General features: G+C 37.0%; 84 protein-coding genes, 2 pseudogenes and 1 riboswitch. Of the genes and pseudogenes, 62 read left to right on the top strand and 24 right to left on the bottom strand.

Going from position 1 to position 82,797, the window contains the following annotated elements:
• Positions 1-279 precede the first annotated feature (279 nt).
• The 4 genes from ACFCYJ_RS17425 to ACFCYJ_RS17410 all read right to left on the bottom strand — a co-directional run bounded on the left by ACFCYJ_RS17425 (position 280) and on the right by ACFCYJ_RS17410 (position 2,483).
• The gene (locus ACFCYJ_RS17425; protein ID WP_376075376.1) at positions 280-600 is read right to left on the bottom strand and encodes a hypothetical protein; all 321 of its coding nucleotides are present in this window, start codon (positions 598-600) and stop codon (positions 280-282) included.
• Positions 601-677: 77 nt separating this feature from the next.
• On the bottom strand, positions 678-1,493 hold the full coding sequence (locus tag ACFCYJ_RS17420; protein ID WP_376075374.1) for a hypothetical protein: 816 nt from the start codon (positions 1,491-1,493) through the stop codon (positions 678-680).
• A 313-nt stretch (positions 1,494-1,806) separates the two neighbouring features.
• A complete protein-coding gene (locus tag ACFCYJ_RS17415; protein WP_376075372.1) occupies positions 1,807-2,127 on the bottom strand; it encodes a DUF771 domain-containing protein in 321 nt (106 codons plus the stop codon).
• Positions 2,128-2,270: 143 nt separating this feature from the next.
• Positions 2,271-2,483 carry a helix-turn-helix domain-containing protein gene (locus tag ACFCYJ_RS17410; RefSeq protein WP_376075370.1) on the bottom strand — a complete coding sequence of 71 codons (213 nt, stop codon included), beginning with the start codon at positions 2,481-2,483 and terminating at the stop codon, positions 2,271-2,273.
• 161 nt (positions 2,484-2,644) lie between these two features.
• Here ACFCYJ_RS17410 and ACFCYJ_RS17405 point away from each other — a divergent pair, with 161 nt between their 5' ends.
• The 3 genes from ACFCYJ_RS17405 (at position 2,645) to ACFCYJ_RS17395 (ending at position 5,028) form a co-directional block, all read left to right on the top strand.
• Positions 2,645-3,433 carry a helix-turn-helix domain-containing protein gene (locus tag ACFCYJ_RS17405; RefSeq protein WP_376075369.1) on the top strand — a complete coding sequence of 263 codons (789 nt, stop codon included), beginning with the start codon at positions 2,645-2,647 and terminating at the stop codon, positions 3,431-3,433.
• Between the two features lie 130 nt (positions 3,434-3,563).
• Positions 3,564-3,914, top strand: a complete 351-nt coding sequence (locus tag ACFCYJ_RS17400; protein WP_376075367.1) for a hypothetical protein — start codon at positions 3,564-3,566, stop codon at positions 3,912-3,914.
• A gap of 154 nt (positions 3,915-4,068) precedes the next feature.
• Positions 4,069-5,028 carry a hypothetical protein gene (locus tag ACFCYJ_RS17395; protein ID WP_376075366.1) on the top strand — a complete coding sequence of 320 codons (960 nt, stop codon included), beginning with the start codon at positions 4,069-4,071 and terminating at the stop codon, positions 5,026-5,028.
• A 309-nt stretch (positions 5,029-5,337) separates the two neighbouring features.
• Here the strand turns inward: ACFCYJ_RS17395 and rpsD are convergent, their stop codons facing one another.
• Complete coding sequence (rpsD, locus tag ACFCYJ_RS17390) at positions 5,338-5,940, bottom strand: 30S ribosomal protein S4 (RefSeq protein ID WP_370045127.1); 603 nt, start codon at positions 5,938-5,940, stop codon at positions 5,338-5,340.
• 458 nt (positions 5,941-6,398) lie between these two features.
• Here rpsD and ACFCYJ_RS17385 point away from each other — a divergent pair, with 458 nt between their 5' ends.
• On the top strand, positions 6,399-8,276 hold the full coding sequence (locus ACFCYJ_RS17385) for a sensor domain-containing diguanylate cyclase (protein WP_376075363.1): 1,878 nt from the start codon (positions 6,399-6,401) through the stop codon (positions 8,274-8,276).
• A 183-nt stretch (positions 8,277-8,459) separates the two neighbouring features.
• On the opposite strand, the gene ACFCYJ_RS17380 is transcribed toward ACFCYJ_RS17385, so the two are convergent.
• Together ACFCYJ_RS17380 and hisJ are read right to left on the bottom strand one after the other, a co-directional pair.
• Positions 8,460-8,939: a GAF domain-containing protein gene (locus ACFCYJ_RS17380; RefSeq protein WP_376075361.1), complete on the bottom strand. Its 480-nt coding sequence runs from the start codon at positions 8,937-8,939 to the stop codon at positions 8,460-8,462.
• 24 nt (positions 8,940-8,963) lie between these two features.
• Entirely contained in the window at positions 8,964-9,758 is a 795-nt protein-coding gene (hisJ, locus tag ACFCYJ_RS17375) for a histidinol-phosphatase HisJ (RefSeq protein ID WP_376075359.1), read from the bottom strand.
• 189 nt (positions 9,759-9,947) lie between these two features.
• On the opposite strand from hisJ, the gene ezrA reads away from it, so the two are divergent.
• From ezrA to ACFCYJ_RS17345, 6 genes are all read left to right on the top strand, one after another.
• Positions 9,948-11,648, top strand: a complete 1,701-nt coding sequence (gene ezrA / locus ACFCYJ_RS17370) for a septation ring formation regulator EzrA (protein WP_376075357.1) — start codon at positions 9,948-9,950, stop codon at positions 11,646-11,648.
• Positions 11,649-11,851: 203 nt separating this feature from the next.
• A complete protein-coding gene (locus ACFCYJ_RS17365) occupies positions 11,852-12,316 on the top strand; it encodes a GNAT family N-acetyltransferase (RefSeq protein ID WP_376075356.1) in 465 nt (154 codons plus the stop codon).
• Positions 12,317-12,472: 156 nt separating this feature from the next.
• A complete protein-coding gene (locus ACFCYJ_RS17360) occupies positions 12,473-12,682 on the top strand; it encodes a hypothetical protein (RefSeq protein ID WP_376075354.1) in 210 nt (69 codons plus the stop codon).
• 213 nt (positions 12,683-12,895) lie between these two features.
• Positions 12,896-14,050 (top strand): cysteine desulfurase family protein, encoded by a 1,155-nt coding sequence (locus ACFCYJ_RS17355; RefSeq protein WP_376075352.1) that lies wholly within the window; start codon positions 12,896-12,898, stop codon positions 14,048-14,050.
• 2 nt (positions 14,051-14,052) lie between these two features.
• On the top strand, positions 14,053-15,261 hold the full coding sequence (thiI, locus tag ACFCYJ_RS17350; protein WP_376075350.1) for a tRNA uracil 4-sulfurtransferase ThiI: 1,209 nt from the start codon (positions 14,053-14,055) through the stop codon (positions 15,259-15,261).
• A 153-nt stretch (positions 15,262-15,414) separates the two neighbouring features.
• Positions 15,415-15,630, top strand: a complete 216-nt coding sequence (locus tag ACFCYJ_RS17345) for an alpha/beta-type small acid-soluble spore protein (protein ID WP_376075349.1) — start codon at positions 15,415-15,417, stop codon at positions 15,628-15,630.
• A 258-nt stretch (positions 15,631-15,888) separates the two neighbouring features.
• Here the strand turns inward: ACFCYJ_RS17345 and thiE are convergent, their stop codons facing one another.
• From thiE to thiM, 3 genes are read right to left on the bottom strand one after another with little or no spacing between them, the layout of a single operon-like run.
• Complete coding sequence (gene thiE, locus ACFCYJ_RS17340; protein ID WP_376075346.1) at positions 15,889-16,521, bottom strand: thiamine phosphate synthase; 633 nt, start codon at positions 16,519-16,521, stop codon at positions 15,889-15,891.
• Positions 16,511-17,335: a bifunctional hydroxymethylpyrimidine kinase/phosphomethylpyrimidine kinase gene (gene thiD, locus ACFCYJ_RS17335; RefSeq protein ID WP_376075380.1), complete on the bottom strand. Its 825-nt coding sequence runs from the start codon at positions 17,333-17,335 to the stop codon at positions 16,511-16,513. Before thiD ends, thiE begins: the two co-directional genes overlap by 11 nt.
• Positions 17,335-18,090 carry a hydroxyethylthiazole kinase gene (thiM, locus tag ACFCYJ_RS17330; RefSeq protein WP_376075345.1) on the bottom strand — a complete coding sequence of 252 codons (756 nt, stop codon included), beginning with the start codon at positions 18,088-18,090 and terminating at the stop codon, positions 17,335-17,337. The genes thiD and thiM overlap by 1 nt, the downstream gene beginning before the upstream one ends.
• Before the next feature lie 86 nt (positions 18,091-18,176).
• Positions 18,177-18,275: riboswitch (TPP riboswitch) on the bottom strand.
• Between the two features lie 250 nt (positions 18,276-18,525).
• On the opposite strand from thiM, the gene mbcS reads away from it, so the two are divergent.
• The 6 genes from mbcS (at position 18,526) to ACFCYJ_RS17300 (ending at position 23,964) form a co-directional block, all read left to right on the top strand.
• Positions 18,526-20,115, top strand: coding sequence for an acyl-CoA synthetase MbcS (gene mbcS, locus ACFCYJ_RS17325; RefSeq protein ID WP_376075343.1), 1,590 nt, complete (start codon positions 18,526-18,528; stop codon positions 20,113-20,115).
• Positions 20,116-20,333: 218 nt separating this feature from the next.
• Positions 20,334-21,347: a signal peptide peptidase SppA gene (gene sppA / locus ACFCYJ_RS17320; RefSeq protein WP_376075341.1), complete on the top strand. Its 1,014-nt coding sequence runs from the start codon at positions 20,334-20,336 to the stop codon at positions 21,345-21,347.
• Between the two features lie 12 nt (positions 21,348-21,359).
• A complete protein-coding gene (locus ACFCYJ_RS17315) occupies positions 21,360-21,977 on the top strand; it encodes an RDD family protein (RefSeq protein ID WP_376075339.1) in 618 nt (205 codons plus the stop codon).
• 207 nt (positions 21,978-22,184) lie between these two features.
• A complete protein-coding gene (locus ACFCYJ_RS17310) occupies positions 22,185-22,370 on the top strand; it encodes a hypothetical protein (RefSeq protein WP_376075338.1) in 186 nt (61 codons plus the stop codon).
• Positions 22,371-22,441: 71 nt separating this feature from the next.
• Positions 22,442-22,945 (top strand): thiol peroxidase, encoded by a 504-nt coding sequence (tpx, locus tag ACFCYJ_RS17305; RefSeq protein ID WP_376075337.1) that lies wholly within the window; start codon positions 22,442-22,444, stop codon positions 22,943-22,945.
• An 89-nt stretch (positions 22,946-23,034) separates the two neighbouring features.
• Positions 23,035-23,964, top strand: coding sequence for a class I SAM-dependent methyltransferase (locus tag ACFCYJ_RS17300; RefSeq protein ID WP_376075335.1), 930 nt, complete (start codon positions 23,035-23,037; stop codon positions 23,962-23,964).
• Positions 23,965-24,541: 577 nt separating this feature from the next.
• Here the strand turns inward: ACFCYJ_RS17300 and ACFCYJ_RS17295 are convergent.
• On the bottom strand, positions 24,542-24,991 hold the full coding sequence (locus tag ACFCYJ_RS17295; protein ID WP_323649118.1) for a universal stress protein: 450 nt from the start codon (positions 24,989-24,991) through the stop codon (positions 24,542-24,544).
• Between the two features lie 404 nt (positions 24,992-25,395).
• Between ACFCYJ_RS17295 and ald the strand changes: the two genes are divergently transcribed.
• The 4 genes from ald (at position 25,396) to ACFCYJ_RS17275 (ending at position 29,628) form a co-directional block, all read left to right on the top strand.
• Positions 25,396-26,511, top strand: a complete 1,116-nt coding sequence (ald, locus tag ACFCYJ_RS17290; protein ID WP_376075332.1) for an alanine dehydrogenase — start codon at positions 25,396-25,398, stop codon at positions 26,509-26,511.
• 194 nt (positions 26,512-26,705) lie between these two features.
• On the top strand, positions 26,706-28,229 hold the full coding sequence (locus ACFCYJ_RS17285) for an AbgT family transporter (protein WP_376075330.1): 1,524 nt from the start codon (positions 26,706-26,708) through the stop codon (positions 28,227-28,229).
• A gap of 31 nt (positions 28,230-28,260) precedes the next feature.
• Complete coding sequence (locus tag ACFCYJ_RS17280) at positions 28,261-28,398, top strand: hypothetical protein (RefSeq protein ID WP_376075328.1); 138 nt, start codon at positions 28,261-28,263, stop codon at positions 28,396-28,398.
• A gap of 45 nt (positions 28,399-28,443) precedes the next feature.
• Positions 28,444-29,628, top strand: a complete 1,185-nt coding sequence (locus tag ACFCYJ_RS17275; protein WP_376075326.1) for an amidohydrolase — start codon at positions 28,444-28,446, stop codon at positions 29,626-29,628.
• A 133-nt stretch (positions 29,629-29,761) separates the two neighbouring features.
• Here the strand turns inward: ACFCYJ_RS17275 and ACFCYJ_RS17270 are convergent, their stop codons facing one another.
• Positions 29,762-30,850, bottom strand: coding sequence for a M24 family metallopeptidase (locus tag ACFCYJ_RS17270; protein ID WP_376075323.1), 1,089 nt, complete (start codon positions 30,848-30,850; stop codon positions 29,762-29,764).
• A 162-nt stretch (positions 30,851-31,012) separates the two neighbouring features.
• On the opposite strand from ACFCYJ_RS17270, the gene ACFCYJ_RS17265 reads away from it, so the two are divergent.
• The 3 genes from ACFCYJ_RS17265 (at position 31,013) to ACFCYJ_RS17255 (ending at position 33,268) form a co-directional block, all read left to right on the top strand.
• Positions 31,013-31,135 (top strand): hypothetical protein, encoded by a 123-nt coding sequence (locus ACFCYJ_RS17265; protein ID WP_376075322.1) that lies wholly within the window; start codon positions 31,013-31,015, stop codon positions 31,133-31,135.
• Positions 31,125-31,808 (top strand): metal-dependent hydrolase, encoded by a 684-nt coding sequence (locus tag ACFCYJ_RS17260; protein WP_376075321.1) that lies wholly within the window; start codon positions 31,125-31,127, stop codon positions 31,806-31,808. The genes ACFCYJ_RS17265 and ACFCYJ_RS17260 overlap by 11 nt, the downstream gene beginning before the upstream one ends.
• 152 nt (positions 31,809-31,960) lie before the next feature.
• Positions 31,961-33,268 carry a DRTGG domain-containing protein gene (locus ACFCYJ_RS17255; RefSeq protein ID WP_376075319.1) on the top strand — a complete coding sequence of 436 codons (1,308 nt, stop codon included), beginning with the start codon at positions 31,961-31,963 and terminating at the stop codon, positions 33,266-33,268.
• Positions 33,269-33,413: 145 nt separating this feature from the next.
• Here ACFCYJ_RS17255 and ACFCYJ_RS17250 read toward each other — a convergent pair whose 3' ends face one another.
• A complete protein-coding gene (locus ACFCYJ_RS17250; RefSeq protein WP_376075317.1) occupies positions 33,414-33,719 on the bottom strand; it encodes a YtpI family protein in 306 nt (101 codons plus the stop codon).
• A gap of 90 nt (positions 33,720-33,809) precedes the next feature.
• Here ACFCYJ_RS17250 and ACFCYJ_RS17245 point away from each other — a divergent pair, with 90 nt between their 5' ends.
• The 8 genes from ACFCYJ_RS17245 (at position 33,810) to ACFCYJ_RS17210 (ending at position 44,498) form a co-directional block, all read left to right on the top strand.
• Complete coding sequence (locus ACFCYJ_RS17245; RefSeq protein ID WP_376075315.1) at positions 33,810-34,754, top strand: DHH family phosphoesterase; 945 nt, start codon at positions 33,810-33,812, stop codon at positions 34,752-34,754.
• Between the two features lie 34 nt (positions 34,755-34,788).
• On the top strand, positions 34,789-37,872 hold the full coding sequence (dnaE, locus tag ACFCYJ_RS17240) for a DNA polymerase III subunit alpha (protein ID WP_376075313.1): 3,084 nt from the start codon (positions 34,789-34,791) through the stop codon (positions 37,870-37,872).
• A gap of 353 nt (positions 37,873-38,225) precedes the next feature.
• Positions 38,226-38,867 (top strand): FadR/GntR family transcriptional regulator, encoded by a 642-nt coding sequence (locus ACFCYJ_RS17235; RefSeq protein WP_376075311.1) that lies wholly within the window; start codon positions 38,226-38,228, stop codon positions 38,865-38,867.
• 21 nt (positions 38,868-38,888) lie between these two features.
• On the top strand, positions 38,889-39,737 hold the full coding sequence (gene accD, locus ACFCYJ_RS17230) for an acetyl-CoA carboxylase, carboxyltransferase subunit beta (RefSeq protein WP_376075310.1): 849 nt from the start codon (positions 38,889-38,891) through the stop codon (positions 39,735-39,737).
• Positions 39,730-40,686, top strand: a complete 957-nt coding sequence (locus ACFCYJ_RS17225; protein ID WP_376075308.1) for an acetyl-CoA carboxylase carboxyltransferase subunit alpha — start codon at positions 39,730-39,732, stop codon at positions 40,684-40,686. Before accD ends, ACFCYJ_RS17225 begins: the two co-directional genes overlap by 8 nt.
• Before the next feature lie 287 nt (positions 40,687-40,973).
• The gene (gene pfkA / locus ACFCYJ_RS17220) at positions 40,974-41,933 is read left to right on the top strand and encodes a 6-phosphofructokinase (RefSeq protein WP_376075306.1); all 960 of its coding nucleotides are present in this window, start codon (positions 40,974-40,976) and stop codon (positions 41,931-41,933) included.
• Between the two features lie 28 nt (positions 41,934-41,961).
• Positions 41,962-43,722: a pyruvate kinase gene (gene pyk / locus ACFCYJ_RS17215; RefSeq protein ID WP_376075305.1), complete on the top strand. Its 1,761-nt coding sequence runs from the start codon at positions 41,962-41,964 to the stop codon at positions 43,720-43,722.
• 386 nt (positions 43,723-44,108) lie between these two features.
• On the top strand, positions 44,109-44,498 hold the full coding sequence (locus ACFCYJ_RS17210; RefSeq protein WP_376075302.1) for an FxsA family protein: 390 nt from the start codon (positions 44,109-44,111) through the stop codon (positions 44,496-44,498).
• Here the strand turns inward: ACFCYJ_RS17210 and ACFCYJ_RS17205 are convergent.
• Positions 44,482-45,411, bottom strand: a complete 930-nt coding sequence (locus ACFCYJ_RS17205; RefSeq protein WP_376075300.1) for an AI-2E family transporter — start codon at positions 45,409-45,411, stop codon at positions 44,482-44,484. The two genes, ACFCYJ_RS17210 and ACFCYJ_RS17205, sit on opposite strands and share 17 nt — an antisense overlap.
• A 290-nt stretch (positions 45,412-45,701) precedes the next feature.
• Between ACFCYJ_RS17205 and citZ the strand changes: the two genes are divergently transcribed.
• From citZ to ACFCYJ_RS17185, 4 genes are all read left to right on the top strand, one after another.
• The gene (gene citZ, locus ACFCYJ_RS17200; protein WP_376075297.1) at positions 45,702-46,817 is read left to right on the top strand and encodes a citrate synthase; all 1,116 of its coding nucleotides are present in this window, start codon (positions 45,702-45,704) and stop codon (positions 46,815-46,817) included.
• Between the two features lie 80 nt (positions 46,818-46,897).
• Complete coding sequence (gene icd, locus ACFCYJ_RS17195) at positions 46,898-48,160, top strand: NADP-dependent isocitrate dehydrogenase (RefSeq protein ID WP_370075675.1); 1,263 nt, start codon at positions 46,898-46,900, stop codon at positions 48,158-48,160.
• Positions 48,161-48,476: 316 nt separating this feature from the next.
• The gene (gene mdh / locus ACFCYJ_RS17190; protein WP_376075296.1) at positions 48,477-49,415 is read left to right on the top strand and encodes a malate dehydrogenase; all 939 of its coding nucleotides are present in this window, start codon (positions 48,477-48,479) and stop codon (positions 49,413-49,415) included.
• Positions 49,416-49,870: 455 nt separating this feature from the next.
• Positions 49,871-50,455 carry an SMI1/KNR4 family protein gene (locus ACFCYJ_RS17185; RefSeq protein ID WP_376075293.1) on the top strand — a complete coding sequence of 195 codons (585 nt, stop codon included), beginning with the start codon at positions 49,871-49,873 and terminating at the stop codon, positions 50,453-50,455.
• A gap of 93 nt (positions 50,456-50,548) precedes the next feature.
• Here the strand turns inward: ACFCYJ_RS17185 and ACFCYJ_RS17180 are convergent, their stop codons facing one another.
• Together ACFCYJ_RS17180 and ACFCYJ_RS17175 are read right to left on the bottom strand one after the other, a co-directional pair.
• A complete protein-coding gene (locus ACFCYJ_RS17180) occupies positions 50,549-50,836 on the bottom strand; it encodes a hypothetical protein (protein ID WP_376075292.1) in 288 nt (95 codons plus the stop codon).
• Entirely contained in the window at positions 50,814-50,945 is a 132-nt protein-coding gene (locus ACFCYJ_RS17175) for a hypothetical protein (protein ID WP_376075290.1), read from the bottom strand. Before ACFCYJ_RS17175 ends, ACFCYJ_RS17180 begins: the two co-directional genes overlap by 23 nt.
• Before the next feature lie 219 nt (positions 50,946-51,164).
• Between ACFCYJ_RS17175 and ACFCYJ_RS17170 the strand changes: the two genes are divergently transcribed.
• The 7 genes from ACFCYJ_RS17170 to hflC all read left to right on the top strand — a co-directional run bounded on the left by ACFCYJ_RS17170 (position 51,165) and on the right by hflC (position 57,640).
• The gene (locus tag ACFCYJ_RS17170; protein ID WP_323649193.1) at positions 51,165-51,605 is read left to right on the top strand and encodes a MaoC/PaaZ C-terminal domain-containing protein; all 441 of its coding nucleotides are present in this window, start codon (positions 51,165-51,167) and stop codon (positions 51,603-51,605) included.
• A 52-nt stretch (positions 51,606-51,657) separates the two neighbouring features.
• Positions 51,658-52,374, top strand: a complete 717-nt coding sequence (locus tag ACFCYJ_RS17165) for a response regulator transcription factor (RefSeq protein ID WP_376075288.1) — start codon at positions 51,658-51,660, stop codon at positions 52,372-52,374.
• Positions 52,371-53,906, top strand: a complete 1,536-nt coding sequence (gene pnpS / locus ACFCYJ_RS17160) for a two-component system histidine kinase PnpS (RefSeq protein WP_376075286.1) — start codon at positions 52,371-52,373, stop codon at positions 53,904-53,906. Before ACFCYJ_RS17165 ends, pnpS begins: the two co-directional genes overlap by 4 nt.
• A 454-nt stretch (positions 53,907-54,360) precedes the next feature.
• Entirely contained in the window at positions 54,361-54,729 is a 369-nt protein-coding gene (locus ACFCYJ_RS17155; protein ID WP_376075285.1) for a CidA/LrgA family holin-like protein, read from the top strand.
• Entirely contained in the window at positions 54,726-55,439 is a 714-nt protein-coding gene (locus ACFCYJ_RS17150) for an LrgB family protein (protein WP_376075283.1), read from the top strand. The genes ACFCYJ_RS17155 and ACFCYJ_RS17150 overlap by 4 nt, the downstream gene beginning before the upstream one ends.
• 186 nt (positions 55,440-55,625) lie before the next feature.
• A complete protein-coding gene (hflK, locus tag ACFCYJ_RS17145) occupies positions 55,626-56,630 on the top strand; it encodes an FtsH protease activity modulator HflK (protein ID WP_376075281.1) in 1,005 nt (334 codons plus the stop codon).
• Positions 56,630-57,640, top strand: a complete 1,011-nt coding sequence (hflC, locus tag ACFCYJ_RS17140) for a protease modulator HflC (protein ID WP_376075280.1) — start codon at positions 56,630-56,632, stop codon at positions 57,638-57,640. The genes hflK and hflC overlap by 1 nt, the downstream gene beginning before the upstream one ends.
• A 120-nt stretch (positions 57,641-57,760) precedes the next feature.
• On the opposite strand, the gene ACFCYJ_RS17135 is transcribed toward hflC, so the two are convergent.
• The gene (locus ACFCYJ_RS17135) at positions 57,761-57,916 is read right to left on the bottom strand and encodes a hypothetical protein (protein ID WP_376075277.1); all 156 of its coding nucleotides are present in this window, start codon (positions 57,914-57,916) and stop codon (positions 57,761-57,763) included.
• Positions 57,917-58,144: 228 nt separating this feature from the next.
• Here ACFCYJ_RS17135 and ACFCYJ_RS17130 point away from each other — a divergent pair, with 228 nt between their 5' ends.
• The 14 genes from ACFCYJ_RS17130 to ACFCYJ_RS17065 all read left to right on the top strand — a co-directional run bounded on the left by ACFCYJ_RS17130 (position 58,145) and on the right by ACFCYJ_RS17065 (position 72,419).
• Positions 58,145-58,576, top strand: coding sequence for a DNA polymerase I (locus tag ACFCYJ_RS17130; RefSeq protein WP_376075275.1), 432 nt, complete (start codon positions 58,145-58,147; stop codon positions 58,574-58,576).
• Positions 58,577-58,781: 205 nt separating this feature from the next.
• On the top strand, positions 58,782-61,409 hold the full coding sequence (gene polA, locus ACFCYJ_RS17125) for a DNA polymerase I (protein ID WP_376075273.1): 2,628 nt from the start codon (positions 58,782-58,784) through the stop codon (positions 61,407-61,409).
• A gap of 12 nt (positions 61,410-61,421) precedes the next feature.
• Complete coding sequence (gene mutM, locus ACFCYJ_RS17120; protein WP_376075271.1) at positions 61,422-62,294, top strand: bifunctional DNA-formamidopyrimidine glycosylase/DNA-(apurinic or apyrimidinic site) lyase; 873 nt, start codon at positions 61,422-61,424, stop codon at positions 62,292-62,294.
• Positions 62,295-62,307: 13 nt separating this feature from the next.
• The gene (gene coaE / locus ACFCYJ_RS17115; RefSeq protein ID WP_376075269.1) at positions 62,308-62,904 is read left to right on the top strand and encodes a dephospho-CoA kinase; all 597 of its coding nucleotides are present in this window, start codon (positions 62,308-62,310) and stop codon (positions 62,902-62,904) included.
• Positions 62,905-63,309: 405 nt separating this feature from the next.
• Positions 63,310-63,480, top strand: a complete 171-nt coding sequence (locus ACFCYJ_RS17110) for a hypothetical protein (protein ID WP_376075267.1) — start codon at positions 63,310-63,312, stop codon at positions 63,478-63,480.
• Positions 63,481-63,722: 242 nt separating this feature from the next.
• The gene (locus tag ACFCYJ_RS17105) at positions 63,723-64,745 is read left to right on the top strand and encodes a glyceraldehyde-3-phosphate dehydrogenase (protein WP_376075265.1); all 1,023 of its coding nucleotides are present in this window, start codon (positions 63,723-63,725) and stop codon (positions 64,743-64,745) included.
• 210 nt (positions 64,746-64,955) lie between these two features.
• Positions 64,956-65,426 carry a transcriptional regulator NrdR gene (gene nrdR / locus ACFCYJ_RS17100; protein WP_049667519.1) on the top strand — a complete coding sequence of 157 codons (471 nt, stop codon included), beginning with the start codon at positions 64,956-64,958 and terminating at the stop codon, positions 65,424-65,426.
• Between the two features lie 16 nt (positions 65,427-65,442).
• Positions 65,443-66,828: a replication initiation and membrane attachment family protein gene (locus ACFCYJ_RS17095; RefSeq protein WP_376075262.1), complete on the top strand. Its 1,386-nt coding sequence runs from the start codon at positions 65,443-65,445 to the stop codon at positions 66,826-66,828.
• A 2-nt stretch (positions 66,829-66,830) separates the two neighbouring features.
• Positions 66,831-67,769, top strand: a complete 939-nt coding sequence (gene dnaI, locus ACFCYJ_RS17090; protein WP_376075378.1) for a primosomal protein DnaI — start codon at positions 66,831-66,833, stop codon at positions 67,767-67,769.
• Between the two features lie 651 nt (positions 67,770-68,420).
• Positions 68,421-70,352, top strand: a complete 1,932-nt coding sequence (thrS, locus tag ACFCYJ_RS17085; protein ID WP_376075260.1) for a threonine--tRNA ligase — start codon at positions 68,421-68,423, stop codon at positions 70,350-70,352.
• Between the two features lie 564 nt (positions 70,353-70,916).
• On the top strand, positions 70,917-71,420 hold the full coding sequence (gene infC, locus ACFCYJ_RS17080; RefSeq protein WP_025114499.1) for a translation initiation factor IF-3: 504 nt from the start codon (positions 70,917-70,919) through the stop codon (positions 71,418-71,420).
• Positions 71,421-71,451: 31 nt separating this feature from the next.
• Positions 71,452-71,652, top strand: a complete 201-nt coding sequence (rpmI, locus tag ACFCYJ_RS17075) for a 50S ribosomal protein L35 (RefSeq protein WP_004226312.1) — start codon at positions 71,452-71,454, stop codon at positions 71,650-71,652.
• Positions 71,653-71,706: 54 nt separating this feature from the next.
• The gene (gene rplT / locus ACFCYJ_RS17070; RefSeq protein WP_053592414.1) at positions 71,707-72,066 is read left to right on the top strand and encodes a 50S ribosomal protein L20; all 360 of its coding nucleotides are present in this window, start codon (positions 71,707-71,709) and stop codon (positions 72,064-72,066) included.
• Between the two features lie 92 nt (positions 72,067-72,158).
• Positions 72,159-72,419, top strand: a complete 261-nt coding sequence (locus ACFCYJ_RS17065) for a DUF1294 domain-containing protein (RefSeq protein WP_376075255.1) — start codon at positions 72,159-72,161, stop codon at positions 72,417-72,419.
• A gap of 59 nt (positions 72,420-72,478) precedes the next feature.
• On the opposite strand, the gene ACFCYJ_RS17060 is transcribed toward ACFCYJ_RS17065, so the two are convergent.
• A complete protein-coding gene (locus tag ACFCYJ_RS17060; RefSeq protein ID WP_376075253.1) occupies positions 72,479-72,874 on the bottom strand; it encodes a sigma-w pathway protein ysdB in 396 nt (131 codons plus the stop codon).
• Positions 72,875-72,977: 103 nt separating this feature from the next.
• Here ACFCYJ_RS17060 and ACFCYJ_RS17055 point away from each other — a divergent pair, with 103 nt between their 5' ends.
• From ACFCYJ_RS17055 to ACFCYJ_RS17045, 3 genes are all read left to right on the top strand, one after another.
• Positions 72,978-73,463, top strand: coding sequence for a dUTP diphosphatase (locus ACFCYJ_RS17055; protein ID WP_376075252.1), 486 nt, complete (start codon positions 72,978-72,980; stop codon positions 73,461-73,463).
• Between the two features lie 94 nt (positions 73,464-73,557).
• Positions 73,558-74,646 (top strand): M42 family metallopeptidase, encoded by a 1,089-nt coding sequence (locus tag ACFCYJ_RS17050; RefSeq protein WP_370041481.1) that lies wholly within the window; start codon positions 73,558-73,560, stop codon positions 74,644-74,646.
• Positions 74,647-74,729: 83 nt separating this feature from the next.
• The gene (locus tag ACFCYJ_RS17045) at positions 74,730-75,089 is read left to right on the top strand and encodes a hypothetical protein (protein WP_376075249.1); all 360 of its coding nucleotides are present in this window, start codon (positions 74,730-74,732) and stop codon (positions 75,087-75,089) included.
• Positions 75,090-75,574: 485 nt separating this feature from the next.
• Here ACFCYJ_RS17045 and ACFCYJ_RS17040 read toward each other — a convergent pair whose 3' ends face one another.
• The 3 genes from ACFCYJ_RS17040 to ACFCYJ_RS17030 form a co-directional block, all read right to left on the bottom strand.
• A complete protein-coding gene (locus ACFCYJ_RS17040) occupies positions 75,575-76,129 on the bottom strand; it encodes a hypothetical protein (protein WP_376075247.1) in 555 nt (184 codons plus the stop codon).
• Between the two features lie 659 nt (positions 76,130-76,788).
• Positions 76,789-76,962, bottom strand: a complete 174-nt coding sequence (locus ACFCYJ_RS17035; protein ID WP_169778100.1) for a hypothetical protein — start codon at positions 76,960-76,962, stop codon at positions 76,789-76,791.
• Positions 76,963-77,732: 770 nt separating this feature from the next.
• Positions 77,733-77,975: a hypothetical protein gene (locus ACFCYJ_RS17030; protein WP_376075244.1), complete on the bottom strand. Its 243-nt coding sequence runs from the start codon at positions 77,973-77,975 to the stop codon at positions 77,733-77,735.
• Positions 77,976-78,457: 482 nt separating this feature from the next.
• Between ACFCYJ_RS17030 and ACFCYJ_RS17025 the strand changes: the two genes are divergently transcribed.
• Complete coding sequence (locus ACFCYJ_RS17025; RefSeq protein ID WP_376075242.1) at positions 78,458-79,057, top strand: tyrosine-type recombinase/integrase; 600 nt, start codon at positions 78,458-78,460, stop codon at positions 79,055-79,057.
• 569 nt (positions 79,058-79,626) lie between these two features.
• Positions 79,627-79,716, top strand: a pseudogene (locus ACFCYJ_RS17020) (hypothetical protein); the annotation flags it as partial.
• Here ACFCYJ_RS17020 and ACFCYJ_RS17015 read toward each other — a convergent pair.
• Positions 79,709-80,299, bottom strand: a pseudogene (locus tag ACFCYJ_RS17015) (MerR family transcriptional regulator); the annotation flags it as partial. The pseudogenes ACFCYJ_RS17020 and ACFCYJ_RS17015 overlap by 8 nt on opposite strands.
• A gap of 295 nt (positions 80,300-80,594) precedes the next feature.
• On the opposite strand from ACFCYJ_RS17015, the gene ACFCYJ_RS17010 reads away from it, so the two are divergent.
• On the top strand, positions 80,595-81,272 hold the full coding sequence (locus tag ACFCYJ_RS17010) for a cysteine peptidase family C39 domain-containing protein (protein WP_376075240.1): 678 nt from the start codon (positions 80,595-80,597) through the stop codon (positions 81,270-81,272).
• An 86-nt stretch (positions 81,273-81,358) separates the two neighbouring features.
• On the opposite strand, the gene ACFCYJ_RS17005 is transcribed toward ACFCYJ_RS17010, so the two are convergent.
• Positions 81,359-82,345 carry a serine hydrolase domain-containing protein gene (locus tag ACFCYJ_RS17005; protein ID WP_376075238.1) on the bottom strand — a complete coding sequence of 329 codons (987 nt, stop codon included), beginning with the start codon at positions 82,343-82,345 and terminating at the stop codon, positions 81,359-81,361.
• A 13-nt stretch (positions 82,346-82,358) separates the two neighbouring features.
• Positions 82,359-82,797 (bottom strand): MarR family winged helix-turn-helix transcriptional regulator (locus ACFCYJ_RS17000; protein ID WP_376075235.1); only part of this gene is annotated, 439 nt, incomplete at its 5' end.

The following is an 82,797-nucleotide window of genomic DNA, read 5'->3' as shown; positions in this document are numbered from 1 at the left end:
ATATCAACAACCGACCAAGAAAATGTCTTGGTTGGAAAACTGCAAACGAGGCTTTTAATGAGCAATTGTTGCACTTAATTTGACAAATCATCAAATAGAAAAATCACTGATAATAATAAATAAAAAGATGGTCCAAAAAAGACCACTCAGTGATGGGTGGTCTTGCTTATGTAGTCTAAATATACGGTGATAATAGAAAGCATCGGGGGATAATCGTGAAATAATCTTTATATCCTTTGTGAATAGTTTACTTATGTGAGGCGATACAGTTGCACAGCTTTATATTTGAGATAGGTGCTTTAAGGGGGCTGGCCCTAAATCAATAATTTTTATGATTTGAACACGGGTTATAGTTCCTTTTATTAAATTTTTAAGGAATGGATAGACATGTCCAACATAGTCATCTAAAGATTTACATTCAATATTGGTTTGCATACGAATAAGAAATTTAACTTCACAATCAGTATAATTTTCTCCGTCAATGATTGTGGTGTTCGATTTTAAGATTTTTATTGTTGCAGAATCATTTTCAACGATAGTATTGTTTTCAATCTTTGAATAACAGGAACGAATAGAGGCAATACCTACTACACCGATCATATAGTTCCTCCTTTAGCTATAATTTAGGTTCTTCATACAAATACAATTCTGTTTAAGTTTCCAATAGTGTTTGAGCTCTAAATTTTTTTATAGTGTTTTTTAGAAATGTATATATTTTCTATGTCAAAAATTTTGATAAATGTTTTCCCGTTAGGACTCACTCGAGGTGTTCCGTATACAATCACTGGAACTCCATTATTCCATGAACCAGATTTATAAGGTAAATCACTCCAAATAATATCTGCCACAGTATCATCAAGTAGAATACTAAGGTTGTTGTTTGAGTTAGTATTTAGCCATATTCGTTTATTAGAGTTTCTGATATATCCGCAATAAAAACCTGATATATTATGAATAATCATTTTATCCCAATCAAAGAGTATATCTTTTAAAGGGAAACTTTTATTATTTACGGTGATATTCAACTTGGTATTATTTAAAGCACTTTCTAAATGCTGATTTAATATATTCCTTAAAGTTTTGCTTTTAGTTGTTTTTTTTGCAGGGTCAAGCGTAAAGGAATTTCTATTGTGTCCTTTTTTTGCACCAACATTCCCTGTTCCTTGCGTTTGAGTAACAGAACTAGGTGCTGTAAAAAAATTCGTTTTCTTCAGTTTAATTTCATTTGGATTAACAATTATTTTAGACACTTTATTTTTTCCAGGGCTACTTGATACAGATTTTGATGAACTTTCCTTTGAGCATTTGCCAATATGAGTTGCAGCAAAACAAGGCGGTTTGTTATCAGTGGAAGCTTTTCGAAAACTTGTTTTTCCTTTACATTCAATACACTCTAGATGTTGTCTAAGAAATAATTTTTCTGGTTCTGGTAGTAAATTGAAATCGTAAGAATTATATCTAGTATTATTAAAGGTACACAAAGCTGTATCCATATTTTCCTCCTAGTGTGTTTAGTGGTATATCCCCTTTGTTGTAATTTTATTGGAAAAATAAAAAACCGACAATCAAAAAGTAAATTATCTTTTTGTCCCACCGCAGTGTCCTAACGTTGAAATGCTGAGATTCATTGGGAGAGTAAGCATAAACCTATAAATTTTGAATCTTAATCATTTATTCTTTTAATCTTTTAAAATATGCTCTTAATAATTAATATATATACAATCAAGCAACTGCAAAAATGTGGTTGCTTTTTATTATGGCCAAAAGAAAACAGCTCTCTAGTGAGTAGCTGTTTTTTTGCTTATTTTACCCACCAAATATTAAATGAAAATTATCATCCAAAAACTGTGCCATTTTACTGGCGTGGAGAGACCAATTTTTACCTCTTCCCTCAGGATAGTAGACAAACCCACCATTGTTTACATCTAATATTTTTTTAAATCTTGTTGGGTATAGAATGTTGTCCTTTATCCAGCGCCATTCTTTGCCTACACGTTTTTCTAAGTCTTTCATAGTCCAATACTGGCCACTTAACTGTTCTTGTTGCAATTGCTCAAATTCAACTTTTGTTATGAGTATATATTCTTCGGGTATAGGAATCGTCAAATTTACATGTAATTGCTGCATTTGTTTCGCCTCCAATCTTGGGAAATTAATATTTTTGGTGAAGCACTCGTTGTCTAATATGATCACTTTCGTAAAAATTGAATCATTTAATAATTTTTATTAAAAAAGCATCCGCTCTAAATAGAGTAGATGCTTTTGTGTTTCTATTCTTCAATTAGTTCTAAAAGATCGCTAATATCGCAATCCAATGCTTTGCATAATGCTCCAAGTGTATCACGTTGGTATTGTTTAGCTTCATCGTTGTACATTTTACGAACTGTTTCAAATTTTAACCCAGCTAGTTCAGCACATTTTCGGATGGAAATTTCCCTCTCATCCAAGATTATTTTTAACCTTGATTTAGCTCGAGTACTCACAATATCACCTCTCCTATAATTTTATACTAAAAGTAACAACAAAGCGACAATGAAATATAGTTGACAATGAAATATAGTCAGTGATATATTTGTGACAACAAAATATAGTCACTTATGAAGAAGTCAAGTTATAGGTATTAAATGAAAGCGAGGTGAAAACGATGGCATTTGAATATTTAGCACAATACACAACATTTGAATCAGTAGCAGATATGGACACAGCTGTTGAGAACCACATGGCAGCACACTACTATGATTTGACTGAATCAGAACGTGCCATCGTTTTCAAGCTTGCTAGTCATGCTTTGGAACATCCAGGGGCATGTCATTTAAAAGCTTCCACAATCGCAACATCATTGGAGGTTAGCGCAAAGACAGTTTATAGAGCCATTTCAAAATTGGAATCACTAGGGATTATCAAAAAACAAACAACAACGAGGGTAAAGGGAGGACGCGGTGCAAACATCTATATTATTTTGCCCAGTCAATCTGAAACATGTGAAGATCCTGACGAGCCTTTTGAGGAATGTGAGGTTGTTCCATTACAAAAAGCTTATAACCGAGCTAATGCTGAAAAAGAAGCATGCAAAGAGTTTATGAATGAGTATCAACAAATGCTATTTGAATTTATTCATTCATTACCTATCTCAGATAACTTTAAGGATGATCTGCATAAAGTGGTGCTCGCATCTAATGTAAGTAATATTCAGGAATTCATATTGGCCAAAAACATCATTTTTAAAATGGCTAACGATATTAAAGAAGGAGTGCTGACGGTTACTAAATCATTACGTGCCATATTCATAGGGGCTCATAAGAAGGCATTACAACGTAAAGATAAGCATCTAACAACAAACACCTCATATATGAAGAAAAAGCCTGTAAATGTACGTCCAGTACCTTTCTACAATTGGCTATCAGAACGTAATGGAACAACAGAAGTATTTTAATAGGAAAGGAAATGAATGCAAATGAAAGTAACGGTTAAAGAATGGCGTGTAATGTCTAATCGCAACAAACAATTACTTTTGAAAGCAGTAGCAACTAAATAAAACATAGACAAAAAAGGGGAATGAAAACATGCAGCAACAAACACAACACTTATTAGAAAAAGTAGTACTTGAGAATAGTAATGATGCTTCAGGATTATCTGTACAAATGATTGATTTACGAGTTGTACAACAGGCGGTAGCTAATTTAATGAATAGGATTGATGAAATCACTGAAAATCGTTGGCATGAGGATCGTGGCATGGCATACATGTCTATTCAAGAAATTCAAGATACAGTGCGTTTAATTGATATGGCTTTCTATCCATTGTTTAAAAGAATGGAAGATGAAGTAAAAACCATTAACGTTCATGCACAAGAATTGTATGAGACAGTAATTAAAAATGAGGTTCTACAAGAAGCAGCATTGTCAAATTGTTAAATAAAGCATAAGGCATTCTTAAAAAATAGCATGGGTTCCATCATTGTGGAGTCAAATATAAAGCTTTAAAATAATTGAATAGTTAGTTATGAGATGCTGTATATATTTCTGTAATATATAATTGTAAAATATAGTTAAGGAAGGTGTAGTTAGAATGACTAAAATTATCTATTTAGATTTAAATGTCTTTACATATTTACAGTCTCCAAGAGAAAAATATAAAGTTGCTGATAAGTTATTTTATGACCTTGTACAAAAGTTGAAGGGAAAATATTGTTTTCCATACAGCCAAGTTCATATTTTTGATTTATTGAAAGGCTCTAATGAAGAATACACGAAGAAGGATTTGTTATTTATAGGTAAAATATCTGATGATAAAATCATAGGGCCGGATATGGAAAACAATGAATTGATTTTAGACGATTTTCCACCAGAGGAATGTTATAAAATTTCCAAGGAAATGGAGAGAAATGAACCTGATTTTCCACCTATTAACGTACTCCCCTTCAATTTTCAAGTGGATATGAGCCAAATAAAGTCAGATGACTTTTATTATGAATATTTATCCTGTAATAATGGAATTATGGACTCTAAGAGTCTAGAAAGATATATGGAAGATAAGTATAAAGATTTTATGGATAAACCTCAAATGTATAAAAAAATTAGAGAGGATATATTAGATATATTAGATAGGATAGATATTTCGCAACTAAATTCTACAGAAAAGCAATTAATAGAAAACGTACGACCTATGATAGCATGTTGGTTTGACGTAGATGAAGAGAGTTTAGAAAATAATTTTGTATCAGCAGTAAAGCAGTATATGAAAGTCAGTAATATAGAATTTGATTTATTATCAAAACAGGAGCAAATTCAATATAGTTATCATTTACTTGCGATACATCCTAATTTCAAAGATAAAATAAAGAATAGTGCAAAAAATGTAGTGAGTAATATGGTGCGTGATAGTAGCCATCTTTTTTATGCATCCAAAGCAAAGTATTTTGTTACTGAGGACGGTACCTTAGTTAAAAAGGGGAATTTTATTTATAAGGTATTAGGAATTAAAACTCGAGTAGTTTTGATGTCAGAGTTTATGCAAAAGTTTTGTTGAAAACTACTTAATTTAGAGTACTTGAAGATTGGATAGAAGGAAAATGTGAGCGGCAAAATTACCCTCTTCTTATTGTGACTTTACTTACTTTGAGGCTGATCTTTAAATGAAAGAGTCGGCCCAACTCACACATTCCTGTACACACGCTCGCCGTATTTTATTAGCCCCAAACTAGCCCCAATGTTAGCCCCAAAATAACAATAATTAATGCATGATTGTGCATTGTCGTTAAAAAGCAAAAACCCTAGAGAACCTTGATATAAAAGGCTTTCTAGGGTTTTTTAAACTACTCTTTGCAGAGTAATTTAATTAACGAGAGTAGTACTCTACGATGAATGCTTCGTTGATTTCAGCTGATAATTCAGAACGCTCTGGAAGGCGAGTGAATGTACCTTCTTTTTTGTCAGCATCAAATGTTAAGTAGTCAGGTACGAAGTTGTTTACTTCGATTGCTTCTGTTACTACTGCAAGGTTTTGAGATTTTTCACGAAGAGAAATCGTTTGACCTGGTTTTACGCTGTATGAAGGAATATCAACGCGTTTGCCATCTACTAAGATGTGGCCGTGGTTTACTAATTGACGAGATCCACGACGAGTACGAGATAAACCTAAACGGTAAACTAGGTTGTCAAGGCGAGTTTCAAGAAGAACCATGAAGTTTTCACCGTGAACACCTTTCATTTTACCAGCGCGGTCGAATAGAGTACGGAATTGACGTTCGTTCATGCCGTACATGTGACGAAGTTTTTGTTTTTCTTGAAGTTGTAAACCGTATTCTGATAATTTTTTACGTTGGTTTGGACCGTGTTGACCTGGTGCGTAAGGGCGTTTTTCGATTTCTTTACCTGTACCGCTTAGTGAGATACCAAGACGACGTGATAATTTCCAAGATGGACCTGTATAACGAGACATATTGTTGTCTCCTCCTTTAAATTTGGTTTTTTTGTTGTAAAACAAAAACCAGTAGTACCCATTCTTATACGCATTTTATTTTCATGTATTTTCGCCTATGCAGCCGTTAGGTTACGCGATACACCATCTATTTGAATCTGTTTAGTTATACTAAATAAAATAGAGGAATAAAATACAGTAATAAGCTCATACCACTGCTGCGTTTATTTTACACAAACTACATTGTAACTGCTTATTATATAGACGTCAATTATTAGGCTAATTATTTTTGAAAATGGACAATAGTAAAAATTTCCTCCCTATACATTTTTCGATATTCAGGAATAGTTAATGATACAGTGTGATATGTAAAATGTAAAAGTGAAATAGAATAACATAGTCAAAATGACTCAAATTATGTATAATATACTATAAGTTAATAGTATTTGATTTGGACGTTATATAGAAAAGGTGATTTCATGACAGACCATTTACAAACGCTAAAATATATAAAATCAGATGTTTTAAGCATTTGGGTGAGTTCTAAGGAACAAGCTGGTTTTAATGGGTATTTTAACCCATTGAAACAGTGTCTAAAGAAGCGCTTTGGAATTGTAAATGTGGCATTTCTCGGTTTCGAAGGTAATTCTTTAATACCGATTGAAGAGATGGCTACTGTAACAATTGAAACAAAACTAAATGCTGTGTCATGGTTAATGATTGAAGCTAGCTTTTATCAACAGAAGATGGTGAAAATTCCCTATATATTAAAAGAAAAAGACGCCTATATGATGATGACAGATATGGTGCTTTTCCAAGCAGAAGGGAAGAATCCAATTGGTGTGCTACTCGTCGAGGCAACCGATGCATGGACAGACTTTATGACTTCGGATTACGGGGAAAAGTTTGTCGAAACGCTTACAAAGGTTCTTCAGTTGATGAGAGAAAATTATGAAGTAAAAGTGAATGAAGATCAATATAGAAAATTGTATAATATGACAGATTTATTTCATTCAACTATGGATATTGATTTAATTTTAGAAAATGTCTTAAAAAATATTAAGGGTAATTTTCCCGAATTTAATGTGGAGCTTATACTATCGAATGATCAAGACCGCCATACGACTATCGATATTAAGCTTTTTGATTACTTATCTGAAAGGCCTGCGACGGTTGAAGCTTTTGTCTCGGGAGAGCTGACGACGGAGCTTGCTAGCGATTTGAATTGTCGAGTATTAAACGCCCCTATTAAAGGGAGACAAGCTATTTATGGTATTTTACAAGTAATTGCACCTACAACGTATCTTTTTTCTACGACTGAAAAAGATTTTGTACGAATGTTAGCGCAAACATCAGGAAATGCGCTCGAAAATGCAAAATTATATCATCAATCACATCGCCTTGTGAGTGATTTGCAACTCATCAATGAAACATCACATCGTTTAAATATGAGGTTAGACATTAATGAAATGTTGCTTTTTCTTCAAAAGCAGTTAATGAAATCCTTTCAACCAATGGAAGTTTGCTTCGCTTTTAAGCATAATGACACATTTGAAGTGACGGATGCTAGCACGGCCTTATTTAATACAGAAAAGGGTCAAACATTTATAAAACATGTTGAACAACATTTTGAAAATACCAATGATCCACTATTTATTGCTGATTTCAGCCGATTAACCTCTAATCAAGTTGAATATCGTTCAATTATGGCAATCCCGATTTTAATGGAAGAAAAAATTAATGGCTTTAGTATTGTGTTACACAAGGAGCCATATTTCTTTTCGTTTGATAGCTTTAAATTAATGCAATCATTAATCCATCATTCTTCTTTAGCAATTGCAAACTCAATATTACGAAATAAACTTCAGGAAATGGTAGATTTGGACCATTTAACAAAATTGTATGCAAGAAGTTATTTAGATCAATATGTAGAAAAGTCACTTAAAAATGATCAATCGGGGATGTTCTTACTTATTGACATTGATAATTTCAAACGTGTTAATGATACGTATGGTCATCAGATAGGTGATAAGATTCTTATGCAAATTGCGGTACAGTTAAAAGAAATGATTGGAGCTCGTGGTATTTGTGCACGATGGGGTGGAGAGGAAATGTCTGTGTATGTCCCGGATATTGATGAGAAAGAAGCAATCGAATTGGCAGCAACAATCGTTGCAGTAATTCCAAATACAACAGATCCTCAGGTGACAATTTCAGCAGGCCTCATAACATGGAATGAACAGTACCGTCCAGCGTTTCAATCTGTTTTTCTACATGCAGATACAGCGCTTTATGAAGCGAAAAATAGCGGTAAAAATCGATTTTGTATGCATGATCGACCGTATCAAATAAATTAATAGCTCGCTATTAAAATTAGGGATGACATTTCGGTGGAGGCTGGACAACTCCTTGGGGCACATCTGACGCCGCTCGGAAAGCGCTCAGTTGGAACGGAAATCGATTTCACGAAATAAAACGTCAGTCATCTTTTTACGAAAAATACCCTGAAATGACAATAAATCATTTCAGGGTATTTTTTTTTATAAATGGAGGAGTAAGGTTTTTACGAATAGCTCTAACCCCTCTTGATCTTCCTTAGAAAAGCGATTAACGATTGGACTGTCGATATCAAGAACACCGATAACCTCTCCTTCTTTTTTCAAGGGAATAACGATTTCAGATTGGGAAGCGGCATCGCAGGCAATATGCCCTGGGAAGTCATGTACATCTCTTACCACCATTGTTTCTGCTTTACTTACAGCTGTTCCACAAACACCGCGTCCAATTGGTATTCTGACGCAGGCAGGTAAGCCTTGGAATGGCCCAAGGACAAGTTCTTCCCCTTGTAATACATAAAAACCAACCCAGTTAATGTTTGGTAGAAACTGATTTAGTAATGCAGAGGCGTTACTTAAATTAGCAATGCGATCGCTTTCCCCTGTAAGTAGGGCATCTAACTGTTTGGCCAATGTATTATATTGCTCGGCAATTGGCCCTTCATAATTAATTTGAGTAAACATAAAAGCACCTCGTTTGAAAGTTATTTATTTTGGGAATATAACATTATAATGTTGATGCAAATCAGCAACAGTATGAGCATCTGAACCGAAAACAATTGGAAGCCCAATAGATTTACTATAATCTATGAAGGAAAATGGTGGATAAGTTTCCTGACAATGTGTTTTACTTAATCCAGCGCTATTTAAATCTAGCTCATAGCCTTCTGCCTTCATTAAATCTAAAACTTCTCGAATCTGCGCAGAATCATCAATTTTCACCATATGTGCTAATTGGAATTTGTGAATAAGTGAAGGATGCCCAATGCGCTTAGGCTTGTATTGCCCTAAATCTGCTTTAATGGATTGTAGGACGGTATCGTAATATAAATTATACACTTGTTCAATAGAGCCCACTTTTTTTGAAAAAGCCATAAAACTTTCTGGAGAAAAGTCTATGCATTCAAAGATATTGTGCCATTGTAAAAAATGAACTGATAAAATAGAGTCATCTAAAAAGTGTCCATATGTATCAAGAAATTGACGAGTTTCTTGTTCAAAGCCTTGAATATAGTCGACCTCTAGTCCTATATGAATGCGAATGTCTTGTGCGTACTCCTTTTGAAGGTACTGTAAATCTTCAAAATAGGGCATTAAAGATTCTGGATTCATACCACTGTCCTGCTGCGGTGTAGGGTCAACAAAATTCAATGGTAATGGTGCATGTTCTGTAAAGGTAATATCTGTGAAATCATGAGATATTGCTTTTTCTATATACTGCTTAAATGAATCAGAAGTTCCGTGTGGACAATATGGGCTATGAACATGGCCGTCACATTTCATAAATACCACTCCTTTATATTTTGGATAATAACACTTATATTTGCGCATATTGTTCAAAAATTAAGTAGTTGTTATTCTTAAAAGGCGCAATTACACAAAAAACACTCAAATTTTAGTACAAAAGGCGATAACATAGTATATAATAAATACAACTAGCCAATTCGTTTATTGTAGAATAGGAGGCTTACGATGGAGTATATCATCATTCCAGTTATCCTACTATTAATTTTAGCGATAGTAGGATTTATGATGCGACGAAAACATACAACAATCATTGCTAAACTTGAAAATGAAAAATCACAAATACAAAACAATCCCATAAATGAGGAAATTTCAAAAGTTAAATCTTTAAACATGAACGGTGAAACGGAAGAAATGTTTGAACGATGGCGTAATAGTTGGGATGAAGTTATCGATGTACATATGACGAAAATTGATTCACTTTTATTTGATGCAGAGGATCAAATCAATAGACTTCGTTTTAATAAAGCAACGTTAATTGAACGTGAGATAGAAGATTACATTCAAAAGTGTGAACAAAATAAAGATAAAATCTTAGAAGAACTAAATGAATTAATTGGCAGCGAAGAAAAAAATCGTATTGAAATTGAACAATTAAAAGAATACTATCGCTCTGCACGTAAAACATTGCTAGCGCACCAACATTCATTTGGGGTAGCATTACCAGCTCTGGAGAAAAAGCTAGAGACGTTTGTTCGAAAGTTTGAGGAGTTCGATGTGCTTACGAGCGAAGGGAATTATTTGCAGGCGAGAGAAATTGTTATTGGCTTGAACCAAGAGTCACAGCAGACATTTGAATACATTAATGATGTCCCAACAATTTTGACTGAATTGCAAGTAAAGCTTCCAGGTGCGGTACAGGAATTACGAAGTGGCCAGCGTGAAATGGAGGAGCAATCCTATTATTTACAGCATTTAGAGCTAACGGAAGAGCTTAATAAATTTGAAGAGGAATTTGCGACATTAAAAAATGAATTAGCAGAGCTTAACTTAAATGTTGTTAAACCACGTGTTACGGATATGAATGAAGAGATTGATCATTTTTACGATCTGCTTGAAAAAGAGGTTATTGCTAAAAATTATGTTGACCAAAATTGTGATCGTTTATTAAGCTCAATCACCAATGTTATTAGTTCAACAAGATTAGTAAGTGATGAAGCAACCTTTGTGCAGCAAAGCTATCGTTTAAATGAAAAAGATGCAGAAATTCCAAAAGCTGCATTAAAGCAATTAGAGGCTTTACAACGTCGCTATGACTTATTGGCGATGCGTGTTAGAGAGGAAAAATCTGCATACTCAAGTTTGCAGGAAGAATTGATTGAAATTAACGAGGAGCTTGAAGGTATTCATGAGGAGCAAGGTCATTTATCAAACACGATGAAGAAGCTACGAATTGATGAAAACAAGGCTCGTACACAGGTAGAAAGCTTAAAGAAAGCATTACAAGAAACAGATCGTCTATTAAATAAAGCTAATATTCCAGGTATCCCTGAAGAGATGGATGCCCGTCTAGATGAGGCAGCAGAGCATATTTATGTAGTTATGCAAAGCTTGCAAGAGGTGCCTCTCAACATGGGAACAGTTCATAATAATTTAAATGCTGCAACACTTTGTGTAGAGGATGTAAAAGCGAAGGCGCATGAATTAATTGAAAATGTAATGCTGATTGAGCGTATTATTCAGTATGGTAATCGTCATCGTGCAACAAATCCAAAATTGAATACTCGTTTAAAAGAAGCAGAAGGATCTTTCAATCAATTTCGTTATTCCAAAGCATTAGAAGAGGCAGGAACAGCAGTTGAAGAAATGGAGCCGGGTGCTTTAAAGCGAATTCAAGAACTTGTAGCAGGAGAAACAGTGTCAAAATAGTCAAGTATAATAAAAAATTACAGTAGCTGTCTAAAAAGGTATAGTTTTTACTTTTTAGACAGCTTTGTTATTAAGAAGCGAGATTTCTTCAAATATGAAAAGAGCTAAATATTTGTTGGGGTATTCATTTGATTCCTTGAAACTACATACGATGCTTCATCCCAATTTATGATTAGAAACGATAAAAAATAGAGGTGTTCAACATGCAATTTTATGTTCGGGAAATGAATGAAATTTATGCGACGGATATTTTGAATTGGAAATATGAAGAACCATTTGATTTTTACAACAATGAACTTTGCGACGAATCTCTAAAAGAATTTATTGAAAGTCCGTATTATTCAATTGTCAATGATAAAGAAGAGCTAGTCGGTTTTTTCTGTACAGGAACATCTGCACAAGTACCTAAAGGACGTGATTATGGTGCGTATTTAGACGAGTGCATTGATGTTGGGCTTGGGATGAAGCCTGAGCTAACAGGAAAAGGTTATGGTTCAGAATTTTTTTCATTTATATTAAATCAGCTACAACAAGAAAATCATAGTTCCCTTCGTTTAACGGTAGCCTCATTTAATACAAGAGCAATTCACCTTTATGAAAAATTAGGCTTTAAAAAAGTCATGGAATTCACAGCTTCAACTGAATTTATAACAATGAAGAAAGATTAAAAACAAGCGTGTTGACTAGGGTTTATAATGGTGAAATTCGTCTTCAATACGGTGTTGAAATATAGTTTAAATATGGTCGCTGAAAGTTGAGGATGGCATTTATTTAAAGCATATGTCATGTATATAAGTTGATTGGAGTGGAGGTTGGGCGACTCCTTGGGGATCAGCGTCACAGATGAGACCCTGGAGCGAACAAGTAGGGGAACGAAGGCTAAGAGCATCACATCCTGTGATAACGCCTTCGTGACCAACATCGTGTTGGCCCAAGCGGCTCATCGGATGCCCCCAGGAAGCTTTGCTCTGTGCGAAAGCGAAGCGTCAGCAACAAAGCGCCCAGCCGGAACGGAAATCAACCTCACGTTATAGTAATAAGCCAACAATGCAAAACCAAAATTTTTATACTCAGGAAACGTTCATAGTAAATATTAATATGCCACTCTATAATGGGTGGTTTTTTACATTAAAAGCAAACAAATAAGTGATTAAATTAGTATAATTGTTAAAGTTAGTAGTCAATTGCTGAAGATTGCGTTATGATAAATACCGTTAAATCAACGTTTTGAAAGTGTGTGAATAATAATGGAAGTTAATACAATCTATTTAGACAACAGTGCAACAACAAAACCTTTAAAAGAGGTTATGCAAGCATTTATGGTAGTGAATGAGCAGTATTATGCCAATCCTGCTTCTATTCATGCAATGGGTGTTGAATCAAACGAATTATTAATGCGTGCACGTGAGCAAGTAGCAGATATTTTGCAGACAGAAGCAAAAAATGTGCTATTTACATCAGGTGGTACTGAATCCAATAACACGGCTATATTTGGTTTAGCACGTAGCAATACACATAAAGGAAATCATATTTTAACAACTGAAATTGAACATCCATCTGTCCTAGAATCTGTAAAACAACTTGAGCAAGACGGTTTTGATGTAGAATACTTGCAAGTAGATAAAAATGGGGTTATTTCTTTAGAAGAGCTTCGCACAAAAGTGCGTAAGGATACCATTTTAGTAAGTATGATGCATGTAAATAATGAAATGGGTGCGATTCAACCAATTTTTGAAGCTGCAAAAATTATTCATGAATCAAGTCGTGCAACTTTTCACGTAGATGCTGTTCAAAGCTTTGGGAAGTTACCGATATCATTTAACGATGACAAGGGACCAGACTGTATTTCAATTTCTGGCCATAAAATTCATGGCTTTAAAGGTTCTGGTGTACTCGCATTCCGTAAAAAAATGAAATGGCAACCGTATGCACTTGGCGGAGGGCAGGAATTTGGTTTACGTAGTGGAACAGTAGCTGTACCGCAAGCTGTAGCCTTATCCAAAGCAGCTCGTATAGCCATAGAGACGATGAATGACCGTGCGAAAAAATATCGTCAATGGTATGAAGAATTATGTAGCCAATTACGTGGATATGGAGATGAAGTGCATATTTTATCAACACCACAAGGAGCGGCACATATTTTATCTTTTAGTATTCGCGATTTAAAAGGTGAAGTCATTATCAATGCATTGCAAAAACGCAATGTAATTGTGTCGACATCGAGTGCTTGTTCATCGAAACAGACAAAAACAAGTCATGTTGTTGAAGCTCTAAATCTCGATGAGCATTTTAAAAAAGGTGTTATTCGTATTAGTTTTGGCGCGTATGTAACAAACGAAGATATAGAAAAATTTAAACAAATATTAGATGAAGTATTGATGGAACTTAAAGGAGAATTTTAAAAATGATTTGGAAAGAAATTTTAATTCGATATGGAGAACTTTCTACAAAGGGTCGCAACAAGATGGATTTTATTCGTCGCTTACGTGAGAACATTCGTCATGCGTTTGCGGATTTAGGACATTTACACATTCGCACAGAGCGCGATCGTATGTTTATCGCCATTCAAGATGAAACACAAATGGACGTACTATTAAAAGGATTACCTAAAATTTTTGGTATCCAATCATTTAGTCCAGTGGCAGCATGTGAAAAAGACATGGAGGCCATGAAAAAGCTTGCCATAACAATTATGGATACGTTTAAAAATGAGCAGCTTACTTTTAAAGTAGAAGTAAAGCGCACAGATAAGACATTTCCGTTAGAATCACATGCCATTCAACGCGAAATTGGTGGTTATGTATTACCACAATATCAAAATTTATCAGTAAAGGTGAAGAAGCCTGATATCGAACTTCGTGTAGAGGTGCGTCATGATGCAACATATATGATGGCACAAGTTATACCGGGTGCAGGTGGAATGCCTGTAGGCTCTAATGGTAAATCTTTATTAATGCTTTCTGGTGGTATAGATAGTCCTGTTGCTGGTTATTTAATGATGAAACGTGGAGTGCGCTTAGAAGCGATTCATTTCTTTAGCCCACCATACACAAGCCAAAATTCATTAGAAAAAGTAAAGGTGCTTGCTAATGAATTAACAAAATTTGGAGCTAATATACGATTACATGTAATTCCTTTCACTGAAATTCAAGTTCTTATTAAAGAAAAAGTACCTTCTAATGTATCGATGACAACAACTCGTCGTATGATGCTAAAAGTTGCTGATAAAGTACGTGAAGAAATTGGTGCACTAGCTATTGTTACAGGTGAGAGTCTTGGTCAAGTAGCGAGTCAAACTCTTGAAAGTCTAACAGCTATTAATGCCGTAACGAACACACCAATTTTACGTCCATTAATCTCATCAGATAAATTAGAAATTATCGATATTGCAGAGAAAATAGGCACATACGAAACGTCTATCCAGCCATTTGAAGACTGCTGTACAATTTTTACTCCTGCAAGTCCAAAAACAAAGCCAAAGCTTGAAAAGGTTGAGCATTACGAAAGCTTCTCGGATTTTGATGAACTAATCGAACGAGCAGTGAAAAACCGTGAAGTCTATATTTTCCCGAAAAAAGAACAAGAAGCCGATAAATTTGCGGATCTTCTATAGAAGAAACTTGCGATTCCGTAAGAGCCGACTCAAAAATCCATTTGAGTCGGCTTTTTTTAGTCTACTTCCTTCTGAGGTACAATTTACCTATAAAATTTTTGTATTAAAAATCTAATATCGCACATTCTATATTCACAAGGAGGTGAGAGACACATGACTTCAACAAATCGCAGTTCAAACAAACTTGCAGTACCTGGTGTAGAGCAAGCTCTAGATCAAATGAAATACGAAATTGCACAAGAATTTGGTGTTCAATTAGGAGCTGACGCTTCAGCTCGTGCTAACGGTTCCGTTGGCGGTGAAATCACTAAACGTCTTGTACAAATGGCTGAATCACAATTAAAAGGTATGCCAAACAACAACCAATAATTGCTTAAACAGTAATTATTAAAATTAAAACCAGTGACCGTAAAAGGCACTGGTTTTAGTTTGTTTAAATTCTTTATTTTTTATCCCGTATTAACGGGCAGTAATTTATCTATATCAAAAGAGAAACGTTAGGTCCTCCCATTTCAATTCAATTCAATGAGAGCAAAGAAATAGGTGGAGTTAACTGCCCGTAAAAACCCGATTGGTGAAGACTAATAATCAGTGGGGTAAAAACGCCCCACTGATTAAAGTTTCACTTTATCCTACAAATGATTTAAATATAGAGACTGTATTTGAAATATCCTTACTTTCGCAAATTGCGGAAATAACTGCTATTCCATCCGCACCTGCTTTAAATACAGCATGTGCATTCGAGCAGTTTATGCCTCCAATTGCAACGATAGGGAGCTCCGGGTATTGTCTGCGAACTTGTTGTAAAAAATCAGTTCCACTAGGTGGTTTGGCGTCGCTTTTAGAAGCGGTTGAAAAAATTGGACCAATTCCAACATAGTCCGCACCATATTGTAGAGCAGTTTGTAATTCAGCTTCTGAATGAACAGAAACACCTAGAATCATGTTGCCAATTTTTTCACGTACCATCGACACAGGAAAATCTTCTTGGCCAATATGAACACCATCTGCTCTAAGTTTTATAGCTAACTCTACATCATCATTGACGATAAACGGAATATGATACTGTTGACAGAGCTTTTGACATTTACGAGCAAAATTTACATAGGCTAGTCCAGTTAGTGTATTCGGCCCCTTTTCACGGTATTGAAACATAGTAATTCCAGATTGGAGAGCTTTCTCTAAAACGTTTATTGGCTCCTGATTTAAAACATTACCTGTACCCATAATAAAATAGAGCTGTAGATCGTTACGTTTCATGAATGATCACCTCGCAGGAATCCTTATAGTTTTGATAAGCAAAATGATTTGTTGGTCCATGGCCATTACCAATAGATAAATCATGAGTGATTGCTAATTGAATAAATTTTTTAGCTTCCTCAATCGCTTTTTCTAAAGGTAGCCCAATACCAAGAAAAGCAGTTAATGCTGCGGAAAACGTACAGCCTGTACCATGCGTATTTTTTGTTGCAATACGAGTAGACTGCATGGAAAATGATCGACCATCTTGAAAAAATACATAATCAGTAGCATAACATTTACCCTCTAAATGACCGCCTTTCATAACGACGCATTGAACGCCTGTTTGTAATAAGATCTGAGCTACTTCTTTAATATCTGCTAAAGAATTGATTTTCCTTCCAGAAAGGGTTTCAGCCTCTGGGATGTTTGGCGTTACAATTGTTGCTAAAGGTAGCAAATAACTTCGTAATGCCTCAATTGCTTCTTGCTGTAATAAGCTTTCGCCACCTTTTGCAATCATAACAGGATCTACAATAAGTGGAATATTTACTTCGGCTAAAATATGTGCAATTGATTGGATTATTTCGGAGGAAAACAGCATTCCTGTTTTAATAGCACTAATTGAAAAATCCTCGATTAGCGCTTTAAGTTGTTTTTCAATAAAGCTCACATCAATTGGCAAGACACCCGAAACACCCAATGTATTCTGGGCTGTTAAAGCTGTAATAACAGACGTTCCAAACACCTTTAATTCCTGAAATGTTTTTAAATCAGCCTGTATGCCTGCACCGCCGCCACTATCTGAACCAGCAATTGTCGTTACAATATCCATCATTTTTCACCATCCTTGGAAAGGCGGTGTAGTTCATTTAATACAGCAATTTGAAAATCGCCAATGAATGGAGTGGAAGAAGCTGCTTTTTCTGCCAATTTTTTATAAAACAATAATGTTTCTAGCAATTGGTCAAATGGTTTATCTCCTGCGGTGTAGGAGGCACAACATATTGCACTCAATAAGCAACCTGTTCCAGTAACTTCTGTCATTTGAGAATTTCCACCTGTAACCCATTGCTGATGTTTGCCATCAGTAATAAAATCCTTTTCACCGGTCACAATAACAATACAATTGTATTGTTGAGCTATTTTCTGTGCCTCCACTTCTACAGAAATTGAACCACTACCACTATCTACGCCTTTTTGTTGCCAGTCTACATTGGCAATTGCCGCAAGCTCTCCGATATTGCAACGAATTGCCGCAAATTTAATTTCCTTTAGTAATTGCTGTACCGTTTGTTTCCGGTAAGATGTTGCACCTGCAGCTACAGGATCTAAAATAACGGGAATGCCAAGAGCATTTGCTTTTTTCCCTGCAAGTAACATTGATTCTTTCATTCGCTCATTAAGGGTACCGATATTTATCAATAAGCCTGAGGCGATTGTGACCATTTCTTCAACCTCATGACCATCATCAGCCATAACTGGAGAAGCGCCTATTGCTAATAAGCCATTTGCTTGAAAATTAGCCACAACATAATTAGTAATGCAATGAATAAGTGGATTTTGTTTACGGATCGTTTGAAATATCAATGTAAGTCCTCCTCGTTGGATGGACGTAAGCGTGCAAAAAAGGCTCTTTTTCGTGCAAAAAACACATAAAAGAGCCTTTCATCAGTAATTTGATGTGAATTGCTCCCTACGTCAGTATTAACTAACAGGTTCAAAGGGTCAGGTTTTACCTTCTCAACTCTAAATGAGTCCCCCTGCAATTATGCTTTTAGTTGAACAAAATGTACCATATTATTCATTCGGGTTCAATAAGGATTTTTGAATCTTCATGCAGCAACAATTCTTTTCTGTGCGAAAGCGACGATTACGCCAAGTTGAAATAGATAGAACCAATACGTGACTGATGCCATATAGCAGAACATGATAGTTGTCACCACTTTAATGAATTAGAGTGAATTTCATTGAAAAAGATAAAAATTGAGTTTTATAATGAGCGTACAAAAGGGGGCATTTGCCATGAAAAGAGAAGATTTAATCGCACCAGAATGGTATAACATTTCAGAGGAAATTGAAAAATATGCACAGGATTCTACAAAAAATGCATTGTTAGTTTATAGCGAAAACGGGGAAATTCAGTACATTACATATACAGCTTTACTTGAAAAGGCGAATCAGGCAGCACATGTATTTACATCTCAAGGTTTAAAAAAAGGTGATGTTATTTTAGTCATGGTACCGAGATCAGTGGAAGCATATATCGTGTATATTGCGGCCTTAAAGGCAGGTTTAACCATTATACCTAGTTCGGAAATGCTGAGATCTAAAGATATTGAATATCGAATCAACCATGCCGATGCAAAAGGAGTTGTTGCATTTGAGCCTTATATTGAACAATTTGATAGTGTTGAAAATTTACAAGAAATACAGCAATTTGTCATTGGACATGCACATGAACCTTGGCAGCCATTGCTTGAAAAAATGCAAAGCCAATCAAAGAGCTATTTTAATTCTACACCAACTAAGAGTACAGACATTGCATTTTTAGCATATACAAGTGGTACAACAGGCAATCCAAAGGCAGCAGTACATACTCATAGCTGGGGTTACGCACACTTACGAACTACTGCACCAAATTGGTTAGGTGTTCAAGAAGGTGACATTGTTTGGGCTACAGCAGCTCCAGGCTGGCAAAAATGGATTTGGAGTCCGTTCCTCGCTACTTTAGGAAGTGGTGCAACAGCATTTGTTTACAAAGGTCACTTTGATGCGGCAACATACCTTGCACTGATTGAAAAATTCAATGTTAATATTCTGTGCTGCACGCCAACCGAATATCGATTTATGGCGGGGCTTGAAAATTTACGAGATTTCAATTTAAGTACAATACGTCAGGCTGTATCAGCGGGTGAACCTTTAAATAGTGAAGTGATAAAAGTATTTTCAGAGGTCTTTAATTTACAAGTACGAGATGGTTATGGACAAACAGAGAATACATTACTTGTTGGTACAATGGTAGGGATGGAGGCTAAAATGGGCTCAATGGGTAAACCTACTCCGGGTAATACTGTTGAAATTATCAATGATTTTGGAAATCCTGTTGCAATCGGAGAAGTTGGAGATATTGCTGTTCACTGTGAAACGCCCGCGTTATTTAAAAAATATTTAAACGATCCCGAACGTACAAATTTACAATTTAGAGGCGAATGGTATATTACCGGAGATCGTGCATATAAAGATGAAGATGGCTATTTTTGGTTTGAAGGACGTGGGGATGATGTCATTATATCGTCTGGCTATACAATTGGCCCATTTGAGGTAGAAGATGCGTTATTGAAGCATCCAGCAGTAAAAGAAACTGCCGTTGTCGCGAGTCCGGATGAAGTTCGTGGAAATGTAGTAAAGGCATTTGTTGTGCTCTCTGATGGAGAAGTTGGTGATGAAGCGCTTATAAAAAAACTACAAAGCCATGTGAAAACTTTAACAGCCCCTTATAAATATCCTCGTGCAATTGAGTTTGTTACTGAGCTGCCAAAAACCTCATCAGGCAAAATTCGTCGTGTCGAATTACGAGAGCAAGAAAAAATCCATTCTATCAATCATCATTAATTTCCTAGGAAATAATGTCGAAAATCAAAGTTCCTGCTTTTTTTATGAACTTTGATTTTTTTTATAATGTTAGGTAATGTATTATAGGTTGAATAAGTTAAAGCTTTTGCAAAGTGTTGGAAATCAACCCCGGGTTATGGTAATAAGCCATCTTATTGCAATAAGTATGAAACAAATTAGGATATCAATCGTATAACGTTATGAGGAGGCAGAAAGATATGAATGGTAAAAGGTGGGCTGCTTTAATAATTGCAGGTGTGCTATTAGTATTTTCATTAGGAATCAACACCATTTTTGCAATATTTAAATCAGATTTCTTTAGCAATTTTGATAGCTTGGTGGCTGGAAACGACTTGACGGTAATGGAAGAGGTTAAAGAAAGCGGCAATAAGGATAAACGTATTGCATACTTAAAGGTTGATGGTACGATTCAAGATGTTGGCTCAAGTTCACTATGGCAACCAGTTTCTTATGATCATCAATTTTTCTTAAATCAATTAGATAATATTTTATATGATCAGACTGTGGAAGGTATCGTCTTAAGTGTTAATTCACCAGGTGGCGGTGTAAAGGAATCAGCAGAAATATATAAAAAACTTTTGAAAATTAAAGAAGAGCGACAAATTCCAATCTATGTTTCTATGGATTCGATGGCAGCTTCAGGTGGTTATTACATTTCAGCACCTGCAGATAAAATATTTGCGCAACGTGATACAATTACAGGATCGATTGGTGTCATAATGCAATCTATTAATTATCAGGAGTTAGCAGAAAAAGTTGGTATTAAATATGAAACGTTTAAATCTGGTGAACATAAGGATATGCTTAGTCCAATGCGTGAAGTGACACCGGAAGAGCGTGCTATGATGCAAGACATGATTAATGAAACGTATCAAGAATTCGTTGGTATTGTTGCAAAAGGACGTAATATGTCTGAACCAGATGTGAAAAAAGTGGCTGATGGTAGAATTCTTAGTGGTAAGAAGGCGCTTGAAGCAGGCTTAGTTGATGAGATTGGTGATGAGGAAGCAACAATTACTGCATTGCGTAAAGACTTTGGTCTAGAGGACGCTGCATTATTCCAGTATTCATATGATGTGGGTGGCTGGAAATCATATGTTGGGATGAAAATTGGATCCATATTCGGTCCATCAGCAGAGGAAAAAATGCTGATGAAAATTATGGCGGACTATAAAGCACCTAAAATGATGTACTTATATGGCGAATACTGAGGAGGGAGTACAATGACAAACAATGAAGTTGTTATGCAAGGGTCACCCTCTATAGGGAATGCTCTCCTAATGGATAAGCCAATTACGAATAAAAATTATGTATTAAAAACGGCAGGCTTTTGGATACGTTTTTGGGCATTTTTAATAGACGGAATTATTATTGCAGCAGTAGGTGGAATTCTCGTTAACCCAATATTTTATTTAATGGATTGGTCATTATCTGACACAGTGTGGTATGCACCTATTTCGATTATATCTGCTATTCTCTATTACAGTTATTTCGTATTAATGACGAGATTTTTTGGGCAAACATTAGGGAAAATGATATTTGGATTACGTGTTATTTCATTAAAGCATGAGAAGCTGACTTGGTCAGACGTGTTATTCCGTGATTGGATTGGGCGTATCATCAACAGCATTTTTATGCCACTTTATATTCTTGTAGGCATTCTACCGAACAATCAAGGTCTACATGATTTTTTCGCGGATACAACAGTCGTTCATGAAAAAATATATATTGAAAAAGATATTGTTCAACCGTCTTTGCCAATAAAAGAGGAAAAGACTGAATCTGTACCGCTAGAGGGAAAATCAGAACCTGAAAAGCTAGAGAAAGATAACGAAGAATAATGACTAGAGCTGTCTCATTACGGTGAGACGGCTCTTTATTTTTGTGGTGATAGTGGTGATTAATGGTTAGTTCGTTAGGAAAAAGATCCAAAAGTTAGGATGACATTTATTATAAAGTATACTATGAATAAAGCTGATCTTCGTTCCGGCTGGGCTACTCCTTAGGGATTAGCAATAGAGGAACGAAGGCTAAGAGCATCACATCCTGTGATAACGCCTTCGGGACCAACATCGTGTCGCTGCCGCTACGTTACACTACGCTTTCGCACAAAAAACATCTGTTGCCCCAAGCGGCTCATCGGACGCCCCCAGGAAGCTTTGCTCTGTGCGAAAGCGAAGCGTCAGCAACAAATGTTTTATCTGTGCGAAAGCGAAGCGTCAGCAACAAAATAAGCTGTCTTAGTTGCAATTAATTCCCTCCATTTAGTAATATTATGTATATATGATGATTAGGAGGCGTTTATATGGCACAAGTAACATTTAAAAATGGTCCAGTAACACTTGTAGGGAACGAAGTAAAGGTTGGAGATCAAGCACCAGATTTCACTGTATTAGCGAATGACCTGTCACCTGTTACATTAAAAGATTCAGAGGGGAAAATTCGTTTATTTAGCGTTGTACCATCATTAGATACTGGTGTATGCGATGCGCAAACACGTCGTTTTAATGAAGCAGCAGCGAGCTTAGGTGATAATGTAGTGATTTATACAGTATCTGTTGACCTTCCATTTGCTCAAAAACGTTGGTGTGGTGCAGCGGGTATTGATGCTGTTCAAACAGTTTCGGATCACCGTGACCTGTCATTTGGTGAAGCATATGGTGTCTACATTCAAGAGTTACGTCTTCTAACACGCGCAGTATTTGTTGTGGATGCAAATGACAAAGTGACATATGTAGAATATGTTCCTGAAGCAACAGACCATCCAAACTATGAAGCGGCAATTGCAGCGGTCAAAGCACTAGCATAATTTATTGATTTTAGGCTAAGATATTACTAGACAAAGGGGCTGTGACAAGTTTTTGTCACGGCTCTTTTCTGCGTGAAAGGAAGTTGAGTATGGAAAATATCGAGAAATTGTTTGGTATGCTAAATGAACATGCTGAAAAGATAGAAAAAGAACATAATATTACATTACTAGAGGGTATTCTAGATGGCTTAGAGGCATGGCTAGATGGGGAAGTTGATTTTTCGCAAGACACTGCGACAAAGGAAGATGTGCGCAAAGCAATTCAAATTGCTGTTTTAAAGGGGATGCGAAAAGGCTCTCAGCCAAATCACCAAATGACACCTGATACTCTTGGGTTATTAGTTGGTTATTTTGTAGAGCAACTATTTGCAGATCGTCTAAAAACTGGAAAAATTTCGATTTTAGATCCTGCAGTAGGTACAGGGAATTTACTTCTAACAGTTATGAACTTATTAGACGAAAAAATAGAGGCAACAGGTGTAGAGGTTGATGAACTACTTATTCGTATAGCTGCTGCTACAGCTGATTTGACTGAGCAGTCTGTTTCCTTATACCGCCAAGATGCGTTACAAGATTTATTAGTAAGTCCTGCAGATGCTATTGTTTGTGATTTACCAGTCGGATATTATCCAAATGAAGATATCGCATTAGATTATGAACTATGTCCTTCAGAAGGAATGAGTTATGCACATCACTTATTTATTGAGCAATCCATTAACTACACGAAGGATGGAGGCTATTTATTTTTCCTTGCTCCAACCCATCTCTTTGAATCTGAGCAGTCGAAACAGCTGCATAAATACATTCAAAAGCATGCTTGGATTCAAGCAATTATTCAATTGCCAGATACAATGTTCGCCAATAAAGCACTTGAAAAGAGCATTGTCATTTTACAAAAGCAAGGTAAAGATTTCAAAGCTCCAAAAGAGGTGCTATTAGCAAAAGTACCAAATATGCAAAATAAACAAGCTCTAGCTATGTTCTTTGAAAAAGTGAAGATGTGGCAAGAAGGGAAATAAGTAAAAAAAGGTATCCGAAATAGGATACCTTTTAGTTTGTCGCTAAAAGAATAAATATAAATAATAACTGTTGGCTTTTACTTCGTGTTGCCGCAAAAATGAGAGGGTTGATTTCCGTTTCGACTGGGCGCTTTCCTGGGGGCGTCCGATGAGCCGCTTCACTCGCGATGCTCGCTCCAGGGTCTCATCTGCGACGCTAATCCCCGAGGAGTCGCCCAGTCTCCACTTCAATCAACCAATGCACTAAGCGTATATCTTCTAGTGTGCTACTTAATGATAAAACGAAGTTCAGCGATAATGTTTTTGTGCAAAAGCGAAGTGTATAAAATGATATATGAAAACCTACTTAGCACTTTGGGAGGAACGTCAAAACTTTCCCGTTTTTCTCTATGGTGAGTCTTACCTAATAAATAATCAAATCTTTTAATACTATAGATTCCGATTGTCAAATCACTGCATGGTGTAGAATTATTGATTTTAGCATTTTTAATAGGACACATTAATCTCAAAGACATAACGGTTTTTCAACAATAAGAAAAAGGTATCCAAATTTGGATACCTTTTATGTAAGACAAAATTAATTTTCCGGTGTACGGATTACAAGTACGTCACATTTAGCTGAGCGTACAATTGCTTCAGATACTGAACCGATTAAGAAGCGTTCTACTGCATTTAGACCAGTTGCACCACAGATGATTAAGTCTGCGTCTACAATTTTAGAAAGTTCTTTTGTAATGATATTTTTTGGTGAGCCATATTCAATTACAAGGTTAACATTTGTTAAGCCTTCTTCTTCAGCTTGTTTTTTGTAACCATTTAATAGCTCTTCAGAGAATGCTTGAGCACGCTCTGCAATCGAACGGTCATATGCTTCAATAGCAGCGAAAGAACGTGTGTCAATAACATTTACTAAATTTAATACAGCACCATCGTTACGTTTTGCTACGTCAATCGATTTACGGAAAGCGTATTCTGCTTCCTTTGATCCGTCTACTGCAACTACAATGCTTTTATATTTATTAGCCATTTGAATTACCTCCCAGATTTGTATATGTTGATTATACCAAATGATTTTCTAAAGGAAATACTTTCCGGAAGAAAAAATGTGAAAAAGTGAAGGCATTTTCATTCACAAACAAAATAAATATTACTATCGCAAGCATATTTTTTTGTTACTTACGAGGCATTTTCTCCAGGCAATCTATTATCGATCGATAATAACCTTATATTTTTGCATGTTGGAAAATTACCACTTTATTAATTAGGATATTTATTATTGTTAGAATATTGGGAATTTTATCTATTATTATTTTAATTAAAGCATTTTTTGTTTATGTTTGGTAATATGGAAATGCAAGGGGTGCATCAATACATCAAAGTGTATGTAACAAAATGTGCTTATTTTTTAGGTAATGGAAGGGGATAGGGAAGATGAAGATTGGTATTCCAAAAGAGATTAAAAACAATGAAAATCGTGTAGCCATGACACCAGCAGGGGTTGTTACATTAACAAATTCAGGTCATGAAGTGTACATTGAAACTGGAGCAGGTTTAGGCTCAAGCTTTACAGATGCAGACTACCTTGCTGCAGGCGCTCATATTGTGGATACGGCAAAAGAAGCATGGGCGCAAGAAATGATCATGAAAGTAAAGGAACCTGTAGCATCAGAATATGATTATTTCTATGAAGGTCAAATCTTATTTACTTATTTACATTTAGCGCCAGAGCTTGAATTAACGAAGGCACTTTTAAATAAAAAAGTTGTAGGCATTGCATATGAAACAGTACAATTAGCGAATGGTTCATTACCACTTTTAACACCAATGAGTGAAGTTGCTGGTAAAATGGCAACGCAAATTGGTGCGCAATTCTTAGAGAAAAATCATGAAGGTAAAGGTATTTTACTAGGCGGCGTATCAGGTGTACCACGCGGTAAAGTTACAGTGATTGGTGGGGGTATAGCTGGAACAAATGCGGCGAAAATAGCTGTCGGAATGGGTGCTGATGTAACGGTTATTGATTTAAGCCCAGAGCGTTTACGTCAATTAGAAGATTTATTTGGCCGTGATGTTCAAACATTAATGTCCAATCCTTATAATATTGCAGAATCAGTGAAAAACTCAGATTTAGTAGTTGGAGCCGTTTTAATTCCTGGAGCTAAAGCACCAAAGCTAGTTTCTGAGGAAATGATTCAGTCAATGCAACCTGGCTCAGTAGTAGTCGATATTGCTATTGACCAAGGCGGTATTTTCGAGACATCCGATCGAGTGACGACACATGATGATCCAACTTATGTAAAACATGGCGTTGTGCATTATGCAGTAGCAAATATGCCAGGAGCTGTACCACGTACATCAACAATTGCTTTAACAAATAATACAATTCCTTATGCACTTCAAATTGCAAACAAGGGTTATAGACAAGCATGTGTTGAAAACGCTGCACTGAAACAAGGTGTTAATACTATAGATGGACATCTTGTTTACAAGGCTGTTGCAGATTCTCAAGGTTTGCCATATGTAAATGTTGATGAATTAATTCAATAAATGTAAATAAGGGAGCAGTTCAATATGATACGCTCCCTTATTAATTTCAATATAATATTCCAATACTAATAGATTGCATTCCTTTTGTTTTTTAAAGAACTTATAGTGAATCTTTTGGTACATAAAAAATCAGAATATTTAAATTAGTCTATGTTTTAGATGAATTATTGAAAGTAAAAGAGGATGAAATATGTATGCAACATGAAATAACTCAAAAAAAATCGTTTGTCAATAAGATGCTCGACATAATTGAACGTACTGGTAATAAATTGCCGGATCCAATTACATTATTTGTTATTATGGCATTATTAGTACTCATCTTATCTTGGGTATTAGATGCAATGGGTATTTCGGCTGTAAAACCTGGAACGAATGAAACGATAGAGGTCGTTAATTTATTGAGTCGAGAGGGTTTAATTTTAATCGTTACACAAATGCAAAGTAATTTCACAGGATTTCCGCCACTTGGCTTAGTTATTGTGTCAATGATTGGAATTGGTTTGGCGGAACAGACAGGTCTGATTTCTGCGATTATGAAAAAGACTGTTATGAGCGCACCACAAAAATTGATTGTACCAGTGATTATTTTGACAGGTTTAGTGGGCAATTTGGCTGCAGATGCGGCTTTCATTATTTTACCTCCAGTGGCGGCACTTATTTTTATGAGTATAGGACGTAACCCTTTAGTAGGTTTAATTGTGACGTATGCGGCTGTTGCTGGTGGCTTTAGTGCAAATTTATTAATTAGTTCACTCGATGTATTATTATTAGGTATTACAGAATCCGCTGCTCGTATTGTAGATCCAGACTATACAGGTCGCGCTACAATGAACTACTATTTCTTAATTGCTTCAACATTTGTTTTAATATTTATCGGTACATGGGTGACAAAAAAGTTTACAGAACCCCGCTTTGGCGATTATAAAGGAGAAATTAGCGTACTCGAACCATTAACACCGCTAGAGTTGCGTGGTTTAAGGTGGGCAGCGATTGTTGCTATTATATATTCTGCGATTATTGCATATACAGTTATACCATCAAACGGTCTACTACGAGATCCTGAAACAGGCGGCTTTTTAAATTCACCATTTATGACGGGTATTGTACCAATTATGCTGTTCTTTTTCCTATTACCAGCGTTGGCATATGGTATTGCAGCAAAAGAGGTGAAGAGTGACAAGGATGTAGCAGAAAAAATATTTAAATCAATTGCAGATATGTCATCTTTTATCGTACTTGCATTTGTTGCTTCTCAAATGATTGCTTACTTCAACTGGAGTAATATTGGCTCAATTGTTGCAATTAAAGGAGCAGAATTTTTACAGGCATTGAATTTCACAGGTTTACCAATGATTATTGGATTTGTTGTGATCTGTGCATTCGTTAATTTACTGATTGCGAGTGCCTCTGCAAAATGGGCATTATTAGCGCCGATTTTTGTACCTATGTTTATGTATCTTGATTATTCACCAGCAGTTACACAAGTAGCGTATCGGGTAGGAGATTCGATTACAAATCCTATTACACCGATGCTTGCATATTTTGCTATTTTATTAGCATTTGCAAGACGTTACGATAAAAATATCGGAATCGGAACGCTAATTTCGGCGTTATTCCCATATACTATATTCTTTGCGATTGGTTGGATTATATTATTTGCCATTTGGTTCTTATTGGGATTACCACTTGGACCAGGAGATTACATTAATATTCATTAAGTAACAGAATCCCACCTCTATAGGTGGTGAGATGAATGCGGATTTAAGTTACTTTTCAGCTGGTGTCCAAACACCTGTACCTGTCGCTACGCTTTCGGTACAAAAGACATTTGCTGAAATAGAGGAACTCACTCTAAGAACGCCACGTCCTGTGGCAACGACTGAGTGATGCAATTAGGACAAGGCATAATTGATAATAATAGGAGGGGTTTGAATGATTGCACAACAGGTACAACTTTCAACATTACTTGAACAATTTGAGGAGGAAATGATTACACTGCGTCGTCATTTTCATGAAAATCCAGAGCTTTCTTTTGAAGAGGTAGAAACCCCTAAAACAATTGCCGCGTTTCATCGTGCATTAGGACATGAGGTGCGAGAAGGCGTAGGGGGTAATGGCGTTGTCGCAAAGCTTATTGGGGACAAACCAGGTAAAACAGTGGCACTTCGGGCAGATTTCGATGCATTAGCAATTACGGAAGAGACTGGGCTACCATTCCAATCTAAAATCAAGGGTCGAATGCACGCTTGTGGGCATGATGGTCATACAGCAACACTACTTGTATTAGCGAAGGCATTAAACAAAATGCAAGCAGATTTAGCAGGAACGATTGTTTTCATCCATCAACACGCAGAAGAATTAGCGCCGGGTGGAGCAAAGTCTATGATTGAGGATGGCTGTCTAGAAGGTGTTGATGTTATTTTCGGGACGCATTTATGGGCTCCAGCAGAACTTGGTAAAGTGCAAATTGCATCTGGACCATTTATGGCTGCGGCAGATTCTATTGATATTACAATCAAAGGGAAGGGTGGGCATGGCTCTACTCCAAATGAAACGAAAGATTCGATTGTACTAGCTGCACAATTTATTACGAATTTACAACAGCTTGTAGCACGCCGAGTAAATCCGCTACGCCCAGCTGTAGTGTCAATTGGACATATTGAGGCACTCAACCCATTTAATGTTATAGCAGATAAAGTGTATATGAAAGGAACGGTTCGTACATTCCATAACGAAGAACGTGATCTCCTTGAACAAGAAATTGAAGAAGTACTAATAGCTACTTGCTATTTAACAAAGGCTGAGTATGAATATGAATACCGTAGAGGCTATCCACCTGTTGTGAATCATCCAGCAGAAACAGAGCATGTTATCAAGGCAGCCGAAAAGGTATCTATTGTCGAAGATGTTGAAATTGTCGATCCTACGATGGGGGGAGAAGATTTTGCTTACTATTTAGAAGAAAAACCAGGTGCATTCTTCTTTGTAGGTGCACAAAATCCTTCTTGGACGGAGGTATATCCTCATCACCATCCTAAATTTGATATTGATGAACGCTCGCTCCGCATTGCTGCAAATGTTTTAGGACAGGCAACTCTTGATTATTTGGAAAAATAATAAATGACATAACAAAAGGAAGCACCATTGCTATAATGGTTGCTTCCTTTTTATCCCGCATTAATGGGCAGTAATTTAACTTAGAAAATCCCCACTGATTAAAGTTTCACTTTATCTGAGTAAATATTTTCAATTATAGTACAATCAAATCTTTTGGGAATTTTGTTAGTACTTCTACCCCGTCTTTTGTTACGACTACATCATCTTCAATACGGACACCAGTCACATCAGATTTATAGATACCTGGTTCAATTGTGAAGACCATGCCTTCTTCCATAGTCATTTCATTTGCTCCTGTAACAGATGGGAATTCATGTACAGAAATGCCGAGTCCATGACCAAGTCGGTGTGTGAAATATTCGCCATAGCCTGCTTCAGAAATAGTATCACGAGCGATTTTATCTAAATCCATTGCACGAACACCTGGTTTCACTGCTGCAATTGCATTTGTGTTAGCAGATAGTACTGTGTTGTAGATTTCCTTTTGTGCCTCACTAGGATCACCAAAGGCAACCGTACGTGTAATGTCAGAACAATAACCGTCGTAAATTACGCCAAGGTCAAATAAGATCATATCGCCTTTTTCTATTTTTCGAGCACCTGGTTTACCGTGTGGAGAGGCAGTTTTTGGACCGCTCAATACCATTGTCTCAAAGGACATCTTGCAGCCTTTATCCTGAATAGCACTTTCTACCGCTGTTAAGATTTCCATTTCTGTTTTGCCTTCAGCGATTTCTTTACAGCCGATTTCAATGGCATAGTCAGCTAATGCTGCAGCTTTACGTAATTTTTCTAATTCATTTTCCTCTTTAATGACGCGCATAGCATTGATTTTTTCATCGAGACGGACAAAACTTGCCTGCGGAAATGATTGTTGTAGGGCTTCTAAACGCTCTACAATGAGTTGACCTTTTTCAATAGCAAACGTTTGTGGGTTAACATTACGAGCTTTTATCGCTTGCGCAAGAACTTCCATAGAATTTTCAGTATCTTGGTGGCCGATGACTTCAAAAGACCAACCCGCATCCTTCGCATCTGGGATCTCCATTTTTGGACAAATTAAAAAAGGTTCTGCCTCTTTAAAAATCATCACGCCTAGTAATCTCTCATGTGGATCACTTTTAAAGCCTGAAACGTAAAAAACATTGTCTGGTGTCGTTACGAAAGCGGCATCAATTTGGTTTTGTTGTAAATAGTTTTGAATTCCTTTAACCTTTGACATAAACAGTTCCTCCTCTTATTGCACTGAAAAAATTTCCATGTGCTTGGCTAAACTAATAGCCTAACCAGGATGAGGCTTCGACTTTTGAGCGATCTATAACTCTAATTCGATGCTTCATTTTTGTACGAATGAATAATTGTCTCCCCACAAGGTATAGCTTTGTTGGGAAAGGATCTATTATTCTCTGTACAAGCATATCAAAAAAAGGGAAAAATCGCATGGATAGCGAATAAAAATGATGTAGAACAATATGTACCGCAGGGAGGAAACTTAGATGGAAATTAGTTATCATGGACATTCTGTTGTCAAAATTCAATCAAATGGGAAAACAATCTTGATAGATCCATTCATTAATGGGAATGGGCAAACAGATTTAAAGGTTACTGAGGAAGTACCGGATATAATCTTACTTACACATGGCCATAATGATCATGTCGGTGATACAGTGGAGCTTGCAAAGAAAAAAGATGCACTTGTTATTGCGCCAAATGAGCTAGCCAATTGGATTTCTTGGCAAGGAGTGAAAACGCACCCAATGCATATCGGGGGAGCCAAGGAATTTGATTTTGGTAAAGTGAAATTTACTCAAGCCTTCCATGGTTCGTCGTATGTAACTGAAAATAACGAAATTATTTATATGGGAATGCCTGCTGGAATTTTATTATTTATCGAAGGATTAACAATTTATCATGCAGGGGATACAGCTTTGTTTAGTGATATGAAATTAATTGGAGAACGCCATCCTATTGACATTGCATTTTTACCAATTGGTGATAATTTCACGATGGGTCCAGAAGATGCGGCTTGTGCAGTGTCATTTTTGAAGCCGAAAATTGTCGTACCAGTTCATTACAATACATTCCCTCCAATCGAGCAGGATCCACAAAATTTTGCAGATTTAGTGCAAAATGCAGAGGTTCAAATTTTAAAAGCGGGTGAAAAAGTAAACTGTTCCTAATCAGTGACACTGCTGTACTATATGATTTGGCACCACGTGCGTAGTTGAAACGATGGGAAAAGTAAAACAAATTCATCACTTTATATTAAATATTTTAATAAAAAATATGGTACACTAAGAGCAGAATTGATGATTGAGAAATAGGTGATATTTTGTCTACAAAACATGAGAGAATTTTACAATACATCGAATCATTACCCGTGGGTGATAAAATTTCAGTACGTCAAATTGCAAAAGAAATGCAGGTGAGTGAAGGAACGGCATACCGCGCTATTAAAGAAGCGGAAAATCGCCGTTTAGTAAGCTCTATTGAACGTGTTGGAACAATTCGTATTGAGAAGAAAAAGAAAGAAAATATTGAACGATTAACCTTCGCAGAAATCGTTAATATTGTAGACGGCCAAGTTTTAGGTGGGAAAACAGGTCTACATAAAACGTTAACGAAATTTGTTATTGGTGCCATGCAATTAGAAGATATGATGCGTTATACAGATGCAGGAAGCTTGCTCATCGTTGGTAACCGTTTTAAAGCACATGAAAATGCACTTCGAGCTGGTGCAGCTGTTTTAATTACAGGGGGCTTTGATACAACCGAGGAAAACAAGTTACTTGCAGATTCCCTGGACTTACCGATCATTTCAACAAGCTATGATACCTTTACTGTGGCAACAATGATTAACCGTGCAATTTATGACCAACTAATCAAAAAAGATATTTTATTTATTGAAGATATTTTTGTGCCAATGACGGATACTTCTGTTCTTCGAAATGATGAAACAATTCAACATTTCCATAAGTTAAATGAACGAACAACTCATGGTGCATTTCCTGTTTTGACAGCAAACAATAAGCTTGTTGGGATGATTACAGTAAAAGACGTTATTGGTCGCGAAGAAAACGAGCTTATTGAAAAGGTTATGACAAAAAATCCGATTGCTGGATCGATGAAAATGAGTGTTGCTTCTGCCGGACATCGTATGATTTGGGAAGGGATTGACCTGTTACCAATTGTCGATGATGATAATATTTTGCAAGGTGTAATTAGTCGACAAGATGTACTGAAAGCGCTTCAGCTTGCTCAAAGACAACCTCAACATGGTGAAACGATTGATGATTTAGTGAAAAATGAGATGAAGGTGCTTGGCGATGAAGATTTAATCGTAGAATTTAAAGTAACTCCTCAAATGACAAATCAATATGGGGCAATTTCTTATGGAGCATTTACAACTTTGTTAGCGGAAGTTGGTTCATTCTCATTAAAGCGCCGTAAACGTGGGGATGCAGTTGCCGAAAACATGACGATTTATTTCATCAAGCCTGTGCAAATGGAAAGCACACTTACTGTAAAGCCTCGAATATTAGACATGAGTCGTAAGTTTGTGAAAATGGACTTCGAAGTGTTTAATCAACAAATGCTTGTTGGGAAGGCAATGATGATGTTCCAACTACTGGAACGTTAAGAAAACAGAAAAAGGGATGGTCTAGCATTTACCCTAGACCATCCCTTTCACTTCTTTCAGCGGGTGTCCAAACACCCGCTGAAAGAAGTGAAAGCCTCCGGCGGATGTCACGGAATCGGAATTATGCCGAGGCATAATTGATTATTTATTGGTTAATACGGTACTCTTCGTCAACAAATTGACCGTAGTGACGAACCCTTTTAATATTTTCAATAATAACAAAGATGCCTAAAACGACAAGAATTGCTACAATAATAAATGTATATAACCCAGGGAATAAATAGGCTTGGTTTAAACCGAATAACAGAATAAATGTACCGAAACTTACATTAGCTTTGCTTTTGTACCAATTTTTAGCAATTGGTAATGAAGAACGAAACTGTTTTGTTTTAAAATAAAAATAAAACACAAATGATATGATTATTGCAAACACAAATATTAAATTGAGCATAGTAAACCTCCTAGCATAACTAGTCATTATTGTAACGATTATTGAAGAAAAATGCTAACGGTTATTACTATCAATTTGGGGGAAATTAATTTGAAAAGACAAATCATCGACACAATTGCTTCATATGAAACAATCATTATTCATCGCCATGTGCGTCCAGATCCAGACGCTTATGGATCTCAGCAAGGCTTGAAAGAGCTTATTTTAGCAAATTATCCGGAAAAGAAAGTTTTTGCTGTAGGTGAGCATGATGAGTCATTATCATTTTTAGCAAATCCAGATGACATTACAGATGAAATTTACGACAATGCTTTAGTTATTGTGACAGATACGGCAAATACTGAACGTGTGGACGATCAACGCTATATAAAAGGTAAAATGATCATTAAAATAGATCATCATCCAAATGATGATGTGTATGGTGATTTACTATGGGTAGATACAAATGCGAGCTCTTGTAGTGAAATGATTTATGAGCTTTTTGAGGAAGGGAAACAAGTAGCAAACTGGATTCTACCTGATGCTTCAGCACGATTATTATTTGCTGGTATTGTAGGGGATACAGGACGTTTCCAATTCCCTAGCACGACTGTAAAAACGTTTAAAACTGCAGGGGAGCTTATTGCATATAATTTTGATCGAAATCAAATTTTCGATGGAATGTATGAAATGGATCAAAAGCTATTAAATTTACAGGGTTATATTTATCAAAATTTCAAAATGGATGAGTACGGAGCAGCACATATCAAGCTGACAAAGGAATTGCTGGCAGAATTCAATGTTGTGCCGTCAGAGGCGTCCCTGTTAGTTGGTTGTCTTGGAAGTGTGAAAGGTATTTGTGCATGGGTGGTCTTCATTGAAGAGGTCGATCAGATTCGTGTGCGTTTACGCTCAAAAGGCCCTATTATTAACACTTTGGCGAAGGAATTTAATGGTGGCGGACATCCGCTCGCTTCAGGGGCTACAGCTTACTCATGGGAAGAAGCAGAGTGTGTTATAACGAGATTACAGGAAATTTGTAAGGCGTATCAATAAACATTTTTAAATACCTAGAAAGGAAGGGATTCATTTGACACATGTATACACGAAAATGCATACGAGTGCGGATTTATTGAAAAGTACGATTCGGCTTGAACAATTGATCCCTTTTTTACAAGAGCAAAATACTCACGCCTGTGCAATCGTCAATTCAAAATTGTACGGGCTTTTGCCTTTTTGTAAAGCATTGCAGCAAGCGAGTATTCATGCTGTATTAGGGCTCTCGATAAACGTACAGTGGCAAGATAGAAAGGTTCCACTTGTGTTGTATGCTCAGACGCAAGAAGGCTACCAGCATCTTTTAAAGATTAGTAGTGCAGTTTCGATTAGGGAGGATGATGCACTCCCGTGGAAATGGCTTGAAGGATATGCGACGGGCTGTGTGGCATTACTTTCTTCGGATGATTTAGTAGAAATTGAGGATTGGACAGAAGTAGCAAGTGCTTTAAACGGGGTATTTGGCAAGTATTTATTTATGGGTATAGCAAGACCAGCAGGAATGATAGTCGAAAAAGAAGAAACTTTTGTAGCATGGTGTGAAACTATGAATATAACGCTGGTTGCCTCCCAGAGCTGTTATTTTTTACGTCCAGAAGATCATTTTGCCTTTGAGGTTGCAAGAGCGATAGATTCAGGTGAAAAGCTTACCGGTACAATGCTATCAGCTCATTTACAAGGTTATTTCGCTCCAACGGAAGAGGAATGGCGAAGTTGGTTTGCTGATCATCCAGAATGGCTTGAGTCTAGTGCAACGATGCTAGCTAGCTGTACGGCGGAAATTCCTGAAATGCACGTACAAATGCCAAAATTTCCTGTGCCAACAGGTGAAACAGCCGAAAGCTTGCTTGTCAAAGAGACTTTTGCAGGATTGGCAGAACGTTTAAAGCAAACAGAGATTCCTAAAGTGTATCAGGAGCGACTTCAATACGAGCTTGAAATTATTTGTTCAATGGGCTTTGCGGATTATTTTTTAATTGTTGCAGATTTTATGCACTTTGCTAAAGAAAATCGAATTTTAACAGGTCCTGGTCGTGGTTCATCAGCAAGTTCTCTTGTAGCTTATAGCTTATCAATTACGCAAGTAGATCCATTAGTTTACGGCTTATTATTTGAACGATTTTTAAACCCAGAACGTGTTACACTGCCAGATATCGATATCGACTTTGTCGACAGTAAAAGACAAAAAGTAATCCACTATGTCGCTCAGAAATATGGAAAGGCAAATGTGGCGCAAATTATTACGTTTGGCACTTTGTCTGCAAAGGCAGTTGCTAGAGATGTTGCGCGTGTTTTTGGTTTTGACGCTGAAACGTTGGAGAAAATCTCGAAAATGATTCCAAATAAACCAGGAATAACATTGCAAAAAGCAGTGGACGAATCACAAGGCTTACAAGGTTGGTTAGCTGAGGATGAAAACCATCGTCGCTGGTTTGAGGTGGCGTTAAAACTAGAGGGGGTACCAAGAAATTCTTCCACTCATGCGGCAGGAATTGTACTGTCACCTTCACCATTAGTTAATACGATACCGATTGAAGAAGGGCATGATGGAATATATTGTACGCAATGGCCGATGGGAGATGTAGAAGCCTGTGGACTTGTCAAAATGGATTTTTTAGGATTGCGCAACCTGACAATTTTAGAGCAAGTACGTTGGTCAATTTATAAAGCCGGTGGTCCTTGGATAGAGTTTGATCTTATACCGATGCAAGATGAAAAAACATTTAAACTTCTTCAAATGGGAGATACATTAGGGATTTTTCAATTAGAATCGGAAGGTATGAAGCAAGCTTTACGTGATATTCAACCAACCCATTTTTTAGATATAGTAGCAGTCAATGCATTGTATCGCCCTGGCCCAATGGATTTTATTCCTATGTATGCTAGACGGAAAGCAGGAAGGGAATCGGTTACTATGCCCCATCCAGCATTAGAGCCCATTTTACGAGAGACATTTGGTGTCATAGTTTATCAAGAACAAATCATGAAAATTGCCTCGGTGATGGCTGGATTTACGATGGGACAAGCAGATTTATTGCGTCGAGCGGTAAGTAAGAAAAATCGCCAAGTATTAGAGGCGCAACGTACCGCATTTGTAGATGGAGCGATGAAGCAAGGCTTTGACGTCCATGTGGCGGAAGAAGTGTATGCATTAATTGTACGCTTTGCAGACTATGGTTTCCCTAAAAGCCATGCTGTCGCATATAGCGTTATTTCCTATCAAATGGCCTATTTAAAGGCACATTTCCCGCAAAGTTTTTATACTGCGTTATTATCAAATGCAACAGGAAATGTGGAAAAAATTCTGCAACTTGAGAATGAGGCAAAAGAGAAAGGGATTTCGTTTTACCCGCCATCATTAAAACAAAGTACAAAATTTTTTACTGTTGAGAAGGATGGAATTCGCTATAGCTTATCCGGAATAAAGGGTGTTCCCTATACATTTATAGAAAAAGTATACGCCTTACGCCAAGAGAAGCCAGAAGCATTGGATAATTTGTTTGACTTGGCAGTTGCCTTAAGTGCACAGCATTTTAAACCAAAAGTAATGGAATCTTTAATTTTCGCAGGGGCTCTCGATTATTTAGATAAAGATCGTGCGGTACTGATAGCGACATTGGAGGCAGCTTTGAAGCATGCAGAACTGCTAAGACCAACTGAGGATATTGATATTGAATCGACTACTACCTTTAGCTTTGGTAAGCCAAAGTATATGGAAGTGGAAGCGATGCCACAAAAGGAAAAATTGCTACATGAAAAGGAAAGTCTTGGTTTTTATATATCAGCCCATCCGGTCACAGAGGAAAGAGCTTTTTGGAATGAAGTAAATAGTACGTGCCGAGAGTTAAAACAAGCGCGTGACGGAACGTATGTAAAAATGATTGGCATGATAGAAGAAGTAAAAAAAATACGCACAAAAAAAGGTGAACAAATGGCCTTTGTTCAGCTTCAGGATGAGTTTGGAACGGTATCTGTAACTTTATTCCCACAGGTTTTTCATCTTGTTCAAGAGCTGTTACTTGAAGATGAATTGCTTTACATTGAGGGAACACTTGAAAGGCGCTTTGGTAAACCTCAAGTGAAAGTAAAACATGCGCAAGCGACGAAAAGAATATGAAATTGAAGAAAATTTTAGAAACTGCATACATTTTTTATGCAGTTTTTTCTTTACTTTTTAACAGTTATTTTGTAAGCTATAGTCAATGTTTAAAAGTGGCCAGACCACTTTTTATCTTCATTCTGTATTAGCCTCTCACCTTTGTAGGTGACGAGATGAATTGCGGATGTGATTTCTTTTCAGTGAGTGTCCAAACTTCTACTGAAATAGAGGAACTCAGTCTAAGAACGCCACGTCTTGTGGCATTACCGAAATGACCGACATCGTGTCGGCCCTCGTGCAGGCCTTGGCACAATTCAAAATACGAACGCAAATTTGCCAAGGCGAAATTGATAGTAAGGAGAGTTGATCGTATGGATAAAAAAACTGAGCAAAAGAAAGTGTTTTTAGATATCGTCCAACAATTACGACAACTTATTAAAATGGAAGAAATACAGGCTGGAGAAAAACTACCTTCTGAACGAGTCCTTTCAGAGCGTCTAGGTGTCGGGCGATCCTCCGTGAGAGAGGCATTGCGAAGCTTAGAATTGTTAGGTCTTATTGAAACGAAACATGGGGGAGGTACGTTCCTAGCTTCCACACATAAGCATCAGCTCGTAGAAATACTGTCGATGTTTATATTAGAAGATGAAAAATCAAAAAAGGATGTCGAATTAACGCGACAAATTCATGAAAAGGAAGCCATTCGCGTAATAAGTTGTACAGGGACTCTGCGAACACTATCGGTGTGGGACAGTTTTTTTGTAAAGCTAGAGATAGAAGATACGATTAATTGTCGAGATGTATTACGAGAAATAATCATCACAGCGGGAAATCGTCTTTCACTAAAAGTCTGGTTTCAGCTAGCAGCTTATGATGGTGACCGTTTAAATCGAAACTCAACAGAAGAAGAAAAAATAATCATTCAAACTATGTTGAAATCGATGCAGCTTGGCTATGAAAAAGAAGCATTACAAGCTTACGAGCAGTGGATGAAGACTTTACGAAGTAATTAGACAACAAAGGGGGAGTCAAACATGGCAATTCGCAGCATATTTAGCAAAAAGAAAGAGGACGGTCAAGAAAAGGGATTTCCAGAAGGACTCATGACAAAATGTCCAGAATGCCGTCATATTCAGTTAACGAAGGAATTAGAAAAAAATCATAAAGTATGTACAAAATGTGATCATCATTTCAAAATGACTGCACAGGAGCGTGTAGCAGATTTTTTAGATGAAGGATCATTTGTTTCAATGGATGATCATTTACAAACGAGTAATCCACTGAATTTCCCGGCTTATGTAGAAAAAATTTCAGCGGATCAACAAAAAACGGGATTGAACGAAGCTGTACTGACTGGATTAGGTACTCTGGATGGAGAAGAAATTGTTGTAGCAATTATGGATTCTCATTTCCGTATGGGCTCAATGGGGTCAGTTGTAGGAGAAAAAATCACACTTGCCGTTGAAAAAGCTACTGAATTACGTGTACCGTTTATTATCTTTACTGCTAGTGGTGGAGCGCGCATGCAAGAAGGCATTCTATCATTAATGCAAATGGCAAAAACAAGTGTGGCATTAAAACGTCATAACGATGAAGGACTATTGTTTATTTCTATCTTGACGCATCCTACAACAGGTGGCGTTTCTGCAAGTTTTGCTTCTGTTGGAGATATTAATATTGCGGAACCACAAGCGTTGATTGGCTTTGCTGGTCGCCGTGTCATTGAAGAAACAGTAAGAGAAAAACTGCCAAGTGATTTCCAAACAGCGGAATTTTTATTAGCGCATGGTCAGCTTGATGCAATCTTCCATCGAAAAGATTTACGAAACCAAGTAGCAGTGCTTGTAAAAATGCATACGAAAGGCGGCGTGCAACATGTCTAAAAATTTAGCTTTTGAAGAACCAGTAGTACAATTACGTGAAAAAATTGATGAGTTAAAAACGATTGCTACCGAGGCAGATGTAGATATGACAGGCGAAATCGAAAAGCTTGAAACACGCCTAACACAGCTAGAACAATCTATTTATGCCAATATGAAGCCGTGGGATCGTGTACAGGTTGCTAGACATCCAGAACGACCAACAACTTTACAATATATAGAAGCTATGTGTGAAAACTTTATTGAGTTACATGGTGATCGTACGTTTGGTGATGATGCGGCTATTCTTGGAGGAATTGCTCTTTTTGAAGGTCAGCCAGTAACAATTGTTGGACACCAGCGAGGAAAATCCACAAAAGAAAATATTCGTAGGAATTTTGGTATGCCACATCCAGAAGGATATCGTAAGGCACTACGTTTAATGAAGCAGGCTGAGAAATTTAAGCGACCAATTATTTGTTTTATTGATACGAAAGGTGCTTATCCCGGTAAGGCTGCTGAGGAACGTGGTCAAAGTGAAGCGATTGCCAGAAATCTCGTCGAAATGGCGGGTTTAACAGTGCCAGTTATTTCTATTGTTATTGGAGAAGGCGGTAGTGGAGGTGCCATTGCATTAGGTGTAGCGAATCGTGTCTTTATGTTAGAAAACTCAACGTATTCGGTTATCTCTCCAGAAGGGGCTGCATCGATTTTATGGCGTGATGGTAGCCTAGGAAAGCAAGCGGCAGAAGCGATGCGTATAACAGCACCTGACTTAAAAGAGCTTGGCGTTATCGATGGAATTATCCCTGAAATAACAGGTGGAGCTCATCGCAATGTAGCGAAGCAAGCACTTTCTATAAAAGAATGTATAAGCGACACACTAAAAGCATTAAATTCTTTAAATGGCGAACAATTAATTGAAGACCGTTATGAGAAATTCAGAAAGATTGGACAATATGCAGAAGCTTAAATTCATTTTTAGGTTTTTGGACATGTGAATTTGCTCGTAAAGAGATAAAAATTGTTTCCTCAATAAATTAATAGCCTAATGATGGAAGAATAAATAGTGCGAAAAATATCGTCCGAAACTTTGGGAAAAATGTTAAATTCCAGATATTTTTAAATAGAAAGAGTGTGTGAAAGCGCATTCTTTTTATTTTTTATGTAAAAGTTATGTTTTTGTAGCCTCAGAGCCCTTACATAGTTTGTTTTTTCATGTTAATGTGAATAATAATAGTATCTGCAGGAGGTTCGACAATGAAAAAAATTGCGGTATTAACAAGTGGTGGAGATGCGCCAGGAATGAATGCAGCTATTCGTGCAGTCGTTCGTAAGGCAGCATATCATGGAATTGATGTTGTCGGAATTAAGCACGGCTATGATGGCTTAATAAAAGGAAGTATGGAAAATCTTGATTTAGGTTCAGTAGGTGGCATTATTCAACGTGGTGGTACACATTTAAATTCTGCAAGATGTCCCGAATTTAAAGAAGGCGCTGTTCAGCAGCGAGGCATTGACAATATGCGTGAAGCTGGCATTGAAGGACTAGTCGTTATTGGCGGTGATGGTTCTTACCGTGGAGCTATGGATTTAGTGAAAAAAGGCTTTCCTGTTGTTGGCGTACCAGGAACAATTGATAACGACGTACCAGGAACCGAGTATACGATAGGATTCGATACTGCACTAAATACGGTTGTGGAATCCATTGATAAAATCCGCGATACAGCAACTTCCCATGAAAATTCCTTTATCGTTGAGGTGATGGGGCGAGATGCAGGGGACATTGCTTTATGGGCAGGTCTTGCAGCTGGAGCTGAAACAGTTTTAATTCCAGAAGAAGATTATAATTTGGATGATATTGTGGCACGCTTAGACCGTGGTGCAGCTCGTGGGAAAAAGCATAGCATTATTATCGTCGCTGAGGGTGTCATGTCTGGTAACGAATTGGCAAAGCTATTATATGAAAAAACAGGAAAAGAAACGCGTGTTTCTGTTCTTGGACATATCCAACGTGGTGGTTCACCTACTGCGCGTGATCGTGTTCTAGCGAGTCAATTCGGTGCACATGCAGTTGAATTGCTAATGGAAGGGAAGTCTGGCAGGGCGGTAGGTATCCGTAATCATCAAGTGATTGACTATGATATGCCTGAGGCTTTCGAAAAAAATCATGAGGCAGATGTAAGCTTATATACTTTAATGAAAGAACTATCAATATAATTTGTTATAAAAACGGAGTGGGCAGAAAATGAGAAAAACAAAAATCGTATGTACAATTGGTCCAGCAAGTGAGTCACCAGAAATTTTAGAGAAACTAATTGAAGCAGGTATGAATGTTGCCCGCTTAAACTTTTCGCATGGTTCCCATGAGGAGCATGAAGTACGTATTAATTTAATTCGCGAAGTAGCACAAAAATTAGGGAAACCAGTTGGGATTTTACTCGACACAAAAGGCCCTGAAATTCGTACACACAATATGAAAAACGGAGAATTGCATTTAGCAGCAGGGCAAGTCATTGATATTTCAATGACTGAAGTGGAAGGAACGGAGTCAAGCTTCTCTGTAACGTATGATCATTTAATCGAAGACGTTGAACAAAACTCCATTATTTTATTAGATGATGGACTAATTCAACTACGCGTATTAGCAAAAGATATGGAAAAAGGTCTTATTCATACGATTGTAGAAAATGCAGGTGTCTTAAAAAATAAAAAGGGTGTTAACGTTCCAGGTGTTTCTGTACAACTTCCTGGAATTACAGAAAAAGATGCACAGGACATTCTATTCGGTAGTAAGCAAGGTGTTGACTTTATTGCAGCCTCGTTCGTTCGTCGAGCAAAGGATGTACTAGAAATCCGAGAATTACTTGAACAAAATGGCGGTAGCCACATTCAAATTATCCCGAAAATCGAAAACCAAGAGGGTGTCGATAATATCGATGAAATCATCTTAGTTTCAGATGGATTAATGGTAGCACGTGGTGACCTCGGTGTAGAAATCCCAGCAGAAGAAGTACCACTTGTACAAAAGAAATTAATTTTAAAATGTAATCAAGTAGGTAAACCAGTTATTACAGCTACACAAATGCTAGATTCGATGCAGCGTAATCCACGTCCGACACGAGCAGAGGCTAGTGATGTAGCAAACGCAATTATTGATGGTACAGATGCAATTATGCTTTCTGGTGAAACTGCAGCAGGGCTTTATCCAGTAGAGTCCGTACAAACAATGAATAAAATCGCACTGCGTACAGAAAATTCATTAGACTATAAGGCAATCGTCTCTACACGTAGTCGTGAAAAAGAGGCAAATATGACGGAGGCGATTTCTCAGGCAGTAGCATACACTTCGATTAACTTAGGCGTAAAGGCAGTACTTGCGCCAACAGAAAGTGGTAATACGGCTAGAATGATTGCGAAATATCGCCCCGGTGTACAGATTGTCGCTGTAACGGGTTCTGCCAATACAGCTCACGCATTAACACTAGTTTGGGGTGTATTCCCAGTTGTTTGTCAACGTGTTACGACAACAGATGAAATTTTAGAGCTAGCTGTTGATGAAAGCTTGAAACATGGATTTGTAACGCATGGTGATGCAGTTGTCATTACAGCAGGTGTACCAGTAGGTGAAGCAGGTACTACTAACTTAATGAAGGTACACATCATCGGCGATTTATTAGCTCGTGGTCAAGGAATCGGTAAAGCTTCTGTAGTAGGTAAAACAGTTGTTGCTAAAAATGCAGCAGAGGCACTAGCTTATGACACAGACGGATGCATTATAGTAACGGTTGGTTCAGATCGTGATATGATGCCAGCACTTGAAAATTGTATCGGTCTGATTACGGAAGAGGGTGGGCTTACAAGTCATGCAGCAGTTGTAGGACTAAGCCTTGGTATCCCTGTTATCGTTGGAGTAAAAGAAGCAACTACTTTAATTCGCCACGGTCAAGAAATTACAATGGATGCTGAAACGGGTGTAATTTACAAAGGGCATGCAAGTGTTCTTTAATCTATAATAAAAAGCTCTAGTGCAACTATTTGCACTAGAGCTTTTCTTATAGTAAAGAAGTAATTGCGGTCTTTCAACGAAATCTAGGGATGACATTTTGTTAAAAAGTATGTCGTGTGTATAAGTTGATTGGAGTGAAGGCTGGACGCCCCCAGGAAAGCGCCCAGCCGGAACGGAAATCAACCCCACGTTATGGTGACGAGCTGATTTTGCCTAGTTTAAACAATATTTAACCAAATTAAAATTGTTCCATTTCCCTCATGGAAGGAGAATTAAGAATAGCATCACCTTCTCCTTAAATAGGACCCATTGTTTTTTTAATGAAACTTAATGGGCTATAATAACGTATAAAAGGTATACCTTTTTTAGATAGAAAGGAGAAAAAAATGAGAAAAGTTTTTCTTGGTTTCATTGTCTATGCATTAGCCGAGTTGGCGTTATTAATAGTAATTGGTCAAAATATTGGTATTTTAAATACATTACTTCTTATAGTCGCTACGAGTATTATAGGTATTTATGTAGTGAAAAATAAAGGTATGAATTCTGTACAAAAGGTTAAAAATACGATAGCACGTGGAGAGGCACCAGGGCCAGCATTAGTTGATACAGTTTTAAATTTCAGTGGTGGTGTACTTCTAGTATTACCAGGTTTTATAACAGACCTTGTTGGTTTATTATTGCTCCTACCTTTTTCTCGTAAAATGTTCCAACCAATCTTTTATTTTTGGATGCGGAAAAAAATGAAAAAAGGTCAATTTATCATCGTTCAAAAATAGCATTTTCCTTTAGTTTAACAGCCAAAAATAAAAATATGGGGCTAAGTAAAATACCGTAAAAACCAAATAATAAAATAGAGGCAGCACTGATGAAAAAGGTGTGGAAAGTCCGTAATTGTAATGTGTTTGACCAAAGCATGGATTCAGCTAGCTGCCTTGTTAATTGAACAAAGAGATACAAAAGTAAAATAGCAACACATAAAAAGGTATTGCCTTTTAAGTAAAAATAAATGCTCATGGGTACAAGAAATACGCCAATCCCAAAGAACGGAAGTACGTCTGCAAATGCTACTATAAAGGCTTTGATGATGGCTTGTTCAAATTGGAGAATCATGAATCCTGCACAAAGAATGAGCAGTGTAATCGTGAACAGCTGAAACTCCACATACAAAAAGTAATGAAACAACTGCATAATTTTGGAAAAATGTGACTGCCACTCATTGCGGAATTTTTTGGGCACATATTGGAAAAACCAATATCGGGATTTGCGAGTTTCCAATAGGGCGAAATAGTAAGCGACAAGGAATATAAATACTTCAATTACATGTTTCATGAATAGTTGGAAAATATTAGCCATGTATAAAAAGATTGAATCGAAAATAGAAAGCGATTTTTCCTTTAAAACTTGGATAAACATTGATTCATATTCGTTGAAAAGTGGGAAATTTTGTAGTGTATCTCGGATTTCAGGGAAGACAAGAATAATGCTGTTTATAGAAATGATAACGAGTAAGAAAATGCAAGTTAGAATAAGTGCTTCCACGATAATTGCTGCAAGCCAATAGGTAATCCTACAATAAGAATGAAGAAATTTTATGATAGGATACGTAGAAAAAGACAAAAAAATCGCTAGAGATACGGGTAATACGAACCATAGTATTACCAAGTAGAATATAAAAAACAAAACACTCATAGTTCTTTCGTGTGAAAAATATTTAATATTCCTCATTTTTACAGATTCACCCCATTTCAAATGATAAATTAATGTTAAAACGTAAAAAAGAATCTCTTTCAGGCGTATATATAATCGCTCGTGCACCTTTTTCTTTATTCGGAGGTTTTTCATTCACAAAGCTGTCAAAAATGATTATAATAGCAATTGTAAGCGATTTACTTAATGGTTCATATGAGCAAAAAACGTAAATGTGACCTAATAACTGCATTTACAACTAAAAAAATATAATTATGAGGGAGCGATAATTTATGTCAGCAACTAAAGGTTTAGAAGGTATCGTAGCAGCGGAATCTAAAATCAGTTCAATTATCGATGACACACTTACATATGTTGGTTACAACATTGATGATTTAGCAGAGAATGCGTCATTCGAAGAGGTAATTTATTTATTATGGCATACTCGTTTACCAAAAGCGGACGAGCTAGCTGAATTAAAACAACAATTGGCAGACAACATGTCTATTCCGCAAGCAATTGTAGACCAATTCAAATCATACCCACTTTCAACTGTACATCCAATGGCTGCACTACGTACTGCAGTATCTTTACTTGGTGTATTCGATGAAGAGGCGGATGTTATGGATACAGAAGCTAACTATCGTAAAGCTATCCGTCTACAAGCTAAAATTGCAACAGTAGTTACTGCATTTGCGCGTGTTCGTAAAGGTTTAGAGCCAGTTGCACCAAAACCAGAATTAGGATATGCAGCAAACTTCTTATACATGCTTAAAGGTGAAGAACCAGCAGCAATCGAAGTTGAAGCATTCGACAAAGCATTAGTATTACATGCTGACCACGAATTAAATGCATCTACATTCACAGCACGTGTATGTGTAGCTACATTATCAGATGTTTATTCTGGTGTAACTGCAGCTATCGGTGCATTAAAAGGACCACTTCATGGTGGTGCAAATGAGCAAGTTATGAAAATGTTAACTGAAATCGGCTCACTTGAAAACGTTGAATCTTATATTCAAAATAAATTAGATAACAAAGAAAAAATCATGGGCTTCGGTCACCGCGTATACCGCAAAGGCGACCCACGTGCACCACACTTACGTGTAATGTCACAAAAATTAACTGAGCTAACTGGTAAACCAGAGCTTTATGAAATGTCAGTTAAAATCCATGACATGATCGTAGAACAAAAGAAATTACCTGCAAACGTAGACTTCTTCTCTGCGTCAGTGTATGATTCTTTAGGTATTGATCATGACCTATTCACACCAATTTTCGCAGTATCACGTACTTCTGGTTGGGTAGCTCATATTTTAGAGCAATATGCTAACAACCGCCTAATCCGTCCACGTGCAGAGTATGTTGGACCAGGCATGCAAAAATATGTTCCAGTCAGCGAGCGCTAATTCGGAAAATATGCTAGAATATTTGGGACTGTGTTACTGAAAACACAGTCCTATGATTATGAATTTAGGAGGCAACATCAATGTCAAACAAAATTGTAGTTGAAAATGGCGTACTTAATGTACCAAACAATCCAGTGATTCCTTTCATCGAAGGTGACGGAATTGGTCCAGATATTTGGGCTGCAGCATCACGCGTAATCGACGCAGCAGTAGAAAAAGCTTACAATGGTGAAAAGAAAATCGAATGGTTAGAAGTTCTAGCTGGTGAAAAAGCATTCAACCAAACTGGTGAATGGTTACCACAAGAAACTTTAGACAAAATTAACGAATACCTAATCGCAATCAAAGGTCCTCTTACTACTCCAATCGGTGGTGGTATCCGCTCTCTAAACGTAGCATTACGTCAACAGCTTGACCTATATGTATGCTTACGTCCAGTACGTCACTTTGATGGAGTACCTTCTCCAGTTAAACGCCCAGAAGACGTTGAAATGGTTATCTTCCGCGAAAACACAGAAGACATCTATGCTGGTATTGAATTCGAATCTGGCTCTGAACAAGCACAAAAAATCATCAACTTCCTACAAACTGAATTTGGTGTTAACCAAATCCGCTTCCCAGAAACTTCTGGTATCGGTGTAAAACCTGTATCTAAAGAAGGTACTGAGCGTTTAGTACGTTCTGCTATCGAATACGCTATTAAACATAAACGTCCATCTGTTACTTTAGTACACAAAGGTAACATCATGAAATTCACTGAAGGTGGATTCAAAAAATGGGGTTATGAATTAGCTGAAAAAGAATTTGCTGATCAAACATTCACTTGGAACCAATATGATGCTATTAAAGCTGAACAAGGTGAAGAAGCAGCAAACAAAGCACAAACTGACGCTTTAGCAGCTGGTAAAATCTTAGTTAAAGATTCTATCGCTGATATCTTCTTACAACAAATCTTAACTCGTCCAACTGAGTTCGACGTAGTTGCTACAATGAACTTAAACGGTGACTATATCTCTGACGCATTAGCTGCTCAAGTTGGTGGTATCGGTATCGCTCCAGGCGCAAACATTAACTATGTAACTGGACATGCGATCTTCGAAGCTACTCACGGTACAGCTCCAAAATATGCTGGTCAAGATAAAGTAAACCCATCTTCAGTATTACTTTCAGGTGTATTAATGCTTGAACACTTAGGATGGCAAGAAGCAGCTGACATGGTTACTAAATCTGTAGAGAAAACAATCTCTTCTAAAGTTGTAACTTACGACTTTGCTCGTTTAATGGACGGCGCTAAAGAAGTAAAATGTTCAGAATTCGCTACTGAATTAATCAAAAACCTATAATTTTCTATTTTAAATAGAAATTATAGTTAAAGTGGAAGTATATTCTGCCGATATAATTAGGGTGAAATGTAAATTTCTATTGAACTTAGCTTAATAAAATATTTATGATGAACTTGTTTAATCGAGGGAGGAGAATTTATTCTCCTCCCTCTTTTAATTTCTTTCAGCGGGTGTTTAAACACCCGCTGAAAGAAGCCTCCGGCGGATGTCATGGAATCGAAAAGGAGTTTCTTTGTGCTTGCACAAAGCCGATTCCTGACGCAATTATGCCGAGGCATAATTGATTAAATAACCTAATTTAAAGGAGCGTATTCGAATGTCTCTGAAACGAAAAAAAATCTCAGTAATCGGTAGCGGTTTTACAGGCGCTACTGCAGCATTTTTAGCAGCTCAAAAAGAACTTGGTGATGTAGTGTTAGTGGATATCCCTCAAGCTGAAAACCCAACAAAAGGTAAAGCTCTAGACATGTGGGAAGCTGCACCAGTGCAAGGCTATGATTCTTATGTTAAAGGTACTTCTAATTATGCGGATACTGCAGATTCTGATGTAGTAATTATCACTGCAGGTGTTGCTCGTAAACCAGGTATGAGCCGTGACGATCTTGTTCAAATTAACCAAGATGTGATGAAAGCTGTTTCCAAGGAAATTGCTAAATATTCACCAAATGCAACAATCCTCGTACTTACAAACCCAGTTGATGCAATGACTTACACAGTATTCAAAGAAACTGGTTTCCCAAAAAATCGTGTAATAGGTCAATCAGGTGTACTCGATACGGCTCGTTTCTGTGCGTTTGTAGCTGAAGAACTTAATATCTCAGTAAAAGACATCACAGGTTTTGTTTTAGGTGGGCATGGTGATACAATGGTGCCACTAACTCGCTACTCATTTGCTGGAGGTATTCCATTAGAATCATTAATCCCAGCAGCTCGTCTTGAAGAGATTGTTGACCGAACACGTAAAGGTGGCGCTGAAATCGTTAACCTTCTTGGTAATGGTTCTGCATATTATGCTCCTTCAGCGGCGCTTATTGAAATGGCGGAAGCTATCATTAAAGACCAAAAACGTATACTTCCATCTATTGCATACTTAGAAGGCGAATATGGCTACAATGATTTATACCTAGGTGTTCCTACATTATTAGGTGCAAATGGTATAGAAAAAATCTTTGAACTTGAGTTAACAGACAATGAAAAAGCAGCTTTAGATAAATCGGCAGAGGCTGTCCGCGACGTTATGAAAGTTTTAGCTTAATAAAAGTTTATGAAATCGAGTAGGATTCATTCCTACTCGATTTTTTTTCGAGTATTGAGACATCAAAAAAGTAGGACGAATAGTGCGTCAAAATAAGATGTACTTACAAAAAAACGGGATACCAGAAAATAGAGATGGGTAGCACCTGGAACTTTATTGATAAAGGCTCATCACTTAGAGTTACGGAACGGATTCTTCTTCAACTAATGGAGCAGGATAGCTATATAAAGAATTTTCAATTTCTTCAAAAAATAGAGTGAAAATGAACGGACATATTTGAAGGAGGAGAAATATGCTAAAATTATCCTATCGATAATCACATTGGGTTTATCTGCTTACATTGGTCGAACAAAGAGATGTAATAAGGCTTACGAGAAGAGTGAAATAATCCTCTGTACTGTTAGGCTATAGCTAACGAATAAATTTTAATATTTTATTATTGGGAGGACGAAATAATGGATTTGGTAAACCGATTTTTAAACGGCTTGAGAGCAAAGTTATCAACAGATGAGCTCGAGGAACTAAATACAGCTTGTGGTGCTACAAAAGAGGATATTGATACGCTAAAGTCAGAATATCCAAATTGTCCAGAATCACTAATCTGTCTACTTGAAAATATTGATGGTACATACTGGCGGAAATATGGAAAAAGCAAAATTGCTGTTTGTATTTTAGGGTCAGATGTTGAAGAATATCCATATTATTTACTGTCTACACAGCAGATGCTCGAAAGTTCAAAAGAAGAAGAAGACATCTCCTATCTTTTAGAATACCAAGATGATGAGGAGGCTGTTGACCCTAAGATAAATCCGGAGGGACTTCTCCCGGGTATGTATATTCATTTTTCAGACTGTATGAACAATGGTGGGTCATCGAGACTCTATATTGATTTTAATCCTTCTGATGAAGGTGTATGCGGTCAAATAATTCGCTTTTTGCACGACCCTGATCAATATGAAGTGATTGCAAACAGCTTTGATGAGTATTTACAGGATCTTATTGACGGTGGTTTTAATTTTCTGGAAAACGAAGAAGAATAACCTCTTATGCTCTAGATATCAACTGAAATAAAGTCACGCTTTTTATAAGAAAGATGCGATGTTTTAAATAAAGTTGTGATGTTTATAAAAATGTTATGATTCGATGTGGTTTCTTTTAATTTTGGGGGTGCCAAAACTGAAAAGTTGAGGAGACAATTTGTTAAAACGTATGCTATGTAAATAAGTTGATTGGAGTGGAGACTGGGCGACTCCTTGGGGATCAGCAATAGAGGAACGAAGGCTAAAATCATCACGTCCTGTGATAACGCCTTCGTGACCAACATCGGTGCTGTTGCTGTCGCTACGTTGCACTACGCTTTCGCACAGACAAAAACACTTTGCTGACGCTGCGTTAGCACTACGCTTTCGCGCAAAAAACATCTGTTGGCCCGAGACCCTGGAGCGAGCAAATAGGGGAACGAAGGCTAATTGCATCACATCCTGTGATAACGCCTTCGTGACCAACATCGTGTTGGCCCAAGCGACTCATCGGACGCCCCCAGGAAAGCGCCCGGTTGGAAGGGAAATCAACCCCACGTTATGCTAACGCTTTGCTTTCATGTAGATATACAATGCTGCTGCCGCTTCGCTTTCGTTACAGAAAACATGTTGCTGAATGAAGATAAAATGGTTATTCTGCTTTTCGTTGTACTTTTGGAATAAAATTGATACTATGAAGGTATATGATAGAAAAGGGGTTGGCGTATTTTTGCTTCAAAAAAACAGTAAGCTTGGTCTCACTATTGATGAAATTACAGTTGGCGAGAAGATTCATATTACCGAAAAAATAGAAGATAAGGATTTATTGCTTTATTTGGGACTTACGAATGATAATAATCCACTTTATATTCAACATGATTATGCTGCAATGACACCTTTTCAAAAGCCAATCGTACCAACAATCATGTTAAATGGCATTATTACTTCTGCTGTGTCAAAGTATATTCCTGGACCAGGTGCACGAATTATTGAGCAACATATAAAATATTTAGGACCGCTCTATCATTATGAATTATTTGATACTCTTTTAGAGGTAACGGAAGTAAATAAATTACAAAATACGATTACTGTATCTGTACACTCATATAATGAGCAAAAGCAGCTTGTGATTGAAGGTACTTTACTGGTGACACCACCACTTACTTTATAGACGTCTTGAGATTTGAAATGGGGGTTTCAAATCACTAACGGAGGCATTACACATGACAAAAACGATTTTAGTTGTTGAAGATGAATTTTCTATTGCGACATTATTGAAATATAATTTAGAGCAGGCTGGATATGTTGTAGAAACAGCTGCAGATGGCCAAGAGGGTCTGGATAAGGCAATTGACTTACAGCCAGATTTAATTCTATTAGATTTGATGCTTCCAAGACTTGATGGTATGGAAGTTTGTAAACAAATTCGTCAACAACGTATGAATACACCTATTATTATGCTTACAGCAAAGGATGACGAATTCGATAAAGTACTTGGTCTAGAGCTAGGGGCAGATGATTATATGACAAAGCCCTTTAGTCCTCGCGAAGTGTTAGCGCGGGTAAAGGCTGTTTTAAGACGTTTTACACAAAATGTAGTGGCTGAAGATAAGAGTGGGCCACAAGAGAAAATGTATGAATTTGGACAATTACGTGTCTTTCCAGAGCGTTTTGAAGTATTTTTACATGATGAAGCACTGGAATTTACACCAAAGGAATTTGAGCTACTCATTTATTTACTTGAAAATAAAAACCGTGTTTTAACGCGTGATCAGCTATTAAGTGCTGTATGGAAGTATGACTTTGCTGGCGATACTCGAATTGTGGATGTGCATATAAGCCACCTTCGCGATAAAATCGAGGAAAATAGCCGTAAGCCGATATTCATCAAAACAATTCGCGGCCTTGGCTATAAATTCGAGGAGCCGAAAACGACATGAAATCAATGAGCAACCGCTTATTCTTGACATTCATGCTATTGCTTGGAACGATATTAGCTGTCCTAATGATTGTAATAGGTCGGCTTTTTCCTGTTTATATAGAACAGTACAACGAGCAGGCTAGTGTAGAGAGGCAAGAATCCATTAACCAAGTATTAGATGAACGAAAGATTGAATTATCTAAGGAAGATAAAGAGGCGCTATATACTGCGCAAAACATTGAGGCTAAAGATTCTCTATTATCGACTGTTCATGCGCGGCTTTATGTAGTGCTAGCGATTCTTTTTATAATAGCGCTCATGTTAATGGCTGTTGTAAGTCGCTATATGATTCGAAACTTCACTGAACCTATTGATAACGTGACAGATACAGCACTTGAGCTGGCGAAGGGAAATTATCGTGCTCGTGCCCATGAAAATGAGCATGCACGCATGATGCCGCTTAGTCACTCCATCAATATTTTAGCGCGTAATTTACAGGATATAACGACGATTCGCGAGGTAGAAGAAGAAAGGCTTAAAACGTTAATTGAAAACATGGGAAGCTCCCTCATGATGATTGGGCGTGAGGGAAATATATCTATTGTGAACCGTGTATTTTTAGAACGTTTCGGTATGCAAATTGACGATGTACAAGGGAAAGTTTTTCGTACAATAGGCTTACCTAAATCACTAGAGCAATTTATCGACCATGTGTTTCTAACAGAAATGCCTTATCGACAACAAATTAAAATGGAGGTCCAACAGGAGCTATATAATAAGGAAGTGTACGGAGCACCTGTTATAGGAGATCATGGTCGATGGCTTGGTGTCGTTATCGTTATGCATGATATTACGGAGCTTGTTCGTTTAGAGCAAATTCGTAAGGACTTTGTAGCAAATGTATCCCATGAATTGCGTACACCTATTACATCTATTAAAGGCTTTTCTGAAACTTTACTGGATGGTGCATATAAGGATGAAAAAATGCTGCTATCTTTTTTAGAGATCATTTATAAGGAAAGTAACCGTCTGCAGATGCTGATTCAGGATTTACTAGAGTTATCGAAAATTGAACAGCATGGTTTTACCGTTAATATTATGCCGATGGGCTTGCAAGATGTACTTATACGTGGAGCAGAGTTGACAGGGCCTCGTCTAGATGAGAAAAATATGAGCTTTTATGTTGATATAGAACGTGATGTTCAAGTTATGGGTGACGCCAATCGTATTATTCAAATTGTCACTAATTTAATTACCAATGCCATCACGTACTCTCCGGAAAATACAACCGTTACGATTCGATTAAAGGAAAATGAAACGCACGGCATTATTGAAATAGAAGACCAAGGTATAGGAATTGAAAAGCATGAAATTGCCCGTGTCTTTGAACGGTTTTATCGTGTGGATCGTGCGCGAAGCAGGAATTCTGGGGGAACAGGTTTAGGGCTTGCTATTGTGAAGCATTTAGTAGAGGCGCACCATGGTCGCATTCAGGTAGAAAGTGAAGTTGGTGTTGGGACAAAAATGATTGTCATGATTCCGAAAAATTAACGAATTCTTTACAATAGCACAATTTTAGATTCACAATGGGGTCTTATACTTGTTAGTAGAAACCCCCTATATTATTGTTAAGACTTTAAAATAGCTTGAAAAATCTTTATATATGAAGAATTTTTAACTTCTTTCAGTGGGTGTCTAAACATCCGCTGAAAGAAGTCAAACCTTCCAGACGCAATTATGCCGAGGCATAATTGATTTGTATTGCTTAGTTATAGCCAATAGGAAGAATCTATTACCAAATTTTTTGGTGGTAGATTCTTTTTCTGTTTTACAGGTAACGTAAATAGGTGTAAAGTATAGTAGCATAATATTCAACTAACAATCAATGTACTTGTTAGTTGAACCAATCAGGCTAATACGGTCAGATAATAAGCCCATTTTAATCTAGAAGGGATCTATATTACTGACCGTTAAAGCAGGATAAAAAATTGAAAGAAGGATGACCATGAAAATCGTCAAAAGTATCGTGCAAATCGGCTATCTTTATGTAATTTTATTTGTTGGGAATAGTATTGCACGCCTACTTCACTTGCCGATTCCAGGGAGCATAATTGGACTAGTCTTATTGTTTTTACTTTTGCAGTTTCATATTATTAAGCTTGAATGGATTGAGCTAGGTGCAGGTTTATTACTTAGTGAACTATTACTATTTTTCATTCCATCTGCAATCGGAGTAATCGACTATACTACATTATTCGGTGTGCAAGGTGTGAAAGCTGTTCTTGTTATTGTATTGAGTGCCATAGTTGTAATGTTTGCAACAGGTTTCACAGCGCAATTACTAGGGCAACGAAAAAAAGGTGATACTGCATGAGCTTTTTAATAGCTTTAGTAAGTTTACTAGGTACTATTGCAGTTTTTTATACTAGTAAAATGTTTTATAAAAAGTATCAGAAGGAATGGTTGACACCTATACTGATCACTCCATTAGTGGTCATTATCATTTTGTTACTAACGGGTACATCTTATAAATCCTATACTGCAGGAGCTAGTATTTTATCAAATTTACTTGGACCAGCAACAGTTGCATTTGCGGTACCAATTTATAAAAATTTTAATCTATTAAAGAAACATGCTTTTGAAATTTTTCTAAGTATTGCAGTTGGCTCAGCCGTTGCTATAACATCATCATTTATCATTGCCGTAGTAATTGGATTAAATAATGAGCTTGTGCATAGCTTAGTTCCGCGTTCAGTTACGACACCAATAGCGATGGACATTTCCAATATGATTGGTGGCTCTCCTACCCTTACTGCAGTTTTCGTTATGGTAACTGGTATTTTAGGGAGTCTCATAGCACCGTTAGTGATTAAAGTATGTCGTTTCCATCGACCATCCTCTAGAGGTCTCATGTTAGGAATGGGTGCACATGGTACAGGTACCTCTAAAGCATTTGAAATTGGTGAGCTTGAAGGTACTTTTGCGAGTCTTGCTATGATTGTAGCTGCATTAATTAGCATTGTTTTATCAACAACTTTTTTCCCAGCATTTGAACATCTAGTTGTCAATATCCTGTTGCCTTAAATGGTAACAGGATTTTTTTCGGTCCTATTTTATTTATGGGGTATGATTTTTAGATGGAGGATCAGCGCTTTACAATGCTCCTTATGTCAAACTGCCTAAAATAAAAAACTAGTTTATTAAAATATTTTGAAACTTTTAAGTAAGTGTCCCGTATACAATAGTACTAAGCTTAAGGGAGGATTAGACATGAGTGTGAAAAGGTCGCTAATGATGGTGGGACTTGGGATTTTTGCTGCTGTTGCACTTATTGCTGTATTTACATCGTGGTACACGGTAGATGAATCAGAACAAGCAGTTGTCATTACGTTCGGTCGTGCTGATGATACAGTAACAGAACCGGGTTTACATTTTAAGTTACCTTGGCCTGTACAATCGGTTGAGGTTTTATCGAAGGAAACATTTAGTTTGCAGTTCGGCTATAAGCAAAATAAAGAAGGGGAATTGGAAGCTTATGATGCCGAAACAAAAATGATTACAGGGGATGAGCATATTGTTTTAACAGACCTTGTAGTTCAATGGAAGATTACAGAACCGAACAAGTATTTATTCAGCTCACAAGATCCAGAAAAAATATTACATAGCGCTACGTCGAGTGCGATTCGATCTATTATCGGAAGTTCCAAAATCGACGCTGCGTTAACTGAAGGAAAAGCAGACATAGAAGCAAAATCACGAGATTTACTCGTTTCTCTTATTGAAAAATACGATATAGGTATAAGTGTTTTAGGGGTAAAACTACAGGATGTTGAATTACCGAATGCAGATGTGCGAGCAGCCTTTACAGCTGTTACAGACGCACGAGAAATGAAGAATACAAAAATAAATCAAGCAGAAAAATATGAGAATCAGCGAATTAGTGAAGCGCAAGGTGAAAAGGATGCAATTATCTCGAAGGCGGAAGGTGAAAAAACAGCGCGTATTGAACAGGCTCAAGGGGATGTAGCTGTCTTTAATAAAATGTATGAGCAATATAAGGGCAATCAACAGATTACACGCGAACGTTTAATTTTGGAAACACTTGAAAATGTATTACCTAAAGCACAAATTTATATTATGAATGATGATGGGAATACAATGAAATACTTGCCTCTTCAAGGGTTGCAACCTGCAAAACAGGAGACACCTGCAACACAGGAAACAACTACGACACAGGAAACACCAAAAGAGAAAAAAGAAGGGAGCGGTAACTAATGGATCAAAAAAATAAGGATCTTGAAAAATTCCTGAATTTTTTATCGGGTAAATCCAAAAATACTGCTTCGAAAGAAGGGAATACAGAGGATAATGTAATTAAAATGTCGAAAAAAAGCCCGATGAATCCAAAAAAATATATTTCTCTTGCCGTCACTTTAGCTGCCGTTTTCGCCATGGCTATTATAGTATTTGTGAATGTTTATATTGTTAAAGAATCCGAATACGCAGTTGTTAGACAGTTTGGGGAAGTAGTGAAGTTTCAGAGTGAGCCTGGCCTGAAAATAAAGGTTCCATTTATTCAAAGCGTCACAAAGCTTCCAAAAAACCAAATGACTTATGAAATTTCTGAAGAGGAAATTAATACAAAGGATAAAAAACGAATAATCATTGATAATTATGCAGTTTGGCGTATCACAGATCCAAAGCAATTAATTTCGAATGCAGGAACAATAGAAAAAGTTGAAACACGTATGGAAGAGTTTATCTATTCGGTTATTCGCTCAGAGCTTGGTCGAATAGAATATAAGGAGATTATTAACGACGAAAACTCTTCGCGTGGTAGTATTAATGACCAAGTCACAAAACGAGTTAATGAATTGCTCTCAAACGATAAATATGGAATTGAAGTAGTGGATGTCCGTTTGCGTCGTATCGACTTGCCAACGGAGAATGAGCAATCCGTGTTTACGAATATGATTTCAAATCGTGAATCAATCGCACAGAAATACCTATCTGAAGGTGATGCTGAGAAACGTCGTGTTGAAGCACAAACAGATAAAAAAGTTCAAGAAATGCTAGCAACAGCTAAAAAGGATGCAGCATTGATTCAAGCGGAAGGTGAAGCAGAAGCAGCGAAGATTTACAATAAATCGTTCTCGCAAGATCCTGAATTCTATTCATTGTACCGTACATTAGAGTCATATAAGAAAACTGTAGGTGAAGATACGGTCATTATTTTACCATCTACTTCACCATATGCAAAAATATTATCTGGCTATGTAAAATAAAAATAATACTATTATTCTTGCAAGGATATGAAGTCGTCTCAATTTTTTTGAGACGGCTTTTTTTACATTTTAGTAAGATGTCTTGTATGGCATAGGAAGGACTTTAATGAATGGCGATATTTATAAAGTTGATTGGAGTGGAGACTGGGCGACTCCTTGGGGATTAGCAATAGAGGAACGAAGGCTAAAACCATCACATCCTGTGATAACGCCTTCGTGACCAACATCGTGTTGGCCCGAGACCCTGGAGCGAGCATCGCGAGTGAAGCGGCTCATCGGACGCCCCCAGGAAAGCGCCCAGTCGGAACGGAAATCAACTCCACATTATGGTGAGGGGTCTTTGTAGTTTGGGTTTAGGTATTTTTAATCAGGTGATTTTAATTATTTTTCATTTATCAATGTTTTATCATGAAAATGATAGAAATTTATAATTTTGTGTTTCGTAAATTACTATTATCTGATAGAATGATAATGTTCAAGAATTAAAAAATGGGGGTAATCGTTGTGAAGTTGCAAATTAGCAAGTGGCTCCAAAATCTATTGATAGCCTGTAGTATTGCATCGTTATTTACACTTTTCTTCCGTCTATCAGATTTTGCATGGATCACAAAAAGTGTTTATCATATACCAGTATTTTTTGTTATTTTGTTTTTATTAGGTTTAGTCATTGCTGAGGATGTACGCAAGATATTTAAAAGAATATTTTTGTACGAGAAACGCAAGGTTAAACGTCCTATATGGCAAGTAGGGATTGGCTTTATTTTCTTCTTAGCGCAAATCGGCACTGTAATGGTGTTTAATACAGAGCTTACACAACCGCAGCTTGGTGGTATGCCATTATTTTTAGTATTTGCCTTTATGAATGCTTTTATTTTGACAGTCATATATGAAGAGATTTTCTATCGCAAAGAAAAGACAACTAAAGCTAGTGAATAATATCGGAAGAGTCAATTACAATGAGTGATTGGCTTTTTTTGTGTCGTCAATCCTGAGTTATACTGTTAATGTAGAAAATTTGGCGATTTTCATCGTTATGATTGGTAAAATAACCGTTTTCTCGATAAAGTAAAAGGAAGAGGCATTTTCAAACATACGTTTTCGTTTTACAATTAAGAAGACGAAAACGCAGGAGGATAAAATCATGACAAAGGAAAAATTGCTATTATTGGACGGCAATAGTTTAGCATATCGCGCGTTTTTTGCGTTGCCATTATTGACGAATGATAGTGGAATTCATACGAATGCAGTGTACGGCTTTACAACAATGCTACAAAGAATATTGGAGGAAGAGCAACCAACGAAAATTTTGGTTGCCTTTGATGCGGGTAAGACAACCTTCCGACATGAAACATTTACGGAATATAAGGGTGGTCGACAAAAGACTCCACCAGAATTATCTGAGCAGTTCCCTTATATACGTAAGCTTATCGATGCTTATGGTATTAAGCGATATGAGCTTGAACTGTACGAAGCGGACGATATTATAGGGACACTTGCCAAAGAAGCTTCATCACATGATATGGACGTCATCGTCGTATCAGGAGATCGTGACTTAACACAGCTCGCGACTGAGCAAGTAACAGTATATATTACTAAAAAAGGGATTACTGAAATTGAAAGAAATACACCAGAATTTATTGCAGAAAAATACGGCTTAACTCCCCAACAAATTATTGATATGAAAGGTTTAATGGGGGACTCTTCAGATAATATTCCTGGTGTACCAGGTGTCGGTGAAAAAACGGCTGTTAAATTACTTAAAGAGCATGGTTCAGTGGAGTCCCTTTATGCGGCAATGGATACGGTGAAGGCTTCTAAAATGAAAGAAAAATTAGTTGCCAATGAAGAACAGGCACTAATGAGTAAAAAGCTAGCTACTATTTTTACAAAAGCGCCGATTGATATAACGCTTTCTGATCTTGCTTATAATGGTCCGAATGAGGAAGCATTAATTAGTGTGTGGCAAGAGCTTGGTTTTAAATCATTACTAGATAAAAGTGATTTTACTGTCCAAGAAGAGGAACAAGCGCCTTTTGACTATGAAATTGTGCAAGAAGTAGAGCAAGAGCATTTAAAAGATGTAATGGCAGTGCATTTGGAGTTAGAGGACGAGCATTATCATACATGTCAGCAACTAGGCATTGCACTAACAGATGGAGCGAAAACAATATACGTGCCGTTTGATCTTGCGGCTAAATCAGATGTTCTTCGTCTTTGGTTAGAAGATTCTACTAAAATAAAGTATATGTCTGATTCAAAAGCATCTCAGGCTGCGTTAAAACGTGCGGGAATACGTTTAGCGGGTGTGGAATTTGACTTATTGCTTGCTTCTTATATTAATAACCCAGGGCTAAGTGGAGATGATGTGGCAACTCTTGCAAAAGAACTAGGCTATCGTAATGTGCAAGCAAATGAGGCTGTTTATGGTAAAGGGGCGAAACGAGCTATACCAGTCATAGATGCACTTGCTGAGCATGCCAGCCGCAAAGCCTTTGCTGTGTGGTCTTTACAGCCAAAGCTTGAGGCAATGTTAAAGGAAAATGAACAGTTCGAACTCTATAAAAACTTAGAACTTCCGCTTGCTTCTATTTTAGGGGCAATGGAAAGTGAGGGAATCACGGTCAATCATGCCACATTAGAGAAGATGGGTCAGGAATTAAATGACAAGCTAATTGTTATCGAACAAGCAATTTATGCTGAAGCAGGAGAAACCTTCAATATTAATTCACCAAAGCAATTAGGCGTTATCCTCTTTGATAAACTCGGTCTTCCTGTTATTAAAAAGACGAAAACAGGCTATTCCACTGCAGCAGATGTATTGGAAAAATTAAAACCAGAGCATGCCATTATTGAGCATATTCTTTTATATCGTCAGCTTGGAAAATTACAGTCAACTTATATCGAGGGCTTACTAAAAGAAATCCATAAAGAGGATGGAAAGGTGCATACTCGATTCCAACAAGCATTAACAGCTACAGGACGTTTAAGCTCAACCGATCCGAACTTACAAAACATCCCGATTCGCTTAGAAGAAGGACGGAAAATTCGTCAAGCGTTTGTGCCATCGAAAGAAGATTGGATATTATTTTCTGCCGATTATTCGCAAATCGAATTGCGTGTATTAGCCCATATGTCGAAGGATGATAATTTAGTCGAAGCTTTCCGTGAAGGTATGGATGTTCATACACGTACAGCGATGGATGTATTCCATGTTTCAGCAGAAGAGGTCGATAGTAATATGCGTCGTGCTGCAAAAGCGGTGAACTTTGGTATTGTCTATGGGATTAGTGATTATGGCTTATCGCAAAACTTGGATATTACCCGTAAGGAAGCTGCTACATTTATCGAGAAGTATTTTGCAAGTTTCCCAGGTGTAAAACAATATATGGATGATATCGTCCAAGATGCGAAGTTTAATGGTTATGTGACAACGATTTTAAATAGACGTCGATATTTACCTGACATTACGAGCTCGAATTTCAATCTGCGAAGCTTTGCAGAGCGTACTGCGATGAATACGCCAATTCAGGGAAGTGCAGCAGATATTATTAAAAAAGCAATGATTGATATGGATGCTCGTTTGAAAAAAGAAAATATGCAGGCAAAAATCCTCTTACAAGTGCATGATGAATTAATATTTGAAGCACCTAAAGAGGAGATTGCATTGCTTGAAAAAATAGTACCAGAAGTTATGGAGAACGCAATCGAGCTTTCAGTACCATTAAAAGTAGATTTTAACTACGGTGCAACTTGGTACGAAGCAAAATAAGGAGAGGTTAAAATGCCTGAATTACCAGAGGTTGAAGGTGTCGTCCAGGCATTAAAACCTAAAATTGAAGGGCGGACAATTCAACAAGTTCAACTATCTGAAATTATTCGTTTTTCCTTTGGGGAGGGAAAGCAATGTATCGTGAAGCAAGCTGAGCCTGATGCATTTGAAATAGCCTTGTCTCAAATGACGATCACAAAAATCGAACGACGTGCAAAATACATCTTTTTTCATTTACTGAAGGAAGATGTCCCCTATGTGCTTGTTAGTCATTTAGGGATGACAGGTGCATGGTTTGTGGTAAATTCGCCTGAGGAAATCCAAGAGGCGAAATTTAAAAAACATATTCATGCTACATTTCAAATGGCAGATGGTGGCTATTTAATTTATTCGGATATACGCCGCTTTGGTGAACTACGTTTTTTAACAAAAATTGAAGATCATGCACCATTAACAAAAATGGCACCAGAGCCATTCGATGAAATAGCATGTGATTATTTTATTGCGAAATCAAAGTTGCCGAAATATGAGAAAAAGGCCGTTAAGGATGTCATTATGGATGGGCAGATCATTTCGGGCTGCGGCAATATTTATGCTACAGAAGCATTATTTGCTCAAAAAATTCATCCGGCCCGCACAATGAACCGCATCAGTGAAAAGCGTAAGCGTGCATTATTCGAGGCGATTGTCGCTATTTTACGCCAAAGCATTGAAGCAGGAGGTTCAACAATTTCAGATTATCGTAATATCAATGGTGAGGCTGGAAGTATGCAGAATCGACTGCAAATGTATGGGAAAAAAATGTGTCCAACGTGTGGAACTGCAACGAGCCAAATGACGATAGGTGGGCGCACATCAGTCTTTTGCCCAAATTGTCAACATTAAAGGGGATTTAACTATGATTATCGGACTAACAGGAAGTATAGCAAGCGGAAAAAGTACAGTAGTAAAAATGATGACAGCACTTGGTTTACCGATTGTCGATGCAGATATTGTAGCGCGTGATGTTGTAGAACCAGGGACGGAGACTTTAAAGTTAATAGCTGAAAATTTTGGAGAAGTTATATTGCTAGAAGACGGTAGTTTAAATCGTGCCAAGCTTGGCGATATTATTTTTCACGAGCCTGCCAAGCGTAAAATGTTAAATGATATTATGCATCCTGCTATTCGCAAGGAAATGTTACGCCAGCGCGATGCTTATTTAGAGGCTGGAGAAAAGCATGTTGTGATGGATATTCCACTTTTATTTGAAAGTAAGTTACAACATTTTGTCGAGCGTATTATCGTGGTATCGGTTAGTGAAGAGGTACAGCTTCGTCGATTAATGGAGCGTAATAACTTATCAAAAGAGGATGCACTAGCTCGAATACGTTCTCAGTTACCTCTGTCAGTGAAAGAAAAAGGTGCCCATGCGGTTATTTATAATAATGAAAATTTAGAACAAACCGAGCACCAATTAAAAAAAATCCTGACTTATTGGGATGTAATTAATTAAAAATCTGTAAAATCATTCGATGCGTAGCAATGACATATTGCTACGCATTCTTATTTTTGATAAACAAAATAAAAAAGAATCTCTTTGAATGCTGAGGTGCTTATAGGGTGTTCGTTGAGCTTTCAAACGGGAGTCGAGTAGTTTTTCACTTTAATCAATGATACGTAGAACTTTTTTTATTTTAAGCTTTTCAAAAGTGAGCGTTATCCTACTCAATAGTCAAACAGAATAGACTTATTACAGAGACGCGTTTGTACATCTTCCGTTGCTTCTGCTTTGCTTTTCGCACAAAATGAAACAACTTGTGCCGTCGCCTACTGAAGTTTTATCACTGTAAATTAGAGTGACATGCTAGAATTACACGTTATGTGAAGAAGTTGATTGGAGTGGAGGCTGGGCGACTCTTTGGAGATTAGCGTCACAGATGAGACCCTGGAGCGAGCAACGCGAGTGAAGCGGCTCATCGGACGCCCCCAGGAAGCTCTGCTCTGTGCGAAAGCGAAGCGTCAGCAACAAAGCGCCCAGCCGGAACGGAAATCAACCCCCGTTTTGCCGAAGGAGCCATACTTTATTTAATATGACACCTTAATTTCATTGATACAATAATTAATAACATAGATGCGTAGTAAGAACACTTTGCTACGCATTTTTTTGTGGAGTTATACCATAATAAGGACAAATTTAGGTGGTTTTATTTTTCAGAAAATAAGAACTTTAATATTATAAATATATAATGTTCATCTTTTTTGAAATTGTGTTATACTATTCGCATAAAGTATATAATTAATATGAGTATGACTCACAGGAGGATTTTATAAATGACAGTATCAGTTGCTATTAATGGTTTCGGACGTATCGGACGTATGGTTTTCCGCCAAGCGATCGTGCAAGAAAGTTTAAATATCGTTGCGATTAACGCTAGTTATCCAGCTGAAACATTAGCACATTTGATTAAGTATGACACAAATCACGGAACATTCGAGGGTACAATTGAGCCAGCAGGCGATGCTTTAATTGTAAATGGTAAACGTGTTCAAATTATTAGCGAACGTGACCCATTAAAATTACCATGGGCAACAATGGGTGTGGATATCGTTATTGAAGCAACTGGTAAATTTAATGATCGTGAAAAAGCAGCAATGCACTTAGAAGCAGGCGCAAAGAAAGTTATCTTAACGGCACCTGGTAAAAACGAGGACGTAACAATTGTTTTAGGTGTAAATGACGAGAAACTTGATATCGCAAAACATGATGTTATTTCAAATGCTTCTTGTACAACAAACTGCTTAGCCCCAGTTGCCAAAGTATTAAATGACACATTTGGTATTGAAAGCGGATTAATGACAACAGTTCACGCTTATACAAATGACCAAAAGAATTTAGACAATCCACATAAAGATTTACGTCGTGCACGTGGTTGCGCACAATCAATCATCCCAACATCTACAGGTGCTGCAAAAGCATTAAAATTAGTGTTACCAGAATTAGAAGGCAAAATTCATGGTATGGCACTTCGTGTTCCAACACCTAACGTATCATTAGTTGACCTAGTAGTTGATTTAAACACAGACGTATCAGTTGATTCTATCAATGCTGCATTTGTGAAGGCTGCTACTGAAGGTCCAATGAAAGGTATCTTAAACTTCTCAGTTGAGCCTCTAGTATCTTCTGATTACAATACAACAACTTACTCTTCTACAGTAGATGGACTTTCTACAATGGTGATGGGTAACCGCAAAGTGAAAGTACTTGCTTGGTACGACAATGAGTGGGGTTATTCTGCACGTGTTGTAGATCTTGTGAAAAAAGTGGCAAAAGCTTTAGAAACAGTTAATGCATAATAATAATAATTAGACCGAGCACGTTGAAATCCCAGTGATTTCAATGTGCTTTTTTTATTTAGATAGCTAGTTTAAATGTAGAATCTATGCTTGTACTTTAGCCTTTCAAGGTTTATCATGAGCACACTAGCGTCAATGCGCTTTTCTTATACATAGGAAATTTGTTATAATAGAAATATTAAATTGTTGTGAAATCAGGAGAGTAATTATATGAGATGTCCATCTTGCCAATTTAACGGAACGCGTGTTGTAGATTCGAGGCCAGTTGATGATAATAAAGAAATTCGTAGACGTCGTGAATGTGAGTCATGTGGCTTCCGCTTTACAACGTTTGAAAAAATTGAAGAGACACCATTAGTTGTAGTGAAAAAAGAAGGTTCACGAGAAGAATTTAGCCGTGAAAAGGTACTTCGTGGGCTTATTCGAGCTTGCGAAAAACGTCCTGTTTCTCTAGAAGTGCTTGAAGGTCTAGTAATGTCTATTGAAAAAGATCTTCGTCGTATTGGGAATTCTGAAGTCCGATCCGAGGATGTAGGAGAAATGGTAATGGATCGCTTAGCTAAAATCGATGAGGTTGCGTATGTGCGCTTTGCATCGGTTTATCGTCAATTTAAGGATATCAATGTCTTTATTGAAGAAATTAAAGAAATTATCCAACGTCAGACAGAGCAGAAATTATAGGAAACAGAGAGGGTGAATGACGTTGATCCATTTGTATAAGGAATTACAGCCTGCTGATTCTTTTGACATTCGTCTACCTCATGCACTTTCTACGCAGGAACGTCAATTAGTAACGCTTTTTTATCAGCCTTTAATTGGAGCGGAACCAATCAGCCTTTATTTAACATTATGGGCAGAAGCTGAGCAAATGCCAAAGCAGCAAATGACGCATTATTATTTAATGAATGTGCTAGGGCTTCCTATTGGCAAAGTATTTGAGGCACGTATTGCGCTTGAAGCAATTGGTCTGTTACACACATGGAAAAAAGAGGATGCTGGCCAGCGAAGCTTTTTATATGAGCTGATACGTCCACTTGATGCAGATAGCTTTATGAAAGACCCACTGCTGTCGATGTTTTTATTTAGTAAAATAGGGGAGCAAGCTTATCGGAAGTTACGTCAGCGTTTTATTCCATCTGCAAGAGATGCAGAATTTAAAGATGTATCGCGTGCCTTCATAGATGTTTTTAAGCCTGTAAGTACAAACATTCCAGATGATTTACAAGCTGATACTAGTAGCAAGGATAAACAGCAAAAAGTATATCCATTTTATTTTGACCAGTTTGACTTTGAACTGCTGCAAGCGGGCTTATCGGAGCAACTAGTACCGGCAAGTTTACTAACATTTGAGGTGCGTGAAACAATAGCGAAATTAGCATTTTTATACCGCTTAACTGCACTCGATATGCAAAAAGTAGTGATTCTGGCATTAGATGATGACCTAGGTATTTCACTGGAACGTTTACGTAAAGCCGCTGCGGATTTTTATAAGCTAACGGTATCAAAAGAGCCACCAAAGCTTGCTAGAGTGAGTAAGCAGCCGTCATCCATAGAGGAATCAGGCCAAAAAACAAAGGATCAGGAACTTCAGCAATATTTAGAGACGACTCCCCCAGTGCAAGTACTGCGAGATATCAATAATGGCAAAGAACCTCTACAGACTTCCGTACAGCTTGCTGAGAGTTTAATTGTCCAGCATGGAATGCCAGTAGGGGTTGTTAATGCTCTTCTGGAATATGTAATGCTAACAACTGATATGAAGCTACCTAAGAAATATGTGGAAACGATTGCGGATCATTGGGTACGTAAAAATATTCAAACAGCAAAAGAAGCAATGGAACTAGCACGTAAAGAACATGATAAGTACACTACGTGGAAAAATAAACCCCAGTCTTCGGCAAAAAAGAACTCTTACACAAAAAATCGCCGAGAGGAAAAAGTACCAGATTGGTTTTATAAGCGTAATGAAAAATCAGAGGAAGTATTAAAAGATACAACAAATACTGACACTACTGATTTTGAAAAGGAAAGACAAAAGATTCTAGAGAAATTAGGTAATATTCAAAATAAGGTAGGTGAATGACAATCGAACCGATTAATGGACCATTAAAAAGAGCAATTAAGGTACCATCATTTCAAGAACGATATGAAGCGATGCGTCGAGAAATATTAGAAAATCCTCGTGTGCAAGAGTTTTTAGCTGAGCATGTGGATGAGTTAAGCTATGATACAGTTGAACGTAATTTACCGAAGCTTCATGAATTTATTAGCCAATCTACAGTCTGCTGTGGCTGTGACAATACAGGAAGTTGTACAAATTACTTAAAAGGTTTTTTACCTACTTTACGTGTAGTAAGGAGTACTGTTGAAATTGATTATGTACGATGTGAGCAAAAGATACGTGAAGATGAGCGCCGAGATGTTGCTAATATGATTGCAAGTATGCATATGCCAAAGGATGTGCTACAAGCTACAATAAGTGATTTATTTATTGATGATCATACACGTATTGATATTGCAAACCGTGCGGCTGATTTTGTTCAAAATGTACTAGATACAGGGAATTTGCCTGCTAAGGGCTTTTATTTATATGGTCAATTTGGAGTGGGGAAATCTTTTGTGCTAGGCGCATTAGCTAATGAACTTGCGAAGGCTAAAGTAAAGTCAGTTGTAGTTTTCGTGCCTGAATTTTTACGAGAAATGAAAAATGCAATTGGCGACAACACGTTGAATGAAAAAATAGACTATGTGAAAAAGGCACCAGTGCTAATGCTTGATGATTTAGGAGCTGAAACGATGACTGCTTGGACGCGAGATGAAATTTTGGGGACTATTTTCCATTACCGCATGGCAGAGCAATTGCCAACATTCATTACATCTAATTTTAATTACGATGAGTTGGAGCATCATTTAGCACAGTCACAGAAAGGTGACATAGAAGTCGTAAAGGCGGGACGTGTTATGGAACGTATCAAAGCCTTGACAGAACCGATTAAAATGGGTGGGGAAAATAGACGTATGTAAGATTGGCAGTTGCATTTTACGACAATCGAGCGTATACTGTCACATATAATAATTAACATCTTTCAGTGGGTGTCCAAACACCCACTGAAAGATGTTAAAGCCTCCGGCGGATGTCACGGAATCGGAAAGAGTTCATAAAGGATGTGCCTAAAACCATCGCATCCATGCGATAACGGCTAACTGACCTGCATCGGTAAAAACGCCACGTCCTGTGGCATTACCGAAATGACCGACATCGTGTCGGCCCTCGTGCAGGCCTAAGCACAAAGCCGATTCTGGACGCAATTATACCGAGGCATAATTGATCAAATGCATTGATGAGGACATGAATTTTGTGTAAGGCTTTTAGAGAGGGAAGTCATTGGCTGTAAGCTTCCTAGTTTGAGCACACTATTTACTACCTGCTGAGCAGCGAAAGGGATAATCTTTCGCCGGTCCCTAGCCCGTTAGCTAGCCTTGAGCTTCGTCTGACTAAAAAAGTCGGAAGGAAGAAGGGTGGAACCACGAGCATACGCTTCGTCCCTTTCGTAGGGACGGAGCTTTTTTTATTTTCGTTCAGTGGAAAAAAGTGGTGAAATGAATGCGGATAAATTCCGGGGATTCTTGAACTTCAATCATGCAACACAACAAAACTATAAGGAGTGCGGAAAAATGTCAGATATGATTAAATTAACTTTCCCAGATGGCGCTGTAAAGGAATTTGCAAAAGGCACATCTACTGATGACGTAGCATTATCAATTAGCCCAGGACTTCGTAAAAAAGCATATGCGGGTAAAGTAAATGGTGTCTTAGTCGATTTAAAAACACCAATTGAAGAGGATGCAACAATCTCAATTATTACTCAGGATGATGAGGAAGCACTGGAAATCTTACGTCACTCTACTGCACACTTAACAGCACAGGCGATTAAACGTTTATTCCCAGATGTTAAACTTGGTATTGGTCCAGTTATTGAAGGTGGCTTCTATTACGATATAGATGCACCAACTCCAATCACTGCTGAAGACCTACCAGCAATCGAAAAAGAAATGAAAAAAATTATCGCTGAAAATCTAGAGATAGAGCGCAAAAATGTTAGTCGTGCAGATGCACAAGCAATCTATGAAGAAATCGGCGATGAATATAAATTAGAATTACTTGAAGCGATTCCAGCAGATGAACAAGTTTCTATTTACCATCAAGGTGAATTTTTCGACCTTTGCCGTGGTATCCACGCACCATCAACTGGCAAGCTTCGTGAGTTCAAACTTCTTTCATTAGCGGGTGCTTACTGGAGAGGTAACTCAGATAACAAAATGCTACAACGTATTTATGGTACAGCATTCTTTAAAAAAGAAGAATTAAAACATCACCTACAAATGCTTGAAGAAGCAAAAGAACGTGATCACCGTAAAATCGGTAAAGAATTAGAGTTATTTACAACTTCTCAAAAAGTTGGTCAAGGCTTACCGCTATGGCTACCAAACGGTGCGACAATCCGTCGTGTTATTGAGCGCTATATTGTAGATAAAGAATTATCTCTTGGTTATAAGCATGTATATACACCAGTACTTGGTTCTAAAGAGCTGTACCAAACTTCTGGTCACTGGGATCATTATCAAGATTCTATTTTCCCACCAATGGAAATGGACAATGAAACATTAATTATGCGTCCGATGAACTGCCCTCACCATATGATGGTGTACAAAAACAGCATGCATTCTTATCGTAACCTACCATTACGCATTGCAGAGCTTGGTACAATGCACCGTTACGAAATGTCAGGCGCAGTTTCAGGTTTACAACGTGTACGAGGAATGACTTTAAATGATGCACATATCTTCGTTCGTCCAGACCAAATTAAAGTGGAATTCCAAAAAGTAGTACAATTAATTTTAGAAGTTTACAAAGACTTCGATTTAAATGATTACTCATTCCGTTTATCTTACCGTGACCCAGCGGATACTGAAAAATACTTCGACGACGATGCAATGTGGGAAAAAGCACAAAGTATGTTAAAAGAGGCAATGGATGAGCTTGGCTTAGATTACTTTGAAGCTGAAGGTGAAGCTGCATTCTACGGTCCTAAACTTGACGTACAAGTAAAAACTGCAATTGGTAAAGAAGAAACTTTATCAACAGTTCAGCTTGACTTCTTATTACCAGAACGCTTTGACTTAACTTACGTAGGAGAAGATGGTAAACCACATCGTCCAGTTGTTATTCACCGTGGTGTAGTATCAACAATGGAACGCTTCGTTGCCTTCTTAATTGAAGAATACAAAGGTGCATTCCCAACATGGTTAGCACCAGTACAAGTTGAAGTCATTCCAGTTTCAAACGAAGCACACTTTGATTATGCAAAACAAATTGAAGAGCAATTAACTGCAGCGGGCTTACGTGTTGAAATGGATGACCGTGAAGAGAAACTAGGCTACAAAATCCGTGAAGCACAAATGAAAAAAATCCCGTATATGCTTGTGATCGGAGACAAAGAAGTAGAGGCTGGTGGCGTAAACGTACGTCGTTACGGCTCAAAAGATTCAGAAACAATTAGCTTCCAAGACTTCTTAGCGAATATTAAAGCGGAAATTACAAAATAATTTTCGTAATTTTGCCGGCGAATACGATTAATTAGAATTCGCCGGCAATTTTTGAAGGGTAATCTTAATTTTATTAAAACAATATTATTGATTTCATCACCAAATGTTGGGGTGACACTTGTTAAAACAAATGTCATTTATATAAGTTGATTGGAGTGGAGGCTGGACGCCCCCAGGGAAATCAACCTCACGTTACGAAGATGAACCATTATAATAGTTTAGATTATAAAATTTTAGGTTACTTTAATAATAATAAGCTAAAAAACATTTGACAGCTTATAAAAGTACATGTTAATATAGTTAAGGTTAATGAATACAAAGTTTGTGGTTGAAGTAGAGGCTGCCCGCTTCTCACCTGATACAACGCTCTTGGGCTGTGAACAGGTATTACACGTTGAATTGTTTTGCGCAGACTTGCGCATGCACATATAGCGGGCGGACATCTTAGTGTCCGTCCTTTTTTTATGGACATGACAAGAGGATGTACCGTTCAACCGGGCAAGGCTTTGCCCAAACCATGTATTCGCGACAACTACTTGGAGGTGGATTACTATTAGCAAAGACATGTATGTAAACGAAGGCATTCGCGCACGTGAACTTCGATTAATCGATCACAATGGTGACCAGCTTGGTGTAAAGACACGTAATGAAGCGCTAGAAATCGCCACTCGTGTAAACTTGGATCTTGTCCTTGTGGCCCCTCAAGCCAAGCCGCCAGTCGCTCGTATCATGGACTATGGTAAATTTAAGTTTGAACAGCAAAAGAAAGACCGTGAAATTCGTAAAAATCAAAAGGTCATCGTAATGAAAGAGGTTCGTCTGAGCCCATCAATCGATGAGCATGATTTCCAAACGAAGCTACGTAATGCGATTAAATTCCTTGAAAAAGGTGATAAAGTAAAATGTAGCCTACGTTTCAAAGGTCGTGCGATTACACATAAAGACATTGGTCAACGTGTGTTAGATCGTTTTGCTGAAGCTTGTGCTGAAGTATCGACGGTTGAACAAAAACCGAAGATGGAAGGCCGAAGCATGTTCTTAGTTCTTCAACCAAAGAACGAGAAATAATATTAGACGAACAGTTTAGGAGGAATTCGACATGCCAAAAATGAAAACTCACCGTGGAGCTGCGAAACGTTTCAAAAAAACGGGTTCAGGTAAATTAAAATATGACCGTGCTTATGGAAGCCACTTATTCGCAAACAAATCTACAAAACAAAAACGTCACCTACGTAAAGCAAATATCGTTTCATCTGGTGACTTCAAACGCATCAAATCATTACTTGTTTACATGAAATAATTGACTAAAAAATACTAACATTCATTTTTAAATGAAAAGCAGGAGGTAATTCATATGCCACGCGTAAAAGGCGGAACAGTGACGCGCAAACGTCGTAAAAAAGTATTGAAATTAGCTAAAGGTTACTATGGTTCAAAACATACATTATACAAAGTTGCTAACCAAGCAGTGATGAAGTCAGGTCAATATGCATACCGTGACCGTCGTCAGAAAAAACGTGATTTCCGTAAATTATGGATCACTCGTATCAACGCAGCTGCTCGCATGAACGGTCTTTCATACAGCCGCTTAATGCACGGTTTAAAAGTTGCTGGTATCGAAGTTAACCGTAAAATGTTAGCTGACCTAGCTGTAACTGATGCAGCAGCATTCACTCAATTAGCAGACACTGCAAAAAAAGCTGTTGCTAAATAATTAGTGATATAATGCTTTCACAAGACTGATGGATTTATCCGTCAGTCTTTTTTGTGTTAGAGTAGTAGTAAATAGAGAAAAAGGAGTATTCAATGGTACAAGCATTATTAGCGTATATGGCGATCGTTTCTATAGTCCTGCTCATTATGATGGGAATGGATAAATCAAAAGCAAAAAAACATGAATGGCGTATTGCGGAACGCACATTATTTACATTAGCAATCGCTGGAGGTGCAGTAGGGGGCGTGCTAGGAATGTATTTATTCCGTCATAAAACACGCCATAACAGCTTTGCATTTGGTTTCCCGCTACTAGCAGCTATTCAAATTTTTATCATAGTACAATTATGGTGATAAAACGCAAAAACATTCCGATAAATCACGAAAATGTTCCGATAAATAAAAACACATCCTCATTCTGAGGATGTGTTGTGCATAAGCTTTTCAATGGGTTGCTTCCAATTTATTTTTGCGCTCGGATAGTTCAATAGGATTTCTTGCTGAAGGTATTCAAAATCTCTTTTCGTAAAACCTTGCAGTGTAGCGGCGTCTCGGGCGCCAACAAAAATCGTAACAACCTCGAAGGCTTCTTCAGTAGTGCCGAGGTATTTTTCACCTTCGAAAAGAGCACCTTTATAAGAGATAAAAAAGTTTTTTCGGACATTTTTGACGTCATCATAAAAATAGTATTGGCCTTTTTCATAGGCTTCATCAAGTTTTCGCTTAGGATCGGTTATATAACGAATCGCTTTATAAAATACATAGATAATAAGCGCAATAACAGCAAGACGAATAAGTAACGGCAACATTTTAAATTTCCCCCTTGAAGAAAGGTTATTCCTTCCTATACGATTGTATGGGGCAAATGGTTTCACTTTATATAAATATTTTTAAGAAATTTAGGAGAAAAAAATGAATTTACAAAAATTGTTTAAAATGCAAAAAGAGCTTGATGATTTCATCGAAAAAACACAAAATATTGACCGTGATGTATTTAAGGAAAAAGGTTTAGCCTTAATGGTAGAGCTAGCTGAACTTGCAAATGAGACCCGTTGTTTTAAGTTTTGGAGCACAAAGGGAGCTTCAGAACGGGATGTGATTTTAGAAGAATATGTAGATTCGATTCATTTTATATTATCACTTGGCCTATTAAAAGGTTATACAGCAATAGAAAAATGGCCTGTGATTGAAGAGAAGAGAGATTTAACAGAGACATTTTTAATGACACAAGACTATATTTTAAGTTTTATTAGTCAACCAACAGAGGATAGATATTTAGCGATCTGGCAATGCTATGGATTACTTGCGTTTAATCTAGACTTTACGTTTGAGGACGTAGTTTCGGCATATATAGAGAAAAATGAAGAAAATTATAATCGTCAGCGTTCGGGGTATTAAAGTAAGAAATCCGACAATTTTCAGACGATTTAACTAGGAATATTTCGGTAAACGAAGTATAATAGAGGAGATACAAGAGTCAGGAGGTAAAAGGATGACACAGCTAGATTCAACATTACAAATGTTTAAGGATTTAACAGATGCGAATGGTATTGCAGGGAATGAACGTGCCCCGCGCGAGGTCATGAAAAAATACATTGGACCATATGCAGACTTAGTGGAAACAGATAATTTAGGTAGCGTCATTGCTAAAAAAGTTGGCGATGAAAATGGTCCTAAAATTATGGTTGCAGGCCATTTAGATGAAGTAGGCTTCATGGTTACTCAAATCGATGACAAAGGGTTCATCAAATTCCAAACTGTAGGCGGCTGGTGGAGCCAAGTTATGCTTGCACAGCGTGTAACAATTACAACACGTAAAGGCGATGAAATTATTGGAGTTATAGGTTCAAAGCCTCCTCATATTTTACCAGCAGATGTGCGTAACAAAGTAGTAGACATTAAAGATATGTTTATCGATGTTGGTGCGGCTTCAAAAGATGAAGTGCTTGAATGGGGTGTACGTCCTGGCGATATGGTAACACCATATTTCGAATTTAATGTGATGAAAAACGAAAAATACTTATTAGCAAAAGCATGGGATAACCGCATTGGTTGTGCAATTGCCATTGATGTTATGAAAGCATTGCAAAATGAAAAGCATCCTAACATCCTTTATTCTGTAGGGAATGTCCAAGAGGAAGTAGGGCTTCGTGGTGCGAAAACTGCGACGCATAAAATCCAACCAGATATTGGCTTTGCTGTCGATGTAGGTGTAGCAGGAGACACACCAGGTGTAACTGCTAAAGAATCAACTAGTAAAATGGGCGCAGGTCCACAAATTGTTGTTTACGATGCATCAATGGTGTCACACCGTGGCTTACGTGAATTCGTATTAGATGTGGCTGATGAGCACAATATTCCATATCAATTCGAAGCAATGGCTGGTGGCGGTACAGACGCTGGTTCTATCCACGTAACTGCAAATGGTATACCTGCCCTATCTATCGGTATTGCAACACGCTACATCCACTCACATGCAGGAATTTTACATCGTGACGATTATGATAATGCTGTAAAATTAATGGTGGAAGTTATTAAAAAGTTAGACCGTGATGCAGTCAATAAAATTATTTTTGACTAATATTGCTGAAAGAACATCGGAAAGAACTAAATAGATATACCGTAGTTTTGCCTTCTAACAAAAATGTTAGGAGGCTTTTTGCGTTGGTTAGACCAAAGAAGAACATAAATGTTGACGTTGATACGAAGATTTTGGCGATTCAAGCTCGAAAGGAAGAAGAGCCAATATTAGAAGAACAAAGCATTGTAGATAAGCTCTATATGCCCATAGTGAATGATAAGAGTATTAAGAACCTTACTATCAATCATGTATTGCTCGTACTCAATCAGCAAATGAAGCTGAATGGATTACGTAAGCGAACAATTGACGATTACAATTACCAATTTAAACGCTTTGCAGAAATGGTAAAGGTAGAGTATTTACATGAAATCAATGTAGATAGATTTACGAGTATTTATCGCTTCTTGGCGATATTAAAGATATTTCAAAACTTAACCGTTTAAAGACGCTTACAGCTATTTTAGGACGTTGTTATGACAATGGGTGGATTAAGACTAAGTATTGGAAGAACATCAAAATCAAGAAGGATGCAGAAAAAAAGCTTGATTGGATTTTAGATAATGAAAAGTAATCCTAGCAAGGATAGAGTTACAGGAAATAAATAGCAATCACTTAAGGGCATTTAACGAGCATGTGAGCTTTGATAGTGAAGCAGGGAACATTCACAGAGGTTGTCTAATTGGAGCTGTCACGCTATGTTTGGAGCTACAGGAGCTGATGTGAGAGTATAACAAAAGGACTTGCATATATGATAATCAATCATAAACACAAGTCCTATTCTTATTAAACTAAAGCCCTCCGTTAGCCATCCATGAAGCGCAAAAATAAGCACTTCACCACAGAAAATGAAAGATGATTACGTTCTTTCATGGGAGTTGAAGAACTAATTTTACGCATAACTCCCTTATAATTGTTGTATGGTACTATATTATTCCGCATGTTCTTTCATTGATTTTTCAAGTGCTTTAACATAAGCATCTTTGTTTTCCTTACTTAACTCATAAAGTGCCCTTTTCCAATTTTCTCCATCTACACCTGATAAATGTGGAGTACTTTTTAGTACAGCTTCTTGCATATTCGGTTTATCCTCTTTACTAGCGTCTTTAATAGGCTTTGTTGCTTTTCTTGCATCTGTTACCCCTACTTGTATGTCTTTGTGAATGTCTTTGTATTTATCAGGAACTTTTATATATTCCATATTGTCTAAAATCTCATCCATCTTGTTTGCTATTTTTAAAATATCTTTTTCTTTTTCTTTGTCTTTCATAGCTTTCAACGAGTTTACTATGAATAAATCCTTCATGTATTGAAACTCTACTACTTGTTCACAAATATAATAGGGATACTGTTTCTCTGATATTACTGTTTTCATTGTTGATTTGCTTAACTGCTCAGTCTTAGGAGTAGACTCTTTATTTTCTACCGCACAACCTACTAATAATAGAATGGGTATTGCTAATGATACGAGTTTCGTTGCTTTCATTATTTATCCTCCTTTTAGAAAGTATTGTAATTAATTAACATATTGTACCATAACGTAAATTATAAATAATAGATATATAAAATTCCTATCATTTGAAAGAAGTGATTTGTCATAAATATTGGATGTATATTCCATACGTGTCAGATTTACATAACGCATCATTATCGGTAGCAAGAAAAAATTCTTTAATGAATGGAAAGTTCCTTCTTCAACTAAACTGCACCGTTAGTACAATAAGAAAAAAGAGCTGTCTAAAACAGCTCAATGTTCTTCAGGTAAAGCACCCCGTTACTTCAATAAGGGGGCTCGTCAGATTTATGCGGATTTACAACGATAAGACTTCAATTTTTATACACGATTTTATTCATCAAAGACGATGGTGCAACATTAATTCAAATGCTTCAAAACCTTTGCTATGACTGACTTTTAACAAAAGTGCATAAAACAACACATAAACAATATTCATAAGATAAGCCACGAACGTTGATTTCACAACATTCGTGGCTTTTTGATGTGTTTCCAAACTTTCATTTGGGAACGTTTATTATGATTGTTTTGTATAGCTTATAAGTCCTTGTTGCACTAAAGCGCCCGATTGCTTAGGAAAGTATTGGTAAAAATAGAACGTCAAGAAAAATGTCTGCCGATATTAATGTGTATTAATGACCCATATTATCGTTATTACCACTAAGTGGTTCTACTACTTCTCCATCTTTATCTATTACAATACTGTCGGTTTCCTTATTAGCCTCGGTCAAAGACCCATAATAAGTAAAAACACCAAAAGTAATGATAGCTATCGTTGTTAATACTATAGAAATTCTCTTTTTCATAAAGTAGTCATCTCCCTACATATAAATTTATTTTGTTCGAATTTTAACATACACTTTTTTTCAATCTAATCCGATTAAAGCACAGCGCTTATTCAACAACTGCACCCGTTAGTTGAAGTATAACCTTCCCAAAGCTTTTTTATTTCTTCTGTTTGTTCGATAATGTTGTTATTTAATTTTCTAATTGCATCAAAGATAGCAAATGAACAAACAAAAATAACCACAGCAAGTCCTATGTCCATATTTACACATCTTTCATCAACAAATATAGTTTATTAAACCATTATAAGGTAATTAAGGGTGATGGAAATTAAATTTAATATTTGTTTGTAATTACGAAAAAAAGCCCCCAAACTGTCGTTTGGTAACAATTCTTTCCTTAGCCACTATAAAAAAACTTGGTGGCTTTTATATTAGTTTCTTACTCGAACATCCAGTCTTTTCTAACATTAACCTGCCTCGTTAGTTGAATAACTGAATAATCAGTTGGTGTGTCTAGTGTAACATATTTACAAATATGGGTGTGTGTAAAATGCGGGCTTATAAAGCAAGGTATGATGGATTGTGGTAGCGTATCATTGTTGATGTGCTTTTACCCTCTGCTCAAACAACGCTCAGGTGACTCGAGAATCAGTTAGGTGCATACTTGGTTACGTGGATTGCACTTAGGTTGACTGTAAAGGCATAACAAAAGGACTTGCGTGTAATTTTACGCACAAGCCCTTAGATTGATGTGTGATGGACTATTGTTCCTCTTGGTGAAAAATGACTCATAAAATTATTCCCCCCCCAATATTATCCAAATCTCTTTTTAAGTTAAAAATAATAAGTATTCTATGAGACTTTTCTGTAACTCGACCAAAATCTACAACTTGTTGTATTTCAACTATGTCATTTGTATAAATTTTTTGTAAGTTTCTAACTTCGGTAATCTTTTCACCTAAACTGTCAATAGCATCCCAATCCATTATTCTAAGTTCAACTACTCCTTGATAAGAAGTTTTTATATTCAAATCATCATCTCCCTGTATCTTAAATAACAGAAAATTATGTCTATGGAGAATGATAACACAGAAAAGTTCGATTTGGTAGATAAATGGAAAAGTGTATCGAAGGAGTGTTGCTGTTACTTTCAACGACACGATAAGGGCTAAATGTATTAGAAGTTAATTCAACTATAAAGCACAGAAGTTCATGGGAAAACTCCTATACAACACTCAAATTAAATAGTTATTCAAATAGTAGCGGTACATAAGGGTAAATGTATCATCATCTAAGGAGTGTGTTGATACAGGTAAATAAAGATGGGGGAAACTAAGGTCTTGACGATAGCGAGTACAATTGACAATCATAAGTCTGAGTTGAATGTATGCTTTTAACTAAAAGGATACATAAGGAATGTTGAGGTAGAGCCGTTACTTATTTGCCCTTCGTTTGAATGTATGGTATTGTTTATATATTGATAAAAGGATACATAATAAAAGGGGAAATAAACATGGCTAACACCAATGAGAAAAAAGGTATGTTGATTGATGTGCAACCAATTAAAACTAAACAGGAAGTAAATGAGCTGATAGAAGCTCTAGGTATGACAGAACAAGGCAAGGTGAGTGAGTATGCTAAGCGTAATCAACTTTTGTTCAAATTAGGTATCTCTACAGGTTTGCGTTGTGGGGACTTGGTGGCTTTGACACTGGAACAGGTGAAGGGGAAATCTAATTTTAAGATTCGTGAGGGCAAAACTAAGAAAGAGCGTACAGTGTACCTAAACAACTTGATGGCTGATATTGCAGACTACATTGAAACACTACCAACAGGAGCAGTCTATCTGTTCCCTAGTCGCAAAGGTGAAGGACACATTACAACTACACAAGCCTACCGTATCATTGCCAAAGCAGGTGACATGATAGGGAATCAGTCCATTGGTACACATACTATGCGTAAGACTTTTGGCTATACATACTACCAAGCGACAAAAGACGTAGCCACACTAATGGAAATCTTCAACCACAGCTCGCAGAAAACAACTTTACGCTACATTGGAATTACAGAAGAAGCCATTGAGAACAGCATTAAAAGTGTATCTTTCTTCTAAGCAGTTAGGGTGAATCCTTGAGTGTACCTGAACGTAACCTTATTAATTTATTACTTAATTTATACGGCTTTAAGCCACTTCAATAATTCTAAAGTTGATAGGTAAAATATAGATTTTATGTGAGCTGTGTAAAGGGCGTCAGATGGCTTGTTCAGGGTTGCAGGAGAGCTGTGACAAGCCTTTACAGGGCAAGTTGATACATAAAGTCAGTAGAGGTCAGAATCGTGTCAGGTGAACGTTTCAAGCGTCACATGGCAAGGCTTAGGTAGGGGTGTTTTCCGATATTTTGATGATGATGAATGAAGAATCCAAGCTACCTACTACACGCACACCAAAAGGAAAATGAAGTGATACGAGAGCAATCTTGTGAAGTTGAAGTATATAGGCATCACTGATAATGAAGTTAACAAAACGTTTGAACAATGTAATCCTACATAGTAGACTAGTTTTAATGAAGGCAAAACTATGTTCTGATATAGTTCCTTCCGATAAATGTACGTTCTTTTAATACAAATGGTTTAATAGCAGGATTTCATAGTGGTAAGGTTAGTTACATACAGCTCATTTGTGACGCTGGTTCTATCCACGTAACTGCAAATGGTATACCTGCACTATCCATCGGTATTGCAACACGTTACATCCATTCACATGCAAATATTCCTTAACCATCTCTTGTACTTTCAAGTCTTCTACTGGATAACCATATAATCTTTTCACTTCTTTAGTTAAATGAATAAATGTTTTATCCAATGCAATTTGATCTTCTTCTGATTTCTTTGATAACTCTTCCACAACAACCTTTAACTTTTGTTGTTCCATCCATTCATTTTGTTTTTGTTCTGTACTCATACTATATATAAGGCTTAATAATACAGTACCATCTACTTCTCTTTCATCTTCGACTAATTTAATTCCTCTTTTAATTGCTCGCATTGTTTGCTCAATTTGTTCCTTTTCTTTTTCTAAAGCATATAAATGGAGGGACAAACTTTCATTTAAATCCATATTAAAACTTGATTCATTTAACAAAGTAGTAACTTTATCAAGGCTATACCCTAGAAATTTTAGACTAATAATTTTTTGTAATGTAATAATATTTTGATGATTGTAAATGCGATGCCCTGAAGAAGGATTTTTTTCAGGTTGTAATATACCAATTTCATCATAGTAATGCAAAGTAGGAATTGGTATTCCTGTCCTTTCTGAAAATTCTCCAATAGAAAACTTTTTATTATTCATCAAAATTCCTCCTATCAATAGGTATAAGCTAATCATAATACATCAAGTAACTAGAGGTTCAAGAGGGAAATTTAAAGTTTGAGGTGATAGATAAATGGTAAATGTGCAAAAAATGAGATTGTCTGTTACAGATACCGAGACGATATGGGGAGGTCTAATTCCCACACACCAATATTTGTGAATATGTTACACTAGACATAATAACTGATTATTCAGTTATTTAACTGATTGGGTAGGTTAGTGAAAGAAGTACTTAGAATAATGTTGCGATATGGACGCAAAGGGATGGGGGAGTAGTATGTTTATAGTTAGAACAGCTATTTTATGGATTATTATATCAACGATCATTAATGCATATTTAATGACATTACCCATACCTGTTTTACGAAAAAGAGATTATCCGGCTAGCTATCTAATTAAACGAAATAATAGGATAGATATACAAAACAATAGGGAATGTGCAGCATTTTCAACAGCATATGTGTTGCGTCATTTTGGAATGGAGGCCAATGGTGATGAGTTATATACTAATTTCCCTAGTAAAACGAGGTCAGGTAATGTATATCCAAAGGGAATCCGTACGGTGTTAAGAAAAAAGGGATTTAAAACAAGCTATTATAAAGGAAATATAAATACATTAAAGTACGAAATTAGTAAAGGAACTCCAGTAATCGTTTTTATTAAAGTACATAAGGATCGTAATAATTTGCATTTTGTCCCTGTCGTAGGGTATGACAAGGAGTATGTATACCTTTCAGAATCACTAAGGGAACTGGCGAATTGTGACGATGATATCAATAGCTATAATCGAAAAGTTCCTATTAATGAATTTAGGAAATTGTGGAATGTGAAAAATATTAATATGGTTCTTTATAGCAATACTTACATAATTGTAGACGCACACAGAGCTAATGATATTTTTACTCTAACGGCCCTCAAACTTAAATGTTTGAGGGCTGTTTTTTTATGTCGATAAACTAAGAAAGTTAGGTGATAAATTTAAAAAGCTAGGCGATAAATTCAAAATTTTTATCGATAAATTCATATAATCATCTATTTAACCTATAAAAGCTGCAATATATCTTTCCCAATTTGCCCAGGGTTTGCTGCCAATATAGGTGATCGATAATTTGATAGAACAACAACGCCTGTTTGTTGCGTTTTATCAAACCCTAGATAACTAGAAAAAGCTTTCGTCGAACCATTATGCCAAATGATATTGTCCTCAAGAAGCCATCCTAGACCAATACCCATATGTTCCGAAAAAGTTTCAGTAGCTTGATGTGATAATGTATAACCTAAATTTTCATCACGTAAATGTACTTTCATAAATTTTAAAAGATCATTAACAGTTGAGCGGACTGCCCCCGCTGCCATAAAGTCATTCATTTGGAGCGGAGGCTTTTTATGTCCAAGAATCGTGTATCCTTGCAATACTGCCTCAGCTTGATCAGAAGGGATAGAGATAAATGTATTTGGCATATCTAAAGGATCTGTTAATTTTTGTTTGATAGCTGTTTCATAATCAGTGTGGAGTGTATTGGCTAAAATATATCCTAAAAGCCCCATCCCTACATTAGAATATCTAAATTTAACTTTAGGCTCGTTTGTATGCGTTTTAAAATAATGTATAGTCTCGTTTAGTGAGTATTGGCAAAAAGGATCACGAGGTGTTTGCGCGTCAAAAAGATTGGAAATGTTCTTTAGCACACCTATTCCCGGCAGTCCGGAAGTATGATTGGCTAAACGTTTGAGCGTGACAGGGTGAGTATCGGGAATTGCGGAAAAGTATTTGCCAATAGAATCTTCGACATGGACTTTTCCTTCCTGAATCATTTCCCCTAATATGGATGTAGTAAAAACTTTAGAAATCGATCCAACTTCATATATATAAGGCTTTTCTTCCAGCATAAAATTCGAGCCACCTAAAGTAAAAGTAGCTTCCTGATCTTGCGAAATGATACCAATGGATAAAGCAACATTTGGGCGAGTTTTTATATAAGGATAAGCAATTTTAAAAATGTCCTTTTTCAAATTATGTAAATCCACAAGAATACCTCCATTATGAACGCTTATTTTTTTCCTGCTCCACTGAAATAATAGAATGTAATTTCGAAAGTATATCCTTTAATTGTAATAAGTCCTCTCGATTGAGCTTTGTATAATATTTATAAATAATAGCAAGTTCAATTTCCTCCTGCTTTTGAAAATAAAGATGTGCTCGTTCATCTAGCTCTATAATAACCTCTCTACGATCCTTTTTACTCATTGTTCTTTTTATATAACTTTCTTGCTCTAGCCTATTTACTAATTGGCTAACAGCACTCGCAGATGTCCCCATTAACTTTGCTAATTCATAAGTTTGAAGGGGACCTTTCGTCTGAAGGAGACTTAAAAATACTGCTTGTTTTGTAGTTAATGTTTCATCCAATAAAGAGGAAAATTCTTCGGTTAACATTAAATTGGCTTCATAATCAACTTGATTAATCTCCTTAATAAGA

Source organism: Lysinibacillus sp. NPDC056232 (genome assembly GCF_042267565.1).
Lineage (GTDB): Bacteria > Bacillota > Bacilli > Bacillales_A > Planococcaceae > Lysinibacillus.
Note: the sequence above shows the minus strand (reverse complement) of the source record. Positions and strands in the feature narration are given on the sequence as shown.

Excerpts from the sequence above, each read along its gene's own strand:
- ACFCYJ_RS17425 (WP_376075376.1), bottom strand. The coding sequence starts at position 600 with ATGATCGGTGTAGTAGGTATTGCCTCTATTCGTTCCTGTTATTCAAAG.
- ACFCYJ_RS17420 (WP_376075374.1), bottom strand. The coding sequence starts at position 1,493 with ATGGATACAGCTTTGTGTACCTTTAATAATACTAGATATAATTCTTAC.
- ACFCYJ_RS17415 (WP_376075372.1), bottom strand. The coding sequence starts at position 2,127 with ATGCAGCAATTACATGTAAATTTGACGATTCCTATACCCGAAGAATAT.
- ACFCYJ_RS17405 (WP_376075369.1), top strand. The coding sequence starts at position 2,645 with ATGGCATTTGAATATTTAGCACAATACACAACATTTGAATCAGTAGCA.
- ACFCYJ_RS17400 (WP_376075367.1), top strand. The coding sequence starts at position 3,564 with ATGCAGCAACAAACACAACACTTATTAGAAAAAGTAGTACTTGAGAAT.
- ACFCYJ_RS17395 (WP_376075366.1), top strand. The coding sequence starts at position 4,069 with ATGACTAAAATTATCTATTTAGATTTAAATGTCTTTACATATTTACAG.
- rpsD (WP_370045127.1), bottom strand. The coding sequence starts at position 5,940 with ATGTCTCGTTATACAGGTCCATCTTGGAAATTATCACGTCGTCTTGGT.
- ACFCYJ_RS17385 (WP_376075363.1), top strand. The coding sequence starts at position 6,399 with ATGACAGACCATTTACAAACGCTAAAATATATAAAATCAGATGTTTTA.
- ACFCYJ_RS17380 (WP_376075361.1), bottom strand. The coding sequence starts at position 8,939 with ATGTTTACTCAAATTAATTATGAAGGGCCAATTGCCGAGCAATATAAT.
- hisJ (WP_376075359.1), bottom strand. The coding sequence starts at position 9,758 with ATGAAATGTGACGGCCATGTTCATAGCCCATATTGTCCACACGGAACT.
- ezrA (WP_376075357.1), top strand. The coding sequence starts at position 9,948 with ATGGAGTATATCATCATTCCAGTTATCCTACTATTAATTTTAGCGATA.
- ACFCYJ_RS17365 (WP_376075356.1), top strand. The coding sequence starts at position 11,852 with ATGCAATTTTATGTTCGGGAAATGAATGAAATTTATGCGACGGATATT.
- ACFCYJ_RS17355 (WP_376075352.1), top strand. The coding sequence starts at position 12,896 with ATGGAAGTTAATACAATCTATTTAGACAACAGTGCAACAACAAAACCT.
- thiI (WP_376075350.1), top strand. The coding sequence starts at position 14,053 with ATGATTTGGAAAGAAATTTTAATTCGATATGGAGAACTTTCTACAAAG.
- ACFCYJ_RS17345 (WP_376075349.1), top strand. The coding sequence starts at position 15,415 with ATGACTTCAACAAATCGCAGTTCAAACAAACTTGCAGTACCTGGTGTA.
- thiE (WP_376075346.1), bottom strand. The coding sequence starts at position 16,521 with ATGAAACGTAACGATCTACAGCTCTATTTTATTATGGGTACAGGTAAT.
- thiD (WP_376075380.1), bottom strand. The coding sequence starts at position 17,335 with ATGGATATTGTAACGACAATTGCTGGTTCAGATAGTGGCGGCGGTGCA.
- mbcS (WP_376075343.1), top strand. The coding sequence starts at position 18,526 with ATGAAAAGAGAAGATTTAATCGCACCAGAATGGTATAACATTTCAGAG.
- sppA (WP_376075341.1), top strand. The coding sequence starts at position 20,334 with ATGAATGGTAAAAGGTGGGCTGCTTTAATAATTGCAGGTGTGCTATTA.
- ACFCYJ_RS17315 (WP_376075339.1), top strand. The coding sequence starts at position 21,360 with ATGACAAACAATGAAGTTGTTATGCAAGGGTCACCCTCTATAGGGAAT.
- tpx (WP_376075337.1), top strand. The coding sequence starts at position 22,442 with ATGGCACAAGTAACATTTAAAAATGGTCCAGTAACACTTGTAGGGAAC.
- ACFCYJ_RS17300 (WP_376075335.1), top strand. The coding sequence starts at position 23,035 with ATGGAAAATATCGAGAAATTGTTTGGTATGCTAAATGAACATGCTGAA.
- ACFCYJ_RS17295 (WP_323649118.1), bottom strand. The coding sequence starts at position 24,991 with ATGGCTAATAAATATAAAAGCATTGTAGTTGCAGTAGACGGATCAAAG.
- ald (WP_376075332.1), top strand. The coding sequence starts at position 25,396 with ATGAAGATTGGTATTCCAAAAGAGATTAAAAACAATGAAAATCGTGTA.
- ACFCYJ_RS17285 (WP_376075330.1), top strand. The coding sequence starts at position 26,706 with ATGCAACATGAAATAACTCAAAAAAAATCGTTTGTCAATAAGATGCTC.
- ACFCYJ_RS17280 (WP_376075328.1), top strand. The coding sequence starts at position 28,261 with ATGAATGCGGATTTAAGTTACTTTTCAGCTGGTGTCCAAACACCTGTA.
- ACFCYJ_RS17275 (WP_376075326.1), top strand. The coding sequence starts at position 28,444 with ATGATTGCACAACAGGTACAACTTTCAACATTACTTGAACAATTTGAG.
- ACFCYJ_RS17270 (WP_376075323.1), bottom strand. The coding sequence starts at position 30,850 with ATGTCAAAGGTTAAAGGAATTCAAAACTATTTACAACAAAACCAAATT.
- ACFCYJ_RS17260 (WP_376075321.1), top strand. The coding sequence starts at position 31,125 with ATGGAAATTAGTTATCATGGACATTCTGTTGTCAAAATTCAATCAAAT.
- ACFCYJ_RS17250 (WP_376075317.1), bottom strand. The coding sequence starts at position 33,719 with ATGCTCAATTTAATATTTGTGTTTGCAATAATCATATCATTTGTGTTT.
- ACFCYJ_RS17235 (WP_376075311.1), top strand. The coding sequence starts at position 38,226 with ATGGATAAAAAAACTGAGCAAAAGAAAGTGTTTTTAGATATCGTCCAA.
- accD (WP_376075310.1), top strand. The coding sequence starts at position 38,889 with ATGGCAATTCGCAGCATATTTAGCAAAAAGAAAGAGGACGGTCAAGAA.
- ACFCYJ_RS17225 (WP_376075308.1), top strand. The coding sequence starts at position 39,730 with ATGTCTAAAAATTTAGCTTTTGAAGAACCAGTAGTACAATTACGTGAA.
- pfkA (WP_376075306.1), top strand. The coding sequence starts at position 40,974 with ATGAAAAAAATTGCGGTATTAACAAGTGGTGGAGATGCGCCAGGAATG.
- pyk (WP_376075305.1), top strand. The coding sequence starts at position 41,962 with ATGAGAAAAACAAAAATCGTATGTACAATTGGTCCAGCAAGTGAGTCA.
- ACFCYJ_RS17210 (WP_376075302.1), top strand. The coding sequence starts at position 44,109 with ATGAGAAAAGTTTTTCTTGGTTTCATTGTCTATGCATTAGCCGAGTTG.
- ACFCYJ_RS17205 (WP_376075300.1), bottom strand. The coding sequence starts at position 45,411 with ATGAGTGTTTTGTTTTTTATATTCTACTTGGTAATACTATGGTTCGTA.
- citZ (WP_376075297.1), top strand. The coding sequence starts at position 45,702 with ATGTCAGCAACTAAAGGTTTAGAAGGTATCGTAGCAGCGGAATCTAAA.
- icd (WP_370075675.1), top strand. The coding sequence starts at position 46,898 with ATGTCAAACAAAATTGTAGTTGAAAATGGCGTACTTAATGTACCAAAC.
- mdh (WP_376075296.1), top strand. The coding sequence starts at position 48,477 with ATGTCTCTGAAACGAAAAAAAATCTCAGTAATCGGTAGCGGTTTTACA.
- ACFCYJ_RS17185 (WP_376075293.1), top strand. The coding sequence starts at position 49,871 with ATGGATTTGGTAAACCGATTTTTAAACGGCTTGAGAGCAAAGTTATCA.
- ACFCYJ_RS17180 (WP_376075292.1), bottom strand. The coding sequence starts at position 50,836 with ATGTTTTTTGCGCGAAAGCGTAGTGCTAACGCAGCGTCAGCAAAGTGT.
- ACFCYJ_RS17175 (WP_376075290.1), bottom strand. The coding sequence starts at position 50,945 with ATGAGTCGCTTGGGCCAACACGATGTTGGTCACGAAGGCGTTATCACA.
- ACFCYJ_RS17165 (WP_376075288.1), top strand. The coding sequence starts at position 51,658 with ATGACAAAAACGATTTTAGTTGTTGAAGATGAATTTTCTATTGCGACA.
- pnpS (WP_376075286.1), top strand. The coding sequence starts at position 52,371 with ATGAAATCAATGAGCAACCGCTTATTCTTGACATTCATGCTATTGCTT.
- ACFCYJ_RS17155 (WP_376075285.1), top strand. The coding sequence starts at position 54,361 with ATGAAAATCGTCAAAAGTATCGTGCAAATCGGCTATCTTTATGTAATT.
- ACFCYJ_RS17150 (WP_376075283.1), top strand. The coding sequence starts at position 54,726 with ATGAGCTTTTTAATAGCTTTAGTAAGTTTACTAGGTACTATTGCAGTT.
- hflK (WP_376075281.1), top strand. The coding sequence starts at position 55,626 with ATGAGTGTGAAAAGGTCGCTAATGATGGTGGGACTTGGGATTTTTGCT.
- hflC (WP_376075280.1), top strand. The coding sequence starts at position 56,630 with ATGGATCAAAAAAATAAGGATCTTGAAAAATTCCTGAATTTTTTATCG.
- ACFCYJ_RS17135 (WP_376075277.1), bottom strand. The coding sequence starts at position 57,916 with ATGAGCCGCTTCACTCGCGATGCTCGCTCCAGGGTCTCGGGCCAACAC.
- polA (WP_376075273.1), top strand. The coding sequence starts at position 58,782 with ATGACAAAGGAAAAATTGCTATTATTGGACGGCAATAGTTTAGCATAT.
- mutM (WP_376075271.1), top strand. The coding sequence starts at position 61,422 with ATGCCTGAATTACCAGAGGTTGAAGGTGTCGTCCAGGCATTAAAACCT.
- coaE (WP_376075269.1), top strand. The coding sequence starts at position 62,308 with ATGATTATCGGACTAACAGGAAGTATAGCAAGCGGAAAAAGTACAGTA.
- ACFCYJ_RS17105 (WP_376075265.1), top strand. The coding sequence starts at position 63,723 with ATGACAGTATCAGTTGCTATTAATGGTTTCGGACGTATCGGACGTATG.
- nrdR (WP_049667519.1), top strand. The coding sequence starts at position 64,956 with ATGAGATGTCCATCTTGCCAATTTAACGGAACGCGTGTTGTAGATTCG.
- ACFCYJ_RS17095 (WP_376075262.1), top strand. The coding sequence starts at position 65,443 with ATGACGTTGATCCATTTGTATAAGGAATTACAGCCTGCTGATTCTTTT.
- thrS (WP_376075260.1), top strand. The coding sequence starts at position 68,421 with ATGTCAGATATGATTAAATTAACTTTCCCAGATGGCGCTGTAAAGGAA.
- infC (WP_025114499.1), top strand. The coding sequence starts at position 70,917 with ATGTATGTAAACGAAGGCATTCGCGCACGTGAACTTCGATTAATCGAT.
- rpmI (WP_004226312.1), top strand. The coding sequence starts at position 71,452 with ATGCCAAAAATGAAAACTCACCGTGGAGCTGCGAAACGTTTCAAAAAA.
- rplT (WP_053592414.1), top strand. The coding sequence starts at position 71,707 with ATGCCACGCGTAAAAGGCGGAACAGTGACGCGCAAACGTCGTAAAAAA.
- ACFCYJ_RS17065 (WP_376075255.1), top strand. The coding sequence starts at position 72,159 with ATGGTACAAGCATTATTAGCGTATATGGCGATCGTTTCTATAGTCCTG.
- ACFCYJ_RS17060 (WP_376075253.1), bottom strand. The coding sequence starts at position 72,874 with ATGTTGCCGTTACTTATTCGTCTTGCTGTTATTGCGCTTATTATCTAT.
- ACFCYJ_RS17055 (WP_376075252.1), top strand. The coding sequence starts at position 72,978 with ATGAATTTACAAAAATTGTTTAAAATGCAAAAAGAGCTTGATGATTTC.
- ACFCYJ_RS17050 (WP_370041481.1), top strand. The coding sequence starts at position 73,558 with ATGACACAGCTAGATTCAACATTACAAATGTTTAAGGATTTAACAGAT.
- ACFCYJ_RS17040 (WP_376075247.1), bottom strand. The coding sequence starts at position 76,129 with ATGAAAGCAACGAAACTCGTATCATTAGCAATACCCATTCTATTATTA.
- ACFCYJ_RS17035 (WP_169778100.1), bottom strand. The coding sequence starts at position 76,962 with ATGAAAAAGAGAATTTCTATAGTATTAACAACGATAGCTATCATTACT.
- ACFCYJ_RS17025 (WP_376075242.1), top strand. The coding sequence starts at position 78,458 with ATGGCTAACACCAATGAGAAAAAAGGTATGTTGATTGATGTGCAACCA.
- ACFCYJ_RS17010 (WP_376075240.1), top strand. The coding sequence starts at position 80,595 with ATGTTTATAGTTAGAACAGCTATTTTATGGATTATTATATCAACGATC.